The sequence below is a fragment of the Bradyrhizobium sp. U87765 SZCCT0048 genome (assembly GCF_018131225.1).
Taxonomy (GTDB): domain Bacteria; phylum Pseudomonadota; class Alphaproteobacteria; order Rhizobiales; family Xanthobacteraceae; genus Bradyrhizobium_A.
Map to the genome: position 1 here is coordinate 621,293 of NZ_JAFCMM010000004.1, position 110,994 is coordinate 732,286.

Annotated in this window: 111 protein-coding genes, 1 tRNA gene and 2 pseudogenes (2 of these 114 only partly in view); 56 read left to right on the forward strand and 58 right to left on the reverse strand. The window is 66.7% G+C overall.

The annotated features are described in order from the left end of the window. The 3 genes from JQ639_RS25640 to JQ639_RS25650 form a co-directional block, all read left to right on the forward strand. Positions 1–493 carry the 3' portion of an AAA family ATPase gene (locus tag JQ639_RS25640; RefSeq protein ID WP_211968750.1) on the forward strand. It extends 284 nt beyond the left edge of the window, so the window shows 493 of its 777 coding nt (coding positions 285–777); the start codon falls outside the window, past its left edge; its stop codon occupies positions 491–493. Between the two features lie 183 nt (positions 494–676). Next, the gene (locus JQ639_RS25645) at positions 677–1,102 is read left to right on the forward strand and encodes an Hsp20 family protein (RefSeq protein ID WP_211968749.1); all 426 of its coding nucleotides are present in this window, start codon (positions 677–679) and stop codon (positions 1,100–1,102) included. Positions 1,103–1,153: 51 nt separating this feature from the next. Beyond that, positions 1,154–1,426 carry a BQ00720 family protein gene (locus tag JQ639_RS25650; RefSeq protein WP_211968748.1) on the forward strand — a complete coding sequence of 91 codons (273 nt, stop codon included), beginning with the start codon at positions 1,154–1,156 and terminating at the stop codon, positions 1,424–1,426. Between the two features lie 94 nt (positions 1,427–1,520). Here the strand turns inward: JQ639_RS25650 and ptsN are convergent, their stop codons facing one another. Together ptsN and hpf are read right to left on the reverse strand one after the other, a co-directional pair. Next, on the reverse strand, positions 1,521–1,982 hold the full coding sequence (gene ptsN, locus JQ639_RS25655; RefSeq protein ID WP_211968747.1) for a PTS IIA-like nitrogen regulatory protein PtsN: 462 nt from the start codon (positions 1,980–1,982) through the stop codon (positions 1,521–1,523). A gap of 249 nt (positions 1,983–2,231) precedes the next feature. After that, positions 2,232–2,834 carry a ribosome hibernation-promoting factor, HPF/YfiA family gene (hpf, locus tag JQ639_RS25660; RefSeq protein ID WP_211968746.1) on the reverse strand — a complete coding sequence of 201 codons (603 nt, stop codon included), beginning with the start codon at positions 2,832–2,834 and terminating at the stop codon, positions 2,232–2,234. A gap of 211 nt (positions 2,835–3,045) precedes the next feature. Here hpf and JQ639_RS25665 point away from each other — a divergent pair, with 211 nt between their 5' ends. Beyond that, positions 3,046–3,357 (forward strand): hypothetical protein, encoded by a 312-nt coding sequence (locus JQ639_RS25665; RefSeq protein WP_211968745.1) that lies wholly within the window; start codon positions 3,046–3,048, stop codon positions 3,355–3,357. A gap of 30 nt (positions 3,358–3,387) precedes the next feature. Here JQ639_RS25665 and rpoN read toward each other — a convergent pair whose 3' ends face one another. From rpoN to JQ639_RS25700, 7 genes are all read right to left on the reverse strand, one after another. Continuing rightward, the gene (rpoN, locus tag JQ639_RS25670; RefSeq protein ID WP_211968744.1) at positions 3,388–5,016 is read right to left on the reverse strand and encodes an RNA polymerase factor sigma-54; all 1,629 of its coding nucleotides are present in this window, start codon (positions 5,014–5,016) and stop codon (positions 3,388–3,390) included. Positions 5,017–5,237: 221 nt separating this feature from the next. Beyond that, positions 5,238–6,194, reverse strand: coding sequence for an LPS export ABC transporter ATP-binding protein (lptB, locus tag JQ639_RS25675; RefSeq protein ID WP_211968743.1), 957 nt, complete (start codon positions 6,192–6,194; stop codon positions 5,238–5,240). A gap of 128 nt (positions 6,195–6,322) precedes the next feature. Continuing rightward, positions 6,323–7,090 (reverse strand): LptA/OstA family protein, encoded by a 768-nt coding sequence (locus JQ639_RS25680; RefSeq protein WP_211969064.1) that lies wholly within the window; start codon positions 7,088–7,090, stop codon positions 6,323–6,325. Positions 7,091–7,095: 5 nt separating this feature from the next. Then, complete coding sequence (gene lptC, locus JQ639_RS25685) at positions 7,096–7,800, reverse strand: LPS export ABC transporter periplasmic protein LptC (RefSeq protein ID WP_211969063.1); 705 nt, start codon at positions 7,798–7,800, stop codon at positions 7,096–7,098. Between the two features lie 129 nt (positions 7,801–7,929). After that, the gene (locus JQ639_RS25690) at positions 7,930–8,544 is read right to left on the reverse strand and encodes a ribonuclease D (RefSeq protein ID WP_211969062.1); all 615 of its coding nucleotides are present in this window, start codon (positions 8,542–8,544) and stop codon (positions 7,930–7,932) included. 154 nt (positions 8,545–8,698) lie between these two features. Beyond that, on the reverse strand, positions 8,699–9,982 hold the full coding sequence (locus JQ639_RS25695; protein WP_211968742.1) for a glycosyltransferase family 87 protein: 1,284 nt from the start codon (positions 9,980–9,982) through the stop codon (positions 8,699–8,701). A 373-nt stretch (positions 9,983–10,355) separates the two neighbouring features. Continuing rightward, positions 10,356–10,440: transfer RNA gene (locus JQ639_RS25700), tRNA-Leu, on the reverse strand. A 267-nt stretch (positions 10,441–10,707) separates the two neighbouring features. Here JQ639_RS25700 and JQ639_RS25705 point away from each other — a divergent pair. Next, complete coding sequence (locus tag JQ639_RS25705) at positions 10,708–11,694, forward strand: complex I NDUFA9 subunit family protein (RefSeq protein WP_211968741.1); 987 nt, start codon at positions 10,708–10,710, stop codon at positions 11,692–11,694. Positions 11,695–11,888: 194 nt separating this feature from the next. Here the strand turns inward: JQ639_RS25705 and JQ639_RS25710 are convergent, their stop codons facing one another. Next, a complete protein-coding gene (locus JQ639_RS25710; protein WP_211968740.1) occupies positions 11,889–12,695 on the reverse strand; it encodes an undecaprenyl-diphosphate phosphatase in 807 nt (268 codons plus the stop codon). Between the two features lie 302 nt (positions 12,696–12,997). On the opposite strand from JQ639_RS25710, the gene JQ639_RS25715 reads away from it, so the two are divergent. After that, entirely contained in the window at positions 12,998–13,690 is a 693-nt protein-coding gene (locus JQ639_RS25715; RefSeq protein WP_211968739.1) for a glutathione S-transferase family protein, read from the forward strand. Continuing rightward, positions 13,639–14,829, forward strand: coding sequence for a tRNA epoxyqueuosine(34) reductase QueG (gene queG, locus JQ639_RS25720; protein ID WP_211968738.1), 1,191 nt, complete (start codon positions 13,639–13,641; stop codon positions 14,827–14,829). Before JQ639_RS25715 ends, queG begins: the two co-directional genes overlap by 52 nt. Before the next feature lie 7 nt (positions 14,830–14,836). On the opposite strand, the gene JQ639_RS25725 is transcribed toward queG, so the two are convergent. Further along, the gene (locus JQ639_RS25725; RefSeq protein WP_211968737.1) at positions 14,837–15,622 is read right to left on the reverse strand and encodes an alpha/beta hydrolase; all 786 of its coding nucleotides are present in this window, start codon (positions 15,620–15,622) and stop codon (positions 14,837–14,839) included. A gap of 361 nt (positions 15,623–15,983) precedes the next feature. On the opposite strand from JQ639_RS25725, the gene infC reads away from it, so the two are divergent. Further along, positions 15,984–16,523, forward strand: coding sequence for a translation initiation factor IF-3 (gene infC / locus JQ639_RS25730; RefSeq protein WP_211969061.1), 540 nt, complete (start codon positions 15,984–15,986; stop codon positions 16,521–16,523). Positions 16,524–16,699: 176 nt separating this feature from the next. Here the strand turns inward: infC and JQ639_RS25735 are convergent, their stop codons facing one another. Then, positions 16,700–17,122 (reverse strand): hypothetical protein, encoded by a 423-nt coding sequence (locus JQ639_RS25735; RefSeq protein WP_211968736.1) that lies wholly within the window; start codon positions 17,120–17,122, stop codon positions 16,700–16,702. A gap of 293 nt (positions 17,123–17,415) precedes the next feature. Between JQ639_RS25735 and rpmI the strand changes: the two genes are divergently transcribed. The 6 genes from rpmI (at position 17,416) to JQ639_RS25765 (ending at position 23,465) form a co-directional block, all read left to right on the forward strand. Continuing rightward, entirely contained in the window at positions 17,416–17,616 is a 201-nt protein-coding gene (gene rpmI / locus JQ639_RS25740; protein ID WP_211968735.1) for a 50S ribosomal protein L35, read from the forward strand. Between the two features lie 69 nt (positions 17,617–17,685). Further along, a complete protein-coding gene (rplT, locus tag JQ639_RS25745) occupies positions 17,686–18,045 on the forward strand; it encodes a 50S ribosomal protein L20 (RefSeq protein WP_211968734.1) in 360 nt (119 codons plus the stop codon). Between the two features lie 131 nt (positions 18,046–18,176). After that, positions 18,177–19,259 (forward strand): phenylalanine--tRNA ligase subunit alpha, encoded by a 1,083-nt coding sequence (gene pheS, locus JQ639_RS25750; RefSeq protein ID WP_211968733.1) that lies wholly within the window; start codon positions 18,177–18,179, stop codon positions 19,257–19,259. Then, the gene (pheT, locus tag JQ639_RS25755) at positions 19,256–21,676 is read left to right on the forward strand and encodes a phenylalanine--tRNA ligase subunit beta (protein WP_211968732.1); all 2,421 of its coding nucleotides are present in this window, start codon (positions 19,256–19,258) and stop codon (positions 21,674–21,676) included. The genes pheS and pheT overlap by 4 nt, the downstream gene beginning before the upstream one ends. Beyond that, positions 21,673–22,443: a sulfite exporter TauE/SafE family protein gene (locus JQ639_RS25760; RefSeq protein WP_211968731.1), complete on the forward strand. Its 771-nt coding sequence runs from the start codon at positions 21,673–21,675 to the stop codon at positions 22,441–22,443. Before pheT ends, JQ639_RS25760 begins: the two co-directional genes overlap by 4 nt. Positions 22,444–22,508: 65 nt before the next feature. Beyond that, positions 22,509–23,465: an MBL fold metallo-hydrolase gene (locus tag JQ639_RS25765; RefSeq protein ID WP_211968730.1), complete on the forward strand. Its 957-nt coding sequence runs from the start codon at positions 22,509–22,511 to the stop codon at positions 23,463–23,465. Between the two features lie 35 nt (positions 23,466–23,500). Here the strand turns inward: JQ639_RS25765 and JQ639_RS25770 are convergent. The 4 genes and pseudogenes from JQ639_RS25770 to JQ639_RS25785 all read right to left on the reverse strand — a co-directional run. Then, a pseudogene (locus tag JQ639_RS25770) lies at positions 23,501–23,761 on the reverse strand (helix-turn-helix domain-containing protein); the annotation flags it as partial. A gap of 93 nt (positions 23,762–23,854) precedes the next feature. Next, on the reverse strand, positions 23,855–24,370 hold the full coding sequence (locus JQ639_RS25775) for a hypothetical protein (RefSeq protein WP_211968728.1): 516 nt from the start codon (positions 24,368–24,370) through the stop codon (positions 23,855–23,857). A 102-nt stretch (positions 24,371–24,472) separates the two neighbouring features. Beyond that, positions 24,473–24,886 (reverse strand): hypothetical protein, encoded by a 414-nt coding sequence (locus JQ639_RS25780; RefSeq protein ID WP_211968727.1) that lies wholly within the window; start codon positions 24,884–24,886, stop codon positions 24,473–24,475. 324 nt (positions 24,887–25,210) lie between these two features. Beyond that, positions 25,211–26,661 (reverse strand): annotated as a pseudogene (locus JQ639_RS25785) (flavin monoamine oxidase family protein). A 210-nt stretch (positions 26,662–26,871) separates the two neighbouring features. On the opposite strand from JQ639_RS25785, the gene JQ639_RS25790 reads away from it, so the two are divergent. Next, positions 26,872–27,753, forward strand: a complete 882-nt coding sequence (locus tag JQ639_RS25790; RefSeq protein WP_211968725.1) for a YiiX/YebB-like N1pC/P60 family cysteine hydrolase — start codon at positions 26,872–26,874, stop codon at positions 27,751–27,753. Positions 27,754–27,843: 90 nt separating this feature from the next. After that, positions 27,844–28,593: a sulfate transporter family protein gene (locus tag JQ639_RS25795; RefSeq protein WP_211968724.1), complete on the forward strand. Its 750-nt coding sequence runs from the start codon at positions 27,844–27,846 to the stop codon at positions 28,591–28,593. Positions 28,594–28,697: 104 nt separating this feature from the next. On the opposite strand, the gene nth is transcribed toward JQ639_RS25795, so the two are convergent. Next, positions 28,698–29,453, reverse strand: coding sequence for an endonuclease III (nth, locus tag JQ639_RS25800; RefSeq protein WP_211968723.1), 756 nt, complete (start codon positions 29,451–29,453; stop codon positions 28,698–28,700). Between the two features lie 22 nt (positions 29,454–29,475). Between nth and JQ639_RS25805 the strand changes: the two genes are divergently transcribed. The 4 genes from JQ639_RS25805 (at position 29,476) to JQ639_RS25820 (ending at position 32,174) form a co-directional block, all read left to right on the forward strand. Next, positions 29,476–30,015 carry a DUF2244 domain-containing protein gene (locus JQ639_RS25805; RefSeq protein ID WP_211968722.1) on the forward strand — a complete coding sequence of 180 codons (540 nt, stop codon included), beginning with the start codon at positions 29,476–29,478 and terminating at the stop codon, positions 30,013–30,015. 53 nt (positions 30,016–30,068) lie between these two features. Next, positions 30,069–30,965, forward strand: coding sequence for a methylated-DNA--[protein]-cysteine S-methyltransferase (locus JQ639_RS25810; RefSeq protein ID WP_211969060.1), 897 nt, complete (start codon positions 30,069–30,071; stop codon positions 30,963–30,965). Between the two features lie 67 nt (positions 30,966–31,032). Continuing rightward, complete coding sequence (locus JQ639_RS25815) at positions 31,033–31,647, forward strand: helix-turn-helix domain-containing protein (RefSeq protein WP_211968721.1); 615 nt, start codon at positions 31,033–31,035, stop codon at positions 31,645–31,647. After that, positions 31,644–32,174 (forward strand): GNAT family N-acetyltransferase, encoded by a 531-nt coding sequence (locus JQ639_RS25820; protein ID WP_211968720.1) that lies wholly within the window; start codon positions 31,644–31,646, stop codon positions 32,172–32,174. Before JQ639_RS25815 ends, JQ639_RS25820 begins: the two co-directional genes overlap by 4 nt. A 15-nt stretch (positions 32,175–32,189) precedes the next feature. Here the strand turns inward: JQ639_RS25820 and JQ639_RS35425 are convergent, their stop codons facing one another. Then, positions 32,190–32,468, reverse strand: a complete 279-nt coding sequence (locus JQ639_RS35425; RefSeq protein WP_249123436.1) for a BA14K family protein — start codon at positions 32,466–32,468, stop codon at positions 32,190–32,192. 221 nt (positions 32,469–32,689) lie between these two features. Here JQ639_RS35425 and JQ639_RS25830 point away from each other — a divergent pair, with 221 nt between their 5' ends. Continuing rightward, on the forward strand, positions 32,690–33,703 hold the full coding sequence (locus JQ639_RS25830) for an AraC family transcriptional regulator (protein ID WP_249123476.1): 1,014 nt from the start codon (positions 32,690–32,692) through the stop codon (positions 33,701–33,703). Positions 33,704–33,733: 30 nt separating this feature from the next. On the opposite strand, the gene JQ639_RS25835 is transcribed toward JQ639_RS25830, so the two are convergent. From JQ639_RS25835 to dnaK, 8 genes are all read right to left on the reverse strand, one after another. Continuing rightward, entirely contained in the window at positions 33,734–34,357 is a 624-nt protein-coding gene (locus JQ639_RS25835) for a 2,3-bisphosphoglycerate-dependent phosphoglycerate mutase (RefSeq protein ID WP_211968718.1), read from the reverse strand. 24 nt (positions 34,358–34,381) lie between these two features. Further along, entirely contained in the window at positions 34,382–35,194 is an 813-nt protein-coding gene (gene dapB / locus JQ639_RS25840; RefSeq protein ID WP_211968717.1) for a 4-hydroxy-tetrahydrodipicolinate reductase, read from the reverse strand. 139 nt (positions 35,195–35,333) lie between these two features. Next, positions 35,334–35,639 (reverse strand): DUF1330 domain-containing protein, encoded by a 306-nt coding sequence (locus tag JQ639_RS25845; RefSeq protein WP_211968716.1) that lies wholly within the window; start codon positions 35,637–35,639, stop codon positions 35,334–35,336. 41 nt (positions 35,640–35,680) lie between these two features. After that, positions 35,681–36,394: an orotidine-5'-phosphate decarboxylase gene (gene pyrF, locus JQ639_RS25850; protein WP_249123435.1), complete on the reverse strand. Its 714-nt coding sequence runs from the start codon at positions 36,392–36,394 to the stop codon at positions 35,681–35,683. A gap of 4 nt (positions 36,395–36,398) precedes the next feature. Further along, positions 36,399–36,980 (reverse strand): NADPH-dependent FMN reductase, encoded by a 582-nt coding sequence (locus tag JQ639_RS25855; RefSeq protein WP_211968715.1) that lies wholly within the window; start codon positions 36,978–36,980, stop codon positions 36,399–36,401. Positions 36,981–37,028: 48 nt separating this feature from the next. Beyond that, positions 37,029–37,631, reverse strand: a complete 603-nt coding sequence (locus JQ639_RS25860; RefSeq protein WP_211968714.1) for a class I SAM-dependent methyltransferase — start codon at positions 37,629–37,631, stop codon at positions 37,029–37,031. Positions 37,632–37,721: 90 nt separating this feature from the next. Then, positions 37,722–38,855, reverse strand: coding sequence for a molecular chaperone DnaJ (gene dnaJ / locus JQ639_RS25865; protein WP_211968713.1), 1,134 nt, complete (start codon positions 38,853–38,855; stop codon positions 37,722–37,724). Between the two features lie 57 nt (positions 38,856–38,912). Beyond that, complete coding sequence (gene dnaK / locus JQ639_RS25870; RefSeq protein WP_211968712.1) at positions 38,913–40,814, reverse strand: molecular chaperone DnaK; 1,902 nt, start codon at positions 40,812–40,814, stop codon at positions 38,913–38,915. A gap of 449 nt (positions 40,815–41,263) precedes the next feature. On the opposite strand from dnaK, the gene JQ639_RS25875 reads away from it, so the two are divergent. From JQ639_RS25875 to JQ639_RS25885, 3 genes are all read left to right on the forward strand, one after another. Next, entirely contained in the window at positions 41,264–42,208 is a 945-nt protein-coding gene (locus JQ639_RS25875) for a hypothetical protein (protein WP_211968711.1), read from the forward strand. 135 nt (positions 42,209–42,343) lie between these two features. Next, entirely contained in the window at positions 42,344–43,057 is a 714-nt protein-coding gene (gene pncA, locus JQ639_RS25880; RefSeq protein WP_211968710.1) for a bifunctional nicotinamidase/pyrazinamidase, read from the forward strand. Positions 43,058–43,512: 455 nt separating this feature from the next. Next, positions 43,513–44,136 carry a hypothetical protein gene (locus tag JQ639_RS25885; RefSeq protein WP_249123434.1) on the forward strand — a complete coding sequence of 208 codons (624 nt, stop codon included), beginning with the start codon at positions 43,513–43,515 and terminating at the stop codon, positions 44,134–44,136. A gap of 124 nt (positions 44,137–44,260) precedes the next feature. Here JQ639_RS25885 and grpE read toward each other — a convergent pair whose 3' ends face one another. Together grpE and hrcA are read right to left on the reverse strand one after the other, a co-directional pair. Then, positions 44,261–44,872 (reverse strand): nucleotide exchange factor GrpE, encoded by a 612-nt coding sequence (gene grpE / locus JQ639_RS25890; RefSeq protein WP_211968708.1) that lies wholly within the window; start codon positions 44,870–44,872, stop codon positions 44,261–44,263. A gap of 136 nt (positions 44,873–45,008) precedes the next feature. Further along, complete coding sequence (gene hrcA, locus JQ639_RS25895) at positions 45,009–46,100, reverse strand: heat-inducible transcriptional repressor HrcA (protein WP_211968707.1); 1,092 nt, start codon at positions 46,098–46,100, stop codon at positions 45,009–45,011. Between the two features lie 327 nt (positions 46,101–46,427). Here hrcA and rph point away from each other — a divergent pair, with 327 nt between their 5' ends. The 3 genes from rph to hemW all read left to right on the forward strand — a co-directional run bounded on the left by rph (position 46,428) and on the right by hemW (position 49,023). Beyond that, positions 46,428–47,141 carry a ribonuclease PH gene (gene rph, locus JQ639_RS25900; RefSeq protein ID WP_211968706.1) on the forward strand — a complete coding sequence of 238 codons (714 nt, stop codon included), beginning with the start codon at positions 46,428–46,430 and terminating at the stop codon, positions 47,139–47,141. A gap of 90 nt (positions 47,142–47,231) precedes the next feature. Beyond that, entirely contained in the window at positions 47,232–47,876 is a 645-nt protein-coding gene (gene rdgB, locus JQ639_RS25905; protein WP_211968705.1) for an RdgB/HAM1 family non-canonical purine NTP pyrophosphatase, read from the forward strand. Continuing rightward, a complete protein-coding gene (hemW, locus tag JQ639_RS25910) occupies positions 47,869–49,023 on the forward strand; it encodes a radical SAM family heme chaperone HemW (protein ID WP_249123433.1) in 1,155 nt (384 codons plus the stop codon). Before rdgB ends, hemW begins: the two co-directional genes overlap by 8 nt. 6 nt (positions 49,024–49,029) lie before the next feature. Here the strand turns inward: hemW and JQ639_RS25915 are convergent, their stop codons facing one another. Beyond that, on the reverse strand, positions 49,030–50,235 hold the full coding sequence (locus JQ639_RS25915; protein WP_211968703.1) for a penicillin-binding protein activator: 1,206 nt from the start codon (positions 50,233–50,235) through the stop codon (positions 49,030–49,032). Between the two features lie 232 nt (positions 50,236–50,467). On the opposite strand from JQ639_RS25915, the gene rsmI reads away from it, so the two are divergent. The 4 genes from rsmI (at position 50,468) to JQ639_RS25935 (ending at position 53,769) form a co-directional block, all read left to right on the forward strand. Beyond that, complete coding sequence (rsmI, locus tag JQ639_RS25920) at positions 50,468–51,409, forward strand: 16S rRNA (cytidine(1402)-2'-O)-methyltransferase (protein WP_211968702.1); 942 nt, start codon at positions 50,468–50,470, stop codon at positions 51,407–51,409. Then, a complete protein-coding gene (locus JQ639_RS25925) occupies positions 51,396–51,785 on the forward strand; it encodes a YraN family protein (RefSeq protein ID WP_211968701.1) in 390 nt (129 codons plus the stop codon). Before rsmI ends, JQ639_RS25925 begins: the two co-directional genes overlap by 14 nt. Positions 51,786–51,851: 66 nt before the next feature. Beyond that, the gene (gene gshB, locus JQ639_RS25930; protein ID WP_211968700.1) at positions 51,852–52,799 is read left to right on the forward strand and encodes a glutathione synthase; all 948 of its coding nucleotides are present in this window, start codon (positions 51,852–51,854) and stop codon (positions 52,797–52,799) included. Between the two features lie 139 nt (positions 52,800–52,938). Continuing rightward, positions 52,939–53,769 carry a hypothetical protein gene (locus JQ639_RS25935; RefSeq protein WP_211968699.1) on the forward strand — a complete coding sequence of 277 codons (831 nt, stop codon included), beginning with the start codon at positions 52,939–52,941 and terminating at the stop codon, positions 53,767–53,769. Positions 53,770–53,809: 40 nt separating this feature from the next. On the opposite strand, the gene gloA is transcribed toward JQ639_RS25935, so the two are convergent. Next, a complete protein-coding gene (gene gloA, locus JQ639_RS25940; protein ID WP_211968698.1) occupies positions 53,810–54,199 on the reverse strand; it encodes a lactoylglutathione lyase in 390 nt (129 codons plus the stop codon). Positions 54,200–54,323: 124 nt separating this feature from the next. After that, positions 54,324–55,583: an amidase gene (locus JQ639_RS25945; RefSeq protein WP_211968697.1), complete on the reverse strand. Its 1,260-nt coding sequence runs from the start codon at positions 55,581–55,583 to the stop codon at positions 54,324–54,326. 100 nt (positions 55,584–55,683) lie between these two features. Here JQ639_RS25945 and JQ639_RS25950 point away from each other — a divergent pair, with 100 nt between their 5' ends. From JQ639_RS25950 to olsB, 7 genes are all read left to right on the forward strand, one after another. Beyond that, complete coding sequence (locus JQ639_RS25950; RefSeq protein WP_211968696.1) at positions 55,684–56,583, forward strand: LysR substrate-binding domain-containing protein; 900 nt, start codon at positions 55,684–55,686, stop codon at positions 56,581–56,583. A 99-nt stretch (positions 56,584–56,682) separates the two neighbouring features. After that, the gene (locus tag JQ639_RS25955) at positions 56,683–58,221 is read left to right on the forward strand and encodes a YifB family Mg chelatase-like AAA ATPase (RefSeq protein WP_211968695.1); all 1,539 of its coding nucleotides are present in this window, start codon (positions 56,683–56,685) and stop codon (positions 58,219–58,221) included. A gap of 136 nt (positions 58,222–58,357) precedes the next feature. Continuing rightward, positions 58,358–58,627 carry a hypothetical protein gene (locus JQ639_RS25960; protein ID WP_211968694.1) on the forward strand — a complete coding sequence of 90 codons (270 nt, stop codon included), beginning with the start codon at positions 58,358–58,360 and terminating at the stop codon, positions 58,625–58,627. A 42-nt stretch (positions 58,628–58,669) separates the two neighbouring features. Beyond that, positions 58,670–59,674, forward strand: coding sequence for an MvdC/MvdD family ATP grasp protein (locus JQ639_RS25965; protein WP_211968693.1), 1,005 nt, complete (start codon positions 58,670–58,672; stop codon positions 59,672–59,674). A 169-nt stretch (positions 59,675–59,843) separates the two neighbouring features. Next, positions 59,844–60,311 carry a hypothetical protein gene (locus JQ639_RS25970; protein ID WP_211968692.1) on the forward strand — a complete coding sequence of 156 codons (468 nt, stop codon included), beginning with the start codon at positions 59,844–59,846 and terminating at the stop codon, positions 60,309–60,311. 367 nt (positions 60,312–60,678) lie between these two features. After that, entirely contained in the window at positions 60,679–62,922 is a 2,244-nt protein-coding gene (locus tag JQ639_RS25975; RefSeq protein ID WP_211968691.1) for a PAS domain-containing hybrid sensor histidine kinase/response regulator, read from the forward strand. Positions 62,923–63,224: 302 nt separating this feature from the next. Next, a complete protein-coding gene (olsB, locus tag JQ639_RS25980; protein WP_249123474.1) occupies positions 63,225–64,079 on the forward strand; it encodes a l-ornithine N(alpha)-acyltransferase in 855 nt (284 codons plus the stop codon). 28 nt (positions 64,080–64,107) lie between these two features. Here olsB and coaA read toward each other — a convergent pair whose 3' ends face one another. Genes coaA through hisB form a run of 7 tightly spaced genes read right to left on the reverse strand, consistent with a single transcriptional unit; the run spans position 64,108 to position 68,772 of the window. After that, on the reverse strand, positions 64,108–65,061 hold the full coding sequence (gene coaA / locus JQ639_RS25985) for a type I pantothenate kinase (RefSeq protein ID WP_211968690.1): 954 nt from the start codon (positions 65,059–65,061) through the stop codon (positions 64,108–64,110). 12 nt (positions 65,062–65,073) lie between these two features. Beyond that, complete coding sequence (locus tag JQ639_RS25990; protein WP_211968689.1) at positions 65,074–65,397, reverse strand: phosphoribosyl-ATP diphosphatase; 324 nt, start codon at positions 65,395–65,397, stop codon at positions 65,074–65,076. Between the two features lie 54 nt (positions 65,398–65,451). Beyond that, a complete protein-coding gene (gene hisF / locus JQ639_RS25995) occupies positions 65,452–66,228 on the reverse strand; it encodes an imidazole glycerol phosphate synthase subunit HisF (RefSeq protein WP_211968688.1) in 777 nt (258 codons plus the stop codon). Between the two features lies 1 nt (position 66,229). After that, positions 66,230–66,979: a 1-(5-phosphoribosyl)-5-[(5-phosphoribosylamino)methylideneamino]imidazole-4-carboxamide isomerase gene (gene hisA, locus JQ639_RS26000; protein WP_211968687.1), complete on the reverse strand. Its 750-nt coding sequence runs from the start codon at positions 66,977–66,979 to the stop codon at positions 66,230–66,232. Continuing rightward, positions 66,967–67,617, reverse strand: coding sequence for an imidazole glycerol phosphate synthase subunit HisH (hisH, locus tag JQ639_RS26005; protein WP_211968686.1), 651 nt, complete (start codon positions 67,615–67,617; stop codon positions 66,967–66,969). The genes hisA and hisH overlap by 13 nt, the downstream gene beginning before the upstream one ends. Further along, complete coding sequence (locus JQ639_RS26010) at positions 67,614–68,123, reverse strand: DUF2628 domain-containing protein (RefSeq protein ID WP_211968685.1); 510 nt, start codon at positions 68,121–68,123, stop codon at positions 67,614–67,616. Before JQ639_RS26010 ends, hisH begins: the two co-directional genes overlap by 4 nt. Positions 68,124–68,178: 55 nt before the next feature. Further along, the gene (hisB, locus tag JQ639_RS26015) at positions 68,179–68,772 is read right to left on the reverse strand and encodes an imidazoleglycerol-phosphate dehydratase HisB (protein ID WP_211968684.1); all 594 of its coding nucleotides are present in this window, start codon (positions 68,770–68,772) and stop codon (positions 68,179–68,181) included. 326 nt (positions 68,773–69,098) lie between these two features. Between hisB and hslV the strand changes: the two genes are divergently transcribed. The 6 genes from hslV (at position 69,099) to JQ639_RS26045 (ending at position 74,459) form a co-directional block, all read left to right on the forward strand. Continuing rightward, positions 69,099–69,659, forward strand: coding sequence for an ATP-dependent protease subunit HslV (hslV, locus tag JQ639_RS26020; RefSeq protein ID WP_211968683.1), 561 nt, complete (start codon positions 69,099–69,101; stop codon positions 69,657–69,659). Then, the gene (locus tag JQ639_RS26025; protein ID WP_211968682.1) at positions 69,656–70,261 is read left to right on the forward strand and encodes a DUF2585 domain-containing protein; all 606 of its coding nucleotides are present in this window, start codon (positions 69,656–69,658) and stop codon (positions 70,259–70,261) included. Before hslV ends, JQ639_RS26025 begins: the two co-directional genes overlap by 4 nt. A gap of 25 nt (positions 70,262–70,286) precedes the next feature. Beyond that, positions 70,287–70,769 (forward strand): GNAT family N-acetyltransferase, encoded by a 483-nt coding sequence (locus JQ639_RS26030; RefSeq protein ID WP_211968681.1) that lies wholly within the window; start codon positions 70,287–70,289, stop codon positions 70,767–70,769. Further along, a complete protein-coding gene (gene hslU, locus JQ639_RS26035) occupies positions 70,766–72,067 on the forward strand; it encodes an ATP-dependent protease ATPase subunit HslU (RefSeq protein ID WP_211968680.1) in 1,302 nt (433 codons plus the stop codon). The genes JQ639_RS26030 and hslU overlap by 4 nt, the downstream gene beginning before the upstream one ends. 100 nt (positions 72,068–72,167) lie before the next feature. After that, positions 72,168–73,286: a hypothetical protein gene (locus tag JQ639_RS26040; protein ID WP_211968679.1), complete on the forward strand. Its 1,119-nt coding sequence runs from the start codon at positions 72,168–72,170 to the stop codon at positions 73,284–73,286. A gap of 51 nt (positions 73,287–73,337) precedes the next feature. After that, positions 73,338–74,459 (forward strand): hypothetical protein, encoded by a 1,122-nt coding sequence (locus tag JQ639_RS26045; RefSeq protein WP_211968678.1) that lies wholly within the window; start codon positions 73,338–73,340, stop codon positions 74,457–74,459. Between the two features lie 10 nt (positions 74,460–74,469). On the opposite strand, the gene JQ639_RS26050 is transcribed toward JQ639_RS26045, so the two are convergent. The 3 genes from JQ639_RS26050 to JQ639_RS26060 are packed head-to-tail and all read right to left on the reverse strand — an operon-like array spanning position 74,470 to position 77,628. Next, on the reverse strand, positions 74,470–75,087 hold the full coding sequence (locus tag JQ639_RS26050; RefSeq protein WP_211968677.1) for a Smr/MutS family protein: 618 nt from the start codon (positions 75,085–75,087) through the stop codon (positions 74,470–74,472). Beyond that, entirely contained in the window at positions 75,084–77,003 is a 1,920-nt protein-coding gene (gene mltA / locus JQ639_RS26055) for a murein transglycosylase A (RefSeq protein WP_211968676.1), read from the reverse strand. The genes JQ639_RS26050 and mltA overlap by 4 nt, the downstream gene beginning before the upstream one ends. Further along, positions 76,918–77,628: a Tim44/TimA family putative adaptor protein gene (locus JQ639_RS26060; RefSeq protein WP_211968675.1), complete on the reverse strand. Its 711-nt coding sequence runs from the start codon at positions 77,626–77,628 to the stop codon at positions 76,918–76,920. The genes mltA and JQ639_RS26060 overlap by 86 nt, the downstream gene beginning before the upstream one ends. 510 nt (positions 77,629–78,138) lie before the next feature. Here JQ639_RS26060 and secB point away from each other — a divergent pair. Continuing rightward, complete coding sequence (secB, locus tag JQ639_RS26065; protein ID WP_211968674.1) at positions 78,139–78,615, forward strand: protein-export chaperone SecB; 477 nt, start codon at positions 78,139–78,141, stop codon at positions 78,613–78,615. A gap of 117 nt (positions 78,616–78,732) precedes the next feature. Here secB and dnaQ read toward each other — a convergent pair whose 3' ends face one another. From dnaQ to JQ639_RS26085, 4 genes are all read right to left on the reverse strand, one after another. After that, the gene (gene dnaQ, locus JQ639_RS26070) at positions 78,733–79,449 is read right to left on the reverse strand and encodes a DNA polymerase III subunit epsilon (protein ID WP_211968673.1); all 717 of its coding nucleotides are present in this window, start codon (positions 79,447–79,449) and stop codon (positions 78,733–78,735) included. Positions 79,450–79,479: 30 nt separating this feature from the next. Then, complete coding sequence (gene coaE / locus JQ639_RS26075) at positions 79,480–80,079, reverse strand: dephospho-CoA kinase (protein WP_211968672.1); 600 nt, start codon at positions 80,077–80,079, stop codon at positions 79,480–79,482. Between the two features lie 65 nt (positions 80,080–80,144). Then, entirely contained in the window at positions 80,145–80,753 is a 609-nt protein-coding gene (locus JQ639_RS26080) for a Maf family protein (protein WP_211968671.1), read from the reverse strand. Between the two features lie 4 nt (positions 80,754–80,757). Then, on the reverse strand, positions 80,758–81,594 hold the full coding sequence (locus tag JQ639_RS26085; RefSeq protein ID WP_211968670.1) for a pyruvate, water dikinase regulatory protein: 837 nt from the start codon (positions 81,592–81,594) through the stop codon (positions 80,758–80,760). A 358-nt stretch (positions 81,595–81,952) separates the two neighbouring features. Between JQ639_RS26085 and hemE the strand changes: the two genes are divergently transcribed. The 3 genes from hemE to rho all read left to right on the forward strand — a co-directional run bounded on the left by hemE (position 81,953) and on the right by rho (position 85,000). Continuing rightward, positions 81,953–82,993, forward strand: coding sequence for a uroporphyrinogen decarboxylase (hemE, locus tag JQ639_RS26090; RefSeq protein WP_211968669.1), 1,041 nt, complete (start codon positions 81,953–81,955; stop codon positions 82,991–82,993). Positions 82,994–83,002: 9 nt separating this feature from the next. Further along, positions 83,003–83,425 (forward strand): protoporphyrinogen oxidase HemJ, encoded by a 423-nt coding sequence (gene hemJ / locus JQ639_RS26095; RefSeq protein ID WP_211968668.1) that lies wholly within the window; start codon positions 83,003–83,005, stop codon positions 83,423–83,425. Between the two features lie 309 nt (positions 83,426–83,734). Beyond that, complete coding sequence (gene rho / locus JQ639_RS26100) at positions 83,735–85,000, forward strand: transcription termination factor Rho (RefSeq protein WP_211968667.1); 1,266 nt, start codon at positions 83,735–83,737, stop codon at positions 84,998–85,000. 73 nt (positions 85,001–85,073) lie between these two features. Here the strand turns inward: rho and JQ639_RS26105 are convergent, their stop codons facing one another. Continuing rightward, on the reverse strand, positions 85,074–87,236 hold the full coding sequence (locus JQ639_RS26105; protein WP_256443073.1) for a thioredoxin domain-containing protein: 2,163 nt from the start codon (positions 87,234–87,236) through the stop codon (positions 85,074–85,076). Here JQ639_RS26105 and mnmE point away from each other — a divergent pair. From mnmE to JQ639_RS26130, 5 genes are all read left to right on the forward strand, one after another. Continuing rightward, entirely contained in the window at positions 87,235–88,572 is a 1,338-nt protein-coding gene (gene mnmE, locus JQ639_RS26110) for a tRNA uridine-5-carboxymethylaminomethyl(34) synthesis GTPase MnmE (RefSeq protein ID WP_211968666.1), read from the forward strand. The genes JQ639_RS26105 and mnmE overlap by 2 nt on opposite strands. A 194-nt stretch (positions 88,573–88,766) precedes the next feature. Beyond that, positions 88,767–90,662: a tRNA uridine-5-carboxymethylaminomethyl(34) synthesis enzyme MnmG gene (gene mnmG / locus JQ639_RS26115; RefSeq protein WP_211968665.1), complete on the forward strand. Its 1,896-nt coding sequence runs from the start codon at positions 88,767–88,769 to the stop codon at positions 90,660–90,662. A 23-nt stretch (positions 90,663–90,685) separates the two neighbouring features. Then, positions 90,686–91,381: a 16S rRNA (guanine(527)-N(7))-methyltransferase RsmG gene (gene rsmG / locus JQ639_RS26120; protein WP_211969056.1), complete on the forward strand. Its 696-nt coding sequence runs from the start codon at positions 90,686–90,688 to the stop codon at positions 91,379–91,381. Beyond that, positions 91,378–92,232 carry a ParA family protein gene (locus tag JQ639_RS26125; RefSeq protein ID WP_249123430.1) on the forward strand — a complete coding sequence of 285 codons (855 nt, stop codon included), beginning with the start codon at positions 91,378–91,380 and terminating at the stop codon, positions 92,230–92,232. The genes rsmG and JQ639_RS26125 overlap by 4 nt, the downstream gene beginning before the upstream one ends. Positions 92,233–92,329: 97 nt before the next feature. Next, positions 92,330–93,211, forward strand: coding sequence for a ParB/RepB/Spo0J family partition protein (locus JQ639_RS26130; protein WP_211968664.1), 882 nt, complete (start codon positions 92,330–92,332; stop codon positions 93,209–93,211). Positions 93,212–93,375: 164 nt separating this feature from the next. Here the strand turns inward: JQ639_RS26130 and holA are convergent, their stop codons facing one another. The 4 genes from holA to JQ639_RS26150 all read right to left on the reverse strand — a co-directional run bounded on the left by holA (position 93,376) and on the right by JQ639_RS26150 (position 99,552). Beyond that, positions 93,376–94,404, reverse strand: a complete 1,029-nt coding sequence (holA, locus tag JQ639_RS26135) for a DNA polymerase III subunit delta (RefSeq protein ID WP_211968663.1) — start codon at positions 94,402–94,404, stop codon at positions 93,376–93,378. Positions 94,405–94,421: 17 nt separating this feature from the next. Further along, positions 94,422–94,982, reverse strand: a complete 561-nt coding sequence (locus JQ639_RS26140; RefSeq protein ID WP_211968662.1) for an LPS assembly lipoprotein LptE — start codon at positions 94,980–94,982, stop codon at positions 94,422–94,424. Beyond that, entirely contained in the window at positions 94,969–97,599 is a 2,631-nt protein-coding gene (gene leuS / locus JQ639_RS26145) for a leucine--tRNA ligase (protein WP_211968661.1), read from the reverse strand. Before leuS ends, JQ639_RS26140 begins: the two co-directional genes overlap by 14 nt. Before the next feature lie 285 nt (positions 97,600–97,884). Beyond that, positions 97,885–99,552 carry a diguanylate cyclase domain-containing protein gene (locus JQ639_RS26150; RefSeq protein ID WP_349644578.1) on the reverse strand — a complete coding sequence of 556 codons (1,668 nt, stop codon included), beginning with the start codon at positions 99,550–99,552 and terminating at the stop codon, positions 97,885–97,887. A 114-nt stretch (positions 99,553–99,666) separates the two neighbouring features. On the opposite strand from JQ639_RS26150, the gene JQ639_RS26155 reads away from it, so the two are divergent. Beyond that, the gene (locus JQ639_RS26155; protein WP_211968660.1) at positions 99,667–100,374 is read left to right on the forward strand and encodes a YggS family pyridoxal phosphate-dependent enzyme; all 708 of its coding nucleotides are present in this window, start codon (positions 99,667–99,669) and stop codon (positions 100,372–100,374) included. Here JQ639_RS26155 and JQ639_RS26160 read toward each other — a convergent pair. After that, positions 100,361–100,933 (reverse strand): L,D-transpeptidase family protein, encoded by a 573-nt coding sequence (locus JQ639_RS26160; RefSeq protein WP_211968659.1) that lies wholly within the window; start codon positions 100,931–100,933, stop codon positions 100,361–100,363. The two genes, JQ639_RS26155 and JQ639_RS26160, sit on opposite strands and share 14 nt — an antisense overlap. A gap of 84 nt (positions 100,934–101,017) precedes the next feature. Here JQ639_RS26160 and JQ639_RS26165 point away from each other — a divergent pair, with 84 nt between their 5' ends. After that, positions 101,018–101,704, forward strand: a complete 687-nt coding sequence (locus JQ639_RS26165; protein WP_211968658.1) for a response regulator transcription factor — start codon at positions 101,018–101,020, stop codon at positions 101,702–101,704. A gap of 79 nt (positions 101,705–101,783) precedes the next feature. Next, entirely contained in the window at positions 101,784–102,230 is a 447-nt protein-coding gene (locus JQ639_RS26170; RefSeq protein WP_211968657.1) for a cyclic nucleotide-binding domain-containing protein, read from the forward strand. 176 nt (positions 102,231–102,406) lie between these two features. On the opposite strand, the gene JQ639_RS26175 is transcribed toward JQ639_RS26170, so the two are convergent. From JQ639_RS26175 to JQ639_RS26205, 7 genes are all read right to left on the reverse strand, one after another. After that, positions 102,407–103,222, reverse strand: coding sequence for an exodeoxyribonuclease III (locus JQ639_RS26175; protein ID WP_211968656.1), 816 nt, complete (start codon positions 103,220–103,222; stop codon positions 102,407–102,409). A 42-nt stretch (positions 103,223–103,264) separates the two neighbouring features. Beyond that, entirely contained in the window at positions 103,265–103,993 is a 729-nt protein-coding gene (locus JQ639_RS26180) for an outer membrane lipoprotein carrier protein LolA (RefSeq protein WP_249123470.1), read from the reverse strand. Positions 103,994–104,337: 344 nt separating this feature from the next. Beyond that, the gene (locus JQ639_RS26185; RefSeq protein ID WP_211968655.1) at positions 104,338–106,851 is read right to left on the reverse strand and encodes a DNA translocase FtsK; all 2,514 of its coding nucleotides are present in this window, start codon (positions 106,849–106,851) and stop codon (positions 104,338–104,340) included. Next, the gene (locus tag JQ639_RS26190) at positions 106,848–108,116 is read right to left on the reverse strand and encodes an aminotransferase class I/II-fold pyridoxal phosphate-dependent enzyme (RefSeq protein WP_211968654.1); all 1,269 of its coding nucleotides are present in this window, start codon (positions 108,114–108,116) and stop codon (positions 106,848–106,850) included. Before JQ639_RS26190 ends, JQ639_RS26185 begins: the two co-directional genes overlap by 4 nt. A 329-nt stretch (positions 108,117–108,445) precedes the next feature. Beyond that, entirely contained in the window at positions 108,446–109,885 is a 1,440-nt protein-coding gene (locus tag JQ639_RS26195) for an ammonium transporter (RefSeq protein WP_211968653.1), read from the reverse strand. A gap of 34 nt (positions 109,886–109,919) precedes the next feature. Next, positions 109,920–110,258 carry a P-II family nitrogen regulator gene (locus JQ639_RS26200; RefSeq protein WP_211968652.1) on the reverse strand — a complete coding sequence of 113 codons (339 nt, stop codon included), beginning with the start codon at positions 110,256–110,258 and terminating at the stop codon, positions 109,920–109,922. Positions 110,259–110,705: 447 nt separating this feature from the next. After that, positions 110,706–110,994: the end of an ATP-dependent Clp protease proteolytic subunit gene (locus tag JQ639_RS26205; protein WP_211968651.1), read on the reverse strand. 317 nt of this gene lie beyond the right edge of the window; 289 of the gene's 606 nt are visible here — the last part of the coding sequence; its start codon lies off the right edge, out of view; its stop codon occupies positions 110,706–110,708.

The window sequence follows — 110,994 nt, forward strand, 5'->3', positions numbered from 1 at the left end:
CAAGAGCGGTGGTGAGCTGGCGCCCGCCCTGAAAGCCTCCTGGCTGCCCAAGATCACCGGGGGCTGGTTCTTCCGCGCCGAATCCTTTTTCAGCGTGGCGCGCTATCTGGACGCCGCTGCGATCGAGGCCGGCAGAGGCTCGGGGCCACCGAACTTCCTGTCGCACTCCCATGGCGAAGGCTTCCTGCGCTTTTTCGAGGAGCGCTGCGATCGTCAGGGGATCTACATTTTCGACGAGCCGGAATCGGCGCTGTCTCCCAACCGCCAGGTCGAGTTCCTCAAGCTGCTGGGACGCATGCAGGCCTCCCGGCACTGCCAGGTCCTGATTGCGACCCATTCTCCCCTGCTAATGGCCATGCCCGACGTCACGCTGCTGCGGCTCACCCGGGCCGGCCTGGAACCGGTCGCGCTCGAAGCCACCGACCATTTCCAGGTGCTGCGCGAGTTCTACGCCGATCCCGAGGCATTCATCGCCGAGCGGCTCAAGGAGTGAACCTGCAGGCCGAAAAAACCTCCGGCGTTAATCCCTTAACGTTTTCAAGCCGCTGACGACAGGTTCCGGGTCCTTGAATGCTGTTTGGCGATGCACATATGATATCCAACGGACGGCGGTTGCCGCCCGTCAGGGGTGCCAATCCTGGGCCCCGTCAAAGTCGCTTCGAGAGGACTTTGCGAGATGTCTCGTGTTCCATCGTTGTCCAGTCCGTTCCTTCTGGGATTCGACGAAATCGAGCGTGCGCTCGATCGCGTCGTGAAGGGCGCGGACGGCTACCCTCCCTACAACATCGAGCGGCTCGAGCGCGAAAGCGGTCAGCCTGAACGCCTGCGCATCACGCTGGCGGTGGCGGGTTTCACCCGCGACCAGCTCGATGTCACCGTCGAGGAGAAGCAGCTCGTCATCCGCGGTCGCCAGCAGGACGACAAGACACGGCAATACATCCATCGCGGCATCGCCGCGCGGCTGTTCCAGCGAACTTTCGTGCTGGCGGACGGGATGCAGGTGCTGGGTGCGGATCTGAAGAACGGGCTGTTGTCGGTCGACCTCGCCAGGCCGGAACCTGAAAGGGTCGTTAAGACAATCGCTATCAATGAGCACGAATAATAAGTGAACGACAGCGGACTCGACCGCTTGTAGCTGTAAGGAGTCGAGACCATGACCGAACTCAACACCACCCCGACCACCGACGTGACCGACGTGTCGCCTGAAGCGCTGGCTGCGCTGGGCGCGGGACACATTGCCTACGTCAAGCAGATCCGATCCGAGGATGTGCCGAGCCTGTTTCCCCAGGCGCCCGAAATCGCGCCGGGCCTCAAGCTCTTCACCCTGCATTCCGCAGACGGCACGCCGATCATGCTGACCGACAGCCGCGAGGCGGCGATCGCGAATGCATGGAGCAACGAGCTGGAAGCGGTCAGCGTGCACTGACCCCCGACATGTTCCGCCGCGCCTCTGGCGCGGCCGGAACCGAATGGACGGGATGCTGGGCGCGGGACGCGCCGGTGACGTGACCGCGGCGGTGTCAGGCCGCCGTCGCCGGCGGCAACGCAAGCACCGAATACAGCGCCTGCGCATCGCTCGACGCCCGCAGCTTCTTGGCGATCTCCTGATCGCGCAGCAGCCGTGCGATGCGCGCCAGCGCCTTGAGATGATCGGCGCCGGCGCCTTCCGGCGCCAGCAGCAGAAACATCAGGTCTACCGGCTGGCCATCCATCGCCTCGAAATCGATCGGGCGTTCCATCCGTGCGAACAGGCCGAACAGCTTTTCCAGCTTCGGCAGCTTGCCGTGCGGAATGGCAACGCCATAGCCGACGGCGGTCGTTCCGAGCTTCTCCCGCTGCAACAGCACTTCGAAGATCGCCCGCTCGTTCTGTCCGGTGAGCGCGGCGGCGCGCGCCGCGAGCTCCTGGAGGGCCTGCTTCTTGCCGTTGACCTTCAACGCCGGGAGAATCGCCTCGGGCGCGACCAGATCAGTGATCATCATGGGACGTTCCGAGGATAACGCTATGCCAGGTTAATCTGAGCAGCAGGTTGCAATTCGTCCCAGGCAGGCTGCAGCCCGGTACGGGTGTCGTGCAGGGCTGCCTGGGCCCTCAAAGGCGCCGGACCATAGGGACGGCCCGGCAAGGCGTCAATGGCGTTCCTCACGAGGCGGTGTGGAAGTTCCGATCATGGCGACAGCCCTTCCCCCGTTCCCCACGGGAACCAAAATTAGCTGTGGAATCAACACGATTCAGCTCGCAGGTTCCGCACTCACCCGTGGCGGATCGATCCATCCGACATTGCCGTCCGCCCGGCGGTAAATCACATTGATGCGGCCGCTGGAGCCGTGCTGGAAGACGATCACCGGCGCACCGGTGAAGTCGAGCTCCATCACCGCTTCGCTGACCGACAGCGATTTCAGCGACGTCGTGCTCTCGGCGATGATCACCGGATTGAACGTCGTGACCTCGTCGTCGTGCTCGCCCGGCGCCTCGATGACATAGCTCGGCGCGTCGAGCCCGGCGAGGGCAACGGCGGCGCTTGCGTGCGCCTTGCGGGTGGAGCGATCCTTGAGACGGCTCTTGTAGCGGCGCAGGCGCTTTTCGATCTGCAGCAGGGCCTGGTCGGCACTGACATAAGCATCGGCAGCCATCGATTCGGCTTCGAGCGTAATTCCGGAATCGAGATGCAGCAGGCAATCGGTGCGAAAGCCGAAGCCGTCCTTGCTCAAGGTGATGTGACCGGAATAGTTGCCGTCGAAATACTTTCTCAGAACCTCCTCGGTGCGATCGCTGACGCGACCGCGCAGGGCTTCACCGACACTGATGCTCTTGCCCGAGACTCTGATCGTCATGGTTTCGCCTCGCAGATCACGGCGACGGACGCTTCACCCGGAAAGACGCGCTTTCGCAAGAAAGGCACTCCCTGGAAAGACACCTGCCTAAGACAGACTCTTGCTCAAGACAGCACACTCAAGACAGCACTTGCTTAAGACAGTACTTGCTCAAGCCATCACTTGCGCATCGTCCTCGTCCGTCGCGATCCGCCACGACCGGGCTTTGCGCATGGACGTAGCATTTCGACAGTTGATGTCGCCGTCAAGCGGGTGCAATGTCACGGGATCGAAACAGCGCGGGCGCATCGCCTGGCGCGGCGGCACGCCACCGCAGTTGCACGATCGCAGCAACTCGCGGCGCCTGTTCGCATTGCGACATCGCTTGCCGCACGCGCGGCATTCATTGCATGCGCCGTCACGCCGGCGCGGCGCGCAGGCATTCCGCGCACGGCGCGCCTTCCACGAAAGCCTTTCCGCACAGGCCATCGGGCGCGCGTGGCGACGATGCGCAGCGCGATTCTTTTTTGTGCGGCTCTTTTGAGTTCGACTTATCGAGGATCGGGTTATCCGGTCAGGACGACGCCGCGGCGTCGAGCGCGCCGCGGCCCCGCGCGCCGAGCACGGACTGCTTTTCGCGGCGACGCTGCACCGATGAGGGAATACGCATTGCTTCGCGGTATTTCGCCACGGTGCGGCGCGCGATGTCGATACCGTCGGCGCGCAACTGCTCGACGATGGTATCGTCGGACAGGATGGCATCGGGACTTTCCGCATCGATCAGCAGCTTGATGCGATGACGCACCGCCTCGGCAGAATGCGCCTCGCCACCATCGGAAGCGGCAATCGACGCGGTAAAGAAGTACTTGAGTTCGAACAGGCCACGGCTGGTCGACATGTACTTGTTGGCCGTGACGCGCGACACCGTCGATTCGTGCATCTGGATGGCATCGGCGACGGTCTTGAGATTCAGCGGCCGCAGATGCGCCACGCCGTGGGTGAAGAAGCCGTCCTGCTGGCGCACGATCTCGGTCGCGACCTTCAGGATGGTGCGCGCGCGCTGGTCGAGCGCCCGCACCAGCCAGGTCGCGTTCTGCAGACAGTCGGAGAAGTAGGATTTGTCGTCGGACTTGCGGATCGTCTTCGACAGCTGGGTGTAATAGGTCTGGTTGACCAGCACGCGCGGCAGCGTGTCACTGTTGAGCTCGACCAGCCAGCCGCCGTCGGGGCCCGGCCGCACATAGACATCGGGCACCACCGTCTGCACGCGCGCGGCGCCGAACTTCAGTCCCGGCTTGGGATCGAGGCGGCGGATCTCGGCGATCATGTCGGCGAGATCCTCGTCGTCGATGCCACAGATCTTGCGCAGCTGGTTGAAGTCGCGCTTGGCAAGGAGATCGAGGTGCTCGATCAGCGCCTGCATCGCCGGATCGAAGCGATCGCGTTCGCGCAGCTGGATGGCGAGACATTCGCCGAGATGGCGCGCGCAGATGCCGGGCGGATCGAAGGTCTGCAGCACGCCGACCACGCCCTCGACCAGTTCAGGCGACGCTCCGAGCCGCTCGCCGACCTGGCCGAGATCGGCCGGCAGGTAGCCGGCCTCGTCGACGAGATCGATGAGATACTGGCCGATCATGCGTCGCGCCGGGTCCGCGAACGCGACCGCAAGCTGGGCGGCGAGATGATCGCCGAGCGACAGCTCGGCCGCGACGAACGCCTCAAGATTATAATCCTCGTCGCTCGACGAGCCGCCACCCCAGTCGGTGTAGGCGGTGGGCGCGGCATCCTGGGCCGCTCGCGCCGCGGCTTCCGCCGGCTCCTCGGGGAATACGTTGTCGAGGCCGGTGTCGAAGGTCTGCTCCATCTCCGAGCGGGATCCGAGATCGCGGCTCAGCCAGTCTTCCGGTGCGGGATCGGCGCCACTGGAACCGGAGCGGTCGAACCCGTCGCCATCACCGGCGCCGTCGAAGCTCGCTCCCTCGCCGTCACCGTCGCTTTCGAACGAGCCCGCGGTGTCGGCGGCTTCGGCCGGCTCGCCGCCCTCCGTCGCCCGCTCCAGCAGGGGGTTACGCTCGAGCTCCTCCTCCACGAATGCCGCCAGATCGAGATTGGAGAGTTGCAGCAGCTTGATGGCCTGCATCAGCTGCGGCGTCATCACCAGCGACTGGGTCTGGCGGAACTCTAGTCTCGGGGTGAGAGCCATCGAGGCAAAAGCCGTTCCATAAAATTGGTCCGATTTTTGCTTATAGCTTTTCTGATGGGGAAGTCCACGACTTGACGCGGCAAAAAGCAGCGCGTCAGGGGGTCTGCAGCCGGGCGCGAGCGGTGCGGATCATGGCAGGTTCCGGCCCAGAGAGGATGAGCCAGCGCAGGACCGCCGCAGCGCGGGAAAGACGCAGGTTCCCGCCTGTGGCGTGAGCGGGACTAAAGCCGGAATTCCTCGCCGAGGTAAAGCCGGCGAACGTCGGGATCGGCGACGATTTCCTCGGGACTGCCTTCGGTCAGCACCTCGCCGGCATACACGATATAGGCGCGGTCGGTGAGGCCGAGCGTCTCACGAACGTTATGATCGGTGATCAGCACACCGATGCCGCGGTTGGTGAGATGGCGCACCAGCACCTGGATGTCGCCCACCGCGATGGGATCGATACCGGCGAACGGCTCGTCGAGCAGCATGTAGTTCGGTCGCGTCGCCAGCGCGCGCGCGATTTCGACGCGGCGGCGCTCGCCGCCGGACAGCGCGATCGACGGCGACTTGCGCAGCCGCGTGATGTTGAATTCCTCGAGCAGCGAGTTGAGTTCGTGCTCGCGCTTGCGGCGATCGGGCTCGACCACTTCGAGCACCGCGCGGATGTTGTCCTCGACATTGAGGCCGCGAAAGATCGACGCTTCCTGCGGCAGATAGCCGATGCCGAGCCGCGCCCGCTGATACATCGGCAGGCTGGTGACATCGTGGCCATCAAGCTCGACGCGGCCGCGGTCGGCCTTGATCAGGCCGGTGATCATGTAGAACACGGTGGTCTTGCCGGCGCCGTTGGGACCGAGAATGCCCACCGCCTCGCCACGCCGCACATAGAGGCTGACGCCACGCACCACCTGGCGCGAGCCGAACGATTTTTCGATGCCGTGAATAGCGAGAAACGTCGCGCGCGGTGCGGACCGCTGCGCCTGCTGGGGCGCGGCGGCGGCATTGCCCATCCAGCGCGGCGTTTCGCGTTGCGGCTGCGGCTCGGCCGGACGACGCGCCACCGCCGGCGCCTCGCGCGGGCCAGGCCGCACCGCCTCGCTGCCGAGCGCCGTGATGTCTCCCTTGCCACGGCCGAACGCCTGCGACCCGCGCGGCGTCGCCTTGCGACGGAACATGCCCAGCAGATCCACCATGTGCTTCCGATCAGCCTTTCGCAGGTGCTGCGTCGCGCGGCATCAGCCGACCAGCAACGGGCCCGCCGGCCGGGCGCGGCCGACGGCCGCGGGCAGGGTGATACAGGCTTGCCGGGCGCTGTTCAACCTCACCGCGGGCCCGATCCTGACAAGCCGTTGAGACTCATTGGCTTTCCCGGAGCGCTGGACTGCGGGCGGGCCCCCTCGCCGGCGTTGTTGCCGTTCGGGAAGAGCGACGTGCCGCCACCGCTGCCAGCCTTGCCGACATTGGGAATCAGCACCTGGACCTTCTTGCCGCTGTTGACCTCGACCCGCGACACGCCGGTGGTCATGTCGACGATCAGGGTGTCGCCACGCAGCACCTTGTCGGCCTGGGTCATCACCACATTGCCGCGCATGGTGATGATGTTGGTTTTCATGTCGAAGTCGCCGCTGTCACCAGTGACGGTCTGATCCTTCTGGGTGACGATGACGCCGCCCCGCGCCTCCAGCCGCTTGATCGACGAGCTGCCTCCGGGCGCGGCCGCGGGCGCAGGCGCCGGCGTCTGCTTCGGCGCGCCAAGATTGGCGCCGGCGCCGCCGGGCCCGGCACCGCCCTCATAATAGACGACCAGCGTCTTGCAGCGCATCGTGGTGTCACCCTGCACCACCTTGACGTTGTCCTTGAAGGTCGCGGCCTTGTCCTTGTCGCGCACTTCGAGGCTGCCGGCATCGATCTGGATCGGCTTGTCGCGATTCTGCGAGAAGCCCTGCATCGCGTTCGGCGTGCCCTGCTGCACGGTGCTGCCCTGAGCGCGCGCATCATGCGTGGCGACAAGCGCCAGCACGGCAAGCGCGCCGCCGGCGCAACGTGTCGCGCGCGTCAGGAGCCTTGAGGAGAACGTCGGCATCTTCATCATCGTCATTTCTTTTTCGCCGGCGGCGCGACGTCTTCATGCGCAGCCGCGTCGGACGACGCCGCGCCGGATGGCGGCTGCTGGTCCGGGATCAATATCATCGAGACGCCCTGGTCGAAGACCACGAGCGCGCCGTTCTCGGTGATGCGCAGGCGGTTGGCGTCGAGCGTGCCGTTGAGCAGCTTGACCGCCACCGGCTGGTCGGACGCCACGGTGCCCTTGCCGAAATCGACGCGCGCCTGGGTCAGGCGGGCTTCATAGCCGGTCGAGGATTGCAGAAAGATGTTGTCCTTGAGATCGAGGGTCTGCGCCTTGGTATCGAACAGGCCGGACTTGGCATCCATGTTGACGGTCGACTTGTCCTCCATCTGCACCTTGGCGGTGAGCTGCTGGAGTTCGACATGAACGGGATCGGTGACGTCCTGGATCGCGGTCTTGGCGCGCAGGTCGTAGGGCCGCTGATCCGGCGTGAAGCCGGTGAGATGCGGCGAGTCCATGGTGATCTTGGTGCCTGATACCGCGAGGTTGCCGACCGACAGCGGTATCCCCGCCAGCAGGCGAAACGGATTGAAGACCGACACGCCGACGATCAGCGCCATCGACACCACCACCACGGCCGGAACTGCCTTCCGCAGAAAGCGCACGCGCCGGCTGTGCCGCGCCGCTTTCGCGAACCGCCGCTCCATCACCTCGTAGCTATGGGCCTCCATCGACGACACGACCGCTCCGCAACGGTGGAAAGAATGAATCTAGTCCGAACGGGCGCCTGACGCAGCCTGCCATGGCGTCACACAGGCGGACGACTATGACGGAAACGGGGCGCGGTCCGGCTGAAGCCGTCAGGAGTGGGCGAAAATGTCCTGTTCGGACCAGCCCTGGAGGTCGAGCAGCGCCCGCGCCGGCAGGAACTGGAAGCAGGCCTGCGCCAGGGCGCTGCGGTGCTCGCGCACCAGCATCTCGTCGAGGCGCTGGCGCAGCTGATGCAGGTGCAGCACGTCGGACGCCGCATAGGCGAGCTGGGCTTCCGACAGCGTCGCGGCCCCCCAGTCGCTCGACTGCTGCTGCTTGGACAGGTCGACGCCGAGCAGCTCGCGCACGAGGTCCTTCAGGCCATGCCGATCGGTGTAGGTGCGTACCAGCCGCGAGGCGATCTTGGTGCAGTAGACCGGCTGCGGCATGACGCCGAAGGTGTGGAACAGCACGGCGAGATCGAAGCGCGCGAAATGGAAGATCTTGGTGACCGCGGGATCGCCGAGCAGCTTCTTCAGGTTGGGCGCGTCGCGATGGCCGGCCGGAATCTGGACCACGTCCGCCGTGCCGTCGCCATTCGACAGCTGCACCACGCAGAGCCGGTCGCGGTGCGGATTGAGGCCGAGCGTCTCGGTGTCGATCGCAACCGACGTGGTGTAGCGGGAGAGGTCGGGCAGGTCGCCGCGGTGGAAGCGGATGGTCATCTCGATCGAACCTTCACAAGCTGGGCTGCGGCGCTGCGCGTCGCCAGGCGACATCGCATTCCCCGAGCGCGAGAAAACCGCGACCGGAACGAGTCGCTGTTCCGGCGTATGTACCATGGCGGCAAAGCGGGACGAAATGCCCGGGAGCGCCGCCTCAGCCGACCATAGCCCGCAGGGGACGGGACATCGGCGGCGTGGCGGCGCCGGAGCGCAGGAGGCAGGCGATCAGCACGGCCACCAGCAGTGGCGACAACCGCCCCGCCGCGACCAGCAGGGGCGGGCTGAGCAGCGGAACCAGCCACACAAGGAACGCCAGCGTCCAGCACCATAGCGGCGGCGCGGCGCGGTCCGCCAGCCACAGCCCTGCAGCGACCGTCAGCGCGATCGCGTCATAGGGCCCGGAATGCGGCGCCGCCAGAACCATGGCTGCGAGCAGCACGCCGGTGCGCCCGCCCGCCCGCAGCGGCGACCGGAACGCGGCGACGACCGCGGCGGCGCTGCCGCAGGCCGCCAGCAGCTGGACGGCCGTGGCCAGCCCGGCCGGCGCGCCGAGCAGCACCGCACAGGTGTGAACGCTGTGGCCCCACATGCGGCCGTACGCGATCCATTTCGCATCGGGGTTGAACAGATGACCGACGATCAGTGGCAGCCAGTCGGCCCACAGTTGCCAGCCAAAGGTCCACGCGCTCGCGACAGCGAGAGTAACCGCCGACAGCGCCGCGGCGGCCAGCGCACGCCACGCGCCGGCCGCGATCAGCGCCAGCGGCACCAGGATGCAGAACTGCGGTTTGAAGGTCAGCAGGCCAAGGATCAGCCCGGCGGCGACAGGACGCGCGTCGAGCCATGCGATGCCGCCGACGGTAAGCGCGATCACCAGGAATGCGACCTGACCGTCGATGACATTGATGGCCGCAGCGGGACAGGCGAGCGCCATCGTCGTCAGCAGGCGGCAGGCATCGCCATCGCGCGCGATGAGCCGCAGCGCGGCGATCATCAGCGCCGCCGTGACCAGCTGGAAGGCGACATACGACGCCGGAAAGCCGAGCCCGGCAAACGGCGCCAGCAGCAGCAGAAAGCTCGGCGGATAGGTCCAGGGGCGAAACGGCAGCGGCTGCGACAGCCATGCCGCAAAGCGCGTGTTGAGAAGATCCGTGAAGCGGTCGCCATCGTAGATCAGCGTGGCGTCGCCCGCGAGCACGGCGCCGATCGCGCCATCGAACACCATCCAGTCGGTGCCGAGAGTGTTGTAGTTGAGGCCGATGGCGCCGGGAAATGGCACAGTGGTGGCGAACACGAGCCAGAGATAGGCGGACGCCGCACATGCGGGCACCCAGACGGTGGCCGGCGGCCATCCGATCGCGGCATTGCCCGTCGCCTGGCCGGCGCGCTTTGACGCCGCACAACCCGATCCGAGATTGCCAGAAGACGTCGCGCGCATGCCGAGCCCTCCCGCCGGATCCGGCGTCCCCGCGACGCGTCCCCGACGGCCCGATCAAGGCAGAAATAATTGGAAACTCAACCGAAAGGCGAGTCCTTGCTTAATCAGAGGTTGAATCGCGAGAACGAGATGGGGTGCCGCGCGGAGAATCGGCGTGCGGGCACGACAGCGCCTGGGGGCGATGTGCATATCGCCGGGGTCGACGGGCGGCCGAGGCGCCGTCCCGGCGGGGGACACACAACGATCTCAGCGAATGTAAGGAGGCGCCAGCCAGGGGATGCCCGCGCATGACATGATTCATCCGCCCGGGGCGGGCACTGCAGGGCAGCGGTCGTCAGGGAGATTTAGAGCGGCAGCACCATCAAGGAGATGATGGTGCCCAGGAAAGGACTCGAACCTTCACGGCTTGCACCACTGGTACCTGAAACCAGCGCGTCTACCAATTCCGCCACCTGGGCAACGCGCGACACATAGAGGGTCCGCTTTCGCCTTGTCAACACCGCGCATGCGCTTTGTCGTCATAAACATGCCAAGTCCCTGACGGATCGGCCGAACCTGAGGCACAGCGGCATCACCTCATGCCGCCACGCGGACGCGGGCGGCGCAAGCTGTCACGAACGCCCGCCAGAGCCACTGAGGCCTTGAACAGGGCCCTCCTCGTCATCTATCTGGTGTAAGCATGCACCGCACGCGGCCTTCATCGCGCCCAGCCCGGAACAGATCCCATGACCGAAGCCCATCTCCCAGCCAAGCGACCGTCGGAAACCCTGGTCACGATCTTCGGCGGGTCCGGCTTCCTCGGCCGCCATGTGGTTCGCGCGCTCGCCAAGCGCGACTATCGCATCCGTGTCGCGGTGCGGCGGCCTGATCTCGCCGGCCATTTGCAGCCGCTCGGCAAGGTCGGCCAGATCCATGCCGTGCAGGCCAATGTGCGCTACCCCGAATCGATCGCCGCCGCAGCGCGCGACAGCGACATCGTCATCAATCTCGTCGCCGTCCTGACCGAGAGCGGCGCGCAGACCTTCGACGCGGTGCAGGACAAGGGTTCCGCCGCGGTGGCGGAGGCGGCGAAGGCCGCTGGCGCGCGCCTGGTGCACGTCTCCGCGATCGGCGCCGACGCGCAGTCGGCCTGCGCCTATTTCCGGGCCAAGGCCGCCGGCGAGGCCGCGGCCCGCGCCGCGGTGCCGGATGCGATCGTCGTGCGCCCGTCGCTGCTGTTCGGCCAGGAAGACGACTTCACCAACCGTTTCGCGGCGCTCGCCCGCGCGCTGCCGGTGCTGCCGGTGGTTGGCGCCGACACCCGTGTGCAGCCGGCCTTTGTCGGCGACGTCGGACTGGCGATCGCTCAACTCGTCGATGGCCGCGGCACCAGCGGCGCGACCTATGAGTTCGGTGGCCCCGAGGTGCTGACGATCAGGCAGGTCTTCGAGATGATCCTCAAGTTCACCGAGCGCGACCGCACCCTGCTGCCGCTGCCGTTCGGCCTGGCCAAGCTCAAGGCGCTGTTCCTGCAGTTCGCGCCGGGTGCGCTCAAGCTGACGCCGGACCAGGTCGAGATGCTGCGCATCGACAATGTCGTGCCGGATGCGGCGAAGACCGCCGGCCTGACCCTTGAAGGCCTCGGCATCGTTCCGGAATCGCTGGAAGCGATCACGCCGTCCTATCTCTGGCGCTTCCGCAAGACCGGCCAGTTCCGCAGCAGCGCCGCCTGAGGCGGAGCGTCGGGACTTAAGGCGCCCCGCCCGGCCATCCAGGTCTTGCTTGCAGGTCTTGCCTGCAGATCTTTCGCGTCGAAATGCTGCAAAGACGTCCGATGCCCGGGACCACCCCGGGCATGATTGGACTTCATTGAAAGTACGATCCGTATTTTCAGCCGGCATCAGGACCAGCGCAGCCTTGCCGCCGGTTACTTGCCGAGCGCCAGCGCGATCAGGCCGAGCGTGCCGACCGTGACACGCCACCAGGCGAAGAATACGAAGCCATGGCGCGTGACGAAATCGAGGAACGTGCGCACCACGATGAGCGCAGTGATGAACGACACCACGAATCCGATCGCGATGATGGCGAGGTGATCGGTGCTCATCTCGGCGCGGCTCTTATACAGGTCGTAGACAAACGCGGCGACCATCGTCGGAATCGCGAGGAAGAACGAGAATTCCGCCGCTGAACGCTTGTCGGCGCCGAACAGCATCGCGGACACGATGCTGGCGCCGGAGCGCGACACGCCGGGGATCATCGCAACGCACTGGGCGATGCCGATGCCTAGATACATCGGCAGCGCGAAGGTGGTGGCGTCGTGATAGCGCGGCTTGAGGTCGAGCTGGTCGACCCAGAGCAGCACCGCACCGCCGACGATCAGCGAGAAGCAGACGACCCAGGGACTGAAGAGCACGGCTTTGATCGCGCTCCCGGCCACCAGCCCAACACCAACGGCCGGCAGGAATGCCACCAGCACGCCGATGACGAAACGCCGTGCATCCGGATCGCTGAACATGCCCATGGCGATGCGCCACAGCCGCTGGAAGTAGATCACCAGGATGGCGAGGATGGCGCCGAGCTGGATCAGTACGTTGAAGGTCTTCCAGAAGCCGACCTCGTCGAGGCCGAAGATGTGCGTCACCAGCAGCAGGTGACCGGTCGAGGAAACCGGCAGGAATTCGGTCAAACCTTCGACGATGCCGAGGATGACTGCCCTGATCGCGTCGGAAAACATGCGTGGCCCCGTGTGTCTGGCGCATGGCCGCGAAAAGCGGGAACCGGCCTCTCGACAAGATCATGCGCCGTCAAAAGGATGAAGCGCCTGCGCGGGATGCGCCGTACGCCGCCCTTGACCCCAAAAAAGCGGCTTCTTGTGGCCTATTCGCCGCAGCCCCGCAACGCCAAAAGCGGCCTCAGCCGGCGCCCGCGCTGCCCTGCCCGGCGTTCACATCATGCACACCCGGGTAGTGTGCAGCGCACGGCTGTCATATAACGGCGACGAACTTTTAAGCTTTTGCCTGTCTACCCAAGGTCTGCATGTTCACCCTGTTTCACCATCCCTTCTGCCCCCACTCGCGCTTCGTCCGGCTCGCGCTCGGCGAATACGGGCTCGATGTGCGGCTGGTGGAGGAGCGGGTGTGGGAGCGGCGGGAGGCATTTCTGGCCCTCAACCCCGCCGGCGCCACGCCGGTGCTGGTCGACGCGGGCATGCCGGCCGTCCCCGGCGCCGGCATCATCGGCGAATATCTCGACGAACAGCATGGCGCGGAGCTCGCCGACCACCGGCTGCTGCCGGCGAATCCCGCCGAGCGCATCGAGGTGCGCCGGCTGATGGCCTGGTTCCATGACAAGTTCTATGAGGAGGCCAGCGGCCCGCTGGTCACCGAGCGCATCTACAAGCGCTACATGAGCGAGGAAAACGGCGGCGGCCCGCCCTCGACCGACGTGATTCGCGCCGCCAAGGCCAATGTGCGCTATCATCTCGCCTATATCGGCTGGCTGGCCCGCTCGCGGAACTTCCTGGCGGGCGACACGCTGACCTACGCGGACCTCGCCGCGGCGGCGCACCTGTCGGCCATCGACTATGTGGGCGACGTGCCATGGAGCGAGGACGACGCGGCGAAAGCCTGGTACGCGCGGATCAAGTCGCGGCCGTCGTTCCGTCCGCTGCTGAGCGAGTGGCTGGCGGGCATCCCGGCATCGCCGACCTACGTGGACCTCGACTTCTGACCGATCCCCCCGCCGCGGCGGCCGATCTGAAGGCGGCCCTCGCCCGCGAGGCGCACGCGCTCGGCTTCGACACCATCGGCATCACTGACCCCGCCGCGATCGCCGGCGTCGGCGCGCGTCTTGAGACCTTCCTGCAATCCGGCGCCCACGGCGACATGGACTGGCTGGCCAACGCGCCGGAGCGGCGCGCCGATCCGCGGGTGCTGTGGCCCGACGTGCGCTCCGTCATCATGCTCGGGGTCAACTACGGCCCCGACGAAGACCCGATGGCGCTGCTCAACGCCCGCAGCCGCGCGGCGATCTCGGTCTATGCGCGCGGCGACGATTATCACGACATCATCAAGAAGCGGCTGAAGACGCTGGCGCGCTGGCTGCTGGCACAGGCCGGCGGCGACGTGAAGGTGTTCGTCGACACCGCCGCGGTGATGGAGAAGCCGCTCGCCCACCAGGCTGGCCTCGGCTGGCAAGGCAAGCACACCAATCTGGTGTCGCGCGGCTTCGGGTCGTGGCTGTTTCTCGGCGCGATTTTCGCCACCTGCGAGCTGCCGCGCGATGCCGCAGAGGCCGATCACTGCGGCTCATGCCGCACCTGCCTCGACAGCTGTCCGACCGCGGCGTTTCCCGCGCCCTACCAGCTCGATGCGCGGCGCTGCATCTCGTACCTGACGATCGAGAACAAGGGCCCGATCCCGCATGAATTCCGCCGCGCGATGGGCAACCGCATCTATGGCTGCGACGACTGTCTCGCCGCCTGTCCCTGGAACAAGTTCGCGCAGGCCGGCCGCGAGGCGAAGCTGAGCGCGCGCGCCGAGCTGCGTGCGCCCGCGCTCGCCGATCTCGCGCGGCTCGACGACACGGCGTTTCGCGCCCACTTCACCAAATCGCCGGTCAAGCGGGTCGGCCGCGACCGCTTCGTGCGCAACGTGCTGATCGCAATCGGCAACTCCGGCGATCCCGCGCTGGCCGCGGAGGCCGTGGCGCTGCTCGACGACGCCAGCCCGCTGGTGCGCGGCGCCGCGGTGTGGGCGCTGGCGCAGCTCGCGCCCGACGAGTTCGCGCGACGCGCGTCCGTGACAACGGATAGCGATGCAGGCGTGCAGCAGGAATGGGCGCGCGCACTGGCCGCGCCCGACGCCTGAGACGATCTCAGGACAGCTCCGCCACCGTCGCCAGCAGCCGTGCGATGTCCTGCGGCCGCGACAGACGATGATCGCCGTCCTGGATCATGGTCAGCACCACATCCTCGCTCGGCAGGCGATGGGTCAGCTCGAACGCATGCTGCCAGGGCACGTCCGGGTCGCGCGCGCCCTGCAGGATGCGGACGGGACAACCGGTATCGATGGAGCGGTCGAGCACGAGATGGTTGCGGCCGTCCTCGATCAGGCGGCGCGTGATCGGCTGCGGATCGCCGTACTCCGACGGGCGGTACCATACGCCTCTGGCCTCGATCTCGGCGCGGATCTCCGGCGAGAACGACTTCCACATCAGCGCCTCGGTGAAATCCGGCGCCGGCGCGATCAGCACAATGCCGGCAAGCGAAGCGCGTTGCTGCGCGGTGCGCTGGCGCAGCGCCCGCGCCAGCAGCAAGGCCATCCACCCGCCCATCGACGAGCCAACGACGATCTGCGGTCCGCTGCAGAAACGGTCGAACACCGCAAGGCTCTCTTCGGCCCAGCGTCCGATGGTGCCGTCGATGAACGCCCCGCCGGATTCGCCATGCCCCGAATAATCGAAACGGATGCACGCGCGGCCCCGCGCGGCTGCCCACTCGTCGAGCGCCTGGGCCTTGGTGCCCTTCATGTCCGAGGCGAACCCGCCGAGCCAGAACAGCCCGGGGCCGGTTCCCGGCCGCGCGCGCACGGCGATCGCGCGGGCGTCCGCGCCGCTGCCGACCTCGATCATCTCCGCCGCCGTCTCGACCGAACCGTTCATCCCTGCTGACCTTTCCTGTCTGCCGGGCATACCTGCCAGAGCGCCCGACATCCCTCTCCCTGCCGCACGACGGCTTTGTAACCGACTTCATCCCGCCCAGGCACGGGAAACGCATGATTCCGTACGATTTTCGCGATTTGAAGGATTCCTCGCCGGCCGCAGCACGATCCCGCTTGCGAAAAGTGATGGCACTTTTTATGTGTGCCGGGGCTTTTAGAGCCGACGCTCCGCGTGGCGCGTTCTGTGCGGCCAAAATACCTCTCACGCGGCGGTCCGGGCTTCGGCCGGCGCATCTGCGCTTGCCCGCACCCCATGAATGCTTCAGACTACGCGCTTCACCAACAACATTGGAGTTCTACCCATTCGCCGTCCCAGCAGAGCGCCAGCCCCCGTCCAGAAGGACGGACCGCGCACGAACGATGAGATCCGCAACGCGCAAATCCAGCTGATCGACCAGCACGGCACCAATCACGGCACGATCGAGACGATCGTGGCTATCAGGCTGGCCATCGAGGCCGGCATGGATCTGGTCGAGATCTCGCCGAACAACGTGCCTCCCGTCTGCAAGATCATGGACTACGGGAAGTACAAGTTCCAGGCGCAGAAGAAGGCCGCCGAAGCTCGCAAGAAGCAGAAGGTTGTCGAGATCAAGGAGATCAAGCTCCGCCCGATGATCGACGATCACGACTACGGCGTGAAGATGAAGGCGATGCTGCGGTTCTTCGAGGAAGGCGACAAGGTCAAGATCACCTTGCGCTACCGGGGCCGCGAGATGGCGCACCAGGAGATCGGCACCAAGCTGCTCGACCGGGTCAAAGCCGATGTCGCCGAACTCGCCAAGGTCGAGCAGGACGCGAGGTTCGAGGGCCGTCAGGTCGTCATGGTGCTGGCGCCGCGCTGAACGATCGCGCCGGTCATCTCAAATTCTGTCGCGCGGCCCGTCAGATTCCTGATGGGCCGTTTTGATTCCGGCACCGACAAACGCCCGCCGGCACCGCATCACGCAAAAAAAACGGCGCCGCACCAGTGGTGCCGCGCCGCTCCCGGCCCGCGGGCCGACGGTCGACTGAAACAGCGTCAGAGGCTGCGCACGGCCTCCCAACGGCCGCTGCAGGCGGTGGAGGCCGACTTGCCGCTCCACTGGCCGGCCCCGGTGTTGCCGTTGAGCTTGCCGCTGGCGCTCGCGCGCTGATCGCCACGGCCGATCGACACGTTGACATTGCCGCCCTCGCCGACGCTGCCGGAGATATCGAAGCCGCCATCGCCGGAATAGCTGATCTGGCCGCCGGAGACCTTCACCGCGTAGCTGTAGGCCGGGTCGCAGTCGCCCGACTGGGTGATGATGGTGACCCGCCACATGCCGTCATGGGAGGCGCCGGCCTTCGAATAGCCGGCGAGTGCAATCGCCAGCGCGAAGGCCGCGACGGCGAAGATCCCGCGAAACAGCTGGAGCCGCACGATGTCGGCGGGAATGGCGATCGTCTTGGCAATCCTGGCCATGGGCATGTGTCCGGTCGATGGCGGGAGTAAATTCTGAAGACGCCTGATATAGGGTTCCCGGCGGGGATGCGATAGTGCAATGCACAATAAATTCCGTTCCCGGTTGCCATTTCCCCATGTCTCTGCCATAAGCCCAGCCTTCGTCGACCGGCTGATCAAGGGCTGCCGTGGCGACGTACCAGCCGGCGCTTCCATTTCCTGGAAAGTGCCAGCTTTTTCAACGCTCTAGCGAGCATTTAACCGACCGAGCGCCCTCGCGGGCGGCTTTTGCGTGTCGGCAGTAGGAGAGCCAAATGCCCAAGCTGAAGACCAAGTCAGGCGCTAAAAAGCGCTTCAAGGTGACCGCCTCCGGGAAGGTCAAGCATGCTCAGCGCGGCAAGCGCCACGGCATGATCAAGCGGACGAAGAAGCAGATTCGTCAGCTCCGTGGCACGCGCGTGCTGTTCAAGACCGACGGCGACAACGTCAAGAAGTACTTCTTGCCGAACGCCTGATCCCTGATCGCCGGGCCGCACCATCGCGGCCGTTTTTCGTCACCATTCGAGATTTTGAGGAGGTCTGTCATGGCTCGCGTCAAGCGCGGAGTGACGGCTCACGCCAAGCACAAGAAAGTCTACAAGGCCGCCAAGGGTTATTATGGCCGCCGCAAGAACACGATCCGCGCCGCCAAGCAGGCGGTGGAGAAGGCCGGCCAGTACGCCTTCCGTGATCGCAAGCGCAAGAAGCGCACCTTCCGCGCCCTCTGGATCCAGCGCCTGAACGCCGCTGTGCGTCCGTTCGGCCTGACCTACAGCCGATTTATCGACGGCCTCGCCAAGTCGGGCGTGACTGTGGATCGCAAGGTGCTGTCGGATCTGGCCATCCATGAGCCGGCGGCTTTCCAGCTGATCGCCGAAAAGGCCAAGGCCGCTCTCGCGGCCTGAGACCTTCAACGCCCGTACTGACGAGGCCGACACGACCGGGGCTTTGACCTGAAGCCCCGACCGTTCGGCTGGGCCTTGTTGACCCCCGCCGGACGATCCACCGAGATCATTGTTCCGCTTTGGGGCCCAAGATGTCCGAACTCAACGCTCTGCAAGCCGATCTGCTCAGCCAGATCGCCGCGGCCTCCGACGAGGCCGCGCTCGAGGCCGTGCGCGTCTCAGCGCTCGGCAAGAAGGGCTCGATCTCCGCACTGCTCGCGACCCTCGGCAAAATGTCGCCGGAGCAGCGCAAGACCGAGGGCGCCGCGATCAACGCGGTGAAGGACGGCGTCTCCCAGGCACTCGCCGCCCGCCGCGACGTGCTGAAGGCCGCCGCGCTCGATGCCCGCCTCGCGCGCGAGACGGTCGACGTCACCCTGCCGCTGCGCGACACCGCCACCGAAGCCGGCCGCATCCACCCGCTGACCCAGGTGTGGGACGAACTCACCACCATCTTCGCCGACATGGGCTTTGCGGTGGCCGAAGGTCCGGACATCGAGACCGACGACTACAACTTCACCAAGCTGAACTTCCCCGAGGGCCATCCGGCCCGCGAGATGCACGACACCTTCTTCTTCAATCCGAAGGAAGACGGCTCGCGCCTCCTGCTGCGCACTCACACCTCGCCGGTGCAGGTGCGCACCATGCTGAGCCAGACGCCGCCGATCCGCGTGATCTGCCCGGGCCGCACCTACCGCATCGACTCGGACGCGACCCATACGCCGCAATTCCACCAGGTCGAGGGCCTCGTCATCGACAAGGGCTCGCACCTCGGCCACCTCAAGTGGATCCTGCACGAGTTCTGCAAGGCGTTCTTCGAGGTCGACAACATCAACATGCGCTTCCGGCCGTCGTTCTTCCCGTTCACGGAGCCGTCGCTGGAAGTCGATATCCAGTGCCGCCGCGACAAGGGCGAGATCCGCTTCGGCGAGGGCGAGGACTGGCTGGAGATTCTTGGCTGCGGCATGGTTCATCCGAACGTGCTGCGCGCCTGCAACATCGATCCCGACGTCTATCAGGGCTTCGCCTGGGGCATGGGCATCGACCGCATCGCGATGCTGAAATACGGCCTGCCCGACCTGCGCGCGCTGTTCGACGCCGATGTGCGCTGGCTCGACCACTACGGCTTCCGGCCGCTTGAAATCCCGACACTGGCCGGAGGGCTGTCGTCATGAAGTTCACCCTGTCCTGGCTGAAGGAGCACCTCGTCACCGACGAGCCGCTGGACAAGCTCGCCGACAAGCTGACCATGATCGGCCTCGAGGTCGAGCACATCGAGGACAAGGGCAAGGCGCTGGCGCCGTTCACCATCGCCCGTGTGATCTCGGCCGAGCAGCATCCCAATGCCGACCGGCTGCGGGTGTGCATGGTCGACACCGGCGAGGGTGCTCCCGTGCAGGTGGTGTGCGGCGCGCCGAACGCGCGCGCCGGCCTTGTCAGCGTGTTCTCGCCGCCCGGCACCTTCATTCCCGGCAAGAACATCACGCTTGGCGTCGGCACCATCCGCGGCGTCGAGAGCCGCGGCATGCTGTGCTCGGCCGCCGAGCTTCAGCTGTCGGAAGACCATGACGGCATCATCGAGCTGCCGGCGGACGCGCCGATCGGCCAGCCCTATGCGGAGTGGGCGAAACTCGGCGATCCCGTGATCGAGATCAACCTGACGCCGAACCGGCAGGACTGCACCGGCGTGCATGGCATCGCCCGCGACCTGTCGGCCGCCGACATGGGAACGTTGAAGGATCCGGCGATCAAGCCGGTGAAGGGCGAATTCCCGTGCCCGGTGCAGGTCACCGTCGAGGACGCCACGCTGTGTCCGGGCTTTGCGCTGCGCCTCGTGCGCGGCGTCAAGAACGGCCCGTCGCCGGAGTGGCTGCAGAAGCGGCTGACCTCGATCGGCCTGCGCCCGATCAACGCCCTCGTCGACATCACCAACTTCATGACGTTCGACCGCAGCCGCCCGCTGCATGTGTTCGACGCCGCCAAGGTCAAGGGCAACCTCACCGTGCGGCGCGGCCGCACCGGGGAGACGCTGCTCGCGCTCGACGGCCGCACCTACACGCTGGACGACCAGGTTTGCGTGATCGCCGACGACCATGGCGTCGAATCGCTCGCCGGCATCATGGGCGGCGAGGCGTCGGGCTGCTCCGACGACACCACCGACGTGCTGATCGAATCGGCGCTGTGGAACGAGATCAACATCGCCCAGACCGGCCGCAAGCTCGGCATCAACTCGGATGCGCGCTATCGCTTCGAGCGCGGCGTCGATCCGGCCTTCATGGTGCCGGGCCTCGAGCTCGCGACCAGGCTGGTGATGGAGCTGTGCGGCGGCACGCCGTCGGAAGCCGTGGTGATCGGCAAGACCCATGGCGACGACCGGGTGATCGACTACCCGCTCACCGAACTCAAGCGTCTCGCCGGCATCGAGGTGCCGCTGATCGAGACACGCCGCATCCTCGGCCATCTCGGCTTCATGGTGGCCGGCAATGGCCCGGTGGTGAAGGTGGCGGTGCCGTCCTGGCGCAGCGACGTCTCCGGCAAGGCCGACATCGTCGAGGAGATCGTGCGCATCGTCGGCGTCGATCGCGTTCCGATGGTGCCGTTCGAGCGCGGCGACAGCCCGCGCAAGCCGGTGCTGACGCCGCTGCAGCTGCGCACGCGCCGCGCCAAGCGCGCGCTGGCGGCGCGCGGCATGATCGAAGCGGTGACCTGGTCGTTCATTCCCAAGGCCCAGGCCGAGCTGTTCGGCGGCGGGCAGCCGGAGCTTGCGCTCGCCAACCCGATCGCGGCGGACCTCTCCGACATGCGGCCGAGCCTGCTCGCGGGCCTCGTGCGTTCAGCGCAGGCCAACGCCGACCGCGGTTTCCCTGACGTCGCGCTGTTCGAGGTCGGCCAGATCTTCCGCGGCGACCGTCCGCAGGACCAGCAGATGGCGGCAAGCGGCATCCGCCGCGGCCTCGCCTCGTCGCGCTCGCCGGGACGGCACTGGTCGGGCTCGGCAACCGTCGACGCCTTCGACGCCAAGGCCGACGCGCTGGCGGTACTCGCTGCCGCGGGTGCGCCGGTGCAGGCGATCCAGGTGGTGGCGACGCGCGAGGCGAAGAACGCTCCAGCGTGGTTGCATCCGGGTCGCTCCGGCGTGCTGCAGATCGGGCCGCAGAACGTGCTGGGCTATTTCGGCGAGCTGCATCCGCGCGCGCTCGAGGTGCTGGATGCCGAGGGGCCGCTGGTCGGCTTCGAGGTGGTGCTCGACCGCATCCCCGACGCCAAGGCGAAGCCGACCCGGGCCAAGCCGCTGCTCGACCTGTCGCCGTTCCAGCCGGTGTCGCGCGACTTCGCGTTCATCGTCGATCGCGCCGTCAAGGCCGGTGACGTGGTGCGCGCCGCACAGGGCGTCGACCGCAAGCTGATCACCGCGGTGAACGTGTTCGACCTCTACGAGGGCAAGGGCATCGACGACGGCAAGAAGTCGCTGGCGATCGCCGTGACGCTGCAGCCGCGCGACAAGACCCTGACCGACCAGGAGATCGACGCGGTCGCGGCCAAGGTCGTCGCCGAGGTGACCAAGAAGACAGGCGGCGTGCTGCGCGGATGAACTTCGCAGCACTGCTGCCGTCGGACATCAGTCCCCATCATGTGCTTGCGATCGGCGCCATCGCGCTGATCGCAGGCGCCGCGCGCGGCTTTTCCGGGTTCGGCTCCGCGCTGATCTTCATGCCGCTGGCGAGCACGTTTGCCGCGCCGAGCCTCGTCGCCGGCCTGTTGCTGGTGATCGATTCGGTCGCGGCCGTGCCGCTGATCCCCGGTGCGCTGAGACATGCCGACCGCCGGCCGGTGACCGCGATGGTGCTCGGCGCCGTCGTCGGCGTGCCGATCGGCACCTATGCGCTGACCCGCCTCGATCCGGTGGTGACGCGCTGGATCATTTCGGCCTTCGTCGTCGCCATGCTGGCGCTGATCGCATCGGGCTGGCGCTACCGCGGCACCGACCGCGGCGGTATCGCCATGGCCGTCGGCAGCGTGTCCGGCTTTTGCGGCGGCCTCGCCCAGACGGGTGGACCGCCGGTGGTCGCGTACTGGCTGGGACGGCCGATCGAGCCGCAGGTGGTGCGCGCCAACATCGTGCTGTTCTTCGCAGGCTCCGACGTTGTGTCGGTGGCGAGCTACCTGGTCGCCGGGCTGTTGACCTCCGACGTGCTCAAGCTCGCCCTGCTGATCGGCCCGGTGTTCGCGTTCGGGCTGTGGCTCGGCGCGCAGATGTTCGGCAAGGCGAGCGAGACGCTGTTTCGCACCATCTGCTACGCGCTGATCGCGCTCGCCGCGGTGGTCGGCCTGCCGCTGTTCGACGGCCTGCTGCGCTGAAGCGCTTGCCTCGCCGCATGCGGCGAGACTACGCTTCGCGACCTTGATGAGCCGGAGTTCCCATCATGATCGATCGTCGCGGCCTGCTGATCGCGGGCGCCTTCGGCGCCGTCACGGCGGCCACCGCGCCGCTGCGCGCGCTGGCAGAAGACGCCGGCAAGAAGCCGCGTACCCGCATCGTCTTCCTCGGCACCAAGGGCGGACCCCGGGTCGGGATCGGCGCGGCCAATCCGGCCAATGCCGTGGTGGTGAACGGCACGCCCTACGTGATCGACTGCGGCATGGGCGTCAGCCGCCAGCTGGTCAACGCCGGCATCGCCATTCCGTCGGTGAAGTACATCTTCATCAGCCACCATCACTCCGACCACAACCTCGAATACGGCAATCTCGTCTACAACGCCTGGGCGGCCGGTCTGTCGACGCCGGTGCATTCGTTCGGTCCCAAGGGGCTGGAGGCGATGACCAGGACGTTCTGGGAGCTCAACAGGTTCGACGTCGACACCCGCATCGCCGACGAAGGCCGCCCCGATCCCCGCCCGCTGCTGATCGCACGGGACATCACCGACAATGGCGTCGTGCTCAAGACCGAGGACGTCACGGTCACCGCGTTCCGCACGCCACATCCGCCGATTACCGACAATTTCGCCTACAAGTTCGAGACGCCGGACGGCACGATCGTGTTCTCCAGTGACACCGCCTACAATCCGAAGCTCGCCGAATTCGCCAAAGGCGCCGACGTGCTGGTGCACGAGGTGCTGTACGAGCCGGCGGTCGACCGTCTCGTCCTCAAGACGAAGAATGGCGCGACGCTCAAGAAGCATCTGATGGACAGCCACACCACGACCGATGATGTCGGCCGCATCGCCGCCGCGGCCGGCGTCAAGACGCTGGTGCTGAGCCATTTCGTGCCGGGCGACGATCCCGCCGTCACCGACGCCGACTGGACCGAGGGCGTCAAGAAGCACTTCAGCGGCCGCGTCGTCGTCGCCAGGGATCTGATGGAGCTGACGCTGCCGGTGTGAGAACGCTCAGCCGCGCGGCCAGACGCGAGGGCACGTCATGGCGCCGTCGTCACGGCCTTCGCACCGCGGGCCCGGCTCGGCGGCAGGGCATGGAAGCGCCCCCACGCCCGCCGCAGCTGCCGCGAGGAGGCGAAGCCGGCGCGCTCCGCGACGCGCTCCATGTCGAGCCGCGTGCCTTCGACCAGCTCCCGCGCCAACGCGACGCGGATGCGATTGACGTAATCCGTCACGCTCATGCCGGCATGCTCGTTGAACAGGCGCGACAGATGCCGCGCGCTGGTGTGCGCGATCACGGCCCGCGCCCGCCATCCTCAGGACGACGCCTGTGCCGCAGGCGCCACCATGCGCGCCTGCGGCCAGGACACCGACTGCCCCGCCCCCGAGACGTCCTACCCGAACCAGTAGCGCACGATGCGATGGCTGCCCGGATCGGTCTCGAAGTTGACCCGGTCGCGCCGGTAGTCCTTGGGGATGGGATCGCCCGTGCGATAGACGCGCACCGTATGACCGATCAGGTCGGCGATCCGGTCCGGATGCGGATCGGATCCCAGCAGATTTGCGGCGATCGCCATATCGAGAGGAAATGGATCCTCATCCCCGGCGAGGGCTGGATTCGCAGCCCGCTCCGGGGCGAACGACCACATCCTGAAGCCCAGGCTCGACAGCTGGAAAAGCTGCTGACGCGTGACCCCGCCGAGCGCGATCGAAAACACGTTGGCCCAGGCGGTCGGCGAACCGCACAGCGCGGGGATGAAAATCGGCAGTCGCTCATGCTGCCCCCCGCCAATGACGCGAATCCCGATCGCTTCGATTGCATCGGCATCGACCTTCAGCGGACGCGGCTTGATTTCCGGCTCGCACTGGATGGTCCCGTCCTGCTTGTACACGCTGGCAGCAAGATCCATGGCACACACTCCTCCTGACGACCGCGCCACGGATGCATCCGGTGGCGGCCGTTCGAAATTCACATGATGAAGTCATGACGCCGGTGGCAGGGATCGCCCTGCCTAGAACACTACGAAAGCCGCCGTCCCGGACAGCGCCTGCACGGTGTAGAAATCGGCCTGGCCGTTGGGTTGGCCCACGATCGATCCGCGATGCAGCGTGGTGATGGATTCCGTGGCCACCGGCGCGATATCCGACAGCCGCAGATTGACCCGCGGAATCAACACCGTGAACGTCGTCGATCCGGCGTCCGTGGTTTCATGCAGCACCACGCTCACCAGCGTGCCGAGTTCGCTTGCGGTGCTGCGGATCTGGTCGCCGCTGAACTGCTTGTTGAGGCTCGCCGAGTGGTAGCTGAAATGGGGCCTGCCGTCGAAACCCGACGTTGAATAGGTGATCTGCAGTCCGCCTCCGGACAGTTCATAGAGAGTCGGATGCCTGGTTCCGGCCGGGGCCGGGTTCGAAGCTGCACTCATGGTGTGTCTCCTCGTTGTCCATGCAGGGTTGACCGCATGACGACGACCGACATCGGGCCCGCTCCTGAAAGCAGCCAATCAAATGCACGTCACGGTTTCCGCGCGTCGCGGCGTCGGACACATCAGCCCCGGCGGCAGGGCGCGCTCATTTTTTTGTGTCAGGAACGGGCGGAGATATCGGCTCCGCATGCGTCTTCAAAATCGCGAATGATCAAACGACTTCACCACCAATGCAGAGATGTAAGCAGAAAGCCCGTCGTCTTGTCCAGCGTATTCGCGGGGAGCGCGGCCACCGCGCATCCCCTCGAAGCGACAGCAATGCGCTCAGCCGCGCGGCCAGGACATCGCCGACGACGGCGCGCGGGGGGCTTCGTGCCGGGGCCGGGACTGCCGTGCCGGGCGCGACACCGCCGCAGGCGCGGCTTCCTTCGCGCCACCGATTCGCTTGAGCGCGGCATCCGCCGCGCGCTCGCCGCTCTCCCAGGCGCCGCCGACGGTGCCCCACTGCGTCTCGTGCGTGGCCTCGCCGGCGAGCAGCAGCGGGCCGAGCGGCTCGCCGAGCACGCGCCGGCTGCCCTGCGCGCCGGGCGCGGCCGCCGACATTGCGCCGAGCACATAAGGAGCCGCATCCCAGCGCGTCACGCTGGTGCGCCTGACCCCGCTCACCGCATCGCTGCCGAACAGCTTGCCGAGCCATTCGCGCGCGAAAGCAACCATTGCCGCCTCGCCCTGCGCCGACAGGTCGCGGCCGAAGCCACCGCCGACATCGACACTGCAGACCGACGAGCCGCCGACATTGGCGACGAGCGACGCGGTGCGGTTGTCGCGGCTCTGCTCGATCAGCACGTCGTCGCGTCCGAGGCCGAGCGGATTGCCCGGCAATTCGAGCGCGATGTGGTCGCTATTGCCAAGCGTGAGCTTCGACGCCGCATCGAGCTGGCGCTTCGGCAGTTCGGGCGCGAAGCGGATCTTGCCCGATGTCAGCACGCTGGTGGACGCGGTGACGATGACGACGCGCGCGCTGACGTTGCCTGCGGGCGTTTCCACCGTGCAGTCGCGATTGCCCCAGACGATGCGCGTCGCCGGCGTCGACAGCGCGACAGGCAAGCCCTCGGCCAGTTTGACCATGAGTGCCCCCACGCCGGGACGCACCGACATTGCCGCGTCACGGCGCAGCGCGCGCACCTGGTCGACCGTCGACAGGTCCTTGAGATCCTTGCCGGTGGCGTAGGGCCCGAGCAGAAACTCGGTCGCGCCGCTCCAGTCGCCGAGATCCTTCGGCAGGACCGCAGCGCAGGCGATGTCGGCGCGCCGTGCGCCGTCGTCGATGGCGCGGTTGGCGCGCACCAGTGTCGCGAGAAAATCCTCCGCCTCGCCCGCGCGGGCGTAGCGGCGGCCGATCCGCATCTTCTGGCCCTGCGGCGCGGCGACCAGCTCCATGCCGGCGCTGCGCGCGAGTTTCGCCAGCGGCTGCAGATCGGGATTGTAGAGCCAGCGCGCGCCGCGATCGAATGGCCCGTCGAACGTGGTCGCGTCGGTCTGGCAGCGGCCGCCGATCGCAGCGCCTGCCTCCAGGACCAGCACCTTGCGGTTGGCGGCGGCGATCCGCCGCGCCGCGGCAATGCCGGCGGCGCCGGCGCCGATCACGACAATGTCAGCATCGCGCGGCAGCGGCGCGGCCGATGCGATGGAACGGCCGCCGACCACAAGACCCAGCGACAATCCAACGAAATTCCGGCGTGTCAGCAGCATCGCGGGTATCCTGAAATTGTCATCGCATGGTTTCCGAAGCTTTGCGAATGCCGTGCCGCCGTCTGGCGCGCTTCGCCAACTTGCCGTATTGACTGGGGGTCGGCAACGGTCATGGTTACCTGATCCTTGATCCGATTGGCGAGCGATGAACCAAATTGCAATGGCTTTCGACCATCATGATGGGCGCCAAGGATAAAGCGGCCGGGACGAGCCGCGGCGGGGGAGAGACCATCATGGGTTTCGTGCTCGACACTGTGGGAAAGTGGATTGCGCACTACCTCCAGAAGGAGGAGCCAGGCTATGAGCCGTTCACGCCGAGCGACCCGACGCGCCTGCGTGAGGTGATCCAGCAAGGCGACGTGCTGCTGGTCGAAGGCAACAGCCGCATCTCCGGTATCATCAAGTATCTGACGCAGTCGACATGGTCGCATGCCGCGCTGTATGTCGGCCCGATCGACGGCGCGATGGAGCCGGACGGCGAGCCGCACGTGCTGATCGAGGCCAATGTCGGCGAAGGCGTGACCTCGGCGCCGCTGTCGAAATACTTTCGCTATCACACCCGGATCTGTCGCCCGATCGGACTGTCCTTCGAGGACCGCACGACAGTGTGCCGCTACACCATCAACCGCATCGGCTTCGGCTACGACACCAAGAACATCGTCGACCTGATGCGCTACCTGATCCCGCTGCCAGTGCCGCAACGCTGGCGGCGGCGCATGATCGCCATGGGTTCGGGCGATCCGACCAAGATCATCTGCTCGGCGCTGATCGCCCAGGCATTCGGCGCTGTGCGTTATCCGATCCTGCCGAAGATCACCGAAGCCGGCAGCCGCCAGGCACGACGCGAGATCCTGCACATCCGCGATTCCTCGCTGTACATGCCGCGCGACTTCGACATCTCGCCCTACTTCGCCATCGTCAAACCGACCATCGATCGCGGCTTCGACTACACCGCGCTCCACTGGGCCGACAAGCCCAAGCCGCTCGCGGAGGTAGCGGCCGACGAGGATCCCTTTCCGGAAGGACTCGTCGAAGCGCCGGAGGCGTCGCTCGCGCCAGCCGACCTCGTGACGGCGCCGCAGCGCCCTCTCGCCCACCTGGAACCCGCGGCCTGACCGCGCGCCGGGCGGCATTCCCGGCCAACGCCCTTGCGCGCCCGCGCGTGCATCTCTACCTCTGGCAACGGTTTTGACCGGAGGAGCGGCATGCTCGACGCTGCGACCAAAGCACTGGCCCAGATGGCATCGGCCCCGATGCGCGCCATCCTGTGGAAGGCCATCGGGCTGTCGCTGGTGCTCATTGTCGTCGTCGGCATCGCCCTGCAGCGCCTGCTGACCTGGTTTGCCACGTCCGGCGAGGTGTGGCTGGAGACCAGCATCGGCCCGTCCTATCACACGGCGATCAATGCGCTGGCGTGGATGCTGTCGATCGCTGCCAGTCTCGGCATCGTGTTCGGCGCGGTGTTCCTGATGCCGGCGATCACCTCGTTCGTCGCCAGTTTTTTCGTCGACGACATCGCCGACATCGTCGAGCGCGAACACTATCCCGCTGAACGCGCCGGCTCCGCGCTGCCGATCGGCGTCGCCGTGATGGAGGGCAGCAAGACCGCGCTGCTGACCATCCTGGTCTATCTGATCGCGCTGCCGTTCGTATTCCTGGCGGGCGCCGGCTTCGCGGTGTTCTTCATCGCCACCGCCTGGCTGCTCGGGCGCGAGTACTTCGAGCTCGCCGCCATGCGCTTCCGGTCGCCCGCGGAAGCCAAGGCGCTGCGCAAGCAGAACAGCGCCATGGTGTTTGCGGCGGGACTGTTCATCGCCGCGTTCGTGTCGATCCCGATCGTCAATCTCGCGACGCCGCTGTTCGGCATGGCGTTCATGGTGCACATCCACAAGCGCCTGTCGGGCCCGCGCCCGGAGCTGATCGAGCCTGGCCGCCTGCGCATCCCGCAGGCCTGAGCGATCGACCACGCGCCGGAATCTCCGGTTCGGCGACAGGCCGGGATTCCGCATGGCCGCAGCGCGGCGTCCGAAATGACACCGGGAGATATCCGGTGCCTGGCCTACACCGTCTTTTCCGGCCAGCGGCAGAGATCGTTGATCAGGCAGCGCTCGCACAGCGGCTTGCGCGCGATGCAGGTGTAGCGGCCATGCAGGATCAGCCAGTGATGGGCATGGCGCTTGAATTCGGCGGGAATGATGCGTTCGAGCTTGAGCTCGACCTCGAGCGGCGTCTTGCCGGGCGCGAGCCCGGTGCGGTTGCCGACGCGGAACAGGTGGGTGTCCACCGCGATGGTCGGCTCGCCGAAGGCGATGTTGAGCACGACATTCGCGGTCTTGCGGCCGACGCCTGGCAGCGCCTCGAGCGCCTCGCGGTCGCGCGGTACCTCGCCGCCATGCCGCTCGATCAGCAGCTGCGACAGCGCGATGACGTTCCTGGCCTTGTTGCGATAGAGGCCGATCGTCTTGATGGCGTCGCGCACGCGCTCTTCGCCGAGGGCCAGCATCTTCTGGGGCGTGTCGGCGATCGGAAACAGGTTGCGCGTCGCCTTGTTGACGCTGACGTCGGTGGCCTGCGCCGACAGCGCAACCGCCACCAGCAGCGTGTAGGGGTTGACGTACTCAAGTTCGCCCTTGGGCTCGGGGTCGGCGTCATGAAAGCGGCGGAACGCCTCGGTGACCTCGGCCACGGACCATGGCTTGACGGCCTTCGGCTTGCGCCGGACGGCCACTTTGGCAACGGTTTGCTTGCGGGGGGAGGACACGGATGCCGTCGCGGCCTTCGTTTTCGCCGTTCGGCCGCTCGTCTTTTTTGCCATGATCCCGGTATAATGAAGCGTGATGACGTCCGGCAACGATTTTGATCATGACGCGGTGCCCCCCCACGACGCGATGAGCACCGTGGTGTTTGCGGCGCGGCTCGAACCGCACCGTTCGCTCAACCGGACCGGCTTCATCGCGCTGATGGTCTTCGTCAGCATCGTGAGCTTCGTCGCCGGCCTTGCTTTTCTGCTGATGGGCGCCTGGCCGGTGTTCGGCTTCTTCGGTCTCGACGTGCTGGCGATCTACTGGGCGTTCCGCGTCAACTTCCGCCGTGCCGCCGCCTATGAGGAGGTTCGCCTGACCTACGGCGAATTGCGGTTGCGCCGGGTCAGCCATCGCGGCCGCAGCCTCGAATGGACCTTCAATCCGGCGTGGCTCAGCCTGCAGCAGGAGAGCTTCGAGGAGTTCGGCATCGAGCACCTCTATCTGGTGTCGCGCGGTCGCCGCATCGGCATTGCGAGCTTTCTCAGCCCCGAGGAAAAGGGAAGCTTTTACAACGCATTGACTGCGGCGCTGCACGAGGCCCGGCGCGGCCCGACCTACAATCCGGTGACCTGAGCGACATCGGAAATCGGGTGGCTCGCCGCCGCCATCACGTCTACATGGGGAGCATGATGACGCTCGCTCTCGACCACCACCGTTCCGCCAGGCCGGGCCCGCAGGATGCCGCGCTGCGCGACTATGATTCCGTGCGCCGCGCGATCGCCTTCATTTCCGAGCGCTGGCGCGCGCAGCCGACCATCGAGTCGATTGCCGACGCCGCCGGCGTCACCGCCGACGAGCTTCACCACCTGTTCCGCCGCTGGGCTGGCCTGACGCCCAAAGCGTTCATGCAGGCGCTGACCCTCGACCACGCCAAGGGCCTGCTGCGGGATTCCGCCAGCATCCTCGATGCCGCGCTCGATTCCGGCCTGTCGGGCCCGGGGCGGCTGCACGACCTGTTCGTCACCCACGAGGCGATGTCGCCCGGCGAGTGGAAGACCGGCGGTGCCGGCATGGTGATGCATTACGGCTTCCATCCCTCGCCCTTCGGGAGTGCGATCGTGATCGCCACCGAGCGTGGGCTCGCCGGCCTCGCCTTCGCCGACCCCGGCCAGGAACAGCCGGCCTTCGCCGACATGCAGCGACGCTGGCCCAACGCGACATACGTCCAGGACCAGGACGGCACCGCCGGCCTCGCCCGACGGGTGTTCGACAACCGGCTGTGGCGGCAGGACCAGCCGCTGCGGGTGATCCTGATCGGCACCGATTTCGAGGTCCGGGTCTGGGAGACCCTGCTCAAGATCCCGATGGGCCGCGCCTCGACCTACTCGGACATCGCCGCAAGAATCGAGCGGCCAAAGGCGTCGCGCGCCGTCGGCGCGGCGGTCGGCAAAAACCCGGTGTCGTTCGTGGTGCCCTGCCATCGCGTGATCGGCAAAAGCGGCACCCTCACCGGGTACCACTGGGGCCTGACCCGCAAGCAGGCCATGCTGGGCTGGGAGGCCGGGCAGGTGGGCATCAGCTAGCGGAACTGCCACTTGACGCCCCATCCATCATGTTGGATTTTATTTCCTCTATGATGGATATTCGCCCATGGACTCGGACATCAACACCCGGATTGCCGCCCGGCTGCGTGGCCTGCGCGCCGCCCGCGGCCTGACGCTCGACACCCTCGCCACCCGGTGCGGCGTCAGCCGGTCGATGATCTCGCTGATCGAGCGCGGCGAAACCAGTGCCACCGCCGTGGTGCTGGAGCGGATCGCGGCCGGCCTTGGCGTCGCGCTGGCCAGCCTGTTCGAGCCGACCGAGGCCACCGCCGATCCGGTGTCGCGCCGGAGCGATCAGGCGGTGTGGCAGGATCCGGCGTCCGGCTATGTCCGCCGCAACGTCTCGCCCGCCAGCCCGCTGACGCCAATCCAGATTGTCGAGGTCACGTTCCCCGCCGGCGCCCATGTGACTTACGATCATGTGACTTACGATCATGCTGCCTCCGGCACCGGCGGCCGCGCCGCGCCGCTTCACCATCAGGTCTGGGTGCTGGAGGGGGCAATCGAGGTAACCGTCGGCGACGCCAGCCACGCGCTGGACAGCGGCGACTGCCTCGCGTTCACGCTCGACCGGCCCACCGCCTATCGCAATCCGCACAAGCACCCGGCGCGTTACGCCGTGGTGATCGTCGGCAGCGCCGGCGCATGGAGCAAGCCATGACCGCGCACGCGACCACGGCGGATATTCGCAGACTTCACACTCTCGCCGAGGGCGACATCGCCGGCCTCGCCGATGTCCTGATCGACTGTGTCGAAGGCGGCGCGTCGGTCAGCTTCATGCATCCGCTGTCGCGTGCGACAGCGATGGCGTTCTGGCGCGGCATCGCCGCCGACGTCGCGAGCGAGCGGCGTCTGCTGCTCGCCGCCGTCGATGCCGGCGGCATTGTCGGCACCGTGCAGGTGATCGCGGCACAGCCGGACAACCAGCCGCACCGCGCCGACATCGCCAAGATGCTCGTGCACCGCAGGGCGCGGCGCCACGGCATCGGCGCCGCGCTGATGCGCGCGGCGGAAGACGCCGCACGCGATGCGGGCAAGACACTGCTGGTGCTCGACACCGTCACCGACAGCGACGCTGCACGCCTTTACGCCCGGCTCGGCTGGGTGCTGAGCGGCCACGTACCCGACTACGCGTTGTGGCCACGCGGCGGCCTGTGCAGCACGAGCTTCTATTACCGCCGGCTCTGACGCGCTTCGACGCCGTTACTGGCAGACGCGCCGGCGGCCGTCACGCCCCACATATGTACCGCTCGCCGGATCGAACGAGCGATAGCGCTGTGCGCACGACGCATCGCGATCCCGCGTCTCGGCGGCGGCATATGCCCGTGCCGGCGAAGGACAACTGTTGGTAAAGGGCGGCGCCGGATACCCGTCGACACATCCGATCTCGCCGGGGCCACGCGCCTGCGCCGTGCCGCTCAACGCGAATGTCATCGCCACCAGCGCCGCCCGGGCGCACACCATCATCGCTGCCTTCGTCATCGGAGCCTCTGATTCAGCGGTTCACGGCCAGTTGAACGTGTCGCCCAACGTGAAGCAGCCGTCGTCCGCGCTGGAGGTGACATGCGCATCGGCCGCGCCATTGCCATGTATCGCGCGTCCAGAACTTCAAACCGGCCGTCCAGATCCCCATATATCGGCTGGTCCGTCGCCGCCATCCGGCGCCGGGGTGTTTGCCTGTGACCAGCGGGAGCCGGATCGTGATGGAAGACGGCCTGTCCGAACTGCTGCAAACCGTCCGCGTCGAAGAAGCCGCGTGCCTGCGCGCGGAGCTCACCGCGCCATGGGGCTGTCGCCAGGATGCGTCTGCGCATGCGCTGATTTACATCTGCGTGGCCGGCGCGGCTTATATCGCAACTGCCAGTGGACAATCAGCGATGCTGCGCGGCGGCGGCTGTGCGGTGCTCGCCCATGGCAGCGCGCACGCGCTGAAGGACTCGCCTTCAAGCCCGGCGATGGAGCGGATCCCGACGCCTGATATCGATGCCGACACCGGATTGCCGGTGATCCGCTGCGGCGGGGGCGGCGGCGAGACGGCTCTGATCGCGCTAGAGCTGCAGCTCGACCGCGTGCGGGCACGGCCGCTGATGCGGGTGCTGCCGCCGCTGATTCATATCCCCGGCGAAGACGGCATGTTGCCACCATGGGCGCGGCCGCTGGCACAGGCCAGCGACCTCGAGCTTGCACAACGCAGGCCCGGCGCCGCAGCGACGCTGACCCGCCTTGCCGAAATGCTGTTCATCCAACTGGTGCGCGCCGCGGCCGCGGACCTTGCGGCGGACGAGCAAGGCGCGTCTCGCGGACACTGGTCGCCGCAAGTGATCACCGCGATCCGCCTGATCCGCGAGCAGCCCGGCAAACGCTGGTCGGTCGCGACTCTCGCCGCGCAGGTCGGGATGTCACGCTCGGCATTCGCGGCCGTGTTCTCACGAGAGATGGAGGCGCCGCCGATGCAGTATCTCGCCAGCCAGCGCATGCTGCGGGCGGCGGAGCTGCTGCGAACGCCCGACATTGCGATTGCTGAAATCGCGTTCCTGGTCGGATACGAGTCCGACATCGCATTCGCACGCGGGTTCAAGCGGCATCATGGCATTGGGCCGGGAGCCTATCGCCGCGGGGCACAGCTCAGGCCGCCAGCGGATCCGCTGCGGCCCGCCGATCGCGCCGCGCCGACGATGCAGATGCTGCGCATGACCCAGCGTCCGCGGTCGGCGTGACGGTGGACACTTGCGCGTCGCCGCGGGCGATCAGCCGGCGAGATCGACCTTGGAGGCGACGGTCGAGTCGGCGTTGAGCTGATAGATCACCGGCGCGCCGGTGCCGAGCTCGCGCTTGAGGATCTGCTCGGGCGTCAGCTTCTCCAGCACCATGATCAGCGCGCGCAGCGAATTGCCATGGGCAGCGACCAGCGTGCGCTTGCCGCGCAGCACGAACGGCAGGATCTCCTGCACGTAGTATGGCAGCGTGCGCGCCAGCGTATCCTTGAGGCTCTCGCCGCCGGGCGGCGGCACGTCGTAGGACCGGCGCCACACCAAGACCTGCTCCTCACCCCACTTGGCGCGGGCATCGTCCTTGTTGAGGCCGGAGAGATCGCCATAGTCGCGCTCGTTGAGCGCCTGGTCGCTGATCACCGGAATGCCGGGCTGTCCCAGCTCGTCCATCGCGAGCTTGAGCGTGTGCTGGGCGCGCGTCAGCGCCGAGGTGAACGCGATGTCGAAGGCGTAGCCGTTTTCCTTCAGCTTGCGGCCGGCGGCACGGGCTTCCGCGATGCCCTGCTCGGTGAGGTCGGGATCCTTCCAGCCGGTGAACAGGTTCTTGAGATTCCATTCGCTCTGGCCATGACGCACCAGCACAAGGCAACGATCGCTCATTCTTCGCTTTCCGGAGGTTGGATGTCAGTCACTGAGGCCGAGCACATCGGCCATGGAATAGAAGCCGGGTGTTTTGTCGCGCGCCCACAGCGCCGCCTTGAGCGCGCCACGGGCGAAGATCATGCGGTCCTCGGACTTGTGCGACAGCTCGACCCGCTCGTACGGCCCGGCGAAGATCACGGTGTGATCGCCCGTCGAGGTGCCGCCGCGCAGCGTCGCGAAACCGATGTCGCCGCGCTCGCGCGCGCCGGTGTGACCGTCGCGCGCCCGCACGGAACGCTGCTGGAGATCGATGCCGCGGCCTTCCGCCGCCGCGCGGCCGAGCATGTAGGCCGTGCCCGACGGCGCATCGACCTTGGCGCGGTGATGCATCTCCAGGATCTCGATATCGAAGTCCTCGTCCAGCGCCCGCGCGACTCGCTTGACCAGCGCCGCGAGCAGGTTGACGCCGAGGCTCATATTGCCGGACTGCACCACGACCGCTCGCTTGGTGACGCTGCGGATCACCGCATCGTCGGACGGCGTCAGCCCGGTGGTGCCGATGACATGGACGATGCCGCGCTCGGCGGCGATCGCGACATTCGCGATGGTCGCCGCCGGCACGGTGAAATCGATGATGCCGTCGGCCTGCGCCGACAACGCCCAGAGATCGGCCGACAGCAGCACGCCGTTCGGCGACAGCCCGGCGAGCAGGCCGGCGTCCTGGCCGATGAACTCGGAGCCCGGCACCTCGAGCGCGCCCGACAGCACGACCCCGTCGGTCTCGGCGATGGCACGCACAAGGGTGCGGCCCATGCGGCCACCGGCGCCCGCCACGATCAATCGCATGTCAGCCATGGCCCGTCATCCTCGTCCCGCGGAACCCGTTGAAAAGGCGCTGTAAACGGCGCCGCCGCACGGGGCGCCAACCCCGGCGGCTGCATCTATAGGCGATGGGGCGGGCGTTGTCAGCCCGCGCGGAGGCGAAACCGCGGCGTTACGGCTGCGGGCCGTCATAGCCCTCGATCACGATCAGGTCGGCGACGCTGTGCGGCGCGCGAATCGCGATCAGGCGCTGATATTCCGGCGATTCGAAGCAGGCCAGCGCCGAGGCGTAGTCGGGGAATTCGAGCACGACATTGCGGCTGCGATGGTTGCCACCTTCCTTGGGCTCGAACTGGCCCGCCCGCACCAGGAAGCGGCCACCAAATTTCTTGAACACCGGGCCGTTCTCGGCAACGTACTGCTTGTAGCCATCGACATTGCTCACATCGACGCGCGCGATCCAGTAACCCTTCGGCATGTTGATCTCTCCTTGGAATGTGCGTGACGCCCGCGGACCGCTCAGCCGAGCGCCTGGGCGATCTCGGCGACGATGGCGTCCGCCGCCGCCTTCGGATCGGCGGCTGCGACCACCGGCCGTGCCACCACGAGATAGTCGGCGCCGGCGGCGATCGCCTGGGCCGGCGTCATGACACGTTTCTGGTCGCCGCTGGCCACGCCGGCGGGACGAATGCCCGGAACCACCAGCGCGAGATTCGCACCGACAATCTGGCGCAGCCGCGCCACTTCCTCGCCCGAGCAGACGAGGCCGTCGACGCCGATGGTCCGCGCCTGCTGCGCGCGCGCCTCGACGAGATCGGACACGCCGAGACGATAGCCGGCTTCGTGCAGGTCCGTGTCGTTGAACGAGGTCAGCACGGTGACGGCGAGGATGCGCAGCGTCGAGCCGCCGCGTCCCTCGACCGCAGCACGCATGGTCTGCGGATAGGCATGCACGGTGAGGAAGGTGGCGCCGGAGGAGGCGATGCTTTCGACGCCGCGGGCCACGGTGTTGTCGATGTCGTGCAGCTTGAGGTCGGCGAACACCTTCTTGCCGGCGTCGGCGAGCTTGCGGATCAGCGGCAGGCCGCCGGCATAGGCGAGCTGATAGCCGATCTTGTAGAAGCTGACGCTGTCGCCGAGCCTTTCGATCATCGCTTCCGCCGCTGCGACGCTCGGCAGGTCGAGCCCGACGATCATCCGGTCCCGCGCCGTCAATTGTTGTGCAGCCTGCATGGTCTCACCTCATCTGTTGCGCGACGTCGATCAGTTGCCGCACGACGCCGCGCAACGCTTCCGCATCGCGCGTGTCCTTGAGCTGCCCGTCGTCATCGAAAGCATGATCGGCACCCGACAGCGCCATCTGCTGCGGGATCACCGTGGCGCCGAGGCCGAGCGTCAGCACCTGGCGCCACGCCATCAGCGCGCGCATGCCGCCGAACTTGCCGGCGGAGGCCGCGGCGATCGCGAAGGCGCGGTCGCGAAACACCTGGACCGGCGTCTCGCCGCGCTCACGCACGCGGCTGACCCAGTCGATCGCGTTCTTCAGCAGCGGCGGCACCGACGCGTTGTATTCCGGGCTGACCAGCAGCACGCCCTGATGGTTCGCGATCATGTGACGGAGATCGACCGCCGGCCTGGGAACGCCGGACTCGGCCTCGAGATCGGCGTCGTAGATCGGAAGGGGATAGTCGGCGAGCGAGATCCGCGTCACCTCGACGCCGGCCAGCGCCAATTCCTTCGCGGCAAGCGCGGCAAGGCGGACGTTGAACGATCCGGTGCGGAGCGAGCCGGGAATGACGAGGATCTTGGTCGCGGACATCTGTTCCTGACAGGATCCGCGCGCCAGGAAAGGGTGATCCGGCGGGGATCAGCCCTTGCGATACACCCAGACGCGGGCAGGGGGAAGATTCATCCAGATCCGTTCCGACGCCTCGGTGTGGACACCCGACAGCGATTTCGGGATCGGCGGCGTCACAGAATAAGTGAACTGGATGAACGGCGCGCCCGGCGCCAGCGCGACAAAGGCGTCGCGGATCAGCTTCAGACGGGTGCGCATCGGCTTGGTCACCAGCGGCAGGCCGGACACCACCGCGCCGGCCGGCTTGTCCAGCACCTCCCACAAGGTGTTGCGCAGCGCATAGGCGTCGCCCTGCACCACCGTAGCATTGGGATAGCGCTCGCGCAGCAGCGCACAGAATCCGGGATTGTACTCGACCAGCACGAGGCGCTTCTGGTCGACGCCGCGCTCGATCAGCGCGTTGGTGATCGCGCCCGTGCCGGGCCCAAGCTCGATCACCGGTGTGTCGTGATGCGGATCGACGTACTGGGCCATGGTGCGGGCCAGCACCTTGCCCGATGGCATCACCGCGCCCATGTGCAGCGGCTTTTCGATCCAGGAGCGAAGAAAGCGAACCTCGTCGTCGAGACGAAGCGGCTTCTTCAGAACGCGCACAGACGATTGCGGAGGCATATCGGGACCGGGCAAGCTGAGGAGCGGGCGGGCGTCAGATTTTCGTCATAAATCCGTATCGCTGCGCCCGCGCAGGGTCAAGCGCGAGGCTCAGGCGGTTCCGGCGCGAGGACCAAAGAAGTCCTTGACTTTGGTAAAGAAACCCGAGGCTTCGGGTTGGGTGTCTCCGGACGACAGTTTTTCGAACTCGGCCAGCAATTCCTTCTGGCGCTTGGTCAGGTTCTGCGGGGTCTCGACCAGCACCTGGACGTACATGTCGCCGGTCTGGCGCGACCGCAGCACCGGCATGCCCTTCGATGCGATGCGGAAGCGGCGGCCCGACTGGGTTCCGGCCGGCACCTTCACCTTGGTCTTGCCCTTCTCGATGGTCGGGACCTCGATCTCGCCACCCAGCGCCGCGGTGATCATCGAGATCGGGACGCGGCAGTGCAGGTCGGCACCATCGCGCTGGAACAGCTCGTGCGAGGCCAGCGACAGGAAGATGTAGAGATCGCCCGACGGCCCGCCGCGCACACCGGCCTCGCCTTCGCCGGCGAGACGGATGCGGGTGCCGTCCTCGACGCCTGCCGGGATGTTGACCGACAGCTTGCGGTCGCGCGTGACGCGGCCGGCGCCCGAGCATGAGCCGCAGGGATCCTCGATCACCTGGCCGCGGCCCTGACAGCCCGGACAGGTGCGCTCCAGCGCGAAGAAGCCCTGGGCGTGGCGGACACGGCCGGCGCCGCCGCACATCGAGCAGGTCTTCGGCCGGGTGCCGGCCTTGGCGCCGGTGCCGGAGCAGGATTCGCAGGTCACCGAGACCGGAATGTGAATCTCGGCGGTCTTGCCCTCGAAGGCCTCTTCCAGGGTGATTTCCATGTTGTAGCGCAGGTCGGCACCGCGCTCGCGGCCGCCACGGCTACGCTGCCCGGCCATGCCGAACAGATCCTCGAAGATATCGGAGAACGACGATGCGAAGCCGGCGCCGAAGCCGTGGGCTCCGCCGCCGCCCATGCCCTGCTCGAAGGCGGCATGGCCGAAGCGGTCATAGGCGGCCCGCTTCTGGCCGTCCTTGAGCACCTCGTAGGCCTCGTTGATTTCCTTGAAGCGCACTTCGCTGGACTGGTCGCCCGGATTCTTGTCCGGGTGCCATTTCATCGCCAGCTTACGAAAGGCGGACTTCAGACCGGATTCGTCGACATCGCGTTCGACTTCCAGCGTCTCGTAATAGCAGCGTTTCGTCATCGAGGAGGGTCTCGCAAAAACCTCCCCCGAGAAGGGGGAGGTCATTGGATATGAGGATTACGCTGACTTCTTGTTGGTCTTATCGTCGTCGACCTCGGTAAATTCCGCGTCAACGACATCGTCCTTCGCAGCCTTGGCCGCGGCGTCACCCTCGGACTGCTGGGCGTACATCGCCTCGCCGAGCTTCATCGACGCCTGGGCCAGCGTGTTGGTCTTCGCCTTGATGGCCTCGGCGTCGTCGCCCTTCAGCGCTTCCTTGACGTCGCTGACGGCATCCTCGATGGCGCGGCGATCGGTCTCGCCGATCTTCGAGCCATGCTCGGCCAGCGCCTTCTCGGTCGAATGAACCAGCGCATCGGCGTGGTTCTTGGCATCGACCGCCTCGCGGCGCTTCTTGTCCTCGGCCGCATTGGCCTCGGCGTCCTTGACCATCTTCTCGATGTCGCCCTCGGACAGACCACCGGATGCCTGGATCCGGATCTGCTGTTCCTTGTTCGTCGCCTTGTCCTTGGCGGACACGTTGACGATGCCGTTGGCGTCGATGTCGAAGGTGACCTCGATCTGCGGCATGCCGCGCGGTGCCGGCGGGATGCCCATCAGGTCGAACTGACCCAGCATCTTGTTGTCGGCGGCCATCTCGCGTTCACCCTGGAATACGCGGATGGTCACGGCATTCTGGTTGTCTTCCGCCGTCGAGAACACCTGGCTCTTCTTGGTCGGGATCGTGGTGTTGCGCTCGATGATGCGGGTGAACACGCCACCCAGCGTCTCGATGCCCAGCGACAGCGGGGTCACGTCGAGCAGCAGCACGTCCTTGACATCGCCCTGGAGCACGCCGGCCTGGATCGCGGCGCCGATAGCGACGACCTCGTCCGGGTTGACGCCCTTGTGGGGCTCCTTGCCGAAGAACTGCTTCACCACTTCCTGGATCTTCGGCATGCGGGTCATGCCGCCGACCAGCACCACTTCGCTGATCTCGCCGGCGGACAGGCCGGCATCCTTCAGCGCCTTGCGGCACGGCTCGATGGTCTTCTCGACGAGGTCGGCGACAAGCGCTTCGAACTTGGCGCGGGTCAGCTTCATCGTCAGATGCTTCGGACCGGTCTGGTCCGCCGTGATGAACGGCAGGTTGATTTCGGTCTGGGTGGTCGACGACAGCTCGATCTTGGCCTTTTCCGCAGCTTCCTTGAGGCGCTGCAGGGCGAGCTTGTCGTTGCGCAGGTTGATGCCCTGCTCCTTCTGGAACTCGTCGGCGAGATAGCTGACGAGGCGCATGTCGAAATCTTCACCGCCGAGGAAGGTGTCGCCGTTGGTGGACTTCACTTCGAACACGCCGTCGCCGATCTCGAGCACCGAGACGTCGAAGGTTCCGCCGCCGAGATCGTACACCGCAATGGTGCCGGACTTGGCCTTGTCGAGGCCGTAGGCCAGCGCGGCCGCGGTCGGCTCGTTGATGATGCGCAGCACCTCGAGACCGGCGATCTTGCCGGCATCCTTGGTGGCCTGACGCTGGGCGTCGTTGAAATAGGCGGGAACGGTGATGACGGCCTGGTCGACCTTGGCGCCGAGATGGGCTTCCGCGGTCTCCTTCATCTTCTGCAGGATGAAGGCGGACACCTGCGAGGGCGAATAGGTCTTGCCATCGGCCTCGACCCAGGCGTCACCGTTGCCGGCCTTGACGATCTTGTAGGGAACGAGACCCTTGTCCTTCTCGACCATCGGGTCGTCGTAGCGGCGGCCGATGAGGCGCTTCACCGCGAAGAAGGTCCGCTCGGGATTGGTCACCGCCTGGCGCTTCGCCGGCTGTCCGACCAGACGCTCACCATCATCGGTGAAGGCGACGATGGACGGCGTCGTCCGCATGCCTTCCGAGTTCTCGATGACTTTCGGGTTTTTGCCATCCATCACGGCGACGCACGAGTTCGTGGTGCCGAGGTCGATACCAATGACCTTTCCCATGGTCCTTCAATCCTTCTTTTGCGGCAGGTTGGCTGGGCCCTGACGGCACCCCGCACCGAACCCCCTAATTGATCAATTCTCCGCGACATGCGGCGCTCCGCCTCATATAGGAGGGGGGGTGCGGCCCGCAAGGACTGCCGCGTGGCGCGCGGCGAAAAGTCAATAAATTTAGGCGCAATGCAAGTCTTGACGGAACGTGGAACAGCGTTCCTGCGGCAGCCCGGGAGGCGCTGTCCCGGAGACGACGGCGGGACGTTCGGCCGCGCCGCGACATCGGGTCGGCCCGGCCCGAATTAACGTTTCGGTGCGCTCTGCCGTTGCTAAGGTGGCGGGATCGATTCCGCCGCCCGGCGGCACAGCCGGCCGGAGGAGGCGCTTTCGAACCCGGTGCCAGGGGCCCGCCCCAAGCCACCATCGAACGGCCTCATTGCAATCCCAAGAGACCCGACATGAGAATTCTCCGGCCGTTCGCCTTCGTTCTCGCCACGTTCGCCATGCTGTCGCCGGCGCTGGCTGCCGACCCGACCTTTCCGAAAGGCACCCGGGTCGGGCTCGTGCCGCTGGAGGGACTGACGCCGGCGGCGAGTTTTCCGGGTTTCGAAGCGACCGACCAGCGCGTCAAGGTGGTGGTGACGGAGCTGCCCCGGGACGCGTTCGATTCGATCGACGCCGCGTTCAAGGCCAATCAGACCGGCGGCAGCCGCCCCAAGCTCGAGCCGTTCGAGCTGGAGAGCGGCAACAAGGCCTACATCACCCGCGAGACCGCGACCGAGGAAGGCGCCAGCGTGCGGCGGTTCTCGGTCATCATCGCCGGCCCGGCGTTCTCCGGCTATGTCGCGGCCCAGGTGCCCGACACCGACAAGGCCGCCTATTCCGACGACGCCGTGCGCAGGATGCTGGCGAGCGTCGCGCTGCGAAAGAACGTGCCGGCCGAGGAACAACTCGACCGCCTGCCGTTCAAGATGAGCGAGCTCGGCGGCTTCAAGACCATGCGCACCATTCCGGCTGGCACGACAGTGCTGCTGACCGATGCCGAGGACGACCAGAGCAGCGTCGACACCGCGGCCTACATGCTGATCGGCGTGATGGGCAGCGGGCCGGCGACGCCGGACGACCGCGGCCGCTTCGCCCAGCAGATCATCGCCGCACTGCCCGGCCTGCGCGAGGCCCGCATCACCTCGTCGGAGCCACTGCGGATCGAGGGCTCGCCGGGCTACGAGACCCGCCTCGAGGCGGTGACCGGCAAGGACAACACCCCGGTGACCGTGATCCAGTGGCTGCGCTTCGGTGGCGGCAACACCACGCTGCGGATCGTGGCCAGCGCCAAGCGTGACGAGTGGCCGGCGGCGTTTCCGCGGTTTCGCGCCGTGCGCGACGGTATCGGCTCGCGCTGAGCGCTGGCCGTTCCGGCAGGATGCCGCCTGCCCGCTGCCGCCGAACCCATCGCGGCCTGACCATGTTTTGCACTTGAGATTCGCCGCCGCGCTGATGGATGATCCCGCGGTCATTCACATGGGCGGAGGCTTGCGATGGTCGACAGACGGCAACTTCTCGGCGGACTGGGTGGGGCAGCGGTGGCAGGCATGACGGCACGTGCGTTTGCGGCGGACAAGATCAGGATCGACGACGCCTCGGTGCTGATCGTCGTCGACGTGCAGAACTGCTTCCTGCCCGGCGGCAGTCTTGCGGTGAAGGACGGCGACCAGGTGATCCCGGTGATCAATCGCCTGGCGAAAAGCTTCAGCAACGTGGTGATGACTCAGGACTGGCACACGGCCGACCATGTGTCGTTCGCATCGACCCATGCCGGCAAGAAGCCGTTCGACATCATCGATCTCGACTACGGCAAGCAGGTGCTGTGGCCCGACCATTGCGTGCAGGGCACCGACGGCGCGGCCCTGTCCAGGGATCTGACGATCCCCCAGGCCCAGCTCGTGATCCGCAAGGGCTTTCACAAGGACGTCGACAGCTATTCGGCCTTCATGGAAGCCGACGGCAAGACCAGCACCGGGCTCAGCAGCTATCTCAAGGCCCGCAAGCTCAAGCGGGTGTTCGTCACCGGCCTCGCCACCGACTTCTGTGTCGCCTGGACGGCGCTCGATGCCCGCAAGGCCGGCTTCGAGACTTACATCATCGAGGACGCCTGCCGCGGCATCGATACCAAGGGCTCGCTCGCCAAGGCCTGGCACGACACCAGCAAGGCCGGCGTCAAGCGCATCCAGTCGGCGGACATCACAGTTTAGGCGGCAAAGCCCGAGGTCGGCCACGCCCGGGCTGTCGCCCTGCGATCGATCAGGCCCGATCGCAAGGCGCGCATCGGCTGTTAAGCTGTGGCCGCGCGCGCGAAAACCATCGGCAGACCGCGCGCCGGCGGCCTGCCGGTATTTCGCTCTCGGTCGCCCCGGCATCCTCGCGAACACAGTCCGACAGCGCGGCTGCGCTTAACCCGCCGTTAACGAAAACAGCTCTCAATCATCGTGTTTCTATCGATTGCTGAAACGCGGCAATCCTGCATTTTCCCATCGATGCGTGTTTCAGCCCTGCCGAGGACTGCACCATGAGCACGGTTGCTGCTGCGCCTTCGTCCGCGAGCGACGCACTCCTCTCGTTGCTCCGTTCTAACGTCCCGACCAGCCCCGACGCGCCATCCACAGGCACGGCCGCGCGATCGGCCGCTTCCGGCAGCGCTCCAGCCACGATGGTCGAACTGTCCGATCAGGCCAAGGCTCTGCTCGCCCGCAACAAGATCGATCAGGTCGTCGCACAGCGACTGCAGGCGCTGATCCAGACCCTGAAGGGCAAGGGCGGCGACACCATCAAGCCCGGCGCCAACACCGGCCAGGATGTGTTCGAGCGGCTGACGGCAGGCAACACGACCGCGACATTCGACCAGTTGGACGACTACCTGAAGTCACTGTTCGCGGCGAACAAGAACGCCGACGGCACATACAGCAGCTTCTCCAAAACCCTGCACGACGTCATCACCGCTCCTTCCACACCTGCGGAGATCGAGAACTGGTACAAGACCCAGGGCCAGTCCTACATCGAGGGCGCACAGCAACTGCAGGACAAGAACTATCTGGCGTTCGCCGAGGCCATTCAGAACCGCGCCGTGACAATCCAGAGCGCCAGCGAAATTCCAGACCTGAATTTCCACAACAGCTGGATTCTTCAGGGCGGCGAGGGCGGCGGCTCCATCAACGGGACGTCGTCCTACAACCACAACGCGGCGATCTTCAAGGACCCGGCCACCAACTACATCGTCGACGGCAACGGCACCGTCATTTCCTGGAAGAAGCCGCCGCAGACGACAGCGACCTGAACGCGCGGCGCGCGATCGCAACGGCCACGCGCGCCGGCTGCGCGCCATCAGTTCCGCCCCTCCAAAACAAAAGCGCCGCAGAAACTGCGGCGCTTGTCGACTTTGGAGCGGGTCTTGCGGCCGCTCAGGCCGAGACGTCGGTGGTCGGCGCGGCCTTCGGACCGCCCTTGGCGACACCGACCAGCGCCGGGCGCAGCACGCGCTCGCCGATGGTGTAGCCGGCCTGCACGACCTGCACCACGGTGCCCGCCGGCACCGACGGATCCGGCACCTCGAACATCGCCTGCTGGAAGTTGGGATCGAACTTCTGGCCCGCCGGATCGAGCTTCCGGACGCCGTTCTTCTCCAGCGTGGCGTGGAGCGAACGCTCGGTCAGCTCGACGCCGTCGATCAGCGCCTTCAATCCGGGATCGGCCGACTCGCGCGCCGCCGCCGGCACCGCGTCGAGCGCGCGCTGCAGATTGTCGGCAATGTCGAGCACGTCACGGGCGAAATTGGCGATGCCGTAGGTGCGCGCGTCGGTGACTTCCTTGGCCGTGCGCCGGCGCAGGTTCTCCATCTCCGCCAGGGTGCGCAGCACGCGGTCCTTGGCCTCGGCGACCTCAGCCGCCAGCGCTTCCGCCGATCCCGCCTCCGGTTCGTCCGGCATGACATAGGGCTTCGGCGAGGCCGGCTGGGCCGTCGCATTGTCCTGGGTCAGGTCATCCGGATTCTTCTGGCCGTTGCCTTCGGTCATTACTCCGCCTTTTCACGAAAATGCGATCTGATCTCCAGCCGCATATCAGGGCTCTGTCGCAGAAAATCAAGTTCCTGAACGGAAGGAACCCGCAGGTCGCCCGTTCCGCCGAATTTTGCAGGTTCGGGAATGCGGACTATTTGCCCAGCATCTGGCTGACGACGCGCGCCGCATAATCCACCATCGGGATGACGCGGGCATAGTTCAGCCGCGTCGGCCCGATCACGCCGAGCACGCCGACGATATGGCCGGCGCCGTCCTGGTAGGGCGCGACGATGGTGGAGGAGCCCGACAACGAGAACAGCTTGTTCTCCGAGCCGATGAAGATGCGCACGCCGTCGGCGTTCTCCGCGCGTCCCAGCAGGTCGATCACGCCGCGCTTGGTCTCGAGGTCGTCGAACAGGTTGCGCACCCGCTCGAGGTCTTCCATCGCATGCAGGTCGCCGAGCAGGTTGGCGTGGCCGCGCACGATGAGACGGCGCTCGTCGGTGGCGCCGCCCGACCAGCTGGCGATGCCCGCGGCGACGACTTTCTGCGTCAGGGCGTCGAGCTCGCTGCGGCTCTGCGCCAGGGCGGTCTCCAGCTCGGCACGGGTTTCCGCCAGCGTCTTGCCGCGGATATGGGCGTTGAGAAAGTTCGACGCTTCCGTCAGCGCCGACGCCGGCACGCCCGGGGGCAGCGCCAGCACGCGGTTCTCGACCTGGCCGTCCTCGGCGACCAGCACGACCAGCGCCTGCGTCGGCTCCAGCCGTACGAACTCGATGTGCTTGAGGCGCACGTTGGACTTCGCCGTCAGCACCACCGCGGCGCTCCGCGACAGGCCCGACAGCCGGGTCAGCGCTTCTTCCAGCGCGGCCTCGACCGACTGGGCGCGGTTCATCGCCGCCAGTTGCGCCTCGATCGACTGCCGCTCGGAGTCGCCGGGCTCGCTGACCTGCATCAGGGCGTCGACGAAAAAGCGCAGGCCGAGTTCCGTCGGCAGCCGCCCCGCCGAGGTGTGCGGGGCATAGATCAGCCCCAGCGCCTCGAGATCGGACATGACGTTGCGCACCGAGGCCGGCGACAGCGGCAGGGTGATCAGGCGGGAGATGTTGCGCGAGCCGACCGGCTCACCGGTCGCCAGATAGCTCTCGACGATCTGGCGGAAAATATCGCGCGAGCGTTCGTTGAGCTGGGCGAGCCCCTGGTTGGGGGTAATCAGGTGACTGATCGGATCGTGGTGCGCCACGGCAGGCTCCCCTTGTGCGGTGGATCAGACATCCCTTCCATCGGGCCGCCCGCCGTCCCGGCGCATGTCGGATCCGAAACCACACGAGAATCTCGTCTTTTGTCAGTGTCCCCGATGGTTCGGACATTCGCAATCACATCGATCGTGAAGCGACGCGACTGCCGAACCCGGGCACCGGCGATCCCTTCATTTGTCCATATTCGGCGGCAGTTTCAAGAGTTTGCATGGCTCCACGGGCGCCGCGCCGGGTCGGCCCTTGCCGCATCGGGCCCGCCCCCCTAAAAGCAGCCCCAGATCGAACCATCCCGGTTTTCTGGAGGAACTGCCATGCGGCCGAGCCGTCGTGCGCCCGATGAACTGCGCCCCGTGTCGCTGGAGCGCGGCGTCGTCAAATATGCCGAGGGCTCGTGCCTGGTGAAATTCGGCGACACCCATGTGCTGGTCACCGCAACGCTGGAAGAGCGCCTGCCGCCGTGGCTCAAGGGCCAGGGCCGCGGCTGGGTCACCGCCGAATACGGCATGCTGCCGCGCGCGACCCTGGAGCGCACCCGCCGCGAGGCGGCAGCCGGCAAGCAGGGCGGCCGCACCGTCGAGATCCAGCGCCTGATCGGCCGTTCGCTGCGCGCCATCGTCGATCTCGAAGCCCTCGGCGAGCGCCAGATCACGGTCGACTGCGACGTGATCCAGGCCGATGGCGGCACCCGCACCGCCTCGATCACCGGCGCCTGGGTGGCGCTGGCGGACTGCCTGAACTGGATGAAGGCCCGCAACATGATCCGCGGCGAGGTGCTGCGCGGCAATGTCGCCGCCGTGTCCTGCGGCATCTACAACGGCACGCCGGTGCTCGACCTCGACTACGCCGAGGATTCGGAAGCCGACACCGACGCCAATTTCGTCATGACCGGCGACGGCCGCATCGTCGAGGTGCAGGGCACCGCCGAGAAGACCCCGTTCACCCAGGACGAGTTCCTGAACCTGCTGGCACTGGCCCAGAAGGGCGTCGCCCGGCTGGTCGACCTGCAGAAGATGGCGGTGGCCTGACGGCCCCGCCGGCCCTGTTCCCCACGGATAACGGGCTGATTTGAACGTCCGGCGCGGCCCCTGCCGCCCGGAACATGATAGGATTCGCTGATGCACCGCCGAATCACCGGACGCCTCGTGATCGCGACCCACAATCCCGGCAAGCTCGCCGAGATGCGCGAGCTGCTGGCGCCCAATGGGATCGACGCGGTGTCCGCCGGCGAACTCGGCCTGGTGGAGCCCGAGGAGACCGGGGACAGCTTCCGCGCCAATGCCGCGCTCAAGGCCCAGGCCGCCGCGACGGCCGCCAACCTGCCGGCCTTCGCCGACGATTCCGGCCTCGTGGTCGATGCCCTCGACGGCGCCCCCGGCATCTATTCGGCGCGCTGGGCCGGCGACTCCAAGGATTTCGCCGGCGCGATGGCGCGCGTCGAACGGCTGCTGCAGGAGCGCGGCGCCACGACGCCCGACAAGCGCACCGCGCGGTTCGTGTCGGCGCTGTGCGTCGCTTGGCCCGACGGCCACCTCGAGGAGGTCGAGGCCACGGTCGACGGTACTTTGGTGTGGCCGCCGCGCGGCACCGCCGGCTTCGGCTACGACCCCGCCTTCCTGCCCGACGGCCACAGCCGCACCTTCGGCGAGATGACGAGCATCGAAAAGCACGGCCTGCCGCCGCTCGGCCTCGGGCTGTCCCATCGCGCCCGCGCCTTCGTGAAGCTGCAGCAGCTGTGCCTTGGAGAGCCGAACCTTGGCTGACGCGACACCCGCCTTCGGCGTCTATGTGCACTGGCCGTTCTGCCTGTCGAAGTGTCCGTACTGCGACTTCAACAGCCATGTCCGCCATGCGCCGGTCGACGAAGCGCGCTATGTCAGCGCCTTCACCCGCGAGATCGAGACCACCGCCGCGCGCACCGGCCCGCGCACCGTGTCGTCGATCTTCCTCGGCGGCGGCACGCCGTCGCTGATGCAGCCGCAGACCGTCGGCGGCATCCTCGACGCCATCGCGAAATACTGGAGGGTCGCGCCCGACGTCGAGGTCACGCTCGAAGCCAATCCGACCAGCGTCGAGGCGACGCGCTTTCGCGGCTATCGCACCGCCGGCGTCAACCGCGTGTCGCTCGGCGTGCAGGCGCTCGACGATGCCTCGCTGAAGGCGCTGGGACGCCTGCACACCGCGCGCGAGGCGCTCGACGCGGTGGCGATCGCGCGCAGCGCCTTCGACCGCTACTCGTTCGACCTGATCTATGCGCGCCCCGACCAGACGCCGCAGATGTGGACGCAGGAGCTGACCCAGGCGATCGGCGAGGCCGCCGAGCACCTGTCGCTCTACCAGCTGACCATCGAACCGGACACGCCGTTCTACGGACTGCATGCCGCCGGCAAGCTCAAGACGCCGGACGAAGCAGTGGCCCGCGCGCTCTACGACGTCACGCAGGAGGTCTGCGCGCGGCACGGCCTGCCGGCCTACGAGATCTCCAACCACGCGCGCATCGGCGCGGAGTGCCGGCACAACCTCGTGTACTGGCGCGGCGACGAATATGCCGGCATCGGCCCCGGGGCCCACGGCCGTCTCGACATCGACGGCGTGCGCCGCGCGATCGCCACCGAGAAGCGCCCCGAGACCTGGCTGATGCGCGTCGAGGCCAGCGGCCACGGCGTCACCACCGACGAGACGCTGAACAGCGAGGAACGCGCCGACGAATTCCTGCTGATGGGACTGCGCCTCGTCGAGGGCATCGATCCGCAGCGCTATGCCCGTCTCGCCGGCCGCTCGCTCGATCCGGCGCGGATCGCGCTATTGCGCGAGGAAGGCGCGATCACCGTCGACGCCAGCGGACGCCTGCGCGTGACCCAGTCGGGCTTCCCGCTGCTCGACGCCGTCGTCGCCGATCTCGCAGCCTGACGGATTTTACGTCGCAAAACTCTTCGGCGAGCCGGCCACCGCCTGGCCGCCGCCCGACGCCACGCGCATCACCGCAAGACCGCGCTCGTTGCTGCCGTCGCTGCGGAAGCGGAACAGGCCGTCGATGCCGGCGAAGCCCGAGGTGTTGAGCAGCACATCCTGCGAGAAGCGCTGGTTGCCTTGCGTGCGCGCCAGCGCCGCGACCAGCGCCACCGCATCATAGGCCAGCGTCGCCGTGCGCACCGGATCCTGGCCGTACTTGCTGCGATAGCGGCCGGAGAACGCACGGAAGCCCGACGGATCGGGCGCGGCATAGAGACCGCCCTGCAGCACGGCGCTGTTGAACACGCGCGGACTGTCCCACAGGCCGGTGCCGATCAGTTGCACGCGCTTGAGATTGGCGCCGGCCACCGTCAGTGCGTCCGCCGTCGCGACCAGCGCATCGCCATCGTCGGCAAGGAACAGCGCGTCCGCCGTGCCCAGCGCCTGCGCGACATTGCGCGCCGCCGCGGTGCGGTCGGCACCGTATTTCTCGAACGCGACGACGCGGCCGCCGCGGCGGGCGACGGCCTGCTTGAACGCGACCTCGACGACGTTGCCGTAGGCATTCTCCGGCAGCATCGCGGCGAACGAGCGCTTGCCGGTGCCGGCGGCGTAATCGACGATGCGGTTGACGTCGGATTCCGGCAGGAAGCTGAGCAGGAAAACGCCGTGGCCGGCGACGCTGGAGTCGGTCGAGAAGGCGATCATCGGCACGTTGCGCGCCCGCGCCGGCTGCGCCGCCGGCGGCACCGATTGCGCGAACAGCGGCCCGAGCAGGATCTCGGCGCCCTCGTCGAGCGCCTGCTGCGCCGCCTGGCCGGCAGTCTGCGGACTGCCGCCGTCGTCCTTGACCAGCAGCTGAACGTTCGGATTCTGGAATTCGGCAAGCGCCATCTCGGCGGCGTTGCGCATCGACTGGCCGACGACACCGGCATTGCCTGCGCCGGACATCGGCAGGATCAGGCCGACCTTGACGTTGCCTGTGCCCACAGAGGTGGGCTGCTGCGGCGGTCCAGAGGGGCCGGCCGGGGGCGGCGCCTGGTCCTGCCAGGGCAGGTTGGTCGCGACATTGGAACAGCCCGCGACGAACGGCGCGGCGACGAACAGACCGAGCGCGGACCGCCGGGTGGGCCCACGCCGGGGCATCAAGGGATCGTTCGGGGCCACCATCGTCTGTCTTTCTCTGCCCTCGCGGGATCAGGAACCGGAAAAAGGGCCCATGATCTGAAAGGCGATTTGGGCATATTGGCGTCCATTGCTTAAACAAGGCAAAAGGATTTTAACAACCGTTAGCCAATGAGTTACGCGATATTCGCATAGCTTTTGCGCCACGGTCGGACGACACTGGACCGCGACAGCGTCCTGCCCTCCCCTTTTTCGGAACATGAACTAGATTGCTGCCATGCGCGCCCGGCCCCGTTCCAGCTCCACCGATCCGTCCGACAACGAGGCACGCGGCTTCCTGCTCGCCGGCCAGCCCATGGTGGCACCCAAGGCTGCCGCGGGGCTGCACCTCGTCGCGACGCCGATCGGCAACCTCGGCGATATCACCCTGCGGGCGCTGGAAACCCTTGCCGGCGCCGACATGATCGCCTGCGAGGACACCCGCGTCACCCGCACTCTGCTCGACCGCTTCGGCATCCGCGGCTCGCTAAAGCCCTATCACGAGCACAACGCCGCGCAGATGCGGCCGATGATCCTGCAGCAGCTCGCCGACGGCGCCGCGGTGGCGCTGGTGTCCGACGCCGGGACCCCGCTGATCTCCGACCCCGGCTTCAAGCTGGTGCGCGAGGTCGCTGCCGCCGGCCACAAGGTCATCACCGTGCCCGGCGCGTCGTCGCTGCTGGCGGCGCTGACGGTCGCCGCGCTGCCCACCGACCGCTTCTTCTTCGAAGGCTTCCTGCCCGCCCGCGAAGGCGCGCGGCAGGCGCGCATCGCCGAGCTGGCGCGGCTCGACGTCACGCTGGTGCTGTTCGAATCCGGCCATCGCGTGCAGGACACGCTGCGCGACCTCGCCGCCGGCCTCGGCGCGCGCGAGGCGGCGATCTGCCGCGAGATGACCAAGCTGCATGAGGAGATCGCCCGCGGCCCGCTCGCCGAGCTTGCGGCCACGGCGGACGGGCGCGAGACCCGCGGCGAGTTCGTGCTGGTGGTGGGGCCGCCGGCGGCGGACGCCCGCGACATGGCGCAGGCCGACATCGACACGCTGCTGCGCGAAGCGCTGGCGCAGGGCAGCGTCAAGGACGCCGTCGCCGGCGTGGTGGAAGCCTCCGGCCGCCCGCGGCGCGAGATCTACGCGCGCGCGCTCGAGCTCGCCAGGGAGACGCCCGATGACCAAGCCTGATGCGGACGCGCCATCGCCCGAGCGGGTGATCGCGTTCCAGACCGGTATCTCGGCCGAGAGCCGCGCCGCCGCCTACCTGCTGGCGAAGGGCTACCGTATTCTCGCCCGCCGCTTCCGCACCCGCTTCGGCGAGATCGACATCGTGGCGCGGCGGCGCAACCTGATCACATTCGTCGAGGTCAAGGCCCGCGCGACGCTGGATGACGCCGCCTACGCCATCACGCCGCAGCAGCGCCAGCGCATCGTCGCGGCGGCGCAGGCCTGGCTGATGAACCATCCCGAACACGACAAGCTCGACTGCCGCTTCGACGCCATCCTGATCGCGCCGAAGTCACTGCCCCGCCATCTCATGGCGGCGTTCGACGCCTCAGGCTGACACAGCCGGAACGCCGATGTCCGCCGCGCCGACCACCGCCTTCACCTCCTGCCCGGATCAATGCCCATGACGCTCAACGTCGCCGTCCAGATGGACCCCATCGCCCGCATCAACATCCGCGGCGATTCCACGTTCGCCATGCTGCTGGAGGCGCAACGCCGCGGCCACACCCTCGCCTACTACACACCGGACAAGCTGTCGCTGCGCGGCCGCGACGTGGTGGCGCCGGTGCAGGCACTGACCGTGCGCGACGAGGAAGGCCATCACTTCACCCTCGGCGAGGCAAAGCGCACGGAGCTGTCGTCGTTCGACGTCGTGCTGCTGCGCCAGGACCCGCCGTTCGACCTCGCTTACATCACCAGCACTCATCTGCTCGAGCGCATTCATCCGAGAACGCTGGTGGTCAACGATCCGGCGAGCGTGCGCAACGCGCCGGAAAAGATGTTCGTGATGGAATTCCCGGACCTGATGCCGCCGACGCTGATCTCGCGCGACGTCGAGGAGATCAACGCCTTCCGCGCCGAGCATGGCGACGTGGTGATGAAACCGCTATACGGCCATGGCGGCTCGGCGGTGTTCCGCATCACGCCCAAGGACATGAATTTCGGATCGCTGTTCGACATGTTCTCGGTGACCTTCCGCGAGCCGTGGGTGATCCAGCGCTTCCTTCCCGAGGTGAAGAGCGGCGACAAGCGCATCATCCTGGTCGACGGCGAGTTCGCCGGCGCGGTCAACCGCGTGCCGGCGGAGAACGACCTGCGCTCCAACATGGTGCGTGGCGGCGCGGCGAAATCGACCGACCTCAGCCCGCGCGAGCGCGAGATCTGCGAACGGCTGGGACCGGCGCTGCGCGCCCGCGGCCTGCTGTTCGTTGGCATCGACGTCATCGACGGCCACCTGACCGAGATCAACGTCACCTCGCCGACGGGCATCCGCGCCATCGCCCGGGTCGGCGGCCCGGACGTCGCCGCCCGCCTCTGGGACGTGATCGAGGCGAGGCGCCGGTCGGCCTGAAAGACCGGGAAAGGCCGCTCCGGCGGCCTCTCCCGTCGCCTTAATGAATTGCTGACGACATTGTGTCATTCAATTTGACGGGCTGAGCCTCGGGCCAATACGTAGCGCCCGCTTATTGCATTTCAGGACAGAACGTCTGATGGCCATTGAGGTTTTTAACGGCACGTCGGTTCCGAGGGATCTTGCGACGGCCGGCATCGAATACCTTTGGGCCAAGTGGCGCACATTGAGCGCCACCCGCAGCCTGACGCTGCAGCGGCTGATCGAGGAGACGAACCAGCCGCTGCGCGAGCAGTGCGCGTTCGTGATCCCGTCCGGCGACGATTTTGTCTATCTGTATATCGGCCAGGCCTTGCAGGACGCCGTGCGCCGCAACGCCACCGGCACCCAGCTGTCGCGCAGCGACAGCATCGTCGCCAAGGACTTCACCGAGATCTATCGCCGCGTCAGCCGCGACATGGCCCCCGTGTTCGTGCGCTTCACCAGCACCCGCTCGCCCGCCGGCACGATCTGGCACCAGGTGGTGCTGCCGGTGGCGATGTCCGACGATCAGGTCATGCTGGTGTGCTACTCGGAACTGGTGAACCACCAGCTCGAGATCTACGAGCACCTGTTTCGCACCGCGCCCGACGCCATCGTGGTGTCCAGCCCGATCAGCAACGACGCCGGCCATGTCACCGATGGCTGGGTGCTGATGATGAACGACCGCGCGCGCGAGCTCCTCGCCTACCACCAGCCGCTCGGCAACCTGCGTCTCAGCGCGCTGCCGCAATTCACCGGCATCGACCTGTGGGGCCGCATCTACGCACCGCGCTCGGCGGTGACGACCACCCTGCTGTCGACAGCGGCATTCACGATCGAGGTGCTGCGCTTCCCCCATGTGTTCGGCCTGCGCCTGACCGCCAAGACCATCCCGGCGCGAGACGCCACGCTGGTGCCGGGCGTCGAGACGCTGAACCCGGTGTTCTGAAGCAGGCGATCCCCCCGCCGCCGATGCCGCGCAGGCGCCGTCATGCCGCGCGGTGATGCTCGATGAGCTCGACCTTGTAGCCGTCCGGATCCTCGACGAACGCAATCACCGAGGTGCCGAACTTCACCGGACCCGGTTCGCGCCGGATCGGCACGCCGGCGGCGCGAAGGTCATCGCACACGGCGACGATGCCGGCGACGCCAATCACCACGTTTCCGAAGGCCGTGCCGTGGTCGTAACGCGTGACGCCGTAGTTGTACGTCAGCTCGAGGCCCGCACCATCGTCGTCGCCGTAGCCGAGGAACGCCAGCGTATATCCGCCTTCCGGTACGTCGCGGCGTCGCCGCTCGGTCATGCCGAGACGCTTGTAGAACGCGATGCTGCGCTCCAGATCGCCAACGCGGATCATCGTGTAGAGGATGCTGTTCATGGTTTCGGGATTCCGTGTCTTGAGATTGCAGATGTTGGGATTGCAGATCTCGGGATTGCTGGCTTCGGGGCCAAGCCAGGAATTTCGTTGTCGATGCGGTTGCGGATGGCGCCGCTCGCGCATGTCAGGTGAGCGCTGCCGCGATCCATTGTGACCATGCGAGCGCGGCACGGTCGTCGCCGCGACGCGCCACCACCTGGATGCCGAGCGGCAACCCGTCCGGACCGTCGGCGGCCGGGACGCTGATTGCGGGGCCGTGCAGCGCGGTCCACACCCAATTGAAGGCGGAGTCGCCGGTCGAGGCAATGCCTTCTGGCGCCTGCCCGGTTGCGGCAGGCGTCACCAGAACATCGAGATCGTCGAAGGTTGCGGTGACGCTGTCGCGCAGCCGCGCCAGCGTCATCACCGCTTCGGCATAAGCCGCGGCCGTCACCCTGAGGCCGCCGTCAAGCTGGTCGCGAAGGGCCGGGCTGATGCGATCCCGCGCATGCGCGAGCTCCCAGCCCAGCGCCTGCGCCGCTTCGCGGTTCAGGACCTGTGCGAACGCGGCTTCCGCCGCGTCGAATGCCGACGGCAGATCGCGCACGACGACATCGGCACCGGCGCGCGCCAGCGTCGTCGCGACATCCGCCAGCAGGGCCCGCGTCTCGGGCTGCGCCTTGTGCCAGAACGGCGTGCGGCAGATTCCGATGCGCGGCGCTCGCTCCGGCCGCATGTCCGGATCGCCGAGATCCGCGCCGGATAACGCGCCGACGAACAGAGCGCAATCCGCCACGCTGCGTGCGATGACGCCAACGGTGTCGAGCGTATCGGACACCGGCTTGACGCCGCCGCGCGGCAGCATCCCGAAGCTCGGCTTGTAGCCGACGACCCCGCAATAGGCGGCGGGCTTGATCAGGCTGCCCATCGCCTGGGTGCCGAACGCCAGCGGAAAGAAACCGTCGGCGACGCCCGCCGCCGAACCGCTGCTCGAGCTGCCCGGCGTGTGCCGCAGCGTGCGCGGATGCACCGTCGGCCCCGGCGTGCGGATCGCGAACTCGGCGGTGACCGTTTTGCCGACCACCACGGCACCGGCGGCGCGGGCCTGGACGACGGCGGCTGCGTCCGCCTTCGGGCGCCATCCCGCCCAGATCGACGAACCGTGTTCGGTCGGCATGTCCGCAGTGTCGAACACATCCTTCACGCCGATCGGAAGGCCGTGCAGCGGGCCCGGGAGAGCAGACGTCGCGCGCGCGAGGGCGGGGTCGATGAACGCCATCGCGCGGACCTGCGGGTCACGGTCGGCAATGCGGGCGAGGCAGGCCTCCAGCAGATCTCTCGGGTTCAGCCGGCCTGAGTGGATCAGGTGTGCGGCTTGGGTGGCAGTCAGGCGAGTGGGATCCATGGTGGGCGTCCTGAGCGTGGGTGACCCGCGAAAACTTAGGACTTGCCTTCAGATGATAAAAATTAATACTTTTACAGCGACTCTTGCAGAAAATTGAATTATGAGCCGGATCAACCTCGATCTCGACGTGCTGCGGACGCTGGTCGCCGCCGAAGAGCTTGGCGGCTTCAACCGCGCTGCCGACCAGGTCGGACGCTCACAGTCCGCCGTGAGCCATCAGATCCGCCGCCTGGAGGAGCAACTGGGCGAGGCGCTGTATCGCAAGAGCGGTCGCGGCCTTGCGCTGACGGAAGCCGGCGACGTGATGCTCGCCTATGCCCGGCGGATGCTCGCGCTGAACGATGACGCCGTCGCCGCGGTACGCGGCGTCGCGGTCGAGGGCACCGTGCGTTTCGGACTGCCCGGCGATCTCGCGGAAACCTGGCTGTCGACGACGCTCGGCCGTTTCAGGCGCGCGCATCCCGCGATCCTGATCGAGGCAGTCGTCGATCGAAACGCCGTGCTGCTGGACAAGCTCGACAAGGGGCAGCTCGATCTCGCCCTCGCGTTCGGCGACGAAGCCCGCAGCGATGCCCATCCAGTGGCGCGGCTGCCGATGACATGGATCGGCCCGGCGACAGGGGACACCGCGACGATGTCGGACGGATCGCTGCCGTTTGTCATGTATGGCCCGCCCTGCTTCTTCCGTCAGGCCGGCATCGATGCGCTCGACCAGGCCGGGATCCCCTGGCGCACCGCTTTTACCAGCCCCAGTCTTCACGGCCTGTGGGCCGCGGTCGACGCCGGTCTTGGCATCACGCTGCGCACGGCGGCTGGCCTGCCGCGGTCCCTCGCCGTTCTGGATGCCCGCGCCGGATTGCCTGCGGTGCCGGCGATCACGCTGTGCCTGCACGACGCGCGGCGCCCGCTGGCGCCGGCCACGAAGCGCCTGCGGGACATCGTGACCGACACCCTCGCCATCAATCTCGCCAGCGTGCCCCAAGCCGAGATGCTGCTCTGACGCATCTCGCAGTCCCCCCGCCGCCGAAGAGCGTTCACTTAATGTTCTTGCGCCTGCCATCCCCCTCCGCTAGCTTCCCCCGGCGTGTGAGGGGGCGGCATGGTTCAGCATGTGTCCACGGTGGCGTTCGAGGGCATCACGGCCCGCGTGGTGGACGTGCAGGTCCAGGTCGCGCCGGGATTGCCCAATTTCATGATCGTCGGACTCGCGGACAAGGCCGTGTCCGAGGCGCGCGAGCGGGTGCGCGCGGCGCTGATCGCCTCGGGCCTTGCGCTGCCGGCGCGGCGCATCACGGTCAATCTCGCGCCTGCCGATCTGCCGAAGGAAGGCAGCCACTATGACCTGCCGATCGCCCTCGGCCTGATGGCCGCGATCGGCGCCATTCCGTCCGACGCGCTCAGCGGCTTCACCGTGCTCGGCGAGCTCGGCCTCGACGGCTCGATCGCAGCCGTGGCGGGCGTGCTGCCGGCGGCGATGGGCGCACACAGCCGCGACGAAGGCCTGATCTGCCCGGCCGCATGTGGCCCGGAAGCGTCATGGGCCAGCGCCGACCTGCCGATCGTCGCCGCGGCGTCGCTGATCCAGCTCGCCAACCATTTCAAGGGCAGCCAGGTGCTGTCGCCGCCGCAGCCGAAGATCCGCCAGGAGACGGCGAGCGCGCTGGACCTGCGCGACATCAAGGGCCAGGAGAGCGCCAAGCGCGCGCTCGAGATCGCCGCGGCGGGCGGCCATCATCTGCTGATGACCGGAAGCCCGGGCGCGGGCAAATCGATGCTGGCGGCACGGCTGCCGTCGATCCTGCCGCCGCTGTCGCCGCAGGAATTGCTCGACGTCTCGATGATCGCGTCGGTCGCCGGCGAGATCAAGGATGGCGCGCTGACATCGCAGCGCCCGTTCCGCGCGCCGCATCACTCCGCCAGCATGGCGGCGCTGACCGGCGGCGGGCTGCGCGCACGCCCCGGCGAAGTCTCGCTGGCGCACAATGGCGTGCTGTTTCTCGACGAGCTGCCGGAGTTCGACCCGCGCGTGCTGGATTCGCTGCGCCAGCCGCTCGAGAACGGCGAGGTCTCGGTGTCACGCGCCAACCACCGCGTCACCTATCCCGCGCGCTTCATGCTGGTAGCGGCGATGAACCCGTGCCGTTGCGGCGAGGCGTTCGAGCCCGACTATGTCTGCAAGCGCGGCCGTCGCGAGCGCTGCACCGCCGATTATCAGAGCCGCATCTCCGGGCCGCTGCTCGATCGCATCGACCTGCGCATCGAGGTGCCGGCTGTCACGGCCGCCGATCTGATCCTGCCGCCTTCGGCGGAAGGCTCGGCCGAGGTCGCCGCGCGTGTCGCCGCCGCGCGCGCCCGGCAGGCGGCGCGCTATGCCGCCCTCGGCATGCCGAACGTGCGCACCAATGCCGAAGCGCCGGCCGCCGTGCTCGACGATATCGCGCGTCCTGACGGCGCGGGGATGACGTTGCTGCGCGATGCGGCTGAAAGCCTGCGGCTGTCGGCGCGCGGCTATCACCGCGTGTTGCGGGTGGCGCGGACCCTCGCCGACCTCGATGGCGCCGATCCTGTCGGCCGGCTGCATCTTGCCGAAGCACTGTCCTACCGCGCGCTCGCCGACGGTACGCGCAACGCGGCGTAACAACACCGGCGCAGCCGATGCGACCGGACGATAGACGATCCAGTCCGCCCGCGGCCGCTGGCCCCGTGGAACGCCAGTTTGGGCTTGCCTCCGCCGCCAAAACCGTGAATTCTCCACGCATTGCCTGATATTGATTTTGGAGGGAATTGCGATGCTCCCTTTCATTCTGGCGCAGGAATCGCGTGCATCCCAGGTTACCGCAGCGGATGCGGATCTCGACAATACGCATCAGCGTGACCTCGCCTTCTTCGCCGCGCGCGGCATTGACGTGTCCGACATCAGCGCGTCGCTGACCTGGACGAAGAAGCAGGTGACAAAATCAACCGGCACGCCACCGGAAGGCCCTTTCATCGATTCCGACGAAAAGACCTATACCGAGCCCGACGAAGACTACGGCGACCAATAACACGTCGAAGGCGACGCCCGCGCCGTATGCCGCGCGACATGAATGGTCCGCCCCCGTCTCGTCGTTGATGGTCGACAGCCATTGCCAGTCATTATCATCGCTCCCCCCGAGGATCTCCATGCGCTGACGGTCGCGTGGGAAATTCGGCAGTGCGGCGGCGCGGTCCTCATGCTCAATACCGCGGACTTTCCGAACCTGTGGTCGATCTCCTTGACCGCGGACGAGGACGACACCCCTCGCTTCGACATCGTCACCACCGAAGGCGTGGTCACGGATGCTGCGATCAGCGGGGTGTGGTGGCGGCGGACACGCCCATTCGCCATTTCCGAAGCGATCAACGATGACAAGCATCGCCGACTGTGCCGCGATGACTGTGCGGCACTGTTCGAAGGCTGGATTTACGCGCTCGGCGCGCGCGTCATCAATCCGCTGGCGGCGGAACTGGCCGCTCGCCGCAAACCGTTTCAACTGGCGAATGCCCGGCGCTGCGGTTTCCGCCACCCGTCCACGGTCATCTCCAGCTCACCGGACGATGTCACGGCGCTTCTGTCCCGTCACGACGGCGAATTCATCTACAAGAGCCTCACCACGCCGGCTTCGATGATCGTCGAGACACGCCCTCTCGACGCGGAAGCCAGAAGCAATCTGGCGCTGCTGCGTTTCTCGCCCTGTATCATTCAGCGTCGGATCGACGGCGGTGCCGACATTCGGGCGACGATTGTCGAGGACGAGATCTTCGCGGCCGAAATCCGGGCGCACCATCCCGGCGCGCAGCTCGACTGGCGGCTTGATGCAGCCGTCGACGTTCGCACTCACACCCTTCCGGACGAGGTGGCCGGCGCGATCCGGCGCATGCAGAAGGAACTCGGCCTGCGGTATGGCGCTTACGATCTTCGCCGGGATGCCGAGGGCGAATACTGGTTCTTCGAGGTCAATCCAGGTGGCCAGTATCTCTTTGTCGAGATCGCGACAGAGCAGAAGATCAGCCGTGCCATTGCCCGCGCATTGATCGCGGCCCCCGCAGCGGCCTCCATCGCGGCGGGATAGGCGACCAGATCTGACCGGACCGGACGCCGCCTCAGCCCGTGCTGGAGCAAATGCCGCATGACGTGACGGAAGCAAACGCTCCGGTAACGATTTTTCTTTACGCTTCAGGAACCATAAGCCGACGTTGTACGGCTTGTTCCCGTGGCCTGTCGCGTACCGAGTTTCAGTCATGTTGCGTTACAAGTTCGTCGCCTCGGTCATCCCGCTGGTCGTCGTCGGCTACTTCGCCCGCGACCAGATCGCCCCCAGCGTCCAGCCCTGCATCGCCACCGCGGACAGCGCGGTGCAGCTCGCCGAATTCAACTGGCAGGCGCAGCGTCGCGTCAGCTTCACCACCCAGCCGGCCGACGCCACGGTGCGGGTGCGGATCGTCGACAGTCCGGAGAGCGCCGACTTCACCGTGGTCGACGACGCCCGGACGCTCGAGGACGGTGGTTGCTCCGGCACCGGGCCGGCACAGCTCATCGGCATCGACGACACGCCGGAGCGAACAGGCACCGTGATCTATCTCAGCCATGACGGCGATGCCAACTACCGCATCTATGTCCGCTCCCGGACATTCAGCGTCCGCGACGCTGCGGCGCTGCTCGTCGGCGCGCACGCCGGCCGGCCGCAGCCGCTCGCCCGCGCGCTATGAAGCGCTTTCGAGCGAGGTGGGCACCGGTTCGCGTGAAGAAAACGCGTCAAAAATAAAATGCCGGAGCGCGTTCACGATTCCACCAAAAGCGAACGCGCCCACGCTTTCCGGTCTGACGTAGCGTCTTCAGGCGGCAGCTCTGCCAAAGGCGCGTTAACCCAAATTTTACCCTGTCGCCAACCCGCCGGGGACGCGGCAGGGCCCTCAAACAGTTCGCAACCTCCACCCGGCAAGGTCATCGACGGGGATTGCATCGGACCAGCGGAAGCGGCTTTCGACGACGGCATCATCGGCCCGGCATGGCACCCAACGCGCTGTGGCCCGGCTGCCGTGCGGCGGACACCGCGGCAATGACGGGATCACGGCCATGACGCGGGGACTTCGGATCAAGCTGCGCCTGCGGCGGTTTGCGCGGAAGCACCCGTGGATCGCCTTCGCCGCACGCTCCCTCACCATCTTCTCCGCGACCTTCGGCGGCGCCTATGGCTTCATCGCCGGCAGCCGCTCGGACAGCTACGATCCCCACGCCTTCGCCATCGGCGCCAGTTTCCTGTTCGCGCTTGCCTGCCTCGCGCTCGCCACGCTGAGCTTCCGCATGCGCATGCTGCGACGGCAGATGCAGAAGATCGCCCAGCGCAACGAAGCGCTCGTCGATCGCAACTGGGAGCTGAAGGAAGCCGAGGAGCGCGCCCGCAGCCTGTTCGAATCGCAGAGCGACCTCATCGTGCTGCGCGATGCCGCCGGGCGCATTACTTTCGCCAACGATGCGTTCTGCGAACTGGCGCAAACATCGCGCGACCAGCTGATCGGCTCGGTCTTCACCCTGCCGGTGATCGAGCAGGGCGATGCCGCGGTCGAGCCCGACGGCACCCGCATCCACGACCAGAAGATCACAAGCCCGCTGGGGCCGCGCTGGATCGCCTGGCGCGAAAGCCTCGTGCGCCTCGACGCCGGCCGGCCCGCGGAAATGCAAAGCGTCGGCCGCGACGTCACCGACCGCACCGAGACGGAGCGGGCCCTCGGCGACGCGCGCGACCATGCCAATGCCGCCAACCGCGCCAAATCGCGCTTCCTGGCGATGGCATCGCACGAAATCCGCACGCCGCTCAACGGCATCATCGGCATGAGCGGGCTGCTGCTCGACACGCCGCTCAGCGCCGAACAGACGACCTATGCCCGCGCCGTGAAGACATCGGGCGAAGCGCTGCTGCTGCTGATCGACGAACTGCTCGACTTCTCCAAGATCGAGGCCGGCAAGATCGACCTCGAGCAGCGCCCGTTCGCGCTCACCGCACTGATCGAGGAGATCACCGAGCTGCTGGCGCCGCGCGCGCAGGCGCGTGCGCTGGAAATCGCCGCCTATGTCGACGAGCGTCTGCCGGCCGAGGTGATCGGCGACGCCGCGCGGCTGCGCCAGGTGCTGCTCAACCTCGCCGGCAATGCCATCAAGTTCACCACCACCGGCGGCGTCGCATTGATCGTCGAGCCCGGCATCTGGCCCAACGAAATCAGCTTCCTGGTGCGCGACACCGGCATCGGCATCGCTCCCGACGCCCAGGCGCGGATCTTCCGCGAGTTCGAACAGGCTGACGAACGCATCGCCCGCGACTATGGCGGCACCGGCCTTGGCCTCAGCATCAGCGACCGCATTGTCAAGCGCATGGGCGGCCGCATCACCCTCGACAGCACGCCCGGCCACGGCTCGACCTTCGAGGTCGCGGTGCCGCTGCTGGCCGCAACATCGGCGGCCGATATCGGCCCGGCCTTCACCGCGCCGGACCTGCAGGGCAGGGCGGTGATGCTGGTGGCGCCGCAGGCGATCGAGACCGCGCTGGTCGCCCGTCGCCTCGAGCGCTGGGGCGCGCAGACCTGCACCCTGACAGACCCGGTGGTCGCCGCCGCCCTGCTGCCCGAGCGGCCCTGGCACGCGCTGATCGCGAGCCACGATCTCGGCACGACTGAACTTGCGAAGCTCGGCGAAGCCGCACGCTTCCATGCCCTTCACCGCATCGTCATGGTGACGCCGGCCGCGCGGCGCGAACTCGAGGCGGCGCCGACGCCGAATTTCACCGGCTATCTCGTCAAACCGGTGCGGGCGGCGTCGCTGGCTGCGCGCCTGACCATGACACTGGCCTCCGATGCGCCGCGCCTCGGCCATGACGAGGGCCGCGAAGCGATCGAAACATTGCCGGCGGCACCGCCGTCCGGACTGTCGATCCTCGTCGCCGAGGACAACGAGATCAACGCACTGTTGATGCGCTCGCTGCTGACGCGCCTCGGCCATCGCCCCGTGGTGACGGTAACCGGCGCGCAAGCGGTGGAGTCGTGGCTCGCCGCCGCGACCGCGGGCACGCCCTACGATCTCGTGCTGATGGACGTGCAGATGCCGGTGATGGACGGCATCGAGGCGACGCGACGCATCCGTGCGCGCGAGACCGCCCAGCAGATGCGGCGCGCACCGATCGTGGCGTTGACCGCCAATGCACTCGTCGAGGATCGCTACGCCTGCTTCAGCGCCGGCATGGACGGCTTCCTCGTGAAGCCGCTCGATCGCGACAAGCTTACCGAAGTCCTCGCCGGCCTCGCGACAGCACCGCACCTCGTCGCCTGATCGCGCGTCCAGACAGCGACTTCGTGCATACACGACCGGCGCGATGCGCCAACGCCGCGCTGGAAACATCTGGACAGCTCGACGCCTGTCATAAATCCGTTGAAGGGGCGTGATTAATGGATCGCGGCCGCATCGATTCGATGCGATCCACGAGGACGTCCATGACCCCGATGAAGCCCGCAAAGGGCGCCGCCATCGCATCCGCCCGCCTCACTCCGAAGAAGGCGCTTCGGCCGGCGTCGGCCAAAACTCCGATGACCGCCAACATGATGGCCAATGCCAAGGCGATGGCCAGCCTGTTGATGCCGACCTTCGTGAGCGAAGCCGCCATTCGCTTCAAGCCGACGACGATCGCGCCGCTCGGCCGCCTCGGGCCGCTCGAAGTGCGCCTCGCGCACACCAAGAAGGACATCAAGCGCGCCCAGAAGCTGCGCTACAAGGTGTTCTACAAGAACGGCACCGCAATCGCCGACGCCGCCACCATGCTGGCGCAGCGCGACAAGGACGCGTTCGACGCGTTCTGCGACCATCTCCTGGTCATCGATCACGCCGCCAAGCCGTCGCTGAGCGGCAAGCAGCCGGTGGTCGGTACGTATCGTCTGCTGAGGCAGGATGTCGCAAGCCGTCACGGCGGCTTCTATACCGACAACGAGTTCGACACCACCGGCCTTGTCGAGCGCCACCCCGAACTCAAATTCCTGGAGCTCGGCCGCTCCTGCGTGCTGCCGCCGTATCGCAACAAGCGCACGGTGGAGCTGCTGTGGCACGGCATCTGGAGTTATGTGCGCCAGCATGGCTGCGATGTGATGATCGGTTGCGCCTCGTTCGAAGGCACCGACCCGGACCGTCTGGCGCTACCGCTGTCGTTCCTGCACCACTATTCACGTGCGCCGGACGCGTGGCGCGCCGCGGCGCATCCGGCCCGCCGGATCGAGATGAACCGGATGGCCAAGGAAGCGATCAACCCGAAGGCCGCGCTCCACGAGCTGCCGCCGCTGATCAAGGGTTATCTGCGCCTCGGCGCCTATGTCGGCGACGGTGCGGTGATCGACCACCAGTTCGGCACCACCGATGTGCTGATCGTGCTGCCGGTGTCGGCGATCAGCTCGCGCTACATCGACCACTTCGGCGCCGACGCCAGCCGCCACGCGGCCTGAGACGCTGACTGAGAAAGCAGCGCCGCCCTCACAGCCGGCGCAGCGACACCTTCTCGATGACGTGCTCGCCGCCCTTCTTCAGGATCAGCGTCGCGCGCGGCCGCGTCGGCAGGATGTTGTCCTCGAGATTGGCGAGGTTGGTGCGCTCCCAGATCGCCGTCGCGGTGGCGATCGCTTCGCCATCCGACAGCAGCGCATAGCGGTGGAAGTACGACTTCGGATCGTGGAAAGCGGTATCGCGCAGCGCCAGGAAGCGCTCGACATACCACTTGCGCAGCACCGGCTCGTCCGCGTCGATATAAACCGAAAAATCGAAGAAGTCGGACACGAACGGCACCGCCTGGCCGTCACGCGGCAACCGGCCGGTCTGCAGCACGTTGACGCCCTCGAGAATGAGGATGTCGGGCTGATCGATCTCGATCATCTGGTTGGGGACGATGTCGTAGGTGTGGTGCGAGTAGATCGGCGCCCGCACATTGCGGCGACCGGCCTTGATATCGCTGAGAAAGGCGAGCAGCGCCGGCAGGTCGTAGCTCTCCGGAAAACCCTTTTTCTGCATCAGCCCGCGCCGCTCGAGCACGGCGTTGGGAAACAGGAAACCGTCGGTGGTGACGAGATCGACCTTGGGGCGCGGCGACCAGCGCGCCAGCATCGCCTGCAGCACGCGCGCGGTGGTCGACTTGCCGACCGCCACTGAACCTGCGACGCCGATGATGTAGGGCATCTTGCGGTCCTCGATGCCGAGGAATCGCCGCTGGGCGATGAACAGCCGCTGCGCCGCCGCGACATACATCGACAGCAGGCGCGACAGCGGCAGGTAGATATCCTCGACTTCCTTGAGATCGAGCCGGTCGTGCATCGAGCGCAGCGCCGCGACTTCCGTGGCGTCGAGCGTCATCGGGGTATCGTCACGCAGCTTCGACCATTCGGCGCGCGAGAAAATCCGGTAGGGATTGTACTGGACGTTGGCCCGCGCATCCATGGAAGCTGCTCCCTAATCGCGCTTGCGCGCCGCCTTTTCCTCGAGTCCTGACCGGTGGGTGCGTTGCGCGAGGACGTCCTCGACGTCCTGCAACGTCACGCCCCGGGATTTCAGCAGCACCAGCAGGTGGAAAACGACATCGGCGGTCTCCGCCAGCAGATGGTCGCGCTCGCCCTGAACCGCCGCGATGACCGCCTCGACGGCCTCTTCGCCGAATTTCTTGGCGCAATAAGCCGGCCCGTTGTCGAGCAGCTTGCGGGTGTAGGACACCTCGCCGCTCGACGCGGCGCGCGCATCGATGGTGTCGGCGAGATCGTGGATCGTGAAGCGGGCCATCCGTGCGTCGTCCTGTTGTCCTGTTTGTCGCGGCTTGCGCCGCGGCGCCACGCGTCAGGGGTCCAGCCGCATCGGCAGACCGGCGTCGACCATGTGGTCCTTGGCCTGGCGGATGGTGAATTCTCCGAAATGGAAGATCGAGGCTGCGAGCACCGCGGTGGCGTGGCCATCGCGGATGCCGGCCACGAGGTGATCGAGGTTGCCGACACCCCCGGACGCGATCACCGGAATGTTGATGCGATCGGCGATGGCGCGGGTCAGCGCGATGTCGAAGCCCTGACGGGTGCCGTCACGGTCCATCGAGGTCAGCAGGAGCTCGCCGGCGCCGAGCGCGGTGACTTCCTCGGCATAGCCGACCGCATCGATGCCCGTGGCCTTGCGGCCGCCATGGGTGAAGATCTCCCAGCGGTCCGGCTCCCCCGGAGCGCTGACCCGCTTGGCGTCGATCGCCACGACGATGCACTGGTCGCCGAATTTCTCCGCCGCCTCCCTGACGAACTCACGCCGGCTGACCGCCGCCGAATTGATCGACACCTTGTCGGCGCCGGACGTCAGCAGGGTGCGGATGTCGTCGACCGTGCGCACGCCGCCGCCGACGGTGAGTGGCATGAAGCAGGCTTCCGCCGTGCGACGCACGACGTCGAGCATGGTGCCGCGGTTCTCGTGGGTGGCGGTGATGTCGAGAAAACACAGCTCGTCGGCGCCGGCGGCATCATAGGCGATCGCCGCTTCCACGGGATCGCCGGCATCGCGCAGGTCGACGAAGTTGACACCCTTGACGACCCGGCCGTCCTTGACATCGAGACAGGGAATGACGCGGACCTTGAACATGTCAGGCCGCCTGACGCGCGGCGCGGATCAGCGCCATCGCTTCCGCCGGATCGAGCCGGCCATCATAGAGCGCACGGCCGGAAATCGCGCCCGCGAGCTTCTTTGCCCGCGGCTCGAGCAGCGCGCGGACGTCCGCGATCGAGGCAAGTCCGCCTGACGCGATCACCGGCACCGAGATGGCGTCGGCGAGCGCGATGGTGGCGTCGAGATTGAGGCCCTTGAGCAGGCCGTCGCGGGCGATATCGGTGAAGATGATGGCGGCGACACCGGCATCTTCGAAACGGCGGGCGATGTCGAGCGCGGTGACTTCCGACGTCTCGGCCCAGCCCTCGACCGCGACCTTGCCGTCGCGGGCGTCGAGGCCGACGGCGACCTGGCCGGGAAAGCGCTTCGCCGCGGCCTTGACCAGCTCGGGATCGCGCACCGCCGCGGTACCGATGATGACACGGGCGATGCCCTTGGCGAGCCACGCCTCGACGGTGGCGAGATCGCGGATGCCGCCGCCGAGCTGCACCGGCATGCGCACCGCGGCCAGCATGCTGTCGACCGCCTGCGCGTTCATCGGCTTGCCGGCGAACGCGCCGTCGAGATCGACGACATGGAGATATGCGAAGCCCTGGGCCTCGAAGCTCCTGGCCTGGTCGGCGGGATCGGTGTTGAACACGGTCGCCCGCGCCATGTCGCCCTGCTCGAGGCGCACGCAGGTTCCGTTCTTGAGGTCGATGGCAGGAAAGAGAATCACGGTGTCCACGTCAGAAAGTTGCCGATCAGGGCGAGGCCGAAGCGCTGGCTCTTCTCGGGATGAAACTGGGTGCCGAAGGCGGTGTCGCGGGCGACGATGGCGGTGATCGGGCCGCCGTAATCGGCGCGCGCCACCACATCGGCATCGTCAGCCGCATGCAGGTGATAGGAATGCACGAAATAGGCGTGCCGGCCATCGTCGCCGAGCGACAGGCCGGCGAGCATCGGATGCGGCCGCGCGACGTCGAGCGTGTTCCAGCCCATGTGCGGGATCTTCAGCCCGGCATCGGCCGGCGTGATCTTTTCGACGTCACCGGCGATCCAGTCGAGACCGCCGGTGGTGACATATTCCTTGCCGCGGGTCGCCATCAGCTGCATGCCGACGCAGATGCCGAAGAACGGCCGTCCCTTGACCCGCACCGCTTCCTCGAGCGCAGGCACCATGCCATCGAGCGCATCGAGGCCATGACGGCAGTCGGCGAACGCGCCGACACCCGGCAGCACGATGCGATCTGCCTTCGCCACGGCATCGGGATCGCTGGTGACGACGATCGCCGGCGGTGTCGGCAGGCTGCGCGCCGCCCGCTCGAAGGCCTTCGCCGCCGAGTGCAGGTTGCCCGATCCGTAATCGATGATCGCAACGTTCACCGGCCTGCTCCGGGTTGGGGAAACAATCCCATGATCTCACCATCAGCACCGCCGACGGCAGCCGCCGGCCGCACCGGCGGCGGCTCGCCGCGATCGACGCTGCCACCCTCGCCCGTGGTCCTGCCTGCCGCCCAGCGATCGAAGAAGCGCCGCTCGGCCGCCTCGCGGCTGTCGGCGACCACCATGTCGAGCTGGCGCCACTTGCCGCGCGACAGCGTCCAGCGCCACAGGCTGGAGGCTTCGAACCCCGTGAGCAGCGCAACCAGCAGCATCACCATGGTGCGCACGTCGGAGCCGACCTTCAGCGCCCACAGGCCGAATGCCAGCGCGAGCACGATCACAAGATAGCCAAGCAGCGCGAGCCACAGCCGATGGACTGCGAACCACAACGCGCCGAACAGCGCCGCCCACAGGTGGAAGCCGTCGCGCACGAACACGAAGCGATCGGTCGCGGCGGTATCCACCGCGCCGGCACGGACGGGAGCGTGAACAGTAAAGACCGGCATGCAACTCTCCGGATGTTTGACGCACCGCGCGGCAACCGCGCGGACGGGGCCCGGCTCAGCCGCCGAGCTGCCCCTTAGTGGACGGCACTTCGCCCTTGGCTCGCGGATCGATCTCGAACGCCGCCCTCAGAGCGCGCGCGAGACCCTTGAAACAGGATTCCGCGATATGATGGCTGTTGTCGCCGTACAACGTCTCGACATGCAGCGTGATCCCGGCGTTCATCGCGAAGGCGTTGAACCACTCCCGCACCAGCTCGGTGTCGAACTCGCCGATCTTGTCGCGCGGGAAGTCGACCTTGAACACCAGCATCGGCCGGCCGGACACGTCGATGACGACGCGGGTCAGCGTCTCGTCCATCGGCATGTGGATGCCGGCATAGCGGGTAATGCCCGCCATGGAGCCGAGCGCCTGCTTCACCGCCTGTCCCAGCGCAATGCCGACGTCTTCCGTGGTGTGGTGGAAGTCGACATGCAGGTCGCCCACCGCTTTCACGGTGATGTCGATGCGGGAATGGCGCGCCAGCAGATCCAGCATATGATCGAAGAAACCGATGCCCGTGGACACGGTGGCGACGCCGGTGCCGTCGAGATTGACGGCCACCGCGACGTCGGTTTCCTTGGTCTTGCGCTTGATCTCGGCCGTGCGCATGGGTGAAGGCGTCCCGCTTGATCCTGAAAGGCCCTTGACCGCTTGTCGGCCGGGCCGGAACCGGGCCCTTTTATCAGGCGCCAGCCGCCTTCGCTACTGCAGTATGACGCCAAAGTAACGTCACGTCGGGCTATGGTGACCGGAATCCGGCCCTTCCGGCCGCGGCGATTGCATCGCTGCCCTGCGATCCCTAAATCTGGCCGATCGCGCCGGGCAGCGCAGCCCCGCCCGCTGGCGGCGGCAGCGCCCCTCTTTCGACGAGTTTCGCGCGGCCCGGCGGACAGACCCGGCGTCTGTCCCGGCCGGCCACGCCGATGGACCAGGACATGTACGCAGCCCATTCCGAACCCGCCCCCGTCTGGCACGGCACCACCATCCTGACCGTCCGCAAGAGTGGACGGGTGGTGATCGGCGGCGACGGCCAGGTGTCGATCGGCCAGACGGTGATCAAGTCCAACGCCCGCAAGGTGCGCAAGCTCGGCAAGGGCGACGTCATCGGCGGCTTCGCCGGCGCCACCGCCGACGCCTTCACCCTGTTCGAGCGGCTCGAGGCCAAGCTCGAGCAGTATCCGGGACAGCTGACCCGGGCGGCGGTGGAACTCGCCAAGGACTGGCGCACCGACCGCTACCTGCGCCGGCTCGAGGCGATGATGATCGTCGCCGACAAGGACGTGTCGCTGGTGCTGACCGGCACCGGCGACGTGCTGGAGCCGGAAGGCGGCGTGATGGCGATCGGCTCAGGCGGCAACTACGCCCTCGCAGCGGCGCGGGCGCTGGTCGACACCGACAAGGACGCCGAGACCATCGTGCGTCGCTCGCTCGACATCGCCGCGGACATCTGCGTCTACACCAACCGCAACATCACCATCGAAGCGCTGGGCGCATGAACAACACCGACGGCGCGCGTGCGCTCGTTCCGGCAGCGCCGGCGTTCTCGTTCGCCCGCGGCCTCGCCATCGCCGCCGTCCTGATCGCGGCACAGGCCGCAATTCTCTATGCGATGGGCCGGCTGCCGATCTGCGCCTGCGGCACCGTCAAGCTGTGGCATGGCGTGGTCAACAGCTCGGAGAATTCCCAGCACATCACCGACTGGTACACGCTGTCCCATCTCATCCACGGCTTGCTGTTCTATCTCGTGCTGTGGCTGGCGCTGCCGCGCGCGCCGCTGGGACTGCGCCTTGCCATCGCCGTCGGCCTCGAAGGCGTCTGGGAGATCGTCGAGAACAGCGACCTGATCATCCAGCGCTACCGCGCCGCGACCATCTCGCTCGACTATTTCGGCGACAGCATCGTCAACTCGGTGTCCGACACGCTGGCGGCGCTGACCGGCTTCATCGCCGCCGCGAAGCTGCCGATCTGGGTCACGGTGACGCTGGCGCTGGTGTTCGAGGCGGTCGCCGCCTATGTCATCCGCGACAACCTGACCCTCAACATCCTGATGCTGATCCATCCGCTCGACGCCGTCAGGCAGTGGCAGGCCGGGGCGTAACCACGCGATGACCGCGACAACGGACATGACCTATAGCTTCGCCGCGATGACCGCCGCCGACCTGCCGACCATCCGGCGGTGGCTGGCGACGCCCGACGTCGCGCGCTGGTGGCGGGATGTCGACACGCAGTTGGCACTGATCAGCGCCGACCTCGACGATCCCGCGATGGCCCAGTGGATCGTATCGTGCGGCGGCCGGCCTTTCGCCTATCTGCAATGCTACGATTGTCCCGACGGGTTCGAAAGCGGTGTCGGCACGCAGCCTGCCTGCACGCATGGTATCGACCAGTTCATCGGCGAGCCCGACATGATCGGCCGCGGCCATGGCTCTGCCTTCATCCGCGCCTTCACCGACCGCCTGCTGGCTTCCGGCACGCAGCGCGTCATCACCGACCCCGATCCCGACAACACCCGTGCGGTCCGCGCCTATGAAAAGGCCGGCTTCCGCAAGGACCGCGTCGTCGACACCCCGGATGGCCCCGCTCTCTTGATGGTACGCACCCCATGACCGACTTCTCCCCCCGTGAAATCGTTTCCGAACTCGACCGCTTCATCGTCGGCCAGGGCGACGCCAAGCGCGCGGTTGCGATCGCGCTGCGCAACCGCTGGCGCCGCCTGCAGCTCACCGGCACGCTGCGCGACGAGGTGCTGCCCAAGAACATCCTGATGATCGGGCCGACCGGTGTCGGCAAGACCGAGATCTCGCGCCGCCTCGCCAAGCTCGCGGGCGCGCCGTTCATCAAGGTCGAAGCCACCAAGTTCACCGAGGTCGGCTATGTCGGCCGCGACGTCGAGCAGATCGTGCGCGATCTCATCGAGGTGGCGATCGGGCAGACCCGCGAGCGCAAGCGCAAGGACGTCCATGCCCGCGCCCAGCTCGCGGCCGAGGAGCGCGTGCTCGATGCGCTGGTCGGAGCGAACGCCAGCGCCTCGACGCGCGATTCGTTCCGCCGCAAGCTGCGCGGCGGTGAGCTCGACGACAAGGAAATCGAGATCGAGGTGCAGAGCTCCGGCGGCATGCCGACCTTCGAGATCCCCGGCATGCCCGGCGCCCAGATCGGCGCCATCTCGATCGGCGATATCTTCGGCAAGATGGGCGGCCGCCCCAAGCCGAGGCGCACGACCGTGGCGGAATCGCACGAGATCCTGATCAACGAGGAATCCGACAAGCTGCTCGACAACGACAAGCTGGTGCAGGAAGCGATCCATGCGGTCGAGAACAACGGCATCGTGTTTCTCGACGAGATCGACAAGATCTGTGCCCGCGACGGCCGGGTCGGCGCCGACGTGTCGCGCGAGGGCGTGCAGCGCGACCTGCTGCCGCTGATCGAGGGCACCACCGTGACCACCAAGCACGGCCAGGTGAAGACCGACCACATCCTGTTCATTGCTTCCGGTGCCTTCCACGTCGCCAAGCCGTCGGACCTGCTGCCGGAGCTGCAGGGCCGCCTGCCGATCCGCGTCGAGCTGCAGGCGCTGACCCGCGACGACTTCCGCCGCATCCTGACCGAGCCCGAAGCGTCGCTGATCAAGCAGTATGTCGCGCTGATGCAGACCGAGGGTGTGACGCTGGAGGTCACCGACGACGCCATCGACGCGCTCGCCGACGTCGCGGTCGCGGTCAATGCCAGCGTCGAGAACATCGGCGCCCGGCGGCTGCAGACGGTGATGGAGCGGGTGCTGGACGAAATCTCGTTCGTCGCGCCGGACCGCAACGGCGACACCATCCGGATCGACGCCGCCTACGTGCAGAAGCATGTCGGCGACCTCGCCAGGAATACCGACCTCAGCCGCTTCATCCTCTGACGCCCCTCCGGTTTCGGGGGACGCCTGGCGCGCCCCCCATTGAAACCGGGATTCGACCTGCGGCAGACTGGCGCAGTCCGCCGCAGGGGCTGCCGACACCATGCCTAGTCCGACGCCAGCGCCATGGCGCGCCATGCTCGCGGTGAACATCGCCGTGGTCGCGGCGCTGTTCGTCTACAAATTCGCCCTCAGCTATCCCGACCTGCCCTACACCCAGTTGCTGGCCGACTATCACTTCGGCTTCGCCAAGCGCGCGCTGGTCGGCGCCATTGTCGGCACGGCCTTCCCGGTGCTGCCGAGTTCGGCGACCTATGTCGTCGGCCTGGTGCCGTGGGTCGCAACGACGATGCTGTTCCTGCATCTATTCCGCACCACGTTCGGCCTCGTCGACGAGACCCTGCCGCTGCTGGTGTTCACCGCCGGCTCGCCGTTCTTCCTCAAGAACTTCGTCCAGACGCTCGGCTACTACGATGTCTATGGCGCGCTGCTGGCGCTGGTGCTGCTGCTGGTTCCGGCGCGCTCCGTCCTCTATGTGATCGGCGCGGCCGCCGGCGCGATCGTGCTGCTGCTGATCCATCACCTGCACCTGCTGCTCTCCATCCCAACCATCGGCGCCATCGTGCTGCTGCGCCATCACCTGCCGCGCGGCTGGCGCACTGGTGATCTCGCGCTCGCGGCGGTGCTGACGGCGATCATCGGCGTGGTGTTCGCGCTGGTCCAGTTTCACGGCGCGCCGGCCGTCGCGCCGGAAGTGTTCGAAGCACACCTGCGCGCCCGCATGGCGAATCCTGCCGAGACCGGCATCATGCCGGACATCTTTTACCGCACCTTTGCGGACGAGCTTCATGACACCTGGGCGGTCATGGCGCGCAACCTGCGCCGGGCGCCGATCTATCTGGTGGTCGTCGTGCTGCATGCACCGTTGATCCGCTTCTTCGGCGACACCGTGCGCGATCTCGCCAGCGCCGCCCATCGCCGCATCGTGCTGGTGCTGATCGCGCTGGTCCTCGCCGGCTATGTCGCGATCTTCCTGACCGTCTTCGACTATTCGCGATGGGTGGCGAGCCTCGGCAGCTGCATGATCCTGCTGCTGCATGCGGTGAGGCAGCTGCCGGCCGCGCGCCCGACGCGACCGATCGACGGCGCGAACCGCTGGGTGAGGGCGCTCGGCTGGGCGGTCACCGTGATTCCGCGGATCGGTACGGTGACGCCGTTCTGAACCTGTCCTCCGTTCGCGGCCGCGCGCTGCGGGCCTTTCGATGGATACGACATGCCGGTGACGTCTCCGACAACTCCCTGGCGCCGCATGCTGGCGGTGAACGCCGCGATCACCGCGCTGCTGTTCGCCTACAAGTTCGCATTCAACTACCCTGGCCTGCAGTACATCCAGCTGCTGTCGGACTATCACTTCGGCTTCACCAAGCGCTCGCTGATCGGCGCGCTGGTCGCGCTCGGCTTTCCGGTGCTGCCGTCCTGGTCGCCCTATGTGCTGGGCACGCTGGTGTGGCTGGTGACGCTGGGGCTGTTCGGGCTGGTGTTCCGCCGCTGCTATGGCTTCACGGCGCAGACCCTGCCGCTGCTGGTGTTCACCCTCGGCTCGCCGTTCTTTCTCAAGAACTTCGTGCAGACACTGGGCTACTACGACATCTACGGCTGCGCGATCGCGCTCGCGCTGCTGCTCGTGCCGGCGCGTTCGAATCTCTATGTGCTTGGCGGCGCCATCGGCGCCATGGCGCTGATCCTGATCCACCATATCCATCTGCTGCTCTATGTTCCGACCATCGGCGCCATCGTCATCCTGCGCCATCACCTGATGCGCCGCATGACCGGGGCGGACATCGGGCTCGCCGCCCTGCTGGGGCTGGCGATCGTTGCGCTGTTCGTGGCCATGCAGTTTCATGGCTCGCCGACCGTGCCGATCGAGACGTTCAACCGTCATCTCCATGAACGGGCGCTCGATCCGACCGACGCCAACATCACCGCGGACATTTTCTACCGCACCTTCGCCGACGAGATTCGCGACACCTGGGCGCTGATGCCCAAGAACCTGCTGCGCGCGCCGATCTATCTTGTGCTGGTGATGCTGCATGCGCCGCTGATCCGTTATGGCATCGACGTCGTGCGCGCCCTGTCCGAACGCCGTCATCGCATCGCCGTCGGCCTCGCCGTGCTCGGCATCAGTCTCGGCTATGTCGTGATCTTCGCCACCGTGTTCGACTATGCGCGGTGGATGTCGGACTGGGCGACCTGCCTGATGCTGGTGATGTTCGCGGCGAAACAACTGCCGGCGAGCCGCGAGGCAGCGCTGATCGCACCGGAGCCACAACAATCACGCGCGCTCGGCTGGATCGTGACCGTCATCCCGCGCGTCGGACTCACCAAGCCGTTCTGACGACGGGACGTCAGCGCAGCCGCGCGCGGCGGACACGGACATAGAGAGCGCCGCCGCCGCCATGGCCGACATGGGCTTCCTCGAAGCCGATGACACAGCTGCGAAACTCGGGCAGCGACAGCCATTCCGGCACCTGGCGACGCAGCACGCCGCGCTCTGACGCCTCCGCGCCGGGCCGGCCCTTGCCAGTGATGACCAGCACGAAGGACAGACCTTCCTCGCTCGCCTGCTGCAGAAAGTGCAGAAGCACGCGATGGGCACGGGCCTGGGTCAGGCCATGCAGGTCGAGCTTGGCATCGATATCCTTGCGGCCGCGCGACAGCTGCAGTCGCTCGCGCCGCGCGATGGCGACAAGGGGTGGCGGCTCCGGCCGGCGGAGAGCCGCCGGGGCAGGGGCAGCGGCCTGTTTCCCGGCACTGGCGGTCTTCCCGGCGGGTTTCGGCGCCGTGGTTTTGACGGCCGGCTCTTCCGCCACGGCAACCCGTGTCAGGCGGGGCCGTTTCTTCAGCGGCTTGGTGGATTCGGAGACTGCATGCCACAGCGCCTGTTCATCGGCGCTGAGGACGCGGCGGCGACGCCGCACCGGCGGGTCCGGCACGTCGGTTTCAGGTGGTACGACGCGCTTCATTGGCCGGGCCGCGCCTGATCGGGCTGATGGCGCTCGCGCCGCCGTTCCGACCGCGGCGCTGCCTGATCCGACCGGCTGTCCGCCGCCGCGGGGCGGGCCTCCGGAACCGGAATGGCGGCAGGCTTGTCCGCCCCGTCGGTCTTCACCGTATCGGCTTTTGTCGCCTCGGTCTTTGGCGCATCAGGCCTGGCCGGAGCGGCCTTGGCCTGCCCGGACGCGGGCTGAGACGTCGCCTGGCCGGATTTGTGCTGACCAGGCCTCGCGGCATCGGACGTCGTGGCGTCAGGTTTCGGGAGATCGGACTTGGCGTCGCCAGACTTGGCATCGCTAGGCTTGGCATCGCCAGGCTTGGCGTCACTAGACCTGGCCGCGCCAGACCTGGCGGCGTCGGGCTTCATAACTCCAGACTTGGCAGCGTCGGACTTTGTGCTGCCGGACTTGGTGGCGTCGGGCTTTGCCGGCTCGGGTGTCGCGGGTTCGGACTTGAAGGGCACCGCCTGCTGCGGAAACTGCCTGGCGATCTTCGCCGACGGCCGCGGTTCGGGCAGCGGCATCGTTCGGCCGCGCGCCTGCGGATCGAGGCTGTTGGGCACCAGCATCACGAATTGCGCACCGTTGCGGAGCCGGCCTGACACCTGCCCGGCCTCCACGCCGGCGCCGAAATAGATGTCGGCGCGGGCCGGGCCGACAATCGCCGAGCCGGTGTCCTGCGCCACCATCAGCCGGCGGAACGGCGTCTTGTTCTGCTCCGACTGCAGCGGCAGGTTGCCTTCGATGAAGAACGGCGTGCCGTAGATGTGCAGCGCCTTGTCGACAGCGATCGAACGACCGGCGGTGAGATGCACGCCCTGGGCGCCAACCGCCTCGTCGTCCGCCGCCAGCTTGACCTCGCGGAAGAACACATAGGAGCGGTTCTGCCGCCGCAGCTCCTTGGCGCCGTCGGGGTTCTCCTCCATCCATTGCCGGATGCGCTGCATCGACATCTGGTCTCTCGGAATGATGTTGCGCTCGATCAGGACGCGGCCGACCGGCGTGTAGGGAAAGCCGTTGTGCGCATCGTAGTTGATTCGCACCATCGAACCGTCCTCGAGGCGAATGCGGGCCGAGCCCTGGATCTGGATGAACAGCAGGTCGGTCTGGTTCTTCAGCCAGCAGATCTCGAGGCCGCGGCCGGCGATGGCGCCGTCCTCGATCTCGCCGCGGTCATAGTATGGCACCAGCTTGCGCCGTCCGATCTTGCGAAAGACCTCGCCCTTGTTGGGCAGGCTGGTCGAGCTCTGGGTGTAGCCGCGCACGAACAGGTTGGACGGTCGGCGATAGAGCGGGATGGTGTAGACGTCGGTCCGGGTGCGGGAGCCGTCGACCACCGGCTCGTAGTAGCCGGTGACAAAGCCCTCGGTCTCGCCGAGCCGCATGATCCGCACGGGGTGGAACTGTTGCTCGAAAAAGGTGCGGGCCTCGGCGCTGGAGGTGACGGTCGCGGCCTTTGCCGCCCGGCAGGGCTCGCGCAGCGACCCGCCAAGCGCCCGCGTTTCGGCGATCGCGCTGGCGGGCGCGAGGATCGGATCACAGCTTGTACGAAACGTCCGGAACGCCGCGAGCTGGTCGTCATCGGCCCAGCCCGGGATATCGGCCCAGTCCACCGGACTGTATTGGGCGCCGGGGACCTCGAGCTGCCACTGCGGCTGCTGCCGGTGGGGAAACTCGACCTGAGGGAGATGGCCGCGCGCGTGATGCCGGCGCGCCGCCTCGGAATCCGAACTCAACAGGGACGCCACGAAGGGTAGCGCACAGAACGCCAGCAGCGCGGAAGGGACTGCGCGGCGCGCCTTAATGTCCGCTCTCCGTGCCGACCAGCTTCCAGTTCGGGTCGCGCGAGGTGGTGTCGCGCGCGAAGGTCCAGATATCGGTGACATCGGTCACCTTCTCCGGGCTGCCGTCGACCACCGCGCCGGACTTGTCGCGGGTGACGGTGACCATCTGCGAGCTGAAGCGGACGGTGACCTGGGCGCTGCGGTCGCGCAGCTCGGCATTGACCAGCTCGGCCTTGTCGATACCGACGAAGCGGGTCTCGACCTTCTGGTCGCGCTGCTCGCGCTCGCGGATCGCGGCATCGAACCCGTCATAGACCTCGCGGGACAGCAGGTCCTTGAGCGTGCGACGATCGCCGGCGGCAAACGCCAGCACAATCATCTCATAGGCGCTCTTGGCACCGGTCACGAAATGCTGCGGCTGGAACGAGGGATCGGCCGCGACCACCGCGTCGAGCCCGCGGGCGAGCGGCGAATCCGGCTCGGTCACGCCTTTCCAGCGATCGGCCGCTGGCGCGGCGCTCGGTGCCGACGGGGCATGGTCGATCACGGTTCCGGGGAGGGGGACGACATTGCCATTGGGCGTGTTCGATGCCGCGCCATTGGCGATGTCACGGGCCGCCCGGTCATAGGGCGGGCGCTCGCTGCCGGTTCGCTGGCCGAGCACATTGCGCAGCCTGAGAAAGATGAACACGGCCAGGGCCAGGAAGATGATGGTGTAAATATCCACGTCGCATTCACTTTCTGATCGGCCGGATCGCGCGACCCGGCGCATCATCGTTCCAGTTGCAGGATCGGTCCGGTCAGGCGCCGGCATCGCCTGGGATCGACACCCCCATCGTCAGCGCCTCATGTAGGGGCCAAACCCGACCGCGCCAATGACGCCTTTTGGCACGGACGCCCCATCGTCAGACATCCCGTTTGACCGTGGTGGCGAAAGGGCATCCTTCTTGACGTTGGTTTTCGGCGGATTCTAGACGATCCAGGGGCCCGGGCCAACCTCCCGACCGGCCAAACCGGCCGCCTTATCCTTGTCGAAGACGGCAGCGCCGTGTTAGCCACTCGCCCCGACGGGGGCTTTCCCGCCGCCCGGGCGGTGGCAGGAAGGCATGGATGCCTCCGCATCCGGATTTGCCCAGATCCCCGTCGGCTTGAACCCTGGGACGAAGCTTCAATTGGAACGCGGCCTTCACGCGAGCAGGTCACCCCTTCGCCTGAACCTGCGTCTGGAGAGATTTGTATGACCAACGGCAACGGCGCCCCGAACGAGAACGCCCCTCCGCCGCAGCTCAACGTGCTGGCGCAGTACATCAAGGACCTGTCGTTCGAGAATCCGAACGCGCCGGGCTCGCTCGCCCCGCAGCAGCAGCAGCCTTCCATCAACATCCAGATCAACGTCGGGGCGCGTAACCTCGGCGAAGATGATTTCGAGGTCACGCTGTCGATCGAGGGCAAGGCCGAGAGCGCCGGTACTCTGCTGTTCGGCTTCGAGCTCGCCTATGCCGGCGTGTTCAAGGTCCAGAACGTTCCGCAGGAGAACCTGCACCCGCTGATCATGATCGAGTGCCCGCGGCTGCTGTTCCCGTTCGCCCGTGAGATCGTCGCGACCGCGGTCCGCAATGGCGGCTTCCCGCCGCTGATGCTCGATCCGGTGGATTTCGTCGGCCTCTACCGCCAGAACATGGAGCGTCAGGCCCAGCAGATCCGTCCGAGCTGAGCCTCTCCCGACACCATCCAGCAGCAACGGCCCGGGCAGCGATGCACCGGGCCGTTTCGTTTGAGAAAGCTGACGTTTCGAGAAGCCGACCACCGCACGCGGATCGGCCGCGGACCTTCAGGTCGCCGGCGCCGGCGGGACCAGCTCCGGAATGAATTCCTTCCAGATCAGCTTTTCGCCGAAGGTCATGACAAAGGCGCGATGCGCTTCGCGGTCAGCCTCGGTGACACGCGCCGCCAGCGGTACTGGACGCTGCCGCCGTGGCCCGTCGACGAGGGCCTGTGCTTCCGTACGGGGCGTTTCCGCGAGCAGAAGCTGCGACTGCCGGGCGCCGACAAGATCGATATAGACCTCGGCCAGCAACTCGGCGTCGAGCAGAGCGCCGTGCTTGGTGCGATGAGAGTTGTCGATGTTGTAGCGCGAGCAGAGATCGTCGAGCCGGTTGGACACGCCGGGATGCTTGCGGCGCGCCAGAAGCAGGGTGTCCACCAGGCGATCCCTGCCGATCGGCGGCCGCTTGATGCGCTCGAGCTCCGCATTGATGAAGCTGATGTCGAACGAGGCGTTGTGAATCACAAGCGGCGCATCGCCGATGAATTCGAGGAATTCATCCACGACAGCGGCGAACAGCGGCTTGTCCGACAGGAACTCGCTCGACAGGCCGTGCACGGCGAACGCTTCCTGCGGCATGTCCCGCTCGGGATTGATGTAGCGATGGAAGCTCTGGCCCGTCGGCATGCGGTTGAAGACTTCGATGCAGCCGACTTCCACGAGCCGATCGCCGCGCAGCGGATCGAGGCCGGTGGTTTCGGTATCGAGGACGATTTCACGCATCTGGTCAGGAATCCGATCGAAGCCGGCGAATCAGGCTCGCCGCCGCGGCATTGTAACGACCTCGGCGAGAATTTCCTGGATGCGCTGCCGCACCGGCTCGACCCCAAACGAGGTATCCACGACGAAATCCGCCCGTTTGCGCTTCTCCGCATCAGGCATCTGCCGCGCCAGGATGGCATCGAGCGCCTCCGGCGTCATGGTGCCCCGCGCCAGGATCCGCGCGCGCTGTTCCTCCGGCGAGGTCGTGACCACCACCACCGCGTCCACCCGCGCATTGCCTCCGGTCTCGAACAGCAGGGGGACGTCCAGCACCGCCACTGGAGCACCTGATTTTTCGGCAGCGTCGAGAAACGCCAGCTGATGGGAGCGCAGCATCGGATGCACGATGCCTTCGAGCTGCTTCATCGCATCGGGATTGTGCACGACACGAGCGGACAGTTTCTGGCGATCGACCTTGCCGTCCACGGTGGTGCCGGGGAATGCCGCCTCGATCGCCGGCGCGGCCTCGCCCTGATAGATCAGGTGCACGGTGGCGTCGGCGTCGTAGACCGGAACCCCGGCCTCGGCGAACAATTTCGCCGTGGTCGATTTTCCCATCCCGATCGAGCCGGTCAGTCCGAGCAGCCGCATTGATTCCTCTCATATCGCGCGATGGTATCGGCCATCGCAGGCCCCGGCGAACCCGGGCCGAACGCCTAGAATGCCAGCACGCCTTCGCCGCGAAAGAAGTCGAGCAGCGGCAACAATGGCAGGCCGAGAATGGTAAAATGGTCGCCCTCGATGCGGGCGAACAGATGGACGCCCAGCTTTTCGAGCTGGTAGGCGCCGACTGTGGTGGTGACGGCATCGCCGGCAGCATCGAGATAGGCGGAAATCGCCGCCGCACCGAGCGGGCGCATGGTCATCCGCGCGACCGCGACGTCGGCGAACAGAATCTCGCCGTCACGCGCCACCGCGACGGCGCTGTGAAGTTCATGGGTCTGGCCCGCCAGCACCTGAAGCTGATCGAAAGCTTCGGCGCGGCCGGCGGGCTTGTTGAACAGCCGCTGTCCGAGCGCCAGCGTCTGGTCGGCGCCGATCACCAGATGGCCGGGCTGCGACACCGCCACCGCGCGCGCTTTCTCCGACGCCAGCAACTCAGCGATTTCGCCGGGCGACGTCAGGCCGGATGCCTGCTGGATCGCGCGCTCGTCGATCTCCGCAGGAATGGCCCGACAATCAAGCCCGGCCTGCTGCAGCAAAGCCTGACGCGAGCGGCTTTGCGACGCGAGAATGAGCGGCCTGTCGCCACGCCACAATGTCATGGCGTCATCCCCGCTGCCGCTGGCGATCGGCGAAGAGCTTCATGATCGCGGCCGCGGTTTCCTCGATCGAGCGGCGGGTGACATCGATCAGCGGCCAGTTGTATTTGGCGCTGAGACGGCGTGCGAACGTCACCTCGTCGGTCACGGCCTGGCGGTCGATATAGGTGTCGTTATCGACCCGCGCGCCGATGCCGAGCAGGCGATTCTGGCGGATCTGGATCAGCCGTTCCGGTGCCGCATGCAGGCTGACCACCAGCGGCTTGGTCAAGGTCTCGAGCTGCCGCGGTATCGGAATGCCCGGCACCAGCGGCACATTGGCCGTGCGCACGCCGCGATTGGCGAGATAGATCGAGGTTGGTGTCTTGGACGTGCGGGATACACCGACCAGCACGACATCGGCCTCCTCGAGGCCTTCGGTGTGCTGACCATCGTCATGCATCATGGTGTAGTTGAGCGCGTCGATGCGTTTGAAGTATTCCGCATTGAGCGTGTGCTGCGCGCCGACCCGATGCGACGTCGACACGCCAAGATACGCCTGGAACAACTGCAGCACCGGCCCGATGATCGACAGGCTCGGGATGTTGATTTCCTTGCACTTGGCCTCGAGGCGCGAAACCAGTTCCTCCTCGAGCAGCGTGAACAGCACGATGCCCGGCGACTCCTCGATCTCGGCAAGCACGCGGTCGAGCTGCTTCTGGCTGCGGACCAGCGGGTAGACGTGCTCGACCGGGCTGACATGGGAGTATTGCGCAGCCACCGCGCGCGCGACCGTGATCAGCGTTTCGCCGGTGGAATCGGACACCATATGGAGGTGAAAATAGCTGCCGGTGCTAGTCGCCATCGCACCGTATATCCTGTGAATCAATGTGGGGTCTTGGCGGCATGGGCGGGCGAGGGTCGGGAGCCTTGGGACAACACAGGTTTTGCTTCACAGCCCTTCTTATGGGATGAAGTGCGGCGCGCCGGTCGATGATAGTCGGGTTATGTGGATTTGTCTCTTGATAATCTCCAGCGGCCCGGCGCGAAGTCCTTAGAAACCATCGTGTTTCGCCGTCCGGTGGAATCCGCGGGATGACGCGGATAAGTCGGACCGGGTGTGGACAGGACGGGGACAGGGAGTCGAGGGTTTTGTGTGAGTCTAGTCCACCGCCTAACAACTACTAACCTAGAATCTTAGAATAGAATTTAAGAGAAGGCAGATGGACGGCAACGCGGTGCGTAACCCTGTTCTCGATGTGCTCGCTGGCAGGCCCATGACCGTTCCTCCGGTCTGGATGATGCGGCAGGCCGGGCGCTATCTTCCCGAATACCGCGCCCTGCGCGCCAAGGCGGGATCGTTCCTCGACCTCTGCTTCAATCCGGAGATGGCAGCCGACGTCACCCTGCAGCCAATCCATCGGTTTGGTTTTGACGCCGCCATCCTGTTCTCCGATATCCTGGTCATTCCGCATGCCCTCGGCCAGACCGTGAGGTTTGCGGTCGGCGAGGGGCCCCAGCTTGCACCCTTGCAGGATGCGGCGGCGATCGACCGTCTCCCTGCCGCTGTCGATCAGGCGATTCTCGCGCCGGTCTACGACACCGTGCGGCGGGTGAGGGCGAGCCTCGATCCATCCGTGGCACTGCTCGGGTTCTGTGGCGCGCCCTGGACGGTCGCGACCTACATGATCGCCGGCCATGGAACACCGGACCAGGCGCCGGCGCGGCTGTTCGCGTATCGGCAGCCCGAGGCGTTCGCGCGGCTGATCGATCGTCTTGTCGACAGCTCGATCGTCTATCTGCATCGCCAGATCGAGGCGGGCGCCGATGCGGTGCAGCTGTTCGATACCTGGGCGGGCGTGCTGCCGCCGGAAGAATTCATTCGGTGGTGCATCGAGCCGGCGGCGCGCATCGTCGACGGCCTGCGAAAGCTGGTTCCCGACGCCAGGGTGATCGGCTTTCCCCGTGGCGCCGGCGCGATGCTCGGCGATTACATCGATCGCGTCGCCGTCAATGGCGTGAGCGTCGACTGGATGGCCGATCGCCGCATGGTCCGGTCACGGATTCAGCCGAGGGTGGCGGTGCAGGGCAATCTCGATCCGCTGGTGCTGCTCGCCGGTGGCGACGCGCTCGATCGCGCCGTTGATCGCATCCTCGAGGATTTCGCCGGCGGCCGTTTCATCTTCAATCTCGGCCACGGCATTCTGCCGGAGACACCGATCGCGCATGTCGAGCGCATGCTCGCACGGGTGCGCAGGAGCTAAGGGGACCGGATGTACGAGTGGTTGAAGGCGCTGCACGTCATCGCCGTGATGTCGTGGATGGCGGGCATGCTCTACCTGCCGCGGCTGTTCGTCTATCACTGCGATGCCGAAGTCGGATCGAAGCAGTCCGAGACTTTCAAGCTGATGGAGCGCCGGCTGCTGAGGGCGATCATCAACCCGGCCATGGTCGTGACCTGGGTGGTTGGTCTCTACCTCGCCTGGTCGGGCCACTGGTACTCCGCGCCATGGTTTCACGTGAAGCTCGCGCTGGTGCTGGCGATGTCGGGGCTGCACGGATTCTTCTCGGCCCGGGTGCGCGACTTCGCGCTCGACCGGAACACCCGAAGTCATAAATTTTACCGTATTATCAATGAGGTAGTTACGCTTCTGATGATCGGTATCGTGATCATGGTGATCGTCAAGCCGTTCTGATCACAGGGCTGTTGAACCCGGCGCGGCCATCAAGCACCAAGAGATTGGTCGGGGTTGCCCGGCCTCGTGTCGGGCTGCTGCGGAAACGATCTTGCGCAACCGGCCGCCGCTTTCTATATTTGTCACATCCCACCCAACGCAGGCGGATGTGGTTGTGACGCGGTTTGTTTTCTGAACCGGTCGCCGCATCAAGTTCCAGGCCCGTCAACGGTTCCTTCGCGCTCAAGACCTGCGGATTTCCCTTCTGGTCGCAATCCGCTCAGTCGTCGACGCCCTGCTCCCCCTCTCCGCACTCATCAGGACCACCCCATGCGGGAAATGAAACTCCAGGACCTCAAGTCCAAGACCCCAGCCGAACTCGTGTCGTTCGCGGAGGAGCTTGGGGTCGAGAATGCCAGCACCATGCGCAAGCAGGAGCTGATGTTCGCCATTCTCAAACAATTGGCCATCCAGGAAATCGATATCATCGGCGAAGGCGTCGTCGAGGTGCTGCCCGACGGCTTCGGCTTCCTGCGCTCGCCCGATGCCAACTACCTGCCCGGCCCGGACGATATCTACGTCTCGCCGTCGCAGATCCGACGCTTCGGCCTGCGGACCGGTGATACCATCGAGGGTCACATCCGTTCGCCGAAGGAAGGCGAGCGCTACTTTGCGTTGCTCAAGGTCAACACCCTCAACTTCGAGGATCCGGAGAAGGCCAAGCACAAGGTCAACTTCGACAACCTGACGCCGCTGTTTCCGGACGAGCGCTTCCGTCTCGAACTCGAAGATCCGACCCGCAAGGATCTCTCGGCCCGTGTCATCGATATCGTCGCGCCGATCGGCAAGGGCCAGCGCGCGCTGATCGTCGCGCCGCCGCGCACCGGCAAGACGGTGCTGATGCAGAATATCGCGCACTCGATCACCGCGAATCACCCCGAGTGCTATTTGATCGTGCTGCTGATCGACGAGCGTCCGGAGGAAGTCACGGACATGCAGCGCTCGGTGAAGGGCGAGGTGGTGTCCTCGACCTTCGACGAGCCGGCGGTGCGCCACGTCCAGGTCGCCGAAATGGTCATCGAGAAGGCCAAGCGCCTGGTCGAGCATGGCCGTGACGTCGTCATCCTGCTGGATTCGATCACCCGCCTCGGCCGCGCCTACAACACCGTGGTGCCGTCCTCCGGCAAGGTGCTGACCGGCGGCGTCGACGCCAATGCCTTGCAGCGTCCGAAGCGTTTCTTCGGCGCGGCCCGCAACATCGAGGAAGGCGGTTCGCTGACCATCATCGCGACCGCGCTGGTCGATACCGGCAGCCGCATGGACGAAGTGATTTTCGAAGAGTTCAAGGGCACCGGCAACTCTGAACTGATTCTCGACCGCAAGGTGTCCGACAAGCGCACCTTCCCGGCGATCGACATCACCCGCTCGGGCACCCGCAAGGAAGAGCTGCTCACCGATCCGCAGCAGCTCAAGAAGATGTACGTCCTGCGCCGCATTCTCAATCCGATGGGCACCATGGACGCCATCGACTTCCTGCTCGACAAGCTGCGCAACACCAAGAGCAACTCCGAGTTCTTCGATTCGATGAACACCTGATCGAACGGGTCATCGCGACGCTCGCGGCCGGATCGCTGACAAAGCGGTCCGGCCGTTGTCGTTTGCGGGGATCTCAGGCAGGGCGTGGCAGCACGCGTTCGCGCAATGCGGCCGGATCGGTCACCGGCAGTGAACAGCTTCGCCCACGGCAGACGAAGGCGGCGGCCCGGCCGTTCGCGGCCGCGATCTTGTCCCGCACGGGATGATCGGTGGCGAGCCCGTCGCTGCCTGCGACATGCGAGACGATGGTCGTGGCATATGGCAGCCGACGCGCTGCAGTGAGGAGCGCACGCGCTGTATCGTCACTGCCGATGACGACGATCTCGGCGCCAGTGAGATGCAGGTCGAGCGCGTTCAGCAGCGACAGATGACCGAAGATGTTTTCGGTGGCGTTCGGCAGCAGCGCGCTGAACAGCTCGTCGCGTCTTTGGTGCCAATCGGCATCGCCAGTGAGCGTCGCCAGGCGAACGAGGTTCTGGGCGATCAGGCCGTTGTGGTTGGGAATGGCGTCGTCCGTCGTGGCATGGGGGCGGACGATCAGACCTTCAGCATCGTCGGCGGTGAGGTAGTAGCCGCCATGCTCGCTGTCGGCGTAGTGGCGCTCGAGAACGTGCTGCCATCGCACCGCGAGATCGAGGCAGTCGGATTCGGATGTTGCTTCGAACAGAGCGAGGCTTGCCCGGATCATCGCGGCAGCGTCGGACGCCAGCCCCGGAAACAGCAGCTTGCCATCGCGGCTGGAATGACCCAGCCGGTCGGCGCGGGTCATGTGCTGTCTGATAGCGTCGAATGCGCCGCGGGCGAGGGCGAGCCAGTCCGGTCGTTCGAATGCATTGGCTGCATGAACCAGGGCTGCGATCGTCAGCCCGTTCCAGTCGGCGAGTATCTTGTCGTCGAGCCCTGGGCGAATTCGTTGTGCCCGTGCTGCAAGCAGCCTGGCGCGCATCGCCGCGAGGCGGTCGTCATCCGCCGAAATCACCCCAGCCTGTGCGAGGCGATTGAGGATGTTGTGGCCTTCGAAATTGCCGGCGGCCGTGATGTCGTATGCGGCAGAAAAAACAGCGGCGTCCGCGGCGCCGAGGACGTCCGCGATTTCTGCCGACGACCAGACGTAGAACTTGCCTTCCTCACCTTCCGAATCTGCATCGAGCGATGACGCGAAGGCGCCCTGCGCCGTGGTCATTTCGCGTATCAGCCAGCCGACGGTGTCCTCCGCGCGATGACGCAGCAGCGGATGCGGCGCGCGGCTGTAATCGAGGGCCAGCAGATCGAGGATCTGGGCGTTGTCGTACAGCATCTTTTCGAAGTGCGGCACCAGCCAGCGTTCGTCGACGGAGTAGCGCGCGTAGCCGCCGCCGAGATGATCGTAGATGCCGCCTTCGCTCATGCGTGTCAGCGCCAGCGCTGACGTGATGAAGAAGCGTTGATCGGATGTACGGGCGCCGGCGCGCCAGATGAATTCGAGCATTGACGGCTGCGGAAATTTCGGTGCGCCGCGCAGGCCGCCATTCACGGGATCGGTGGCGCGCGCGATCGACGCGGCGGCGCTGTCGAGTTCGGCGATGCCGAGGCTGCCGGGATTGTCGACGCGTGCACGGTGCGCGAGGCGGGCCACGAGGGCGGTGCGGTTCTGGGTCACCTTGTCGGGTTCGTCGCGGAAGACGCGGGCGACTTCGCGCAGCACGTCGGCGAAGGCCGGCCGGCCATACTGGGCGTCTTTCGGAAAATACGTTCCGCCCCAGAACGGCTCGCCATCCGGGGTGAGAAACATGGTCAGGGGCCAGCCACCGGGTTCGCCAAGGTGGTGCAGGGCATTCATGTAGATCTGGTCGATGTCAGGCCGCTCCTCGCGGTCGACCTTGATGTTGACGAACAGCGCGTTCATCAGCCGAGCCGTGGCAGCATCCTCGAAACTTTCGTGTGCCATGACATGGCACCAGTGGCAGGCGGCGTAGCCGATCGAGAGCAGGATTGGCTTGTCGCTGCGCTTCGCTTCTGCGAGCGCCGCCGGACTCCAGGGCCACCAGTCGACGGGGTTGTCGCGATGCTGCAGCAGGTAGGGGCTTGTTTCCATCGCGAGTCGATTTTGTTGCGGTGCGATATAGGCCACTGGCTGACTCGATGAATTGGTGCGGTGCAGCACAATCGACAGTTTGAATATGCTGCAATGCAATATAAAGACGCACCCCGGCCAAAGCCTTTGCCGTGTTGCATTCCCAGGTGACAAATAGCCCATGGATTTCCGCGATCAAACCATCTTTGCGTTGTCGTCCGGACGCGCGCCGTCGGCCATTGCGGTCGTGCGGATTTCGGGGTTACGGGCGGCCGCAGCGCTCGAGCGGCTGTGCATCCGCCGGCCGATGCCGCGTGTCGCGACGCTGGCAACCCTGCGTGATGCATCCGCTCAGCCGATCGACGAAGCCGTGGTGGTGTGGTTTCCCGGACCGCACAGCGCGACGGGTGAGGATGTCGTCGAGCTGCATGTCCATGGTGGCCGTGCGGTTCTCGCGATGCTGTTCGAGGTACTCGGCGCCATGGATGGGCTGCGACCGGCCGATCCCGGTGAATTCACCCGTCGTGCGTTCGAGAACGGCAAGATCGATCTCACCGAAGCCGAGGGCATCGACGATCTCATTCACGCCGACACCGACCGCCAGCGCCGCCAGGCGCTGCGGCAGATCAAGGGGCAGCTCGGCATCCAGGCCGAAACCTGGCGGCAGCAGATCATCGAGGCGTCCGCACTGATCGAGGCGGGGATCGATTTCTCGGATGAGGGCGATGTCCCCGACAGCCTGACTGCGCCGGCATTCGCACGGATCGCGGCGCTGAAGGCCGAGATCGAGGCCGCGCTGGCAGCATCGGCCCGCAGCGAGCGTTTGCGCGAGGGACTCGTGGTGGCGATTGCCGGTCCACCCAATGCCGGCAAGTCGACCCTGCTCAATCGTCTGGCGCGTCGGGATGCAGCGATTGTATCGCCGCATGCCGGCACGACACGGGACGTGATCGAGGTCCATCTCGATCTTGATGGATACCCGGTCACTCTGCTCGACACCGCTGGTGTCCGCGAGACTGAGGATCCGGTGGAGCAGGAAGGGGTTCGGCGCGCGAAGGACCGGGCAGCGACGGCGGACCTCGTGCTCTGGATGACCGATGCCGGCGATGGTTCGCCGCATGATGTGCCCGATGGAGCTGGTGATGCGCCGGTCTGGCGGGTGCGGAATAAGGTCGATCTCGCCGGTTCGAATGTCGTGGGGATCGCCGGCTCCGGGGTGTTCGACATCTCGGCCGGACGGGGGGACGGTCTTTCGGATCTCACCGCGGCCCTGATCGGGTTCGCCCAATCCTATTTCGGTGGAAGCGAGGCCGCGCTGGTGACGCGAACCCGGCATCGGCTGCTGCTCCAGGACACGCTTGTGGGCCTTGGTCGGGCCCTGGCGGCTCGCGAACTGGGCGACGAGCTGATCGCGGAGGAGCTGCGCTTGGCGGCACGCGCCCTGGGGCGGATTACCGGTCGGGTCGATGTCGAGGACCTTCTGGATGTCATCTTCCGGGACTTCTGCATCGGCAAATGACATCCGGCGATCTCTTGGGCGGTGTTTCACGTGAAACAATGCGCGTGGAGGGATCTCTGACCGATGTTTCACGTGAAACACGCCTTGGAACGTTCCCGATGTTTCACGTGAAACGTTGCCAACGTGGTTAAGGATTTCTTATGCGGCCCTGAATGCCTTTCGGGTTTCGCATTTGAGCTGTAGAAGTCCCGTCCATGAGCACATTCGATGTCATCGTGATCGGAGGCGGCCACGCCGGCTGTGAGGCTGCGACGGCGGCGGCCCGCATGGGCGCCCAAACCGCCCTCGTGACCCACCAACTCGCGACAATCGGCGCGATGTCCTGCAATCCCGCCATCGGAGGGCTCGGAAAGGGCCATCTGGTCCGGGAAGTGGACGCCCTGGACGGTGTGATGGGCCGAGTCGCCGATGCCGGAGGCATTCAGTTCCGCCTGCTCAACCGCCGCAAGGGTCCGGCGGTGCGTGGACCGCGGGCGCAGGCTGATCGCAAGCTTTATGCGGCTGCGATGCAAACCGCGATCCGCGAGACCGCCAATCTGACCGTAGTCGAAGGGGAGGCCGACGCGTTCCTGTGGTCGAACGGGCGGATTACCGGCGTTCGGATGGCTGACGGTCGCGAACTGAGCTGTGGCGCGGTGGTCGTGACCACTGGAACGTTTCTTCGGGGTCTCATTCACCTCGGTGAAACGTCGTGGCCGGCCGGCCGGGTGGGCGAAGCGCCCGCCATGGGGCTATCGAGGTCATTCGAACAGATCGGATTCAGTCTCGGGCGTCTCAAGACCGGCACACCGCCGCGTCTCGATGGCACCACGATCGACTGGTCGGCGGTCGAAATGCAGCCCGGAGACAATCCGCCGGAGCCTTTTTCAGTCCTGACCCGCCAGATCACGACCCCTCAGATCCAGTGTGGCATCACCCGCACCACCGCAGCGACCCACGAGGTCATCCGGGCCAACGTGCACCGCTCTCCGATGTATTCGGGCCAGATCCAGAGCCGCGGTCCACGCTATTGCCCCTCGATCGAAGACAAGATCGTTCGGTTCGGCGATCGTGATGGCCATCAGATCTTCCTGGAGCCCGAAGGCCTCGATGATCCCACGGTTTATCCCAACGGCATCTCCACCTCACTGCCGGAGGAGGTCCAGCAGGCGATCCTCGCGACCATTCCGGGTTGCGAACGGGTGCGAATGGTCCGTCCGGGCTACGCCATCGAGTACGATCATGTCGATCCACGCGAGCTCGATCCGACGCTGCAGGCGCGCCGCATGCCCGGTCTCTTTCTCGCCGGCCAGATCAATGGCACCACAGGCTATGAAGAAGCGGCCGCGCTGGGCCTGGTGGCGGGACTCAATGCCGCGCTGGTGGCCGGCGGCGGCGATTCCATCGTGTTCGACCGGGCCGATGGCTATCTCGGGGTAATGATCGACGATCTGGTCACCCGCGGAGTGTCCGAGCCGTACCGGATGTTCACTTCGCGGGCGGAATACCGCCTGACGCTCCGCGCCGACAATGCCGACCAGCGCCTGACGGCGCGCGGCATCGCGCTGGGATGTGTCGGTGCCGGGCGCCGTGCTTTCCACGACGCCAAGATGGCTGCGCTCGATGCCGCCAGGCAGCTGGCGCGCTCGCTGTCGATCACTCCCACTGAGGCCAACAAGCGTGGCCTCGCGCTCAACCGCGACGGCCACCGCCGCTCGGCCTTTGACCTGCTGTCATATCCCGAGATTGGCTGGACCACGCTGGCTGCGATCTGGCCGGAGCTCGATGCCGTCGACCCGGTGATTGCCGAGCATGTCGAGATCGACGCCAAGTACGACGTCTATCTCGCGCGGCAGACGGCCGACGTCGATGCCTTCCGGCGCGACGAAAGCCTGCTGTTGACGGATGTCGATTACGCGGCCGTGCCGGGCCTCTCCAACGAGGTGCGACAGAAGCTGGCGGCGGCGCAGCCGCGCACCGTCGGTCAGGCCGGCCGCATCGACGGCATGACGCCGGCGGCGCTCGGCATCCTCGCTGCTTATCTGCGGCGGCAGTCGCGTGGCCGCAACCGGTCGGACGAGGCCGTCCGTGCGGCCGCCGGCCCGACATGAACCCGAACTGAAAGGTGACCGCCGTGGCTCGCGCGCCGGCGTCCAGGACCCCGACCCTCTCTCCCGCCGACAAGGCCGAGGCGCTGGCGCTGACGCCAGTGTCGCCGGCGCTTGCCGCGCGGCTCGATCGTTATGTCGAACTGCTGCTGACCTGGCAGGCGACCACCAACCTGGTGGCGCCCTCGACACTGCCGCAGCTGTGGACGCGGCATATCGCCGATTCGCTGCAACTGCTGGCGCTGGCGCCGGACGCGCGCATCTGGATCGACCTCGGTAGCGGCGGCGGCTTTCCCGGCATCGTGCTGGCCTGCGCGATGGCCGAGCACGACGGCGCGATGGTGCATCTCGTCGAGCGCAACGCCAAAAAGGCGGCCTTCCTGCGCGAGGCGCTGCGTGTCACCGGCGGCCGCGGCACGGTGCACCTGTCGGATATCGTGGATTATGTGGATAGTAACCATGACCGCGCCGATTGCGTCACCGCGCGCGCCCTGGCTTCGCTTAACGTCTTGTTAGGCTTTGCAAAATCTCCCGTCGATCTGGGCGCGAAAGCTCTGCTCCTCAAAGGACAAGATGTAGAGTCAGAATTGACGGAAGCCACTAAATATTGGAATATTAAGCCAATTCTTCATCCCAGCCGCACCGGACAGGGCTGGATCGCCGAGTTCGACAGCATCGAGCGGCGCCCTGCATCCCCGGCAACCCAACGGTCTTGCACATGAGTGAAAATACTCAGGAAAACCAAGAGCTTAACGGGGGCGACGCAGAGTCGTTCCGGCCGCGCATCATTGCGCTCGCCAACCAGAAGGGCGGTGTTGGCAAGACCACCACCGCCATTAACCTCGGCACCGCGCTCGCCGCCATCGGCGAGCGTGTCCTGATCGTCGACCTCGATCCGCAGGGCAATGCGTCAACCGGCCTCGGCATCGACCGCCGCCACCGCGACTGCTCGACCTACGACGTGCTGATCGGCGAAGCGCCGCTGCGTGAAGCGATCGTGGCGACGGCAGTGCCGCGCTTGCACATCGCCCCTTCGACGCTCGACCTGTCTGGCCTCGAGCTCGAACTCGGCACCGCACGCGACCGCGCCTTCCGTCTGCGTAACGCGATCGCGGTGCTCAACGAGAATCATGCCGAGGGCCAGGACTTCACCTACGTGCTGGTCGACTGCCCGCCGTCGCTCAACCTGATCACCGTCAACGCGATGGCGGCGTCGGATGCGATCCTGGTGCCGCTGCAGTGCGAGTTCTTTGCGCTCGAAGGTCTGTCGCAGCTGCTGCAGACGGTCGAGCAGGTGCGCTCGACGCTTAACCCGAACCTGTCGATCCACGGCATCGTCATGACGATGTTCGACTCGCGCAACAACCTGTCGAACCAGGTCGTCGCCGACGTGCGCCAGTTCATGGGCAGCAAGGTCTACGACACCATGATCCCGCGCAACGTGCGCATCTCCGAGGCGCCGTCCTACGGCAAGCCGGTGCTGGTGTACGACCTCAAATGCGTCGGCAGCGAAGCCTATCTCAAGCTCGCCACCGAAGTGATCCAGCGCGAGCGCGAGCTGCGCCCGCACTGACGTGGTGCCGATCGCGCGCGAATGGTCGCGCGCATCGTTTCGTTTCTGACAGTCATGCCGAGAGTGGAGCGCGAAGTTGAATCCAAGGGAGATGGCGATGGCCGATGAGGCGCGCTCGCGGTTGGGTCGTGGTCTGGCAAGTCTGATCGGCGACGTCGGCGGTGAAGCAGCGGCGCATGCCGAGCGGCCGCGCACGCAGCGCAAGGTGCCGATCGAATTCCTCAAGGCCAACCCGCGCAATCCGCGCCGCAGCTTTGACGATGGCGAGCTCAACGAGCTTGCCGCCTCGATCAAGGAGCACGGCGTCATCCAGCCGATCGTGGTGCGGCCGCTCAAGGGCTCGACCGATCGTTTCGAGATCATCGCCGGCGAGCGGCGCTGGCGGGCGTCGCAGCGCGCCGGCTTGCACGAAGTGCCGATCGTTCCGATCGAGGTCAGCGACACCGACGCACTCGAGATCATGATCATCGAGAACGTCCAGCGCGAGGATCTCAACGCGATGGAAGAGGCGCGCGGCTATCACGCGCTCGCCGACGAGTTCAAGCATACCCAGGAGACCATCGCCAAGGTGGTCGGCAAGAGCCGCAGCCACGTCGCCAACATGATGCGGCTGACCAGGCTGCCGGATGACGTCCAGACGCTGATTTCCGCGGGCCAGATTTCCGCGGGGCATGCCCGAGCGCTGATCGGCGTGCCGGATCCGGTCGCCGCTGCTAGGCGTATCGTTGCCGAAGGCCTCAGTGTTCGTCAGACCGAGGAGCTGGCGCACGAGGAAGGCGTGCCCGAGCGCAAGCCGCAGAAGCCGCGCGCGGCGAAAGCGGCCAAGGATCCGGACACGCTGGCGCTGGAAAAACGCATCAGCGACATGCTCGGCATGAAGATCAGCGTCGAGCATCGCGATCCCGGCGGCACCGTGCAGATCAAGTACACCGATCTCGATCAGCTCGACGAGATCGTGCGCCGGCTCGAGCAGGGTTAGAGCCTGTCGACCTGGGCGCCGCCGAGCTCGTGCGGCTCCAGGCCCGTGTACACCGACAATTCAATCATGGCGTGATGGCTGGGCTTCGTCCCGGCCATTTTCGTTTTGATCATCGTCGGTGTGATGCGGCACGCCCTTTCGGACAGGCTTGCCGGATGAAGACGTCAGCCGCGCCGGCGCGTGTTGACCGCGATGGCGAGCAGCGCACGCTGGGCGATCGGCGCGGCGAGGTCCGACTGCTTGCGCATTTCGAACGCGGCATCGGCGAGCTGCCCGATGATCTTCATCAGCCGGTCCGACGTCGATGCCTGCAGCGCGGCCTCGACCGCGCCCTTTCGCGAGAAGTGCAGGCGAGGGAAGCCGGCCTCGGCGGCGGAGGAGGCCGGCATGCCGTCCTCGACCGACAGCCGCGCCTTGTGCAGCAGCGCGGCCTGCCGCTGGGCGGCCGCGACGATCATGCCGGGATAGGTGCCGGCGGCGACCGCCTTGGTGAAGGCGCTTTCGACCTCGGCGGGCTTGCCGGCGAAGGTGCCGTCGATGATCGCGTCCATGGCGAGCGCCGAGGCGTCGGTCACCACCGCCATGACATGCTCGAGCGTGACCTCGTGCGCGCCGCGGGCATAGAGCGCGAGCTTGCGGATCTCGTTGCGCGACGCCTGACGATCGCCGCCGAGCAGCGACACCAGCGTCGCGCGGGCGTCCTGGGCGATGCGCAGGTCAAAGCTGCGCAGCTCGTCATCGATCAGCCGCGCAAGGTCGCGCTCGGTGTCGGGGTAGCAGGCGATCGCCACGGCTGTCCTGGCGCGCTCGCACGCCTTGCGCAGCGGCGCGTCCGGACGCAGCTCGCCGGCCTCGATGACGATGCGGCAGTCCTTCGGCTGCATCTCGGCGAGGGTGTCGATGCCGCTGGCGAAATTCTTGCTGCCGGCGCGGATGCGAATGGCGCGGCGGCCACCGAACAGCGGGATGGTCATCGCTTCGTCGACGAGGCGCGATGGCTCGCTCGCGAGCTCGTCGCCATCGAGGCGGATCAGCGAGAATGGATCGTTGGGATCGTCGACGGCGGACGCCATCAGCGCGTCCGCGCGCTCGCGCACGAGGCCAGTGTCAGGGCCGTACAGCAGGATGATCGGGCGTCCGGAATCGGGCTTCGCGAGGAAGCTGTCGATCTCCTTGCCCCGCAGCGCGACCAAGGGCCGTGGTCCCTGGTTCAGCTGCCGGCGTAGAAGTACGCGGCGAGGCGGGTGGAGATGTTCTCGGCGATCTGGTTCGCTGCGCGGTCCTCGGCGTCACGCAGGCCGCGTGACTTGGCGAAGCGCTGTTCCTGGCCGGGGATGTCGTAGGACACCCGCGAGAAGGTGTTGCCGGTCAGCACCGTCTTGTCGGTGGCGACGTCCTTGAGTTCGTAGCTGACGTCGATCGCGTAGTTCTCGACCGCCGGCAGCGACGTACCGGGATCGAGAATGATCGAGGTCCGCGAGGTGTTCAGCCTCATCACCAGGCGGTGGGTCGGCGGCCCGCCGGCGCCCTCGCCGTACAGGCTGAACATCAGGGCGTTGCGGATGTTGAGGCCGACGCGGGCCTCGCGCGAGGCGGAGGGATAGCTCAGCGGCGGCACCTCGACGCCCTGAAGGCGTTCGCGCAGGGCCGGCTTGCCGTCGGTGCGCTCGGCGTACATCGGCTGGAAGCAGCCGGCGGTGAACGCGGCCAGCATCGCGACAGCCAGCCAGCGGCCGGCGTTCCGAACGATGCGCGGATCAAGCCACGACATTCACAATCCTCTGTGGAACAACGATAATCTTGCGCGGGGCGGCCCCGTTCAGCGCCCGTTTTACCTCATCGAGAGCCAAAACGGCAGCTTCGATTTCGCCACTGGCTGCATTTCGGCCGACTGTGACATCGGCGCGCTTGCGGCCGTTGACCTGAACGGGAAGCGTGATGGTGTCTTCCACCAGCAGCTCCGGCTCGAGCGTCGGCCAGGCCGCCTCGGAGACCAGTCCTGTTTCGCCCAGCGCAGCCCAGCACTCCTCGGCCAGATGCGGCATCATCGGCTGGAACAGTGACACCAGGATCACGGCGGCTTCATGGGCGGCCCACGCGAGATCCGGCGTCACTTCGCCGGCGGTCACCTTGCCGAGCACCTCGGCGAAGGTATTCGAGAACTCCCGGATGTGGGCGAGGCAGACGTTGAAGTGCAGCTTCTCGATGCCCCCGGACACCTTGTCGAGCGCGCCATGGGCCGCCTTGCGGATCGCCAGCGCGTCCTCGCCGAAGGCGTTGGGCCGGCCGGCGGGACGGTTCTTGCCGGCTTCGGCGGCGTCGTTGACCAGACGCCACAACCGCTGCACGAACCGCGATGCGCCCTGGACGCGCTCCTCGCTCCAGATCACGTCACGATCGGGCGGCGAATCCGACAGCATGAACCAGCGCGCAGTGTCGGCGCCGTAGGTCGCAATGATGTCGTCGGGGTCGACCGTGTTGCGCTTCGACTTCGACATCTTCTCGATCGAACCGATGGTGATCGGCTCGCCGGTCGCGATCAGGATGGCGCGGCGGCTGTCGCCGTCGGCCTCGATGCGGATGTCGGCCGGGAAGACGAACGTGCCGTCGGCCTTGCGATAGGTCTCGTGGACGACCATGCCCTGGGTGAATAGGCCTGCGAACGGCTCGTCGAGGCCGATATGCCCTGTCGCCTTCATCGCGCGGGTGAAGAAACGGCTGTAGAGCAGATGCAGGATCGCGTGCTCGACGCCGCCGATATACTGGTTCACCGGCATCCAGGCGTCGGCGACGGCCCGATCGGTCGGCGCGTCGGTCAGCGTCGGATCGGTGAAGCGCGCAAAGTACCAGGACGAGTCGACGAAGGTGTCCATGGTGTCGGTCTCGCGCCGGCCCGGCTTGCCGCATTGCGGGCAGGGCACGTTGCGCCAGGTCGCATGACGGTCGAGCGGATTACCCGGCCGGTCGAACTCGATGTCGTCGGGCAACTGGACCGGCAGATCCTTGACGGGGACCGGCACGCTGCCGCAGTCGTCGCAATGAATGATCGGGATCGGGCAGCCCCAATAGCGCTGGCGCGAGATGCCCCAGTCGCGCAGGCGGAAATTGACCTGGCGCTTGGCCACCGGATGGCCCGCGAGCTTCTCATTCTCCAGCCGCGATGCGACCTGCTCCTTGGCGTCCGCGATGGTCAGGCCATCGAGGAAGCGCGAGTTGATCATGCGGCCATCGCCGTCATAGGCGGTGTCGGTGATGACGAAGGTCTTGGGATCCTGGCCTTCGGGGCACACCACCGGGATGTTGCCGAGACCGTACTTGTTGACGAAGTCGAGGTCGCGCTGGTCGTGCGCCGGACAGCCGAAGATGGCGCCGGTGCCGTAATCCATCAGCACGAAGTTGGCGACATAGACCGGCAGCGTCCAGCTCGGGTCGAGCGGATGCACGGCACGGATGCCGGTGTCGAAACCCTGCTTCTCGGCGGTGTCGATCGCGGCCTGGGCGGTGCCGGTGCGACGGCACTCCTCGATGAACGCGGCGAGCGCCGGGTTGGTCTTCGCGACGTCGTTGGCCAGCGGATGGTCCGGCGACAGCGCGACGAACTTGGCGCCGAACAGCGTGTCCGGACGGGTGGTGAACACTTCGACTTCGCGCGCGGCCGTCGTCGTCGACGCGGCATCGAGCGCGAAGCGGATCAGCAGGCCCTCGGAGCGGCCGATCCAGTTGCGCTGCATGGTGCGCACCTTGTCCGGCCAGCGGTCGAGCGTGTCGAGCGCGGCCAGCAGCTCTTCGGAATAGTCGCTGATCTTGAAGAACCACTGCACCAGCTCGCGCTGCTCGACGAGCGCGCCCGAACGCCAGCCGCGGCCGTCGATCACCTGCTCGTTGGCGAGCACGGTCTGGTCGACCGGGTCCCAGTTGACCTTGGATTTCTTGCGCTCCACGAGCCCGGCTTCGAGGAAGTCCAGGAACATGCGCTGCTGGTGCTTGTAATAGCTGGGATCGCAGGTCGCGACCTCGCGCGACCAGTCGAGCGACAGGCCCATCGAGCGCAGCTGCGCCTTCATGGTGGCGATGTTCTCGTAGGTCCAGTTCTTGGGATGGACCTTGTTGGCCATCGCGGCGTTTTCCGCCGGCATGCCGAACGCGTCCCAGCCCATGGGGTGCAGCACGTTGAAGCCGCGGGCGCGCTTGTAGCGCGCCACCACGTCGCCCATGGTGTAGTTGCGGACATGGCCCATGTGGATGCGCCCCGACGGATAGGGGAACATCTCGAGGACGTAATATTTGGGCCGCGGGTCGTCGTTGACCGTGGTGAAGATGGCGCGGTCGTCCCAGATGCGCTGCCAGCGCTGTTCGGCGTCGCGGGCGTTGTAGCGTTCGTTGGTCATCGGCAGTCTTTTTGCGTCCGTCGTCAGTCTGTCGGGGCTCTCGCGCGGGTGGATCCGACGCCCATGCCGGCCTGGCCGGCAGTCCGTCGTCCGGGCGGCAAATCCAGACCCGCACGGGAAACATCATGATGCCGTTGGTCCGGCGGTTCTGACGTTCGCACCGCAGGCGAAGGGAGGCGAACGTCAGAACCGGGACACCGGGGGCGGCCGACTAGGACATGAAAGAGTGCGGCGGGTCAATGTTTTAGGGGGCCGAATCGGCCCCCGAGGGCGTTTTCGGGAACCTCAGCCGACCATCGATACCGCCGGGGCGCCGGGCCGGGCCAGGCCATGCTCGACCACCTGGTTGCGGCCCTGGCGCTTGGCGGCGTAGAGGGCGGCGTCGGCGGCTTCGATCAGCTCGGCAGGGAGCTGTTCGGCGTTCGGGGTCACCATGCAGACGCCGACACTGACGGTCACGTGGCCGTGTTCGCTCATGATGTGCGGAATCGACAGGCCAGCCACCGCCTCGCGGATGATTTCGCCGACCTCGACCGCCCGGGCGCCATCGACGCCCGGCAGCACCAGGCAGAATTCCTCGCCGCCATAGCGGGCCGCAAAACCCTGGGTCTCGTTGGCGATGCGGGCGAGGGTCTCGCCGACCCGGCCGAGGCAGGCGTCGCCCTCGGGATGGCCGTAGCTGTCGTTGAACAGCTTGAAGTGGTCAACGTCGATCATCATCAGCGCCAGCCGGCCGTCGACCTGCTGCATCTTCAGCCATTCGAATTCGAGGCGGCTCTGGAAGCCGCGGCGATTGGCGAGGCCCGACACCATGTCGACCGAGGCCATCACCGTAAGGCGGTCGTTATTGGCAATGAGGTCGCGCTCGCGTTCGGCGAGCTGCGCGGCCATGCCGTTGAAGGCGCTGGCGAGCGGCTTGAACTCGGCGGGCAGGGTATCGGCGGTGGCGCGCGCCGACAGGTCGCCCCGGCCGAAGCGATTGGCCATGCTGGTCATGGTGCGGATCGGCCGGATGATGAACTGCTCGCCGACCAGCCAGGCGCCGAGCAGCGCCAACAGGCTGATGAAGGCGAGCTGGACGTAAGCCTTCTGGATGTCGCGGTTGATCGGCGCCAGCATCGCGTCGTGATCGATGGTGACCAGCAGCCGCGCGTCGGTGCCGGACAGGCGCACGAATGTGATGAACTTCCTGACGCCGTTGACCATGACCGACGTCGAGCCGACATCGGTGCCCTCGACGGCCTGCGGCTCGATGCCCTTGTACGGCCGTCCGGCGATGTCCTGGCCGTTCGGCTGTGCGGCAAGCACGGTGCCCTTGCCGTCGATCAGCACGGCTTCGACGCCGGGGCGCTCGCCGAGGTTTGACATCAGCCTAGCCATCCAGTCGACATTGAGGCCGGCGATAATCACCGACGGTTCGCCGCCTTCGACCGCCGAGGTCGGATAGTTCGCCAGCAGCAGCGGCTTGCCGTTGAGCCGGCTCGGAATGAGGTCGCTGAGCACGAAACCGTGCGTCTCCAGCGTCTTCTGGTAGTAGGGCCGGTCGGTGATATCGAGGCCGACATAGGTCGGCGCCGTCGAGCAGGTGATGCGGCCATTGGGGCCGACCACCGACAGGCTGGTGATCCATGGCATCTCGACCCGCAGGCTGGCGCGCAGGATCGCGCAGCTGCGTCCGGTCTGCTCGGAGGCGACATGGATGTAGGCGGTCGAACGCAGCATCGCCTCGACCGAGGAAATCACCTCGCGCTGGGCCGCTGCATTGTGACGGGCAAGCTTGACCAGTTCGTCGGTCGCCGCGGTGAACTGGTTGCTGCGGGCGTTCTCCAGCACCATCACGCGGTCCAGCATCAGCGGGACCACGAGAATCAGCGCTAGGATCACGAGGCGCGCGCGAATGCCGAGCAGCGCCTTCAGCCTTGACGTCGCGCTGCCGAGATGACTACCAGACACCAGCGTTCTCCCCCTTGCCCCGTGGCGCAGCTATACGGCGGGGGAACTCAAAATCGCTTTCCAACTTTCGCTAAAATTTGAGCTACCTTCAAAATTCAAGAAACGATTGACGTCATGGCCGGCCCGGACCCGCAAACCTTAACCGCTTCTTCACCAAGCGGCCTCGCCATCGTCGAGCGCGAGATCGCGCTCGCGTGCCGCGACGCCGGTCGCGAACGCGCCTCGGTCACGCTGATCGCCGTCTCCAAGACCTTCGACGCCCCCGATATCGCGCCGGTGATTGCCGCGGGTCAGCGCGTGTTCGGCGAGAATCGCGTGCAGGAAGCCAGGACGAAGTGGCCGCCGCTCACCGCGGCGCAGCCCGACATCGCGCTGCATCTCATCGGTCCACTGCAATCGAACAAGGCGAAGGAAGCGGTCGCGCTGTTCGACGCGATCCATTCGGTCGACCGGCCGAGCCTGTGTGAGGCGCTCGCAAAGGAAATCGACAGGCAGGCGCGCCAGCCGCAGCTGTTCGTGCAGCTCAATACCGGCGAGGAGCCGCAGAAGGCCGGCATCGCGCCGCAGGACGCCGACGATTTCATCGCGCGCTGCCGCACCGTCTACGGCCTGTCGATCGCGGGCCTGATGTGCATTCCGCCGGTGGAGGATGCGCCGGGGCCGCATTTCGCGCTGACCGCGAAGATCGCCGCACGCAACGGCCTGAAGCTGCTGTCGATGGGCATGAGCGCGGATTTCGCGGTCGCGATCCAGTTCGGCGCCACCCATGTACGGGTCGGCTCCGCGATCTTCGGCCACCGGCCGCCGCTCACTGCCCGATAGCGATTCGCGTTCGCGGGCCGAGGCGCGCGAGCAGCCGCAGCAGCGCGGCCTGCGTCATCGCCACGCATCCGGCCGTCGGGCCGAAGTTCGGCCGCGCCAGATGCAGGAACACGGCACTGCCGCGCCCGGCCACCCGTGGACGGGTGTTGTGGTCGATCTCGACGATGAAATCATAGAGGTGGTCCGCGCGCCGCAGGTGGTCGCCCGGGGCGTCCACTGCGCGGCGGACCGCCTGGTTGTAGTGGCGGCTGCGCGGGTCCTCGTCCCAGGCGTCGGTCGGCGTGATCGCCCGGACCGGCAGGAAGGTTTTCGGGCGCGGATGGCGGTCTGCCCGGTACCACAGCCGCAGCGGGCGGAAGACGCCGCGGGGGGTCCCGCCGTCGCCCTCGCGCTTGTCGGCCCTGATTCCGCCACGGCCGAGGGCCACAGGAATGACCTGCCCGTCGACCCTGAGCCAGCCCCGGTTCGGATGACCTGCGGCGGCGCGCACGGCGACCACGGCCACTGGCCGATCACGCTTCGGTGTTCGATAAGTGATTGGAAAATCGTGTGTTCCCATGCGAGCCGATAACTCTACCTTGCACTTTGGGCGGCACATGCTCTATTCCGGCAGCAAGCCCGCCAACTCGAAGGATTGGACGCAATGGCGAATGCCCGCAAGATCCTGATCGTTGATGACGACACCGATCTCCGCGAGGCGTTGGTGGAGCAACTGTCGCTGCACGAGGAATTCGAAGCCTCGGCGGTCGATACCGGCGCCAAGGGCGCCCAGGCCGCCAAGGCCAACACCCCCGATCTCGTGCTGATGGATGTCGGCCTGCCGGACACCGACGGGCGCGAGGTGGTGCGCAGCCTGCGCAAGGGTGGCTTCAAGTCGCCGATCATCATGCTCACCGGCCACGATACCGATTCGGACACCATCCTGGGTCTGGAATCCGGCGCCAACGACTACGTGGTCAAGCCGTTCCGCTTCGCGGTGCTGCTGGCGCGCATCCGTGCTCAGTTGCGCCAGCACGAGGCCAGCGAGGATGCGGTTTTCTCGGTCGGCCCCTACAGCTTCCGGCCCGGCTCCAAGATGCTGACCGCCACCAACGGCAAGAAGGTGCGTCTCACCGAGAAGGAAACCGCGATCCTGCGGTTTCTGTACCGGGCCGGCCAGCAGCCGGTGTCGCGCGAGACCCTGCTGCAGGAGGTCTGGGGCTACAATTCCGGTGTCACCACGCACACGCTGGAAACGCACATCTACCGGCTGCGCCAGAAGATCGAGCGCGATGCCGCCACCCCCGAGATCCTGGTGACGGAATCGGGCGGCTACAAGCTGGTGCCGTGATACGATTCGGAGCATGATTCGCTCCGCCGGCCGCGGCCTCCGGCCTGGACCGGCGTGAGCTCCGATCGCACGGTCCTGGATGTCGATTGACGATGATGTTGCCCTGTTCGAGCGGGTCCCGACGCTGCGGTTGTTGGGGCGCGAAGCGCTGCGCAATCTCGCCTTCGGCTCCGAACAGCGCGATGTCGCGCGCAACGAGATTCTGTTTCGCGTCGGCGATACCGCCGATGCAGGTTTCGTGGTGCAGAGCGGCGCGTTCCGGGTCAGCGCCGAGGACGGCAGCCAGCATGAGCTGATCGCCGGGCCCGGCGCGCTGATCGGCGAGCTGGCGCTGATCGTGCCGATGCAGCGGCCATCGACCGTCACCGCGGTCGAGAGTTCGTCGGCGATCCGGATTTCCCGAAGTCTGTTCCAGCGCGTGCTCGAGGCGCATCCCGATGCGGCGTTGCGCCTGCGCGATGAGATCGCCGGGCGCACCAGCCAGTTCGCCAGCGACATCCTGCTGATCAGCGGCAAGCTGAGCTGACGGCGGCGCCATCGCGGGGAGGGTCCGACCAGGACGCTCGAGCATGACGATGTGAGGCTTGATCGATGTGATCCGTCGCCCCGAGCTGCAGCGCAGTCGCCGCTCATCCTTCGAGGCCCGGCGTTGCGGCGCGCCTCAGGATAACGGATTGAATTTCAGCCCGAACCCACCACGCTTCAGACGTCGAGCGTCGTGCTCACCGGCACATGGTCGGACGGCCGCTCCCAGCCGCGCGCATCGCGGGTGATCGAGAAATCCAGGACCCGGTCGCCGAGGGCAGGCGACACCCAGATGTGGTCGAGCCGCCGTCCGCGGTTCGAGGCGACCCAGTCGGCGGCGCGATAGCTCCACCACGTGTAGATCTTTTCCGACATCGCGATGCGCTGCCGCGCGACGTCGATCCATTGTCCGCGCGCCTGCACGCCGAGCAGCTTCTCGCATTCGATCGGGGTGTGCGACACCACATCGAGCAGCTGCCGATGCGACCACACGTCATGCTCATGGGGCGCGACGTTGAGATCGCCGACCAGAACATGACGATCGGTCGCGGTCGGATGCAGCGGATCGCACGCCTGCATTTCGTCGAGAAACGCCAGCTTGTGGGCGAACTTCTCGTTCTGCGCCGGATCCGGAATGTCGCCGCCGGACGGAACGTAGAAGTTGTTCACGGTGAGCGGCGTCGCAAGGCCGGCGGCAGCGCCGAACGTCACCGCGACATGGCGGGCGTCGGGCTTGCCGCAGAAGCTGCGGGCATCACGCGACTCGAACGGCAGCCGTGAGACGATGGCGACGCCGTGGTAGCCCTTCTGGCCGTTGAGGGCGATATGCTCGTAGCCGAGGCGCTTGAGGCGTTTCAGCGGGAAGGCATCGTCCGGGCACTTGGTTTCCTGCAGACACAGCACATCGGGCCGCACCGCCTTGATGAACTTCGCCACCAGCTCGATGCGCAGACGCACCGAGTTGATGTTCCAGGTGGTGAGCGTCAGACGCATGGGCGGTGGGAAAGATGAAGGCGGGCGGCGACCAGTCGGCCGCTATTGCGGATTGCGGTACTGATCGATCGCATAGTCGATCTTGAAGATGCCGGGATCGATCTTCCTGATGCTGTCGATATTGTAGATCGCGATCGTGGTGTCGTAGCCCTGCGGATCGGTGATGGTCCACTGCTTGAGCTGGTTGTCCTTGGCGCCGAGCATCAGCATCAGGCGGCTGGTGCCGACCAGCGGCTGCTTCTCCTCGATGGTGACGCTGACGAACATGTCGTCGGCGCTGACGCCGACCACATTGGTGTCCTTCATCAGGTCGATGCGGTCGGACAGCAGGAAGCGCAGCGGCGTCTGCGACAGTGGATAGAGATCCTGTGTCGCGAGCTTGGTGTCGCGCACCACCACCGACGAGCCGTCGGCGATGATCGCGATCTTGCTCGGCGGATCGTATTCGAAGCGCACCTTGCCCGGCTTCTGGATGTAGAACGTGCCGGTGGAGCGCGTGCCGTCCGGGCCGACCTGCACGAAGTTGCCCGACAGGTTCTGCAGCGAGGACAGATAGCTGCTGATCTTCGCCGCCTGTGCGCGCTGGTTGGCGTCGAACGTGGTGAAGATGCTGGACACCGCGCGATTGCGCGGATCCGGAATCACCGGATCGGGCGGCGTCGCCGCGGCTGCGGCTGCCGGCGCGGCCGGTGTCACGGAGCGCACGGTCGATGCGACGCCGCCGTCGCGCGTCTTCGGCGCGGGCTTGGGCAGAGGGATCGCCTGGGCCATCGCGGCCGGCACCAGCACCGCCGCGAGCAGGGCGATGGTGACGCCGGTCGCGGCGCAACGCAGACGCGTGCCGCGCGCCGGTGCCGAGGAGGCCGATGGTCGATCTGCAATCATGCTCAATGGTCTGATCCGTCCGGTGCGGCGTGGGTCCGGCAAAGTCGAATCCGGCGTGCGTGAAAGAGCAGTTCCCTCGAACGGGGCGCAAGCGAGCCGAGGGCCGGTAGACTAGCGGTTTTCCAAGCCGGCGCTAGCCCAAAGCTGTGGCGATTTCGCGACCCCGTACCGAAGGCGGTTTGTGGAAATGACATGACTGCGAATGACATGACTGCGATGGTCACCACGGCTTAGTAGCGCTCTTCTTCCTCGCCCACCAGAATCTCGCGTTTGCCGGCGTGGTTCGCAGGACCGACGATGCCTTCCTGCTCCATGCGCTCCATCAGCGAGGCGGCGCGGTTGTAGCCGATCTGCAGCCGGCGCTGGATGTAGCTGGTCGAGGCCTTGCGGTCGCGCTTGACGATCTGGACCGCCTGCGCAAACAGGTCGTTGCCCTCGCCGCCACCCATGCCGGTGGCATCGAACACCGCGCTGTCTTCTTCGCTTTCTTCCTCGGTGGTGACCGCTTCGAGATATTCCGGCGCGCCCTGGGTCTTGAGATGGCGCACCACCTTCTCGACCTCGTCGTCGGAGACGAACGGTCCGTGCACGCGGCTGATGCGGCCGCCACCGGCCATGTAGAGCATGTCGCCCTGTCCGAGCAGCTGCTCGGCGCCCATCTCGCCGAGAATGGTGCGGCTGTCGATCTTCGACGTCACCTGGAAGGAAATGCGGGTCGGGAAGTTGGCCTTGATGGTGCCGGTGATGACGTCGACCGACGGACGCTGCGTCGCCAGGATGACATGCAGGCCCGCGGCGCGCGCCATCTGGGCGAGGCGTTGCACCGCGCCTTCGATGTCCTTGCCGGCGACCATCATCAGGTCGGCCATCTCGTCGACGATGATGACGATGTAGGGCAGCGGATCGAGGTTGAGCTTCTCTTCCTCGTAGATCGCCTTGCCGGTTTCCTTGTCGAAGCCGGTGTGCACCGTGCGTGTCAGCTCCTCGCCATTGGCGCGGGCCTCGGCGAGGCGCACATTGTAGCCGTCGATGTTGCGGACACCGAGCTTGGCCATGTTCTTGTAGCGCTGCTCCATCTCGCGCACGGCCCACTTCAGCGCCACCACCGCCTTCTTCGGATCGGTGACGACGGGCGTCAGCAGGTGCGGGATGCCGTCATAGACCGACAGTTCCAGCATCTTGGGATCGACCATGATCAGGCGGCACTGGTCGGGCCGGAGGCGGTAGACCAGGCTGAGGATCATGGTGTTGATCGCCACTGACTTGCCCGAGCCGGTGGTGCCGGCGATCAGCAGGTGGGGCATGCGGGCGAGGTCGACGACGATCGGCTCGCCGCCGATATTCTTGCCAAGGCACAGCGGCAGCTTGGCGGTCGATTCGGCGCCTTCCTTGGTCGACAGCATCTCGCGGAAGTAGACCTTCTCGCGGTGCTCGTTCGGCAGCTCAATGCCGATGGCGTTGCGGCCGGGCACGACGGCGACGCGCGCCGACAGCGCGCTCATCGAGCGGGCGATGTCGTCGGCGAGGCCGATGACCCGCGACGACTTGATGCCCGGCGCGGGCTCCAGTTCGTACAGCGTGACCACCGGGCCAGGTCGGGCGTTGGTGATCTCGCCGCGCACGCCGAAGTCCTGCAGCACGCCTTCCAGCGCCTTGGAATTCTGTTCGAGTTCAGCCTTGCTGAGCGGCTTGCGGTCGCCAGCCTTGGGTGCGGCGAGCACCGACAGCGGCGGCAGCGTGAAGGTCAGGGCTTTCTTCGCCGGTGCCGGCGCGGCCTTCGCGGCGCGCTTGCGCGGCGCGGGAGCGACAGGCTCCTCGTCCTCTTCTTCCTCCTCGTCCTCCACATCGACGTCCTCGGGGGCGTCGTCGCGAGACGCGGCGGCGTAGTGCTCCTCGTCCTCGTCGTCGTCGTGCCGGGGCGCGATCGACGGGCTCCGGCGGTCGCCGAGCCGCGGTTCGCGGCGCTCCAGCGGCGCGACGCGCTTGGTCTCGCGGCTGGCGACCAGCAGGCCATAGCCGAGCCGCAGCGCGCGCCACAGCTGTGCCTTGAGGCTCAGGAGGCCGTGCACCAGCCAGCCCAGCGAGACCGAGCGGCGGTCCTCGTCCTCGTCGATCGGCAGATCGTCGTCTTCGTCCGCCGCGGCGGCGCGCGGGTCGGCAATACTCTCCTGGGCGCCGAGGCCGCAGGCGAACAGGAAGGTCACGACCATGGCGACGAACAGGATGCCGCCGAGAATGGCGCGATAGACGAAGCCGGGCGGTCCGAAGATGACTGCGGGCGCACGCACCAGTGCGTCGCCGACCACGCCACCGAGGCCGGTCGGCAGCGGCCAGGACACCGAGCGCGGCCAGCAGCTGCAGAAGCCGGCGGCAATCGTCGCGCTCAGGATCCAGCTGGCGATGCGCAGCGCCTCGCGATCGAAATGGCGGTGGGTCATCATGCGCCAGCCCCACACCGCGATCGGCAGCACGATCATGATGGCGCCGAGCCCCATGATCTGCATCAGCAGGTCGGCGCCGATGGCGCCGGGGAAGCCGATGATGTTGTGAATCTTGCCGGCGGTGGCGTGGCTGAGGCTCGGGTCCTGCACCGACCAGGTGATCAGCGCGGCGGCCATGATGCCAGCGAGGCCGACGAGGCCAAGGCCAGTGAGTTCGCGCAGGCGGCGAACCACCATCTCGCGCAACGGATCGGGAAGCTGGCCGACCAGCGGAATGACGCGCTCGATCGCCGGCATGCTCATCGCGCCTCCTGCGCGCCGTGATGCGCGCCTTCGTGCGGAGCGTCACGCGGACCTGCGCCGTCCAGAACGGCCACGATCCGGTGCAGCGCCTCCGCGGTGACGTCGCTCTCCTGCACCAGCGCGACACGGATATAGCCGGCGCCGGGGTTGCTGCCATCAGCCTGCCGCCGCGCCAGATAGCTGCCGGGAATGACCCGCACGCCGGCGTCCTTGAACAGCTTCACCGTGACGGCTTCGTCACCACCATGGGCGGAGACGTCCAGCCACAGGCAGAACCCCCCGGCCGGGCGCCGGTAACCGAACCGCGATCCGAGGATCTGGTCGGCCAGATCGAACTTGAGGCGATAGCGTGCGCGGTTGTCCTCGACATGGGCCTCGTCGCCATAGGCCGCGATGGCGACATGCTGCAGCGGCACCGGCACGGTGGGCGCGGCGACGTTGCGCAGCTCATGCATGCGCGCCAGGAACGCCCTGTCGCCGGCGGCGAAGCCGACCCGCATGCCCGGCAGGTTGGAGCGCTTGGAGAGCGACTGGAACACGGCGACGTTGCCGAAGTCCGGGCCGGCATGTTCCAGGATGCTGCCTGGCGCCGTCTGTGTGTAGATCTCCGAGTAGCATTCGTCGCTCAGCACCACGAAGCCGTGCCGGTCGGCGAGCGCCTTGAGCCGCCTGAAATAGGCCGGCGAGGCGACCGCGCCCTGCGGATTGGCCGGCGAGGCGAGGAAGAATGCCGCGGTGCGCGCCAGCGTCGCCTCGTCGATGGCGTCGAGGTCGGGCAGGAAGCCGTTGTCGGGCGTGGTCGGCAGCAGCACGCGCTCGCAGCCCGCGGCGTCCGTGCCGGCGGCGTAGGCCGGGTAGAACGGGTTGGGCAGCAGGATCGCCGGCCTGCCGGCGCGGGGGGCGACATGGCGGGCGGCGGCGATGGCGGCGAAGAACAGGCCCTCGCGGCTGCCGCTCAGCACCAGCACCTCGCTGTCGGGGTCGACCGGGCGTGGCAGGGTGAAACGGCGGCCAAGCCAGTCGGCGGCGGCCTTGCGAAACGGTTCGATGCCCTTGGCGGCGGGATAGCGGCCGAATTCGGTGGCGTGGGCGGTCAGCACCGGGCCGACGAAGGCGGGTACGGGGTGCTGCGGCTCGCCGAGCGACAGGTTGATGAGGGGCTTGCCCGGCTCAAGTCCCTTCAGCAGGTCGGTCAGCCGCGCGAACGGCGAGCGCTCGCTGTCCTGGCTGCCTGGCGCCGGGGAGGGAGAAGCGGGTGTAACCATCTTGAAACGCCAGCACTTTTGATCTGTCGATCGCACCGTGAGATCGAGCGGGACCGGATCAGATCACCATAGATGCGGCGAGGTTAAGACGCGATTAACCATCGGCCAGGGCGGCGGCTGCGGTGCTGAAAGTTCGCAGCGGGCCTCCCGGAAAAGGTGAAGGGCCCCGGCTTGCGCCGGGGCCCTTCGTACGGACGGGGCATTGCCGGGTTTATGCCCCAACCGTGTCCCTCAGAGCGCGTTTGTGAACGCGCTCTGAATTTTTACTTGCCGCATTTTCTTCACGCGAACCGGTATCCACTTCGCTCGAAAACGCGCTGCCGAGTGCCTCACATGTTGTAGGCGCGCTCGGTGTGCTCGGTGACGTCGAGGCCTTCGCGCTCCTTCTCGACATTGACGCGGAGCCCGACGATGACATCGACCACCTTGTAGAGGATCGCCGAGCCGATGCCCGACCACACCAGCGTGGTGGCCACGGCCTTGCACTGCGCGATCATCTGGGTGGTGAAGTCGTAGTCGCCGATCTTGCCGGCGACGTAGTCCATCACGCCGGTGCCGCCGAGCGCCGGGTTGACCAGGATGCCGGTGCCGAGCGCGCCGACGATGCCGCCGATGCAGTGCACGCCGAACACGTCGAGCGAGTCGTCGTAGCCGAGCGCGTTCTTGATCACGGTGCAGAAGAACAGGCAGACCACACCGACGACGAGACCGAGGACGATGGCGCCCATCGGACCGGAGAAGCCGGCCGCCGGGGTGACCGCGACGAGGCCCGCCACCGCGCCGGACAGCGCGCCGAGGAGCGAGGGGTGACCCTTGATGATCCACTCCGCGAACATCCACGACAGCGCCGCAGCGGCGGTGGCGAGGAAGGAGTTGGTCATCGCGAGAGCCGCACCGCCGTTGGCCTCGAGGTTGGAGCCGGCGTTGAAGCCGAACCAGCCGACCCACAGCAGCGACGCGCCGATCATGGTCATGGTCAGCGAGTGCGGCGCCATCAGCTCCTTGCCGTAGCCGGTGCGCTTGCCGATCAGCAGGGCGCCGACGAGACCGGCGATGCCGGCGTTGATGTGCACCACGGTGCCGCCCGCGAAGTCGAGCGCGCCCCACAGGTAGACCTGGCCGGCGTCCGCCATGACTTCGTCAAGCTTGGCCTGCGCCGCCGCCTTGGCATCGGGAGCCGCCGCAGCCAGCGCCTTCGCCGCATCGACGATGGCGTCCGGGCCGGCCCAGTACCAGACCATGTGGGCGATCGGGAAGTAGATCAGCGTCACCCACAGCGGGATGAACAGCGCGATCGCCGCGAACTTCATGCGTTCGGCGAAGGCGCCGACGATGAGGGCCGGGGTGATCGCCGCGAAGGTCATCTGGAAGCAGAAGTAGATCAGCTCCGAGATGTTGGCGCCGGCGGTGAAGGTCGCCGCCATCGAGTCGGGCGTGATGCCCATCATGAAGGCCTTGGAGAAGCCGCCGATGTAGGGCGAGCCGCCGGTGAAGGCGAGGCTGTAGCCATAGAGGGCCCACAGCACGCAGACGACGCACACGGTGTAGAACACCTGCGCCAGAACCGAGAGCATGTTCTTGGAGCGGACGAGGCCGCCATAGAACAGTGCGAGACCGGGAATGGTCATCAGCAGGACGAGGACCGTCGAGGTCATCATCCAGGCGTTGTCGCCCTTGTTGACCGTGGGCTCGGCGTGGGCGGCGGTCGCGGCGAGAACGCCGATGGCAAGAGCTGCCAACCCCGCGCCGGTGGGACGCTTGAACGTCATATGTCGTACTCCTGAGTGAATGAAAAACGCGAAATCAAAGGGCGGCGGCGTCGGACTCGCCGGTGCGGATGCGGACGGCGTGCTCGAGGCTCATGACGAAGATCTTGCCGTCGCCGATCTGGCCGGTCTTGGCGGCGCCGGTGATGGCCTCGATGGTCTTGTCGACCTGGTCGGATGCGACCGCGACCTCGAGCTTGATCTTCGGCAGGAAGCTCACGGCGTATTCGGCGCCGCGGTAGATCTCGGTATGGCCCTTCTGGCGGCCATAGCCCTTGACTTCAGTGACCGTCAGTCCGTGAACGCCGATGGCGGTCAAGGCATCACGGACCTCTTCCAATTTGAATGGCTTGATAATGGCCATGACAATTTTCATGGGTTCAGTTCCCCGCTTGGGCCCGGCCGTGATCGACCGGGCTGTCTCGACTGAAGGTCACCACGCGAAGGACGAGCATTCCCCACGGGCCAGCCGGGACCCATAGAATCAAATGCCGTGCCAACCGGGCGGTGCGGGCTAACGGTCTCTGAATCCGGACGTTTTCCTGCGGCAGTGCAAAACGGGGGCGGCGTGCCAAACTGTCGCGCCCAAAACTTAGCCAGGGCGGCTCAAGACGTGAGCAAAACAGATAATCGACACAATTGTGCTCATCCGGTCAGCACTCAAAACCAGGGCGCGCGTCGACGCATCGCTGCGCGCAGCACGCGAAATGCTGCGGTTGAAGACAAAGAGATCAGTTAAAACAGTGCGATAGTTCAATCGCGTGGTCGCACCGGGGATGGCGCGGCCGTTGGCGGGTGCAGCGAAGGCCTGCCTGCGATCGCGTCAGGCGGCGAGATCGCGGGCGGAAACGATGCGGTCGATCAGGCCGAAGGCGAGCGCCTGTTCGGCCGTCATGAAATGATCGCGGTCGAGGGTGCGCTCGACCTCCTCATAGCTGCGGCCGCAGTGCTCGGCATAGAGGCGGGTGATGCGGTGCTTGGTCTGCCGGATCTCCTCGGCATGGATCAGGATGTCGGAGGCCTGTCCCTGAAAGCCGCCGAGGGGTTGGTGGACGTGAAGGCTGGCGTTGGGCAGCGCTGCGCGCTGGCCGCGTGCACCCGCCATCAGCAGG

What these genes read in the sequence shown, in the direction of transcription:
- JQ639_RS26010 (WP_211968685.1), bottom strand. Translation starts at nt 68,123, where the DNA reads ATGCCGGTCTTTACTGTTCACGCTCCCGTCCGTGCCGGCGCGGTGGAT.
- JQ639_RS25990 (WP_211968689.1), bottom strand. Translation starts at nt 65,397, where the DNA reads ATGGCCCGCTTCACGATCCACGATCTCGCCGACACCATCGATGCGCGC.
- JQ639_RS25955 (WP_211968695.1), top strand. Translation starts at nt 56,683, where the DNA reads ATGGTTCAGCATGTGTCCACGGTGGCGTTCGAGGGCATCACGGCCCGC.
- JQ639_RS25805 (WP_211968722.1), top strand. Translation starts at nt 29,476, where the DNA reads ATGACGTCCGGCAACGATTTTGATCATGACGCGGTGCCCCCCCACGAC.
- rdgB (WP_211968705.1), top strand. Translation starts at nt 47,232, where the DNA reads ATGCACCGCCGAATCACCGGACGCCTCGTGATCGCGACCCACAATCCC.
- rsmI (WP_211968702.1), top strand. Translation starts at nt 50,468, where the DNA reads ATGCGCGCCCGGCCCCGTTCCAGCTCCACCGATCCGTCCGACAACGAG.
- JQ639_RS26130 (WP_211968664.1), top strand. Translation starts at nt 92,330, where the DNA reads ATGGCCGATGAGGCGCGCTCGCGGTTGGGTCGTGGTCTGGCAAGTCTG.
- hemE (WP_211968669.1), top strand. Translation starts at nt 81,953, where the DNA reads ATGGACGGCAACGCGGTGCGTAACCCTGTTCTCGATGTGCTCGCTGGC.
- JQ639_RS26195 (WP_211968653.1), bottom strand. Translation starts at nt 109,885, where the DNA reads ATGACGTTCAAGCGTCCCACCGGCGCGGGGTTGGCAGCTCTTGCCATC.
- JQ639_RS26185 (WP_211968655.1), bottom strand. Translation starts at nt 106,851, where the DNA reads ATGAGCATGCCGGCGATCGAGCGCGTCATTCCGCTGGTCGGCCAGCTT.
- JQ639_RS25710 (WP_211968740.1), bottom strand. Translation starts at nt 12,695, where the DNA reads ATGTTTTCCGACGCGATCAGGGCAGTCATCCTCGGCATCGTCGAAGGT.
- JQ639_RS25945 (WP_211968697.1), bottom strand. Translation starts at nt 55,583, where the DNA reads ATGGATCCCACTCGCCTGACTGCCACCCAAGCCGCACACCTGATCCAC.
- JQ639_RS25790 (WP_211968725.1), top strand. Translation starts at nt 26,872, where the DNA reads ATGGGTTTCGTGCTCGACACTGTGGGAAAGTGGATTGCGCACTACCTC.
- JQ639_RS25780 (WP_211968727.1), bottom strand. Translation starts at nt 24,886, where the DNA reads ATGAGTGCAGCTTCGAACCCGGCCCCGGCCGGAACCAGGCATCCGACT.
- JQ639_RS25815 (WP_211968721.1), top strand. Translation starts at nt 31,033, where the DNA reads ATGGACTCGGACATCAACACCCGGATTGCCGCCCGGCTGCGTGGCCTG.
- JQ639_RS25915 (WP_211968703.1), bottom strand. Translation starts at nt 50,235, where the DNA reads ATGGTGGCCCCGAACGATCCCTTGATGCCCCGGCGTGGGCCCACCCGG.
- JQ639_RS25645 (WP_211968749.1), top strand. Translation starts at nt 677, where the DNA reads ATGTCTCGTGTTCCATCGTTGTCCAGTCCGTTCCTTCTGGGATTCGAC.
- hpf (WP_211968746.1), bottom strand. Translation starts at nt 2,834, where the DNA reads ATGACGATCAGAGTCTCGGGCAAGAGCATCAGTGTCGGTGAAGCCCTG.
- JQ639_RS26140 (WP_211968662.1), bottom strand. Translation starts at nt 94,982, where the DNA reads ATGTCGTGGCTTGATCCGCGCATCGTTCGGAACGCCGGCCGCTGGCTG.
- JQ639_RS26170 (WP_211968657.1), top strand. Translation starts at nt 101,784, where the DNA reads ATGTCGATTGACGATGATGTTGCCCTGTTCGAGCGGGTCCCGACGCTG.
- mnmG (WP_211968665.1), top strand. Translation starts at nt 88,767, where the DNA reads ATGAGCACATTCGATGTCATCGTGATCGGAGGCGGCCACGCCGGCTGT.
- JQ639_RS25975 (WP_211968691.1), top strand. Translation starts at nt 60,679, where the DNA reads ATGACGCGGGGACTTCGGATCAAGCTGCGCCTGCGGCGGTTTGCGCGG.
- rho (WP_211968667.1), top strand. Translation starts at nt 83,735, where the DNA reads ATGCGGGAAATGAAACTCCAGGACCTCAAGTCCAAGACCCCAGCCGAA.
- JQ639_RS26175 (WP_211968656.1), bottom strand. Translation starts at nt 103,222, where the DNA reads ATGCGTCTGACGCTCACCACCTGGAACATCAACTCGGTGCGTCTGCGC.
- JQ639_RS26040 (WP_211968679.1), top strand. Translation starts at nt 72,168, where the DNA reads ATGCCTAGTCCGACGCCAGCGCCATGGCGCGCCATGCTCGCGGTGAAC.
- gshB (WP_211968700.1), top strand. Translation starts at nt 51,852, where the DNA reads ATGACGCTCAACGTCGCCGTCCAGATGGACCCCATCGCCCGCATCAAC.
- pyrF (WP_249123435.1), bottom strand. Translation starts at nt 36,394, where the DNA reads ATGCAGGCTGCACAACAATTGACGGCGCGGGACCGGATGATCGTCGGG.
- JQ639_RS25925 (WP_211968701.1), top strand. Translation starts at nt 51,396, where the DNA reads ATGACCAAGCCTGATGCGGACGCGCCATCGCCCGAGCGGGTGATCGCG.
- JQ639_RS25725 (WP_211968737.1), bottom strand. Translation starts at nt 15,622, where the DNA reads ATGAACGGTTCGGTCGAGACGGCGGCGGAGATGATCGAGGTCGGCAGC.
- JQ639_RS26190 (WP_211968654.1), bottom strand. Translation starts at nt 108,116, where the DNA reads ATGGTTACACCCGCTTCTCCCTCCCCGGCGCCAGGCAGCCAGGACAGC.
- hemJ (WP_211968668.1), top strand. Translation starts at nt 83,003, where the DNA reads ATGTACGAGTGGTTGAAGGCGCTGCACGTCATCGCCGTGATGTCGTGG.
- JQ639_RS25775 (WP_211968728.1), bottom strand. Translation starts at nt 24,370, where the DNA reads ATGGATCTTGCTGCCAGCGTGTACAAGCAGGACGGGACCATCCAGTGC.
- hslU (WP_211968680.1), top strand. Translation starts at nt 70,766, where the DNA reads ATGACCGACTTCTCCCCCCGTGAAATCGTTTCCGAACTCGACCGCTTC.
- JQ639_RS25765 (WP_211968730.1), top strand. Translation starts at nt 22,509, where the DNA reads ATGATCGATCGTCGCGGCCTGCTGATCGCGGGCGCCTTCGGCGCCGTC.
- JQ639_RS35425 (WP_249123436.1), bottom strand. Translation starts at nt 32,468, where the DNA reads ATGACGAAGGCAGCGATGATGGTGTGCGCCCGGGCGGCGCTGGTGGCG.
- JQ639_RS26080 (WP_211968671.1), bottom strand. Translation starts at nt 80,753, where the DNA reads ATGACATTGTGGCGTGGCGACAGGCCGCTCATTCTCGCGTCGCAAAGC.
- nth (WP_211968723.1), bottom strand. Translation starts at nt 29,453, where the DNA reads ATGGCAAAAAAGACGAGCGGCCGAACGGCGAAAACGAAGGCCGCGACG.
- JQ639_RS25885 (WP_249123434.1), top strand. Translation starts at nt 43,513, where the DNA reads ATGGTCGAACTGTCCGATCAGGCCAAGGCTCTGCTCGCCCGCAACAAG.
- JQ639_RS25935 (WP_211968699.1), top strand. Translation starts at nt 52,939, where the DNA reads ATGGCCATTGAGGTTTTTAACGGCACGTCGGTTCCGAGGGATCTTGCG.
- mnmE (WP_211968666.1), top strand. Translation starts at nt 87,235, where the DNA reads ATGGATTTCCGCGATCAAACCATCTTTGCGTTGTCGTCCGGACGCGCG.
- JQ639_RS25835 (WP_211968718.1), bottom strand. Translation starts at nt 34,357, where the DNA reads ATGAGCGATCGTTGCCTTGTGCTGGTGCGTCATGGCCAGAGCGAATGG.
- rpoN (WP_211968744.1), bottom strand. Translation starts at nt 5,016, where the DNA reads ATGGCTCTCACCCCGAGACTAGAGTTCCGCCAGACCCAGTCGCTGGTG.
- JQ639_RS25650 (WP_211968748.1), top strand. Translation starts at nt 1,154, where the DNA reads ATGACCGAACTCAACACCACCCCGACCACCGACGTGACCGACGTGTCG.
- dnaK (WP_211968712.1), bottom strand. Translation starts at nt 40,814, where the DNA reads ATGGGAAAGGTCATTGGTATCGACCTCGGCACCACGAACTCGTGCGTC.
- dnaJ (WP_211968713.1), bottom strand. Translation starts at nt 38,855, where the DNA reads ATGACGAAACGCTGCTATTACGAGACGCTGGAAGTCGAACGCGATGTC.
- JQ639_RS25875 (WP_211968711.1), top strand. Translation starts at nt 41,264, where the DNA reads ATGAGAATTCTCCGGCCGTTCGCCTTCGTTCTCGCCACGTTCGCCATG.
- gloA (WP_211968698.1), bottom strand. Translation starts at nt 54,199, where the DNA reads ATGAACAGCATCCTCTACACGATGATCCGCGTTGGCGATCTGGAGCGC.
- lptC (WP_211969063.1), bottom strand. Translation starts at nt 7,800, where the DNA reads ATGGAGGCCCATAGCTACGAGGTGATGGAGCGGCGGTTCGCGAAAGCG.
- JQ639_RS26085 (WP_211968670.1), bottom strand. Translation starts at nt 81,594, where the DNA reads ATGGCGACTAGCACCGGCAGCTATTTTCACCTCCATATGGTGTCCGAT.
- JQ639_RS25760 (WP_211968731.1), top strand. Translation starts at nt 21,673, where the DNA reads ATGAACTTCGCAGCACTGCTGCCGTCGGACATCAGTCCCCATCATGTG.
- secB (WP_211968674.1), top strand. Translation starts at nt 78,139, where the DNA reads ATGACCAACGGCAACGGCGCCCCGAACGAGAACGCCCCTCCGCCGCAG.
- rph (WP_211968706.1), top strand. Translation starts at nt 46,428, where the DNA reads ATGCGGCCGAGCCGTCGTGCGCCCGATGAACTGCGCCCCGTGTCGCTG.
- grpE (WP_211968708.1), bottom strand. Translation starts at nt 44,872, where the DNA reads ATGACCGAAGGCAACGGCCAGAAGAATCCGGATGACCTGACCCAGGAC.
- coaA (WP_211968690.1), bottom strand. Translation starts at nt 65,061, where the DNA reads ATGGATGCGCGGGCCAACGTCCAGTACAATCCCTACCGGATTTTCTCG.
- pncA (WP_211968710.1), top strand. Translation starts at nt 42,344, where the DNA reads ATGGTCGACAGACGGCAACTTCTCGGCGGACTGGGTGGGGCAGCGGTG.
- lptB (WP_211968743.1), bottom strand. Translation starts at nt 6,194, where the DNA reads ATGGTGGATCTGCTGGGCATGTTCCGTCGCAAGGCGACGCCGCGCGGG.
- pheS (WP_211968733.1), top strand. Translation starts at nt 18,177, where the DNA reads ATGTCCGAACTCAACGCTCTGCAAGCCGATCTGCTCAGCCAGATCGCC.
- olsB (WP_249123474.1), top strand. Translation starts at nt 63,225, where the DNA reads ATGCCGACCTTCGTGAGCGAAGCCGCCATTCGCTTCAAGCCGACGACG.
- JQ639_RS25665 (WP_211968745.1), top strand. Translation starts at nt 3,046, where the DNA reads ATGGACGTAGCATTTCGACAGTTGATGTCGCCGTCAAGCGGGTGCAAT.
- JQ639_RS25855 (WP_211968715.1), bottom strand. Translation starts at nt 36,980, where the DNA reads ATGTCCGCGACCAAGATCCTCGTCATTCCCGGCTCGCTCCGCACCGGA.
- pheT (WP_211968732.1), top strand. Translation starts at nt 19,256, where the DNA reads ATGAAGTTCACCCTGTCCTGGCTGAAGGAGCACCTCGTCACCGACGAG.
- JQ639_RS26165 (WP_211968658.1), top strand. Translation starts at nt 101,018, where the DNA reads ATGGCGAATGCCCGCAAGATCCTGATCGTTGATGACGACACCGATCTC.
- JQ639_RS26025 (WP_211968682.1), top strand. Translation starts at nt 69,656, where the DNA reads ATGAACAACACCGACGGCGCGCGTGCGCTCGTTCCGGCAGCGCCGGCG.
- JQ639_RS25810 (WP_211969060.1), top strand. Translation starts at nt 30,069, where the DNA reads ATGATGACGCTCGCTCTCGACCACCACCGTTCCGCCAGGCCGGGCCCG.
- JQ639_RS26125 (WP_249123430.1), top strand. Translation starts at nt 91,378, where the DNA reads ATGAGTGAAAATACTCAGGAAAACCAAGAGCTTAACGGGGGCGACGCA.
- rplT (WP_211968734.1), top strand. Translation starts at nt 17,686, where the DNA reads ATGGCTCGCGTCAAGCGCGGAGTGACGGCTCACGCCAAGCACAAGAAA.
- JQ639_RS26050 (WP_211968677.1), bottom strand. Translation starts at nt 75,087, where the DNA reads ATGAAGCGCGTCGTACCACCTGAAACCGACGTGCCGGACCCGCCGGTG.
- JQ639_RS25845 (WP_211968716.1), bottom strand. Translation starts at nt 35,639, where the DNA reads ATGCCGAAGGGTTACTGGATCGCGCGCGTCGATGTGAGCAATGTCGAT.
- JQ639_RS25705 (WP_211968741.1), top strand. Translation starts at nt 10,708, where the DNA reads ATGACCGAAGCCCATCTCCCAGCCAAGCGACCGTCGGAAACCCTGGTC.
- JQ639_RS26105 (WP_256443073.1), bottom strand. Translation starts at nt 87,236, where the DNA reads ATGGGCTATTTGTCACCTGGGAATGCAACACGGCAAAGGCTTTGGCCG.
- JQ639_RS26200 (WP_211968652.1), bottom strand. Translation starts at nt 110,258, where the DNA reads ATGAAAATTGTCATGGCCATTATCAAGCCATTCAAATTGGAAGAGGTC.
- JQ639_RS25735 (WP_211968736.1), bottom strand. Translation starts at nt 17,122, where the DNA reads ATGGCCAGGATTGCCAAGACGATCGCCATTCCCGCCGACATCGTGCGG.
- JQ639_RS25830 (WP_249123476.1), top strand. Translation starts at nt 32,690, where the DNA reads ATGGAAGACGGCCTGTCCGAACTGCTGCAAACCGTCCGCGTCGAAGAA.
- JQ639_RS25820 (WP_211968720.1), top strand. Translation starts at nt 31,644, where the DNA reads ATGACCGCGCACGCGACCACGGCGGATATTCGCAGACTTCACACTCTC.
- JQ639_RS25970 (WP_211968692.1), top strand. Translation starts at nt 59,844, where the DNA reads ATGTTGCGTTACAAGTTCGTCGCCTCGGTCATCCCGCTGGTCGTCGTC.
- JQ639_RS26160 (WP_211968659.1), bottom strand. Translation starts at nt 100,933, where the DNA reads ATGGGAACACACGATTTTCCAATCACTTATCGAACACCGAAGCGTGAT.
- JQ639_RS25860 (WP_211968714.1), bottom strand. Translation starts at nt 37,631, where the DNA reads ATGCCTCCGCAATCGTCTGTGCGCGTTCTGAAGAAGCCGCTTCGTCTC.
- hisF (WP_211968688.1), bottom strand. Translation starts at nt 66,228, where the DNA reads ATGTTCAAGGTCCGCGTCATTCCCTGTCTCGATGTCAAGGACGGCCGG.
- JQ639_RS26155 (WP_211968660.1), top strand. Translation starts at nt 99,667, where the DNA reads ATGGCCGGCCCGGACCCGCAAACCTTAACCGCTTCTTCACCAAGCGGC.
- coaE (WP_211968672.1), bottom strand. Translation starts at nt 80,079, where the DNA reads ATGCGGCTGCTCGGACTGACCGGCTCGATCGGGATGGGAAAATCGACC.
- hisB (WP_211968684.1), bottom strand. Translation starts at nt 68,772, where the DNA reads ATGCGCACGGCCGAGATCAAGCGCAAGACCAAGGAAACCGACGTCGCG.
- JQ639_RS26180 (WP_249123470.1), bottom strand. Translation starts at nt 103,993, where the DNA reads ATGGCCCAGGCGATCCCTCTGCCCAAGCCCGCGCCGAAGACGCGCGAC.
- JQ639_RS25695 (WP_211968742.1), bottom strand. Translation starts at nt 9,982, where the DNA reads ATGCGCGCGACGTCTTCTGGCAATCTCGGATCGGGTTGTGCGGCGTCA.
- JQ639_RS26030 (WP_211968681.1), top strand. Translation starts at nt 70,287, where the DNA reads ATGACCTATAGCTTCGCCGCGATGACCGCCGCCGACCTGCCGACCATC.
- JQ639_RS25965 (WP_211968693.1), top strand. Translation starts at nt 58,670, where the DNA reads ATGGTCCGCCCCCGTCTCGTCGTTGATGGTCGACAGCCATTGCCAGTC.
- mltA (WP_211968676.1), bottom strand. Translation starts at nt 77,003, where the DNA reads ATGTCACCGATATCTGGACCTTCGCGCGCGACACCACCTCGCGCGACC.
- hslV (WP_211968683.1), top strand. Translation starts at nt 69,099, where the DNA reads ATGTACGCAGCCCATTCCGAACCCGCCCCCGTCTGGCACGGCACCACC.
- ptsN (WP_211968747.1), bottom strand. Translation starts at nt 1,982, where the DNA reads ATGATGATCACTGATCTGGTCGCGCCCGAGGCGATTCTCCCGGCGTTG.
- JQ639_RS25950 (WP_211968696.1), top strand. Translation starts at nt 55,684, where the DNA reads ATGAGCCGGATCAACCTCGATCTCGACGTGCTGCGGACGCTGGTCGCC.
- JQ639_RS25795 (WP_211968724.1), top strand. Translation starts at nt 27,844, where the DNA reads ATGCTCGACGCTGCGACCAAAGCACTGGCCCAGATGGCATCGGCCCCG.
- rpmI (WP_211968735.1), top strand. Translation starts at nt 17,416, where the DNA reads ATGCCCAAGCTGAAGACCAAGTCAGGCGCTAAAAAGCGCTTCAAGGTG.
- leuS (WP_211968661.1), bottom strand. Translation starts at nt 97,599, where the DNA reads ATGACCAACGAACGCTACAACGCCCGCGACGCCGAACAGCGCTGGCAG.
- JQ639_RS25690 (WP_211969062.1), bottom strand. Translation starts at nt 8,544, where the DNA reads ATGACCATCCGCTTCCACCGCGGCGACCTGCCCGACCTCTCCCGCTAC.
- JQ639_RS25715 (WP_211968739.1), top strand. Translation starts at nt 12,998, where the DNA reads ATGTTCACCCTGTTTCACCATCCCTTCTGCCCCCACTCGCGCTTCGTC.
- dapB (WP_211968717.1), bottom strand. Translation starts at nt 35,194, where the DNA reads ATGGCTGACATGCGATTGATCGTGGCGGGCGCCGGTGGCCGCATGGGC.
- JQ639_RS26045 (WP_211968678.1), top strand. Translation starts at nt 73,338, where the DNA reads ATGCCGGTGACGTCTCCGACAACTCCCTGGCGCCGCATGCTGGCGGTG.
- dnaQ (WP_211968673.1), bottom strand. Translation starts at nt 79,449, where the DNA reads ATGCGTGAAATCGTCCTCGATACCGAAACCACCGGCCTCGATCCGCTG.
- JQ639_RS25680 (WP_211969064.1), bottom strand. Translation starts at nt 7,090, where the DNA reads ATGAAGATGCCGACGTTCTCCTCAAGGCTCCTGACGCGCGCGACACGT.